A 108,958-nucleotide genomic window follows, 5' to 3' on the forward strand; every position below is an offset into this window, starting at 1 on the left:
GCTTGCGATCGCTGTATTGCTGCTCTGACGGCGTGCGTGGTCGTGTCGATTCCGTGACGAACTTGTCCCATAGGGCATCCTTCCATTCCAAAGAAAGGATCGCACCATCAAACCGTGGGATCAAACACTGCGTGCTTTCGCGCGTGGACAAGGGCGAGGAGCAGCTTGGCCGCTTCGTCCACTACGGCGCGGCGCAGATCTCCAACTACGCGCCGGTGGCGCGGCTTCATCTGGCCGATGGCGGCATGACGGTCGGGGCCATGTGCCAGGCGGCCATCGAGGTCAGCGACAACACCTGCGCGGATCTGCTCCTGATGAGCGTTGGCGGCCCGGCCGCGCTGACCCGCTTCTGGCGCGAGGAAGGGGACGAGGTGACCCGCCTCGACCACACCGAGCCGCGCCTGAATTTCTCGCCGCCGGGCGACCCGAGGGACACGACCACGCCCGCCGCCATGGCGGGCGACCTCCAGCGCTTCCTGCTGGGCGATGCGCTCTTCCCGGCCTCGCGCGCCCGGCTGACGGGCTGGATGCTGAACTGCCAGACCGGCGGGGCTCTGCTGCGCGCCGGGCTGCCCAAGGGCTGGAAGGTGGCGGACAAGACGGGCAACAACGGCAAGGACGCGCTGGGCGACATCGCGGTGGCGTGGCCAGCCCCGGACGGGCCGGTCGTCATCTGCGCCTACACCCAGGGCGGACAGCCGAAGCCGGAAATCCTGCCGCCCATCCTCGCCGGCGTGGGTCGGATGGTCGGTGCGGAATTGGCCTGACGCAAGATGTGAGAGGCCAAAGGGCTTCTCATCGGTGCGGGAAATGCTGGACAGTGACTATCCCGCTGGCCGCTTGCCGATATCCTCGGCCAGCCTGAGCAGGTATCCGTCGGGGTCCGTCACCAGGAACTGGTGCTGGCCGACCTCAACATCGCTTGCGCGGTACCATGCCTCCTCGGGCGCCATGAACAGCGGCCAATCGGCCCCGGCCAGGCGATCCAGGATCGGCTGGAGCGCCGGCACCTCGATCTGGAAATTGATGCTGCGGCCCAGCGGCGCCTCAAGCGGCCCGGTCACCCACTGGTCGTCCGCCGTGCTGCGCTGCTCAAGCATGACCTGGGCGCCGGCCAAGTCCAGGTAGGCGAAGCCGGCCTCAGGCCGGTCGTACGCCACGGAGAAGCCGATCAGGTCGCGCCAGAAGCGCAGGCTCGCCTCCAAGTCCGAGACCACAAGCTCCGGCACCAGCTTCGCCCAGCTTTCCATGCGCTCCTCCCACGTTCGACGGCACGGTCGCACGGCGGTCCGGTGGGGACAAGGCGGCGGGCTCAGCCCGGCGCCGCGCGCTTCCCACCGGGCGAACCGCGGCATTCCGGGCGCGCGTGCTTGAACTTCGTCGTGTTCTCTCCATGTGGGCCAGGGGCGGAAGCAGGCGTGCCGGGTGGGTGATTGGGCGCGTGAAGCCGAGAAATTGGCTGGCTTGATTGAAATCTCTCTCCGCCGTTAGGTGTTCCCATGCAATTGGCCCTCTACACATTCAGCCTCTTCGGTCGCCCGGCGGATGATCCATCAAACGATGGCTTCCACGAGCTGAATGACCTGATCTTCAAGGATGTGGACCGTGCGGAAGGGTTGCTCGCCCGCTCGGGCTATGCGTCCGACCCCGGGCCCGCGCCCTGGGGCGCGGAGGTATACCCCAAGTTCTACATCGACAGGGGAGACGGCTGGTCGCCGGCGACTTTGTCCCTCTGGAGGGATTTGGAGTCTGCTTTCGCCTTCACGTATTTTGGACTCCACGCGACGGCGTTGCGCCGTGGAAGGGAGTGGTTTGAAAAGCCCCACTGGCCCCCGTTGGCCCTGTGGTGGCATGATCGAAGCGGCCACCCGCAATGGAGCGATGGTGTTGCCCGGCTGGAAGCCCTGCATGCCCAGGGGGCAACCTCCAGCGCATTCAATTTCAAGCAGCCGTTCGATCAGTTAGGGCAGCCCACGAAGCTCGACATGTCGCGCGTCCAAGCCATTGAAGCGAGGCGTGGAAAATAGGGTTGAAGGCCTAGTGTCAGGCCGGGGCCACGATCGTCTTGTGGGTCGTCCAGCGGCAGAGTGGCCGCGTTCCGCGTACGCCGCAGCTTCCCACCGGGCGGCCGGCGGCGTTCCGCGACCAATGAGGGGATAGTGGTGGGCCGGGCCAAAACGCCAACGGGCCGGTCCTTAAGGACCGGCCCGTTTTCGCTTGTATTTCAATGAATTCCGTGGCGCGCCCGAAGAGATTCGAACTCCTGACCCTCAGATTCGTAGTTTGTGGAATTGCAGGATGAGATGTGGCGTTTTGAAGCCTTCGTTATGGTTCATCGGAATCGCTCAGTCACCACATACCATGCACAATGCTGGTGCACAGCGAGAGGATTGCCACAAGCCTTCTCTGGGGGAATGCGGTGGGAAGGGGGCAACGGACAGGGATTTGGGCTTGTGTGGCCTGTGCTGTAGTCTGAATCAGCTACGATTTCCGTCTGCCAATGCCCTTATCCGTGTTGGCATCGACGGTTATACCATAAAAAGAGACCATCGCACGCTAACCGCTGAAGATATCTCTTCAAAGAGGGTATAAATCAATTTCATTCTGCGGATGGCGAGGTTTGCTCGTTTCGTTCTTGCGTGCTTTTATCAAGCGCCTCACGCGCGAGGCCGATAATCCCCTCCCAGGTTGCAAAAATCCGTTCAAGGTCATTCTTTGCTGTCGGTTTGGAAACATCAAAAAAAAAGTCTTGTTCGAACGCTGCCGTGTTATCTGTCACGTAACATTTGGAGTAGCGATTAACTTTGTTGAATTCATTCGCTTGACTAAAATCGAAATTGTCCTCAGCACCTATCGTAAAACCCAAATACATTTGAATCGAGTCATCGTTATATGGGAAAACTCCGACATTCCAACCGGACATGGAAGTGCTAATCAAGTCATCTGTGACTAGCGCCTTATAACCTAGTTCTTGGATAAGTGTGGCAATCTCGTCGAGCTTTGTCATCGTTTTGCTCCTTTGTTTGCCCGTTTTTTGACGTCAAGCTGCAAGCGTTAGCTTACCATCCGTCTGATTAAGAAGGGCTGGCTTTTTGGGCATAGCCTCGATAGACGGCACTACGCTTTGCCTGAGTGAGTCGTGGGGGGCATACTTACGGGCTAGATTTGTTAGGTGCTGCCGATTCATCTGTTCTAGAGGTGGGGCGGGCTGGCCGGCAGGCAATGCGTTTAGTTGCTGCCCCTTCACTCCCCGCCAACGGCGTACTTTTTTCTCTTGTTCAAGCCGCTTCAGCACGCGGGAAATCACCGCTGGTTGCTTGCCAGAACGGTCTACGAGGGCAGTATTGCTCATCGGCGTGTTGGCTTGTCGTAACAGCTCCAGAAGGAGAGAAGGTACGTCTTTTGATGCATCCTCCTCTGTTCCCACACCAACGCGCACAGGTCGTACGCGGGCCGCCAGAGCGGCAGTGCTTACATCGGCGCGCAACTGCCAAGCAAGCGCCGCTTCATCATATGCCATTGGCAGATCGGCTAGTAGCTCTAGACGTTGTCCGGCTTGCAGCAACGCATTTGCGGCAAGCCGAATTGCCTTGGGGTCGTCCTGTAGGAGACTGTCCAACACGATGCCTTTCAGTCTATCGATATAACGACGTGCCTTTTGCCAGTCGCTGCGGGACACAGCTTCGGTGAGGCCAGCTCGCATTGCTTCGATTGATTGGATTTTGCCCATGGTAATCCCTATATCGCTCAACGCACAATTGACATCAATTGACACCACAAAAGTTAATTATTTATTAACGAGAAAATCGTGACTGGCGCAACCCCCCTAACGGATCCCTCGGATGCGCTTGCTGTACTGGCGAGTGCAATGTTCCACAGCCCGTCCTTCGCCCCCGAGACTCTCCTAAAGGAGCTTGATCGCCTTGATTTGGATATGGTTCCTCCAGATGAATGGCTTATTCCAAGCGCCGAACTCTGCGCCGAAGTAGCCGAATCGCTTGGCGATTGGCCGCCTGCAACGCCTACGACGGCTAAGGATTTCGCCCTCTGCGCCGCAGCGCTGCAACGGCTGGACCGCTGGCATCGTCCATTACTTCCTTCCGAGGTCACCCTGCACCGCCTACCTGACCACGAAGCCCATCTCGACCGGATGGCGATGGAGGATCGATTCAACACCAACCTCCAGCATGGGACGATCATCGCTCGCCAGGCTTTTGGTAGCCCTTTTTTGCGGCTTGACGACTCCGAACTTGACTGGGCCGCAGCCCCGAGCACCTACTCTATAATATGCTCGTTACTCGATATCTGCGTTTTTCTGCCGGCCGTAGTGATGGCTGGAGCCGCTGATGCTGCAAGCAGTACCGAGGGTAGCCGTCCCATAGCATTAGTTTTTCGCCGTTTCCCGCCCGAGGAGATTGGCATTCTATGGCCAACGGATGCGTTTAGGCTTGCCCTCGCACCCGTTGTTGAAACAGACGCGGATGCGCGACTTTGGGTGCAGGGGGATCGCTATGCGATCGAGCTTGCCGTCCCTCTAACGCGCCTTGAAGCGATCTTGCGTAAAACATTTGTAAATCGCGCGCATATGCTGCTGTTGCCGGAAATGACGGTCGATGCCGATCTCCTCCCTGATTTTATTAAAAAATTCAAAGCCCTTAGGCGCGAATTTGCCCTGGCCGACGATGGTGAGGTGCCTCGCCTTAGCCTAATGCTGATCGGTGTGATCGAGGCGCCCAAGGTGTCCGGCGGTATGCACCGCAACTACGTCGCAGCGATCAGCGCCAGTGGCAAAATTTTGTTCACCCAGGATAAGCTTTCTCACTGGAATCTGGATGCTGTTGCTCAATCTCGCTTTGGAATAGACGGCCAACATTACCCCATACCGCTATATGAAAATACCTCGCCGGGCATCAACGTGCAGATAACCGAATTCGATGGGTTCGGTCGCCTGATGGCCCTGATATGCGCGGATATGTCGCACAATATGCCAGGCGACTGGATTTCCGACAATATTGGGCTCGACTGGCTCTATGCCCCGGTTATGGATGGCTCTACCTGTGGTCGCCAGGGGTGCTTTCCCTGGATCGTACAGCGCGCGCTACGCGTCTGTGATCGTGCAGGGACCATTGTAATGGTGACAAACAGTATGGTCATGACCCATTGGAACAACCAAGTCATTGCACGCCACCGAGCAGACCCATCCTACCCCTACAAAACGTATGAGACCTGCGGTATTGGGCTTATCGCGCGGCGAGACGGCCGTGAAACTGTCATCCAACACACCGAGATCGACTTGCTTGCGCCGGAGTCACCCATTCTACGTATCATAGACTGGTCCATGGGCTGGACTCCCCCTCCGGCGGCTTAGACGGGGAAATACGTGAAATTGGCTGAGTGCTTCTCCAGCACCCGGGTTGCGTGGCTAAAAACGAGGCTGGTGGTCGCAGCACAAGTTACAGCCTACCTCGGCCAAGCTGGGCGTGGCACAGTGGTGACTATTAGTTTCCATAATGCCGGTTCTGCAGCGGGCGCAGCCGCCCGCCCGTTTTCGCCCAACGCTTGCACGCTCCCCGAAATCAGCGATCCTGGGCGCCATGCCAGACACGCAAAATGCTCACCAAGTCAGCCGCGGCATCGACTTCATACACGATGAGGTAGGGCCAAATGGCGACCAACTCGCGGGTGCCCGTTGCCAATCCCGGGCGCCCCCTGTGAGGAAACAGCGTGAGACTGTCACCCGCGAGGACAAGGGCTTGCAGCAGGTTCGCAGCTGCATGCGGATTCAATGGCTCAAGATATTCGATGATCGCATCCCGATCATCGAGCGCGCTGGGACGCCACTCGACCTTCACAGCTTAATGCTTGGCAGTCTTGAGTTTCAGGCGCTCGATTTCGCGCAACATATCAACCCGCACCTGATCGTGCGATACGCTAGGGCGGTGATCCGCACGCGCTTCCGCAACAGCAGCTTCAAGCAGCTGGCGTTCGGTTTCAAGATCGGGATCGGTAGGCTGGGTAGCTTGGCTCATGAGGGCTTTATAGCACATTGGGGGCCTAGGGGACCAAAAATCTGGCTCGCAAGACCGGGCCGCGCTCCCATGAATCAGGACAAGGTCACTAGGTCGAGGCTCGTGCGGAGATTAAGGGCCATATTCACCGCATTTTGTGCGGAGAATATAATTGCGTGATATGGTGGTTCTGGCCATAATCTCCGCAGAAAGTGCGGAAAATGACAGTCTATATCCATCAGCTGCCGGGTTGGCCAAAATTTCACTGGGACCAGGACGCCATCCTGGCCCCGCTGGCAGCGGTGCGCCACCACCAGGGACGGCTGATCGGCCGCATGGAGACGCTGGGATTCCCATTACGCGCTGAGGCGGTGCTGCAATCCCTGACCGAAGAGGTGATCAAATCCAGCGAAATCGAAGGTGAGACGCTGGACCGCGAACAGGTCCGCTCATCGGTCGCGCGCCGGTTGGGCATGGATATCGGCGCTCTCGCTCCGGTCGACCGGCATGTGGAGGGCGTGGTCGAGATGATGCTCGACGCCACCCAGAACTACGCGGCCTCGCTAACCGCTGAGCGGTTATGCTCGTGGCAGGCCGCTTTGTTTCCCACGGGGCGCAGCGGTATAAACCGTATTACGGTCGGTGCCTGGCGAACCGATGAAAGTGGTCCCATGCAGGTGGTCTCCGGTCCCCTCGGGCGCGAGCGTGTCCATTACCAAGCACCCGCCGCGGCCAAGCTGCCGGCCGAGATGGACGCCTTCCTCGCCTGGTTCAATGCGCCCGGCGAGATTGACCCGGTCCTCGGCGCCGCCCTGGCCCATCTGTGGTTCGTCACCATCCATCCGTTCGATGACGGCAATGGCCGCATCGCCCGCGCCATCGCCGACATGGCGCTGGCGCGCTCCGAGCGGACGGGCCAGCGATTCTACAGCATGTCGGCCCAGATTCGGGTCGAGCGCAACGCCTATTATCAGGTACTGGAGGCCACACAGAAAGGCGACCTCGACATCACGCCTTGGATCACGTGGTTCCTGGGCTGCCTCGATCGCGCTTTCACCGCGGCGGAGATCGTTTTGGAAGCCGTCCTGCGGAAGGCCAGATTTTGGGAGGCACAGGCTGGTACCTCGCTCAGCGACCGCCAACGCGGGATCGTCAACCGGCTGCTAGATGGGTTTGTGGGCAAGCTCACCTCGTCGAAATACGCCAAGCTCGCCAAATGCTCGCAGGACACGGCGGGCCGGGATATCCAAGACCTGATCGCGCGCGGTATCCTTATGAAAGACGAGGCCGGCGGGCGGAGCACCAGCTACAGCCTGCGTCTTCCACAGCCATAGGTGACGCAGCGACCCGAGCTGATGATGTGTAAGTTGCGTCAGATATTAGGCCGGCAGGAGGTGCATCCTGCCGGCCATTTCTTTGTACCCGGTTCCGCAAGAGAAAAGGCACGACGCCAACATTGTTGCCTCAGGCAACTTTTGGTGGAGACGAGTTGTCAGATGACTTGCGGACCGCTCAAATTCACTATGGTATCGTGTCCGGCTTGAAGCTGGCCGAAATGGGCCCGCGGCGCAACCGGGTACGAAGATAAGCTGCCGCTTCATCAGACACGCGTTCGGCAATCAGCTTTTCTCCCTCTTGTAATGATTTTTGGACATTTTCCGCGACGGTTTTATAGGCCGGTGTGGGGCTCACGCCGGTATGGGAGTTGGATTTCTCGTATCCTGGAGACCATGTTGCCCACGACCAAAGGTTATGACCCTCGTACTTCTCCTCTGAGAGAACGTCGTCCAACTGTTTATGGGCGTCAAATATCGATATCTGGCGCCCGTATAGGCTCTGCGAAATGGGTCTGATTCGTGCCGCTAGTTCTATTTTGAGCTTTCTAGCTTTCGGCGACTGCACTCCGGTATCTACATCACGGCCGGCAAGGAGATCGAGAAGCCAGTACGAGATATCTATTCCTGAATTCTGGATTAGAATCTCAAATGATCGCATCGCCCGTTCTTTTCTCTCAGCTCGATTGCCAAGATCGAAACTGTAGACGCGTCCTCGCCACCAGACCTCACATTTTTTCTGACCGTCCATGTCCGTCACATGGATATCCAACGGGCGCTCTGATCTGAACTCAGCGCAAAGAGCCCTGTATAGCTGATCTTGGTCGAGCTCGATTTCCTTATATACTGGCCTGCCAATGAGTAGCGCGTCGTCTGGCACTTCGTAATCATCGTCGATGCATTCTGCTTCTGCGTCGGCGTAGCTGATATTCATGCGCATCCAAGTCTGGGCTGCGATAGGAGTACGACCCCGCCGTACGGACCCAGCCCCGTTGCGCCGCTCGATCGATGTCTCGGCTGTCGTCGCTGTGCCTTCGGTCCAGATTATTCGCTGCAGCCAGTCATGAACGGCACAGACACGAAGCTCAGCCTGGGACGATGCACCATTGCCGTGCTCGCGGTCATGCAACAGCACCGTTAACTGCTCGAAGTCCGGCACGCGCGGTGTGCGTGCGATCGGCACGGGCGACTTGAAACTGCCATCCCGTCGGCTTGGCATTTGGGCTGGCTTGAAGCGGCGCGCATAGCCCGGACCGGTAGCAGCCGGAGCTGGAGGTAAATCCATTGCTTCGTCCTGGCCGGGCAACAGGCCGAGACACTGCTGTACTGGGACCTCATCCTTGTCCTCAAACCACGCAAGCACCCACCGAAAAGCTTGGTCAAGCCGTATCGGCCGAACGGGTTGAGGGTAAACAGGCTCTGATTTCGTTCTGGTCATGCTCAGGTATTCGTAGTCGGAAAATATAGTCGGCGCGGAGAGTAGCAGGTTATCCAAATCCTACAATGCGCCGCTCGATTGGGTGGCATATCTCCCCCCTTCCTGACGTGCGCATTCCCGCGTCTCAGTTGGAAGGAGAAAAATGTACGACCAAAATATCGAACCGATTTCATCGGTTGTCCCGCACATCATGTCCGCCGCGACAGCGGGCAACGAAAGGTTGCTCCAGAGCAACCTTTCCAATGCTCCATTGATACAGCCCCAAGTGGTTTCCGAAGACGGGAGCGCAGCCGTAGAGCAGGCAGCTGTGAAAGCTTATAATTGCGACGCCTATGCGTCCTGTGTCGCGAGCGCACAGCTTCCCTATGAATCGGAGAAGGAAGCAATGCGGCATCGGTATGCACACCTCCAGAAAGTGGCGCTCACGATTGGACATCCCCGCTTCGATCTCATCGAGTTCGTCAAAGCCGCGGGCAAAAAGCCGACGAAAGCGACACAGGCAAGCCCGTATCAAAAAGTGATCCAGCTAACGGATACGGGGATCAGCAAGGATGCAGCAAGCAAGCGAGGTGCGGCATTGGGTTGGGTGCTGACCCAGTGTGGGAGCGCGTCAGGCGTCGCCGAATACTTTGAGAAAAACGGCGGAATTTCGAAATGCTACGATGCCGCTTTGCAGGCGAGACGGGAGCAGGAAGCCAGCACGAGGTCTCAACCTCCGCGTGGGCGCGCTAGGTCGAACGACGTTGCTAGACCGCCAAGCATCCCTGTTACCGGATTACCCGTTGGCGTGAACGGTGAGTTCACCTTTTTGATTCGTCTAACTGATGGCTTCGGTGAGGTGATCGCTACTGTGTCCGCTGACACAGGCGATCAAGAAGCCGTTCGACCGACATCGCAGTCTGCGCCTAGTGAGGTTGCTAATCCGAGTGCCACGCCGTCATCCGATGAAAGCGACGATGGAGCGTCGACCGCTAACCTTACTGATTCTGTAGGCGAGCAGAAGACCACAACAGAAGCCATCCCCCAATCACCGGTGGAGCCTGAGCCAGAGCAAGCCTCTGGTGCCGGCGATGCGGCCGATAGTGCCGTGCAGGTTCAAATCGACGAAACTGAAGATGAGAAGGAGCAAGTTTGAGCACATTCATCAAGACGAGCAAGGGCGGCCGCATCCTGAAGGGGATGATCGGGGCTATGACCCGGAGCGGGAACACGATCTTCGTTAACGATCAAAAGAACGACCTGATCGTTGCGCTGAAGTTCGATGACGAAACGGAGGCGGAGGTAGAGCTCCTCAGCCTGAACGAGCAGCTCGATGCTGTCGACGATGCGGTCCTCAGGGGCAAGCGGCGCCCGTAATTGCGGCGCCTTGGCCGGCGGCAACCGCCGCCGGCCTTTATCATTTGAGGTCAAAATGAGCGATCAAATCACATCATTACCGAACAGCAGTGGCGACGCTGAAGAGAATCAACGAGCATATTTCGTAAAGATGAAAAAGAAACATGCGGTAAAAATCAAGAAAGATAGAAAGTGTCGGAAGTCGGATGGGGTAATAAGTAATCCGGACGACACCGGCATAATCATGGAATCCGCCCTGGTGTTTGTCGGGTTCGATACCGAGTGGTGTAAACATCCGCAGCGGAAGAAATCACAGAACATCGTCCTCGCCTACGGGCTGTCGGTTGTGTGCGGCGAGAAAACATGCTCGGTTGTCGTCACGCCGAGCGGCCCCGAGCGGAGGCACCGGCTGTCTCTTGGGCTGCTGCTCGGCCGCGCGCTGCAGGGGGCCATCGACAAGGGTGTGCTGCCGGCGATGCCGGAGCGCGTCGTCGTGGGCGTTCATTTTGGGCGTGGTGACTTCGCTGCGTGCCGGGATTTCGGGAGGCTCAAGCCTCAGTTGGCGGCGGTCAAGGGCACTCTTGCTTCCGGCGGGCGCGATGCGGTTCTGGCTTTGGAAACCGAGGCCCAGACGGGCGTGCCATTCGAGCAGCTTCCCCGGGTGCCGTATAGTGAGCGGGATGTTATAGCGCTGGATCGCAATCGGAACGCGACACAGTTGCGAGTTCAGTTTCTGGATACGCACAATCTAGCCCCGGAAGGGGCATCGCTGGAAGCCCTCGGCGCGCTCCTCGGTTACCCGAAAATCAGACTGCCCGACGGTTACCATGCCAGCGGGATGGACGTATTTCAGGCTGAGCAGCCTGCGTTGTTTGATGCTTACCTGCGCCGCGACGCCGAAATCACGGCGCGCTACGCTCAACGCTTCGCCATGTTCTGCACGGAGCGGCTAGGCCTACCCATGGTGCCGGGCACGCTGGGCGGGGCCGCGGTGATGCTTTTTAGGCGGATGCTGAAGCAGGGCGGCATCGACGAAAGCGTGCTGTTCGGCACGCGATTGGTGGAGCGAACGCGGTATTTGAAGGCCACCGGCAAGATGATCACGGTGCGGGAGAGGCTCCCGACCTTTGCCACCCGGCTCATCAACGAGGCAGCCGGCGACGCTTACCACGGCGGTCGCACGGAAACTTTCCTGACGGGGCCAGTGCACGCCGGCGACTTGCTGCGCGACATAGACCTGCGCTCGGCCTACCCGAGCGCCATGGCGGCCATCGGTGTGCCGAATTACAGCAGCGTGCGCATCGTCCGGGAGGGGGATGAGGGGGCGCTGGAGGCATTCCGGGTCGACGTCCTGGGCGTAGCCGAGGTGGAATTCGAGACGCCCCCGCATATCCGCTTCCCCGTGTTCGGCGTGCGCACCCGGCACGGGTTGATTTTTCCAAAGCGCGGTACGGCGGTCGCGACGGCGCCGGAGATCGCTTCGGCCATTTCGCTCGGCGTATCGGTCAAGATCACACTCGGCGTCGTCATCGAATGGGACCGCGCTACGCGGCCGTACGAGGATTTCGTCGTGCAGATGGCCAAGCTCCGCGAGAGCTTCAAGCAGGATGGCCGCGACACGCTGGAGAGCAAGACCGTCAAGGTCATCACAAACTCCCTCTACGGCAAAACCGCCCAGGCCGTGCACAAGAGCACGGCCTTCGATATGCTGACCGGCGGCAGCAAGCAGCTAAAACCCTCTGCGGTGACCTGCGCCCCCTTCGCGGCCTACACAACCGGTCTGGTGCGGGCCGCCATCGCCGAGATGCTGAATTCGATCCCGGCCCATCGTCAGGTGGTGAGCGTGAGCACCGATGGCTTCCTGACCGACGCCGCACTGGATGAGATTGCCGTCGACGGTCCTGCCGCCCTTGTGCTGGGCGAGGCGCGTGGGCGCCTCGCCCAGCTGACTGGCTCTGCTCGGCGCGAAGCGCGCGCCGAGCTGCTGGAGATCAAGAAGACGGCGGAGGAGGTCATCGCCTTCCGCAACAGGGGCATCGCGACGACGGGCCTCCCGGAGGGTGAGCAACCGATTCTGGCCAAGGCCTCGGTGAAAGTGCCCCGGGAAGAGAACGCCAATGAGTGGATGCTTGGGCTGTATCTCGGGCGCACACACGAAACGCGCGTTAAGCGCCACGATCTCATTTCGCTACGTGATCAGATGACGCGCGGCACTGATCTGGTGGGGTTTGACCACGACCTGCGCGTCAGCCTGGAACCCGACATGAAACGGCGCCTGAGTGATGGCCGCATGGCCGAAATCAAGTGCGGCACGCATGCCGGCCAACGCCACTTGGCGACAGAATCAGATGCCTTTGAAACGGTCGAGGAAGCCCTGATGGAGCGTCAGGTTTTCGAGGCCTGGCGCGACCAAAAACAAGGCGTACTGAAGACCACGGAAGACTGGGCGGCCTGGAAAGAATTTAGGGCGGCAATGCTGGCGCGCAAGAGGTCGGGGGCAAGCGTGAAGGTTACCAAGGGCGGCGGGACGGACGTTCTCAAGCGCCAGGTGCTGCGCGCGCTGGTGCGCGGGATGTGGGGGTTGGAGCTGGGCCCTATGAGCTACCAGGAGGTGGCTGCGTGGCTTTCCACGGCGGGTTTCGAGACCAGTATCAACGAGGTGAAGAACGGTGCGCGCAAAGGCAACGAGCCCGTTGCCGGCGTAGTGGGAGCATCAGCCGGCGTGGTGCCGTTGTTGCGTGCGATCATCGCGGGCTTCCCAAGCGTTGAGTGGGTGCGCTTCTTCGCGCCCGAAGACGCGGAGAGGATGGTCCAGCTCCTTGCCGAGGTCGGCAATCCGTGACCATCGCCACCCTGAACAAGGCGCTACTACGCAACCTGCCTGCTGTTCCTGCCGGCACGGCGAGGCTTCGCATCGTGGATGCTCAACTGTCGGGATTTCACATGGAGCTCTCCGCGACCGGCGGAATCACCTACCGGCTACGCTACCGCAACGCGCGCGGGCGGGTGCGCGACATCAAGCTGGGGAAGCACCCGGAGCTGACGCCGGAGGAGGCGCGGAAACTCGCGCTGAAGCATAAGGCGGATGTTTGGCGCGGGGGCGACCCCGCGGCGGAGCGCGATCGCCTCCGCGCCATTCCGACCTTCGAAGCTTTTGTCAGAGAGCACATCCTGCCGCACGCGAAAGAGACGCTGCTTTCCTATGTCGAGGTCGAAGGGCTGATGCGGCTGCGCGTGGTGCCGGCGCTGGGCAAGCTCCAACTGGACGAGATCACGCCTCTGCATGTCGCCAGGTTTCGCAAGGGGCTGATCGACGAGGGGCTGTCCGCGTCGCGCGTGAATGCGCACCTGGCCGCGCTGCGCCGCGCCTTCAACCTGGCCATCGAGTGGCAGTTCTTCGAGGGGCGGAATCCCGCGGCTTCGCCGGGGATGCTGCGCACGGAAGGGCGCGAGATGTTCCTGGACGCCGCGCAGGTGAAGGCGCTGCTCCTCGCCCTTGCGGCCGACCCCGACCAGGGTGCGGCCTCGGCCGTGGCGCTGCTCGCGCTGACCGGCGCGCGCAAATCCGAGATTCTTCTGGCACGCTGGTCCTGCGTGGATTTCGACCGCCGCATCCTCTGGGTGCCGCGCTCCAAGAGCGGGCGCCGTCGGCCGATTTTTCTATCCGACCAGGCCATCGCCGTCCTGAAGCTGCAGCCGCGCCAGCCGGGCGCGGAATTTGTCTTTCCGTCGCCCCGCCGTGAGGAGCAGGCGCTGTCCGAGCTGCGCGGGATTTGGGCGCGCGCGAAGCTCGCGGCGGGCCTGCCGGAGGATCTACGCCTGCACGACCTCCGCCACACCTTCGCCAGCCTGCTCGCCAACGACGGCGTGCCGCTCTACGATATTGGCAAGCTGCTCGGGCATACGCAGCTCTCGACAACGTCCCGCTACGCCCACCTCCAGGCCGACCGCCAGCTCGAGGCCGTCAATTCCGTCGGCCGGCTTGCCGCCGTTCACCCGGAAGAAGGCCCACCTGCGCGGTCCGCACACAACGATAATGACGAGCAGGATGCCGCGTAGAGTATCTAATTTCGAGACGGAGACGGAGAAGGGGGGCAGCATCATTCGACGCTGCCCCCTTCTCTGTACTTGTCCCTTTAGGATGATGTCCGTTGGGTTGCCAGAGTTCAGCCCCGCGTAAGCAGGGCCTCGATGGCGGCTACGATTGCTTCCTCGCCCGTAACTCCACGGCGCGCCACATATGCCTTGAATCGTACATACAGCTCGGTCGGCAGGGAGGCACCCACGCGCCGTCCAGAGGCGCGTTTCGGTACCCTGATTTTTGGCTCCGCGAGCGGTGTCGCTTCGCCCTTGGTGTGCAGGAGCGGCCGATCCGCGTGGTCGAACTGTTTCACGGCACCCTCCCCAACAGCGCGCTGACCTCGGCCCACAACGCCGCGAGTTCGCGCGCCGCGGCACCCGTCGGTTCGGCCTCAAGGGCCGTCGATCCCTTGCGCATCGCCTCGGCGATCGCCACGCGATGGTGGACGACCTGTCGCAGCAGGTGCCCGCGCTCCCTCAGTTCCTGCACGGCTCGCCCCGCCAGCCGGCTCTTGTGGATCGCCTGGTTGAGAACGAAGTGACGCGGGAGGTACAGCGTTTCCACGAATATCTCCGTCGTCTCGATGGCGTTCAAATCGAGCGTGCCCGGCCCGGTCGGGATCAGCACCAGGTCGGCGGTGGCGATGGCGTCGGCCAGAATGTCGGAGAACCCGGGCGGGCAGTCGATAATGATCAGGTCGAATCCCGCGGCCCTGGCGCCCGCCGTGTCGAACCTGAAATCGCCCTCCGGCTGGCGGAGCAGCTGGGGCTCCCTCTTATCGCGACAGTTCCACCAGGCGGTCAGCGAGCCCTGCGGGTCCAGGTCCACCAGCCCGACCCTGATACCGGGGCGGGCGGTGAGCGCTGCCGTGGCCAATGCCGCGGCGAGCGTCGTCTTGCCGACGCCACCCTTTGTGGCGGCGATCGTGATGATCTGCATGCTGTCAAGTCCTTCTGCTGTACGGTCGAGGGTCGCGCGTATGCGCGTTCGCCCAATCGCCTGTTAGGGCAGACGCATGTCCGCGCGGCACAACCGCAGTCGATCGGCAGGCGCGTTTACCCCGGCATGTGATTCTCCTTCGGGATGGAGCCTCCAAGGTCGCCCGGCCGGATGAGATGGATGTGTTGCCGGACGATCTGTCCCCTCGACGACGGCCCGTGCAGTTCGCCTCATACCCAGGGGAGAACGAAAACGACGTTGGCGCCTGCAACAGTAGTTTGGGCACGCCTGCCGATACACGCGCCCATCTGATCGATTTCATACATTCAGGAGATCCGCATGACGCAGACCACCACGCACGCCATTGCAAATAGGGCGCCGTTGGCCGCCCCGTTGCCCGCTCGTACCGCACGCGCCGCCGCAGAGGAAAGCGCGCCAGCCCCCGGCCGTCTGCTCACCGAGCGGGATGTCGCCAAGCACCTCGGTGTTACTCTCCCGACGTTGGCCAAGTGGCATCGGGCGGGCAAGGGCCCGACCCGCATCCAGCTGGCGCGTAACGTGACGCGCTACATCATGGAGGATGTGAAGGTCTACCTGGAGAAGTTGCGCACGGCACCGCCGGTGACCAGGTAGGCAAGAGGCGGGCTGCCTCACCGTTACAGCCCGGGTGCCAAACGGAATTTCATGAACAAGCCTGCCGTGACGCGGCGGCCTATCGCAACCAAGCCCCTGCCGCATCGGCGGCAGGGGCTTTCATATGGAGTTCAGCCATGACGGAATCAGGAGATGAGACACTGGCGGCGCTGGTGCACCGGCACGCCAAAGGCCACGATCTGCCCAGACACGTGCCGCATCTGCGCCTGGCCGACGCCCTGGCGCGCGGCGACGATCCTCTGCATCTGCTTCCATACTTCGCCGATCTGGGCACGAAGATCGAGAACCTGGAAGACCTGCTCGCCGCCTGCACCGATCCCGACGAGGAGGAAATCCAGGCCTACCGCGTCGAGGAGGGCATCGCCGTCTATCTCGTTCCGGATGGGCAATGGTCTGTCTTCACCAAATGAAGGAGGCGGCCATGGAATCCAGCGCCCAGACCGCATCCGCCAGGTCCCCATCCACCGCCGGAGACGGAAGCGGCCGCGACAATGTCGCGTGGCGCGCGACCAGCACCGGGCGGAACGTGGCGCTCATTTCCACCAGCCTGATCCCGGGTCGACCGCCGCGCCTTTGGGGCGCGGCGGTGGAGGTCGCGGATGGCGGCGCGTTCATTCGCCTCGCCGTTCTCAACGCTTTCGACGGCTGGACCGTGACCCAGCTTTTGGCCGTGGCGTTGGCCCGGTTCGAGGCGGAGCAGGCGCACGATCTCGGCGAATCTGTCCTGGCCGAGATCGTGCGCCACCTGGACCGCGCCGCCGCAATGCACCGCGAGCCGCAGGACGGCTGGGCGGTGCCGCCGGTCTCCTTCGAGCCGGCGCCGCCTGGCGGTCCGGCCTCGCCGTTCCCATGGAGCCTGGCCAGGGCTGGGCGGTTCGCCATCCAGATGTGCCCGGATGCCGAGGCGCGGCAGCGCGGCGTCACGCCAGAGCAGCTTCTGGTCCTGATCGAGATGACGCTGACCAACTGGCTGCCGGTCACGCCGTGGCGGCGGAGCTGCTGGGAAGCGCGGCGCGAGGTGCGCGCGGCGCTGGCGCTGGAGGCGGAACGGGTCAGGGCGCGCTGGGCGGCGCATGTGGCGGATTGCGACGCGGAGACGGACCCGGGCTGATCCGGCCCGCCCGGCTGGTTACTTCCTTCACTATTGATCAAGGAAGTTGCCCAGTACGGCGTGGCGCATCGGCGCCGACGCCCAACCGCTCAACCGCATGTGATGCCGTTGCCCAGGCCGTTGCCGGCCCGGGCGATCCATCCAACCCGAACCAGCAAGAAGCCCCGCCCGCAAAGGCGGGGCTTCCTGCGTCTGGAGCCCCATCATATGGACCGACACGAAACCGAAACGCTGGAGGCGCTGCTGCTGCGCTTCTCCAGCATCGAGAAGCTGCCCGATGTGCAGCGGATCAAATTCGACGAGGCCGTGCGCACCGGCGAGGACCCGCTCAAGATCATCGCGTATTTCGCCACGCTCGGCATCGCGGTGCGCGAGCCGGCCGACCTGTTCCGCCTCAACGACGATCCCAACGAGGAGGAGATCAACGCCTTCTGGATTCCCGAGGGCGTGGCTGTCTCCGTTGAAAGCGACGATCTGTGGCTGGTGTTCGAGGTGGACAGCGCCAGCGTGTCTGAGCTGTCGAACGGAACCAAAACGGTCCCGTCCGCCAGTACGGCGTCACATTCGCCGAGCCCGGCGGGAGGCGCATGCCGATGATCGATTTCTCCGACGACGAGATTCTCGCGGAGCGCCGCACCGCCGATGGCAAGCGCTTCCTGTACTTTCTCGGCACGGACGTGCTGCCCTACTGGGAGCAGCGCTTCTGGACGGTGGTTTTGGACACCGGCGCGGACGGGGAGGGCATTCCCGTCCGTTACGGCACCGTGGCCTCCGCCTCGGTGGGCTGGACGCTGCGCCAGTTGCTCTGCGTAACCAAGGCCCGCATGATCCTGGAGCAGGCAAGGGCGCCTGAAGGCGGCGCCCTGGAGGTGCTGGAGGCGCTGGGCAAGGCGATCCGGCTGCTGCCGCCGGGCGACACCCTGGGCGGCGGCGTCACCTTCGTGCCGGGCGTTCTGCCTTCGCCATATAGCTGGACGGAGGCGCGAAGCGGCGAGCTCGACCTCGTCCTCTGCCCCGACCCCGAGAGCCGTGACGAAGGCATCGTGCCTGAGCAGATCGTCATCCTTGTCGACGAGGCGCTACGGGAATGGGCGGAGCGGGCGCCGTATCTGCGCCGGCTTTGGACCTGCCGCAATGCTGTACGCGAAGCGTTGGCCGCCGAGATACGCCGCGTGCGGATCGCGCGCGGTGCGGCGGAAGATGCCGGCGGGGCAGGGTAGGGCGGAGAGACAGGCAGGAACTACCGACTGTTCGCCAACGCGCCCGATGCGTCCGTCGGGCGCAATTCTTCAAACCAAACCTCATCCCATGAAAGGAGACTCTTTGCCATGGGCACCGCCATCATCACGTCCGCCGCCTTGCGGAATTTGGCGCCCCTGCCTGCGGGGGTTGTCAAGTTCAGGCTGTTCGACAGCAAGCTGCACGGGTTCATCGCCGAGCAGCGCCGGACCACGATCACCCTGTATTTTCGTTTCAAAGACCAGCGCGGGCGCAGCCGCGAGATCAAGCTGGGGCGTCTGGGCGATGTTACGGCGGAGCAGGCGCGCAAGCGCGCCGAGCAACTGAAGGCCGAAGTAAGCCTCGGCGGCGATCCCGTCGCCGCCCGGGAAAAGCGGCGTGCCGTGCCGAGCGTGGCGGAGTTCACGACCGATCACTACTTGCCCCATGTGCGGGAAAGGTTGCGCTCGGCCCATAATATCGACGCCTATCTGCACCGGCGCATCCTGCCCGCCCTGGGCCGGAAGGCTTTGGACGAGGTGACGGTGACGGACGTGGCGGAACTGCGCCGCAAGCTGGTCGCGGAAGGCCTGGCGCCGGGTACGGTCAATCGTCATTTGGCGACGCTGCGGGCGATGTTCAATCTGGCATCGAAATGGGAGCTTTTCGAAGGGAGAAACCCCGCCGCTTCGCCCGGCATGCTGCGCGAGGAGCATCGCGACCGCTATCTCAGCCCGGCGGAAACGCAGGCGCTGGTGAAGGCGCTCGACGCGGACGAGGACCCCGTCGCGGCGGCGGCGCTGGCGCTGCTCATAGTCACCGGTGCCAGGCGCGGCGAGATCATCCTGGCCAAATGGGAGCAGGTCGATTTGGAGCGCGGCCTGCTTGTGGTGCCGCGTTCCAAGAGCGGCAAGCCGCGCTACATCCCGCTTTCGCCGGTGGCAAGCGGGATTCTCCGCCGCCAGGATTCCCTGCGCCGGCTGCTGGAGGCGGACCGGCTTGCCGCTCTGGCCGAGGCGCGGGCGGCGGGCACGGTGGTGGAGGAGCCAGTGCCCAATCCGCATGTCTTTCCGAGCCATCGCCGGCCGGGCAAGTCCATCGAGGGGCTGCGCGGCGTCTGGGCGCGGGCCAAGAAGGCGGCGGGTTTGCCCGCCGATCTGCGCATTCACGACCTGCGGCATTCCTTCGCGTCCGCGCTGGCCAATGCCGGCACGCCGTTGAACGAAATTGGCACGGTGCTGGGCCACACCCAGCTCAGCACGACGCAGCGTTACGCCCATCACAGTCCACAACGGCTGATCGCCACCGCCACCACGGCTTCCCGGGCCTGGAACCTGCTGCCGGAGGCCAAACAGGCCGAGGGTGCCACGGCGGAGGCGCAGGACGCGGCATAGCCCGAACGGAAGGGCCGGCCCCTTGCCACCACGGCCAGCCTCTAGAAGGAGAAGGCGCCGAAGCGCCTTCTCCAATCCAGAAATGAATCAAAACTCGAAAGGAACCACCATGCGGAACGAGAAGAACCAGATCGCGATCGGCGAGATTGAGCCACCAGACCAAGGGCGAGGGCCAGCTCCGTGGGGCAGAAGGCGCGGCCTGTGGAACCGCCTGCCGGCGGCGATGAAGATCATCCTCACCCTGCCGGTGGTGATGGCGCTGCTGGGCACTGAGGTCGAGCTGCGCTTGGCACCCCAGCTCGACCTCGTCCTCACCGCCGCCGGCGTTTGTGCCATGTGGGCATGGTTGTCCGGCGGGCCTTCGTCGAAGGTGTGAGTGCTGGAAATTTCAACGGTGCGCTGGGTGGTGACGCCCAGCGTACCTTCGGTACGCCTTTCTTTTTTCCTGCCAAGCAGAGAGGAGTGATCTTCTGCCAATCCTGACCAGCAGGTATCTTCATCTGGTTTGAGTATACAATATTTTAGTAATCGCTCCACACCTGCGGACCGACACCTCTTCGATGTGATCGATAATATTCGGTACCCCTCCTATCACGGTTAATTCTACGACTGTCTCGCGAGCTGGCCGCTTCGCTCTCCACTGAGCGTAGGGGTATTTATCGATTGGCAGAAACGTGTCGGCGCCGCGTGGGTGCGGGAAGGGCATTGTGCAGCCGCTGTTTAATGGACAAAGTTCGATTCGGTTGCGTCGCTCGGCTATGAGGGAGGCGGTACTAACTTTCAGGACGATGTGCTCGTCCTTTTTGTAGGCGTTCGCACAAAGTAATCTTTCTAATCTCTCCTCGGTCAGCCAGAAAAAAACACGCTCATTGAGTCGGTCGTGCCAATCACGCGGCGTTAGGCCGTCACGCAGACATTTCGCGAGGTGATGGTCGTGCATCGGAATCTGGTCTCGAATGACAACTTCGCCGTGCTCGGGATGCGAGACCGTGACGGAGGCTGGACGCCTGCGGGAAGTGAGGGTTTGGCGCTCGTTTTCCTCGACCTCCCAAAGGTCAAGTAGTGCGTTAGTCGGGAGTAATCCATGCCGTTGGATTGAAGGCCAACTTTGGCGCATGGCCATGTGGAAGAGATGCGGACAATCGTTGATGAGGAGGTTCAGTTCTTCATCGGTCACCAGGATCTCCTGTCGATCACGTTTCGCCAATCAAACTTGGTTGATATTAGTGTCACTGGTTGACCTGACACCCGTTCAACCTCTTCGATAAAGCGCAGCGTGTCCTCCGTTAGTTGCTCGAAGCGATAAGCCTGCCGGTTGCGGACAGACAGGTAGTCGACGAACGTTAACGCTATATCGGTGGGCCCGTTTAAGACACATGACCTGTGAAGCTGAACCCAGTCGAATTCGCCAAAGCGTCTTGGGCGACCGGTTGTTGTTGTTATCTCACGTGTTTTGAGCTCCTCAACCCGTATGCCAGAGCGACTTGCTATTTCTTCGTGGGTAATCTCGGCTCCACCGAATCCCCCGGACGGACCTCCGACGCGAATTGGGTAGGTGCGGAAGACGGCTACGATCCGACGCACTCGCCCAGGAGCGATGCCGGCATCGGCAAGACAACCGGCTACTGTCGTATCGCGTGAGGTTACATGTGGGTAGGGCCCGTGGTGCAGGCTCAGGCTCGTTCCTTGCGTACCTTCGAGTAGAACGCGCTGACCGCGACAATAAGCCAGGTCGAGAATGCGCTGAGCTTCGCCGATATAGGGTTTCAGATCAGGGACGTCCTTGGCGAGTCTAACAGGAGGCACTTCGCTCCCGCCGCGGCCCATGATCTTCCTCGCTGACGCCGCTCCAACGCCCTGAGCGGTAGAGCTTATGCTTGCGAGTTTGGTCAATTCCACTTCCCTGTCTGCGTCTTCTATGATCATAGCCCGCTCATCGATCACAAGACGATCGACTGAGACCTTGTGGGCACTGATCTCGGCGAGCAACTTAGGAGGGTAAATCACCGCGCCCGGCCCTAGAAGAAGCCGCGCGTTCGGTGCTCGCTCTACACCGGATGGAAGGTGAAAATATTTCTCTGGGTGGGGTTCCGCGTACACTTGGTGCCCGGCATTAGGCCCGCCTACGCGAACAAAGAGGTCATATTCAGGTGCGATGTGCCCGACTATGTTTCCCTTGCCCTCGCTGCCGTATTGGCCGCCGACGAGCACGTCGACTAGACGGTCGACGGATCGCGGTATCAACCCGAGCAGGGCTGTCGCGCGCACCAATACGTCTTCCGGCGTGCAGTGGTCGGTGTCCACTACGGTGTCCGCGAGCGCTTTCAGACCCTCGACCTGCTTCTCCGTGGCGTTTGCGCTCGCCTGATGCCAGGTTATACCATCGTCTGATTGGGCATTGCGTTCGCCGAATCTCTGCTCAAGCGTCGTCGGTGAAGCAGTGAGATGCACATGATGCACTACTAAATCGCCGAAAGCACGTCGCACTGCTTCGATTTGTCCAGCGATGCGGACAGAGTCCAAGACAAAAAGTCCAAACAGCAGCTCATCGCGTGACCGGCGCTCCTCGATTAGGCTCACGAGTGCTTCTGCGATCCAGCCGCCTCCGGTTTGTCGGTCCAGGCGCTCCCCCGCGTGTTGCAAATCCTGGCGCTGGGCGCGGGTGCGGGGCAGTGTCCTGACGATCAATTCGCGAGTCTTTACCAGCGTGGCACCGTGCCGCTCGACCAGTCCGTCGGCGAGGCGTGTCTTGCCTGACCCGATGCGACCAGAAAGCAATACTATCTGTAGCCGCTGGCGGACGTTCACGCTCAGAGCCCCAAATCGTGCTGCGTCTGGCGCGGCGGGAGATCATAGATCCACACGCCTTTTGCAAGACCTGCGAAGTGTTGCCGTATCAGCGCCTCAACGATCTCCCATTCGCCACCTGCTCCTCCTGTTCCCAATCGTGGCATGTGCACTGAAGCATCGCGTGCAAAGGCGAATGTTGCGACGTTGGCGAGGCATCGTGCCAGCGCATGATAACGGATGCGGGTTCCGCCGGGTCCGTAACCTTCCTGGGCGACGAGGCTTGCAAGTGTTAATCCTTCGGCCGTGGTGGCGTAGTGGACTTCACCAAGGCGCGCGGATCGAGAAACAGACTTGATCCACTCGCTGAATTGCGCTTCGGCGTTAGGGTAGCGCCTCGCCATTTGTTTGGCGACACCGCCGCCCCAGCGGATCGCGCGATCATTGACAAGTTGGCAGACAACGATTGGTGGCAGCGGCCGAGGGGCGAGGATGTCGCCGTAGATGAAGTGTAAAAAGTCACCATGCTCCCGCGCGTCGTGCCGGACAATACCGGCCACGCGTGGTAGAAGACTGCCGGGGTAGCCGGGAATGCCGACACATTCCACCAATGCCGGTTTGTTGTCAGCCCAGTTCTCGATGTCGTGCGCCGTTGATCCGATCGCGGTGCATTGGCGAACGACGCTTTTATCCGGTATACGCTGCTCACCGAGCGGCAAGCCTGGCGCAGAGGATGATGCGATCGCGTAATCGACCCGATATTCAAAGCTTTGGCCAGCCGGGTGCGGTGAGGCGATAAACATGGTGACGGGTAAGTCAGTAACACTGACAACGCGGATCAGGTAAGCCTCGATCGAGACGTCGAATCGTAGCCGGTCCTCGATCAGGCGCTCAAGCGGTGGTACGTTGTCGAGCTTCGGCAGGCTACCCACGGGCATTACGATCTCGGAAGCACCGATATTGCAGAGCAGCTCAAGCTGCCAATCATCACGTACACTTGCATCGCCGCCACGGTTTCGGACAGCGTCGCCTACGTCTGGAAAAAATGTGTGCACGATTTCGTGAGCGATGGAGAAGCGGGCTCTGGCGCGCCGCTGCTGAGGGTTATATTCAATACGTAGGCCACGTTCATCGACAACGGTGCGGGCGTCTGGAACTGCGGCGCTTGCCTCTACGCGTATACCGATTTGACGCGCTAGCGCGACGGGATTAAACGGCGGACCGCCCCAGCCAGCGTCTCGCGCCTCCAAGACCATGGTCCGTACCTTCTTGACTATGGCCTCGATCGGATCGCCCTCGGGCGCAAAGAGACGCACAGAAGCGTTGGTCCAGTGCCTCACCCCGAGCTGCCTCATGTGCTTTTGCTCTCCCCCGAGTTGGCTGCTTAGGTGTAGGACGACGGTCTAGGCCGAATCTATGCTGGAGTGGTAGAAAAACATATTCATTTCGTTCTACGAATTCAAGCGTAAGTCGTGTTGGCCAGAGGGTGCGAGCCGATCATGGGAAAAAGCAGAAAATAGCTATTCGATACCTTAGAAACATGACATGCCGAATTCCACCAATGATTGAGGAGCGCTGGGCGCAGTCGTCCAGCGCTCCCTTTCTTTTGTACCCTCAGCCCGGTTCCCGCCGCGCGGCTTCCGCAGGCGCACCTGCCGCCCCGCCGGGGAACGCCACCAGCCACATGAACACGAACGGCCCGACCAGCGGGATGAACAGCGCGGCCAGCCGCCAGCGCCGCAGGCCCAGCAGGGTGAGCAGCCTGTTGGCGGGCATCAGGGCCATCATCACCCCGAGGCAGGTGATCCCGACGAGCAGCGCCCCCGGCGGGATCACGCCGGCCCGCAGCACCGGCGCCCCCACCCCGAACCTGTCCCGATCTTCACAATCATGGGTCCATTATGCGTGGAATAATAGGCCTTCGCAATATGTGGTCGCCCGACCATGGACGCGCGGGAGAGAGTGGCGGTGAACATCAGGCGGCTTCGCGTCGAGCGCGGGGTTTCGCAGGAGGCGTTCGCGGTCGACGCCGGTGTGGACCGGACCTACATGAGCCGGATCGAGCGGCGCCTGGAGAACCCGACGGTGACGGTGCTGGAGAAGATCGCGGCGGCGCTGGGGGTGGAGATCGCGGCGCTGTTCGCCGACCCCGGGCCTGACGCCGGGGTGCCGCCCTCGCTGCCCGCGGGACGAAAGAGGCGGAACGCCAAGTAGGAAGGGCGCGTCCTCAATCTTTCCGCGCTGGTCCCAGCGCCTCGATGATGCGGCAGCTCTCAACGGTGCCGCCGTGGCATGAATCGATCATCGCGGCCAGTTCCTTCTGCAGGGCCGCCAAATCGGCGATCTTCCGCTCCACCTCGGCCAAGTGGCCGCGGGCGAAGGCGTCGACCGTGGCGCAATCGCGTCCGCGATCATCGGAAAGCTCCAGCAGGGCGCGAACCTGATCCAGGGAGAAGCCCAATTGCCGGGCGCGGCGGATGAACGACAGCCGCCCCAGTTCCGCCTCGCCGTAGCTGCGGTAGTTGCCGCCGGATCGCCCCGGGGGCGGCAGCAGCCCGATCTTCTCGTAGTATCGGATCGTCTCGACCTTGGTGCCCGTCGCCCTGCCGAGCATGCCGATCGTCATCGCCATCTGCTTGACCCTGTAGTTGCTACAGGGGGCATGTAGGCGTCCGTCGACCGAATCTGAAGGGATCAAGAGATGGCTGGTGGGTGCTGCGGCGGATGTGAAACGGCACCGCCGCCGAAGGACACGGCGTGGCGGCGGGTGCTGTGGATCGCGCTCGCGGTGAACCTGGGCATGTTCGCGGTGGAGGTGATCGCCGGCGTCTCCGCCCGCTCCGCCGCGCTGCGGGCGGATGCGCTGGACTTCCTGGGCGACGCTGCCAACTACGCCATCAGCCTCGGCGTGGCCGGCCTGGCCCTGCGCTGGCGGGCCCGGGCGGCGCTGCTGAAGGGCGCCTCGCTGCTGGCGCTGGGCCTGTGGGTACTCGGCAGCACCGCCTGGATGGCCGTCTCCGGTACGCTGCCCGCCCCGGAGACCATGGGGGCAGTCGGCGTGCTGGCCCTGGCCGCGAACCTGTCCTGCGCGCTGCTGCTCTGGAGCCACCGGGGCGGGGACGCGAACCGCAGCTCGGTCTGGATTTGCTCGCGGAACGACGCCATCGGCAACATCGCGGTGGTCGCGGCGGCGCTCGGCGTGTTCGGCACCGGCACCGCCTGGCCGGACCTTCTGGTCGCGGTGGTGCTGGCCGGGCTGGGCGTCAGCGGCGGATGGCAGATCGTCGCCAAGGCCCGGCGGGAGCTGCGGATCGAGCCGGCGCACCAAGCGGCCGCGGTGGTGCATGAGGGCAGGGCCGCCGGTTCGGGCCGGGGCATCTGACGGAGAACTGGCGCCCGGAAGCGCCGCCGCGCGCGCTTCCCACCGGGCGAACCGCGGCGTTCCGCGGCCAACGAGGGGATAGTGGTGGGAAGCCCCCAAACGCCAACGGGCCGGTGGTCACCCACCGGCCCGCTTTCGCTTGAATTTCAAGGAACTCCGTGGCGCGCCCGAAGAGATTCGAACTCCTGACCCTCAGATTCGTAGTAGGTTCGAAACGAAGTTCCGGGGCCCCTTGCTCGCCTCTGCGGGCCGCGCATGACCCCGCTTGGCCATGCCGGCGGTCATGTTGGATGCGGGCCGCACCCCCTTGTTGGCCTTGATCCGCCGCTCTTCGCCGCCGCCCGCCCGAGGGGATTGTGAGGGGAAGTTGGTGGGAAGAATTACGGCGCCGGTTCACCGTCCAGATGACGTTCCGCCAACCGCAGGAGAAGCACAGCCAGCCCAGGTTCCTGAACGCGCCGTGCGGCTTCCTCCGGTGCCATCCATTCCCATTGCCTCTGCGCCTTCTCCGGCCACGTCTTGGCCTTCTTCCGTACCTGCATGGCGAAGACCTCGACCATCGTCGGACGGGGTGTCCCGTCCATCAGGATTTTTTGATAGGTGTAGAAGCCAAGAGGAATCTTCTCGACCGCGCCACTGACGCCGGCCTCTTCATAGGCCTCGTGCTTGGCCGCCTGGCGAGCATCGTGGCGCTTCCCGATGTTCCCCTTGGGGATCACCCAGCGGCCGGTCTCCCGCGAGGTGATGAGCAGCACCCGCAGGCCATCCGGCTCCAACTGATAGGGAATGATCCCCGATTGTCTGGCCACTTGCTCCATCCCGGTGGTCTACAGGTGCCGCGGTGGTCTATACAAGTTGTCATTTGGCTTGCGCGGCGTCGCGCTTGATACCCACCGGCTTATTAGGGAGGATGGCGGATGGTTGGACAATTCCTGGGCTTCCCCGGGCAGGGCCTGCTGCAGGTCACCGAGCTGGCTCTGGCCCTTGTGCTTTCCGCGCTGATCGGGGTGGAGCGGGAAATCCGCCAGAAGAGCGCCGGGCTGAGAACGCACACGCTCGTTGGCGTGTCCGCGGCGCTCTTCATGCTGGTCTCGAAATACGGGTTCGACAACATCCTCGCCTATGGGCGGATCGTGCTGGACCCGTCGCGCATCGCCGCCCAGGTGGTGTCCGGCATCGGCTTCATTGGCGGCGGTGTGATCTTCATGCGCCGCGACGTGGTGCGCGGGCTGACCACGGCGGCGTCCGTCTGGTTCACGGCCGCATTGGGCATGGCGTGCGGTGCGGGCTTGGTCGTGCTGGCGCTGGCCACCATTGTTGGCTACTTCATCATCATGCTGGCCTTCCCGATGCTGGCGCGGCGCCTGCCCAGGTCCAAGAAGCTGCCGACGGAAATCCAGATTTCCTACCAGGATGGGCGCGGGCTTTTGCGGACAATCCTGCTCAGGTGCACTGATCTGCGCTTCTCCATCGACCGCGTCGGGTTGGAGGACGGCCGCAGGCTTGAGACGATCGGCTTCGGCGCTGACAACCACCGCGAGGCCGTGCCGCCGCCGAAGGGCAATGTCACCGTGACCATGCTGGTGCGCGGCAAGCGGCCGATCTCGCATCTCGTCGCCGCGCTCAGCGACATTGACGGTGTGCGTGAGGTTGCCTGCGTCGATCATGGAGCCGAATTTGAGTAGATAGCGGGGTAAGCCACCGATCTTCGCCCGCGTAGGCGTGGAATGTCTGCGTCACGATCCCCGCAGCCAGTTCTCGCACGCGAGCCTGTCGATCCGCGCGAATTCGCGTTCGTTGTCCGTCACCACGATGCAGTCCAACGCCTTGGCCTGGGCCGCGATCAGCAGGTCGTTTCCGCCGATGGGCGTGCCGGCCAGCTCCAGCTGCGCCCGGATGGCGCCGTAGGCCTCGTCTGCCGGTTGCTCGAATGGCACCACGTCCAGCACGGACAGCACCGTTTCGAGCTGCTGCGCCAGCCGTGCGGAGCCGCGCTTGGCGGCGCCGAAGCGCAGCTCGGCCGCGACGATGATGCTGGTGCAGACTTCAGTTTCCCCAACGCGCCTGATCTGCTCGGCCACGCGCCCCTGCGGGTGCCGGATGAGATCGGAGAGGATGTTGGTGTCCAGCAGGTAGCGCATCAGAGCGCCACGTCGTCCGGCGGTAGATCCTCGATCGGCGCGAAATCCTCATCCAAGGCGGGCAGGGTGGCCAGCAGCGCCAGCAGCGACCGGGGTGCCGCAGGCTCAATGATCAGCCGGTTGCCCTCCTTGTGCATGACGGCGTCCTCGCCCGGCAGTTCGAACTCCCGGGGGATACGCACGGCCTGGTTCCGGCCGTTCTTGAAGAGCTTGACGTGGCGGGTGGGTTCCATGGCACATAGTTAGCATATGTCGTGGCATATGTCAAGGTGCGGCAACCTGCATTATCGCTTGCGCCAGCGTTCCTGTTGGACATCCCGAGAGGGTTGCGGTGGCGTGCCGATGAGCGAATGGTTGCAAGGGTGATATGGTACGGATATCGTTTCTGATCTACATTGCCAGGCACTGCGGTGAGGCTTGGGCTGGAGCTTTATGTAGCTCCCCCCTTAGTGTCGCGCTTAGTTCATCCTAGAGGAATCTTTAACTGCGATGCCAGAAAATATCGTCAAACTTCGAGAAGCTTTTGGAGTAGGTCGGGATATACCTCTAAACTACGTTGCTCGGCCAGACGTCGATGGGAAGTTTCTTAGCAGCCTCACGAGGGACAAGCACGTCGTCGTCTATGGCTCGTCCAAGCAAGGCAAGACTACTCTCCGACGCCATTGCCTACAGGACGATGACTACATTGTCGTAAGCTGCCTCAACACAATGTCACTTGTTGACCTAAATGGTGCCATTCTCAAAGCTGCGGGGTACCGCATCGAACAGACGCTAACCAAGACCGTCGGCGGTGCGTGGAAGTACGGCGCTGAATTTGCCGGCGAGGGGGGCGTGCCATTCATTGCCAAGGCTTCTGGTTCAGGTTCTGTCGCTCGTGAGACGAACACAGGAACTGCCGTCGCTACTCGCCGACTGGAGATTGATCTAAATGATGTCAACGACATCATCGCGGCCTTGAATGAGGTCGACTTCAAGAAGTTCATTATTCTCGAAGACTTTCACTACCTAGGAGTGGACACGCAGCGAAGTTTTTCTTTTTCACTTAAAGCTTATCACGAAAACTCACAGTTCTGCTTCATCGTGGTAGGAGTGTGGCGAGAGCAGAACCGCTTGATCTACTATAATGGTGATCTTACAAATCGTGTCGCCAGCATCGATGCCGACGTCTGGTCACAAGAACAACTGCGAGAAGTCGTTGCTGCAGGAGAGCAGTTGCTAAACATCAATTTCGACCTCGGGCTAATTGACGAGCTCATCAAGTACAGCGCTGACGCCGTTGCCCTCGTCCAAGAGAGCTGCTTCAAAATTTGCGAACGAGCAGGCATCCACGAGACCCAGAAAACAAACATAACTGTCGGTGCCGGTTTTGACGCTGAGGCTATAATTCGTGAGATAGTGAATGATCAGGCAGGTCGCTACATGGCTTTCATCACGAATTTCTCTGAAGGCTTTCAGCAAACAGACCTCGAAATGTACAAATGGCTTACCTATGCTGTACTTGCCAGTACAGACAGTGACTTGGAACGAGGCCTTCGTCGCAACCAGATATCTGCAATCATTAAAGCTAAGCACCCAGAGGGGACACGGCTTAATGAAGGCAATATCACCCAGGCCCTCCAGAGTACCGCCACCTTGCAAGTCCAAAAAAGCATCAGACCGATCATCTTTGACTATGATCAAACGACCCGCGTGCTGACTGTCGTGGACCGTAGCTTCCTCATTTGGCTCGCGCACCAAAACCGCGAGGAACTGATGGGCGAGATCGGAGTGCTTAGCTGACGCAGTTGTCGCTGCTGATGTTTGCTCAAGGCAGGCGGCCGACGATTGTCATAATCCCTCTGGTGGGGGGCTGTGCCGGGGCAGTGAACGGGCTGCAGCCAATCGAATCCACCTTTTGGAGGCATGGCCGAGACTCATGTCTCCAACTTCCCGTTACCCGGGCACTTCCAGTTGACTGTCGCGCCAAAAGTATGAAAATATCATACCGAACCTCAGGAGACCCCGACCATGGTCAGCCGAACGGCGTCATCTATCGAGAAGCGCACCATCAGCCTGCCGGCGGAGCAGGCAAGCTACATCGATGCCCTGGTCGCCTCCGGCGGCTACGCGTCGGCGAGCGAGGTTGTCCGGGCCGGGTTACGCGCGCTGCAGGAGCGCGACGCGGCGGTGGAGCGCTGGCTGCGCGACGCGGTGGTCCCCGTCTATGACGCCATGCAGGCCGATCCCGGCCGGGGGCGGTCAGCTGCACAGGTGGCGGATCGCCTGCGCGCCCATCATGAACAGCGCCTGAAAAAAGACCGCGCGTGACGCGGGCCGTCATTTTCGCGCCGGAAGCCGAGGACGACCTTCTCCAACTCTACGACTTCATCGCCGATCGGTCCGGCCCGGACCGCGCCTATGGCTACGCCGAGCGCATCCGGACCTATTGCCTTGCCTTCGAGACCTTCCCGGAGCGTGGCATCCGCCGGGACGATCTGCGGCCCGGGCTGCGGCTTGTGGGATTTGAGCGGCGCGTCACCATCGCCTTCCACCTCACCCAGGCTGCCGTCGTCATCGACCGAATCCTGTATGGCGGGCGCGATGCGGAAGGGCTGCTGGCGGATGAGTAGCATCTACCCGCAACGTGATCAGGCGTTGCGGAGATTAACCGGGCTATTCTCCGCAAAATCTGCGGCGAATAGCCCGTGCGAACCAGGGAGCCGGCGATCCTGAGGCGCCGAGCCGGTGGCGAAGGCGCCTGTTGCGCCTCCGCCATCCGGTTGCCATCCCCCACCCGATCGGCCAAAAATCGGGCCATAGACCAAGTGACGAAGAAGAGAGACGAATGCTGACAGGTGAGATCCGTAACCAGGTCGACCAGATTTGGAATAATTTCTGGACCGGCGGCATCTCCAACCCGCTCGAGGTGATCGAGCAATTCACTTACCTGCTCTTCATCCGCCGGCTGGACGAGGAGCACACCCGCGAAGAGGCCATGGCCAACCGGCTGAAGAAGCCCATGGCGCGGCGCATCTTCCCCGAGGGCGAGGATGACAAGGGCTGCCCCTATGAGAGCATGCGCTGGTCGAAATTTCGCAACCTCGGCTCGCCCCAGGAGATGTACGAAGTGGTGGCGGAGCACGTCTTCCCCTTCCTGCGCACCCTCGGCGGCGATGGCTCCACCTACGCCCACCACATGCGCGATGCCCGCTTCACCATCCCCACCCCGGCGCTGCTGGTCAAAGTGGTGGAAGGCATCGACAAGGTGCCGATGGAGGACCGCGACACCAAGGGCGACCTCTACGAATACATGCTCGGCAAGATCGCCACCGCCGGGCAGAACGGGCAATTCCGCACCCCGCGCCACATCATCCAGCTGATGGTGGAGCTCACCGCTCCCACGCCGAAGGACATCATCGTCGACCCAGCCTGCGGCACCGCCGGCTTCCTGGTGGCGGCGGGCGAGTATCTGCGCCACCATCACCCGGAGGTGCTGCGGGACGACAAGCTGCGCGCCCATTTCCACCGGGGCATGTTCCATGGCTTCGATTTCGACGGCACCATGCTGCGCATCGGCAGCATGAACATGATGCTCCACGGCGTCGACAACCCGGACATTCGCTACCGCGACAGCCTGGCCCAGGAGCATACGGAGGACGCGGAGCGCTACTCCCTGGTGCTGGCCAACCCGCCTTTCGCCGGCGCGCTGGATGCCGAGGCGGTGGCGAAGGACCTCACCGCCATCGTCAAAACCCGCAAGACCGAGCTGCTCTTCCTCGCCCTCTTCCTGCGCCTGCTCAAGCCCGGCGGCCGGGCGGCGGTGATTGTGCCCGATGGCGTGCTATTCGGCTCCTCCAAGGCGCATAAGGAGCTGCGGCGCATGCTGGTGGAGGACCACAAGCTGGACGGGGTGGTCTCGCTCCCCTCCGGCACCTTCCGCCCCTATGCCGGCGTCTCAACCGCCATCCTGCTTTTCACCCGCACGGATTCCGGCGGCACAGACGGGGTGTGGTTCTACGACATGCAGGCGGACGGTTTCAGTCTGGACGACAAGCGCCAGCCGCTGCTGCCGGAGCAGAAACTGGGCGTGGCGCCGGCGCAGAAATTGGACGAGGCCGACCACGCGAAGAATAACCTGCCCGACGTACTGGCGCGCTGGCGCGCGCGTGACGGGGCAGAGCAAAAACGCCCGCGTACGGCGCAGAGCTTTGTCGTGCCCAGGGCCGACATCGCGGCGGCAGGCTGGGATTTGTCCCTGAACCGCTACAAGGAGATCGTGCGCAAGGAAGTGCGACACGACAAGCCGAAGGAGATTCTGGCCGAGCTGATGAAGCTTGAGGATGATATCCGCGCGGGGATGAAGAAGCTTGAGGAGATGCTGGGGTGAACGCTTGGCCTTCAATCCAGTTAGGAGAGATTTGCTCTCCCAAGCAACACAGGACGATTTCGGGCTCAGATTTGACTGATGCCGGTTATCCCGCATTTGGCGCGAACGGCCAGATTGGCTTTTATAAGACTTATACCCACGATCAAGAGACCGTTGCCATTACTTGCCGCGGTGCAACTTGCGGCACAGTTAATATCGTTCCTGCATATAGCTACATTTCTGGTAATGCTATGGCGTTGGATAATCTCGATCACACGAGGGCCGATATCAATTTTCTTGCATATTCGTTACGATTTCGTGGGCTGAATGACGTAATCAGCGGCTCTGCACAACCTCAAATCACCCGCGCCCCGCTTCTTGGTGTCCGGATACTACTTCCCCCACTCCCCGAACAGCGCCGGATTGCGGCCATTCTCGACCAGGCTGATGCGCTGCGGGCGAAGCGGCGCGAGGCGTTGGCCAAGCTTGACGAAATGGCCCAGGCCATTTTCGTGGAGATGTTTGGTGCGCTGCCTGCTGAGGATAGACTCTCATTTGCTGATGGTGTGGAAGAGTTCCGCTACGGGACATCAAACAAGTCCGGTGACGGTGGACTTCCAACCCTAAGAATTCCCAACGTAGTTGGCGGTGCCATCGATTTAAATGACATGAAGCGAGTGAGCGTTACGCAGGCTGAGTTGAATAGACTGCGGCTCAAAACAGGAGATGTCTTATTTGTGCGAACAAATGGCAATCCAAATTATGTGGGACGCTGTGCTGTCTTCACAGATGACATTGCCAATTCGACCGAATACTCTGAAGAGCCGTTCATTTTTGCTTCCTATCTGATAAGAGCACGGCTGAAGACGAAAGTTTTTGACCCTGTTTTCGTCCAATCATACCTTTCTTCACCTGATGGACGCAGGCAATTACGTGATGTGGCAAAAACGTCTGCCGGGCAGTTTAATGTCAACACAGATGGGTTGGCATCTCTCAGACTACCGAATGCACCGCTTGGGCAGCAGAAGCTATTTGCTGATCAAATCAAAAAAATCAAATCCTCGAAGGTCAAACATTTCTCGCAGTTGAGCACTTTGGACGCCCTCTTCACCTCCCTCCAACACCGCGCCTTCTCAGGAACCCTGTAGCCATGTCGCAGTTCGGCTTTCTCCAACCAGAATGGCCGGACATTTTTGGCGCGGCCGCGCGCGCCGAAGCGCAGGCCCTCTCAGACCCGCGCGCCGCCGCCTTCTACGCCCGCCGCACGCTGGAACTGGTGATGGCCTGGCTCTACAAGGCCGATGCGCGGCTGAACCTGCCCTACCAGGATAATCTCAACGCCCTCATCCACGAACCCAGCTTCCGCACCGTGGCGGGTCAGGCAATCTTCGCCAAGGCCCGTTACCTCAAGGAGGTCGGCAACAAGGCCGTGCACAGCGAGAAGCCCTTCTCCGACACGGAAGCGCGCACAGCCCTGGCGGAATTGTTCCATCTCTGCTTCTGGCTCGCCCGCCATTACGCGCGCGGCCCCAAGCCGGCGGACAGCCTGGCCTTCGACGCTTCAAAACTTCCGCGCCCGATGGCGCAGGTGGCCAAAATCACGCTGGACCAGCTGCGCCGCCGTGAGGCCGAACTGCAGGAGCGCGACGAAAAGCTCGCCACCCTGCTGGCGGACAAGGCGCATCTGGACGAGGAGCTGGCCCGCCTGCGCGCCGAAGTCGCCGCCGCCCGCACCGCCAACGCGGCCGTGCCCGATCATCACGATTACGGCGAGGCCGCCACCCGCGACAATTTCATCGACCTGCTGCTCCGCGAAGCTGGATGGGACCCCAACGCGCCGAACGTGGCGGAGCACGAGGTCACGGGCATGCCCTCCGCCAGCGGCCAGGGTTTTGTCGATTACGTGCTCTGGGGCAATGACGGCAAGCCGCTGGCCCTGGTGGAAGCCAAGGCCACCCGCCATTCCGCCCTGAAAGGCCAGCAGCAGGCCAAGCTCTATGCCGATTGCCTGGAGCAGATGACCGGCCAGCGCCCCATCATCTTCTGCTCCAACGGCTACGAGCATTGGATTTGGGACGACATTGCCTACCCGCCCCGCGAGGTGCAGGGTTTTTACAAGAAGGACGAGCTGGACCTGCTGATCCAGCGCCGCACCACCCGCCGCCCCCTGGCCGAGGCGCAGCCGGACGAAGAGATCGCCGGCCGCTACTACCAGCAACGCGCCATCCGCCGCATCGCCGAAACTTTCGAGGATCACCACCAGCGCAAGGCCCTGGTGGTGATGGCCACAGGTGCTGGCAAGACCCGCACCGTCATTGCGCTCGCAGACCTGCTGATGCGCGCCAACTGGGCCAAGCGCGTGCTGTTCCTGGCGGACCGTGTCTCGCTGGTGAACCAGGCCGTGCGCGCCTTCTCCAAAAACCTGCCTTCCTCCTCGCCGGTGAATCTGGTGACGGACAAGCACACGGAGGGCCGTGTCTTCGTCTCCACCTACCCCACGATGATGAAGCTGATCGACGAGCAGGATGGTGCTGCCCGGCGCTTCGGTGTCGGGCATTTCGACCTCGTGATCGTGGACGAAGCGCATCGCTCCATCTACCGCAAATACAGCGCCATCTTCGACTGGTTTGACAGCCTGCTGGTCGGTCTCACCGCCACGCCGAAGGATGAGATCGACCGCAACACCTACCGGCTCTTCGAGCTGGAAAACGGTGTGCCGACCGACGCCTACCCGCTGGAGCAGGCGGTGGCGGACAAGGTGCTGGTACCCATGCAGGCCATCTCCGTGCCGCTGAAATATCCCCGCCAGGGCATACGCTACGCCGACCTCTCCGAGGAGGAGAAGGAAGATTGGGACGCGCTGGAATGGGACGAGGAAGACGGCCCGCCCGAGAGCGTGGACCCGCAGGCGGTGAATAAATGGCTTTTTAACGCCGACACGGTGGACAAGGTGCTGATGCACCTGATGACCCACGGCCAGCGCGTGGAAGGCGGCGACAGGCTCGGCAAGACCATCATCTTCGCCAAGAACCACAAGCATGCGGAATTCATCCAGGAACGGTTCGACGCCAACTATCCGCATCTGAAGGGCAGCTTCGCCCGGGTGATCGACTTCCAGATCGATTACGCCCAGAGCCTGATCGACAGTTTTTCCACAGCATCCAAGGCACCGCACATCGCCATCAGCGTGGACATGCTGGATACCGGCATCGACGTGCCGGAGGTGGTCAACCTCGTCTTCTTCAAGCTGGTGCGCTCAAAAACCAAATTCTGGCAGATGATCGGGCGCGGCACGAGGCTGTGCCCGGACCTGTTTGGCCCGGGGCATGACAAGAAATTCTTCTACGTCTTCGATTTCTGCCAGAATTTGGAATTCTTCAGCCAGCCGGAAGCGCAGGCGGAAGGCAACGTGGCGGACAGTCTCTCGGCCCGGCTGTTCAAGACACGCCTGAAGCTGGTCGGCGCGCTGGATGAGACCAAGGGCGAGGATAGCACGCATGCGGGCCTACGCGGCGATGTCGCCACCCAGCTGCAGCGCGCAGTGGCGGCGATGAATCTCGATAATTTCATCGTAAGGCCCAAACGCCGGCTGGTGGAGACCTACACGAAGCCGGAAGCCTGGGCGCAGCTGGACGATGATGCCCGTCACGTGCTGGCCGAGGAAGTCGCCAATCTGCCCGCCGAGCTGGACCCGGAACGGCTGGAAGCCAAGCAGTTCGACATGCTGGCGCTGAACCTGCAGCTCTGCGTGCTCAAGCGCCAGCCCGGCTTCGTGAAGCTGCGCAAGCAGGCGGAGGAGATCGCCGCAGCACTGGAGGCGCAGGCCAGCATCCCCATCATCCAGGCCGAGCTGGCGCTGATCCACGACATCCAGACCGATGCCTGGTGGCAGGATGTGACGGTGGAGATGCTGGAGCATGTGCGCCGGCACCTGCGCGACCTCGTTCACCTGATCGAGAAGCGCAAGCGCGCGGTGATCTACACGGATTTCGAGGACGAACTCGGCGAGGGCGAGCTTGTGCCGTTCGAGCAATTCGGCCCGCCGGATTCCTTCGAGAAGTTCAAGGCGAAGGCGCGCTTCTTTCTGCGCCAGCACGAGGACCACATCGCCGTGCACAAGCTGCGCACCAACAACCAGCTCACCCAGACCGATCTGGACGAGCTGGAGCGCATGCTGCGCGACAGCGGCACCGGCACTGCGGACGACATCGAGCAAGCGAAAGCCTCAGCCGCCGGGCTGGGGCTTTTCGTGCGCTCCCTGGTAGGGCTGGACCGCGCCGCGGCCAAAGAGGCGTTCTCCGCCTTCATGGCCGGGCGCGCGCTGACCGCCAACCAGATCGAGTTCGTCGACATGATCGTGGAGCAGCTGACCGAGAGCGGCGTGATGGACCCGGCGCGGCTGTATGAGTCGCCCTACACCGACCTCAACGACCAGGGGCTGGACGGGCTGTTCGGCGGCGAGGCCGCGGACGCGCTGCTGGCCGTGCTGGACGAGATCAAGCGCCGCGCGGCGGCGTAGGCCCGGCGCGGGAAGGGCACCTGGACCGTTTCTGTCCAGGTGCCCGGTTACTTCATCTCTAGAAATGGATGATGCTGCTGCAACTTACTCGGATCCGCCAGTCGCCGGGTCCTTTTGCCGAGGCAAACATTACGGCTCGCTAGCGTCAGGCCACCTCCAATAGTCCCCATCCTTCACGAGCCAGCCCCCCCGGCGCAGCGTCGAGAGGGCAGCGCAAATGCTGCCATAGGGAACGGCGGTAACGTCATCAGGCGCGAGCGCGGCGACGATCTCCGCCATGGTCAGCTGGACCCCTTCCCCGAATAGGTCGAACGCGCGACCATAGACCGTTCCCGGTTTCGGCGACCACTCGGGCCGCCGCTGGTTGCTCGATTTCAGGGGCACCTTAACAAGCGCCCCCAGCGCCTTTTCCAGCCTGCGCAACTCGGCCTTGCGTACCCGAATCTGCGCCTCGATCTGCGCCGCTAGCACGGCGGCGTCCGCGTACTGCGCCATGTCCAAGGTGGAGTCCGCAGCGCTCACAGGGTCGGGGCTGTCGGCTTTTCCCGCGGGCGCGGCGATCTTGTTCTCCGGTATCATCAAACGTCCTTTCCTAAAAAGTCGTCTCGCCGGCCGCGAGTCCGATGGATGCCGCCGGGTCGTCCGGATTTCGCGTGCTGGCTATCCGGCCCGCGAAATCCCGCCACCACAAGGCCTATCCCTTGGGCCTGGGTGTTTCTCCCGCACCGGCCGGGATGTCCGGTCGAAGGATGGTGATGATCGGGCGGGCTCCCCGGCGCCGTTGCACGCCGACCAAACCGGCCTGTTCCAGTGCGGCAAGGGCGCGGTAAAGCGGCTTCCGGCTGCACCCCGCCAGATCGACCGCCTCTGCGGTCAGCCTGAACGTGGAGGATTTCTTCACGCCCGACAGAAACCAGAGCGCGGTTGCCACGGCGGATGCACTTCCTGGCAGCCTGTTTGCTCGCTTTAGCCATTCAAACGGGATGGTGCGCACGTAGCGCGCTACCCGCGTGTACGGCCGGAATTCTCCGCTTGCCGCGTCGAACCTCAGTCTCTGTTCGCCGGTTGGTGCAGTGGATGAAGCACCAAGCGGGTGCGGCATGATGTTGGTGACCAGCATCAACCCAGCCCTCCTTCGACCACGGCATTATCGTGGCCAAGCAGCCCCATCACCTGGTTCCACATGGCGACGTTCTTCGTCTCCAGGAAGCGTCCGGGCGGGCGGATGATTTTCGCTTCGCTGCCCACCTGGAACCCGCCCAGCACGATCGTGCTGGCCTCACGCATGATGGCCTGGGTGCGTGCAACCGCGCCGTCGATCTCGGCCAGCGGCGCCTCGATCAGCACCGCGTCGTGCACCGGGGCGCAAACGCGGATGCCGGCCTCTTCAAGCATGATGCAGGCAATGCGCAGCATCTCCGCACCATCGGCCTGCATCGGGAAATTGCGCAGTGTGCGGGGTTTCGTCTTCGCCTGCACATGCAGGGTCCAGCCGAACGTGGCGCGGAGCCGCCCCGTCAGCATGGCGCTGTCCACCATGCCGTCCGACCATCGCCAGAACGCCGAATAGGCCCTACGGTGCGCCAGCAACAGCTGCCTTGCCTCACCCAGGCTGATACCGAGCTTGCGGGCCAAGCCGTGCTCGGTCATGCCGAATAGGACGCCGAGCGCGCAGACCTTGAACCGTTCCCGTTCCACCGGGTGGGTTGTCTTGGTGGCGCCGGCCGGCACCGCGCCGGCCTGGGCCGCGAAATGCAGGTAGAAATCCCCCGACCGGTAACCGGCTTGCATGGCCTCGTCACCGGACCGCGCGGCGGCAATGGCCAACTCCTGCTGGCTGAAATCGATGTACGCGAGTGCCATGCCCGGCTCCGGCCGGATCAGGCCGCGCAGCCAGGACGGCAACCCGAAAATCCAGGCCGTGGTCGAAGGCTGATTACGGCCCGTGAGCGAGGAGAACGGGAACAGCGGGGAGCGGTTGCGGCTGTCATCGCCCACCGCCAGCTTCAACTCGCGGAAGCTCACCAACGTTTCGCGCAGCTGGTGCAATGGGCGCAGTTGGGGATGGACGCGCGCCATTTCCCGGAAGGTGCCTTTGTCCAGGGCGATGCCGCCGGACTGCAGCATCGGCCAGGAGATGCCCTGGTCGGCTAGGTAGGCGCCGAATTTAGTCGCGCGGAAATGCCCATCCTCGAACACGCCGTAATTGGCATCGACGGCCTCGATCAGAGCGGCGCGCAGTTCGGGTCCGCTCGCGCGCAGCGCCGCCAGCGTGTCCGTATCGATGGGCACGCCGCGGTGTTCCGCAGCTGCGGCCGCCACCGTGTAGCCCCCGCGCAGCAGCGCGCGGGGCTGATCGATGAGACCACCTTCCATGCGGAGGAAAAGGCGCTGCAGGGCCATGACGTCGGCCTCGCAATACGCGATGATCTGGCCGCGCTCATCATCAGACCAGGGGCCACCGCGTAAGACCAGATCGCGCATCGCGTCCTTCTGCGCTGCGTCCATGCAGGGCTCGCCGAAATAGGCCAGCGCGCCGACCAAGCCGTTGCCCGCCGGCAGGGGCAGGCCGTTGGTCAGGTTGCGGAATTCCGCGTATAGATCGAGCACGTTGGCCGGCACCCGCCAGCCCAACGCTTTGAAGCAGGCCATCTCTGCCGCAGCGTTGTAGGCGACAAAGAGCGCATCCTCACCCACGGGGAACGGGGCTTGCGTCATCGCGCGAAGATCGTCTTGCCAGACCTTCAGCACCTTGCCGGAAATCAGCTCGCGGGCCACCAAGCAAACCGGGTGGAGAGCGTTGCCCTCCACCAAGCCCGCGCGGCGATACTCAAAGTCGACGGCCCAGACGCCGTCTTTGAAATCACCACCCATCTTAGATTTCGCCTAGCAGTTGGCGGATGAGCGGGTGCTCCTTGCTGTCGATGACGCTGCCGCGGAAGGCAACGGTGAGCAGCTCATCGAACGTTTCAGACGGCCACCGGGGATCGCCGAGGTTGCCGCCGGCTTTGATCACCGTATAGGCACCGGCGCGCAGGTCCGCCGCGATCCTGATCCAGTTTTCCTCCGCCAGCGTGGCGCCAGCGGCCAGCGACATATGCCATCGATTGCTGCGGCCTTCGGGGCTTGGCAACGGCACGGGCAAGAAGAACGGCGTGCCGAACTGCGTCGCGCCCAGGCGCAGTTCATAAGCCCGGACCTGGTCGGGCACGAGCGCGGCGATTTGCGGGGTGATGAGGTGCATGCCCTCCCCGCCAATTTTGCCAGCATCAAGGAGGTTGTATGAGGCGCGGAAATCATCGCCAACGCGGAGGCGCCAGTATTGGCCCCTCGGCGGCTTTCCTACCTGCACATCGACGAGAACGGGCATGCCCTGGGTGAGTGCCAGCTGGCTCGGATCCAGGCGTAAGTCCAGGATCGAGGCCGCCGTTAGGGAGGTCGTGTTCAGCAGATCGCTGGTTTGCCCATTGCTGGGCGGGGTCTTCGGCTGCGTGGTAGTCAAAGTAGTTGCTCCTCTTGTGAAAGTTTCGAGGAGCGCAGAATTATTCATACGGCACGTCGTTGTGGAATTTTAAGAGGCACGATTTCCGTTCTTATTTTTTGACATGAGTTTTGCGCGATACCTTAGGCCTGCAACCACGAAGCTTCGAGCACATATCCCGGCATCCAATTGTCCGGGTGCGGTGGTAATCTGCGCCAACCCTCGCGTATGTCGGCGGCGAGCAAATCCTCCTCCGGTATGGGTAGCCGACCATCGGCGCGGATGGTGGTCGCGCGCATCTTTCGCTCCAGGGACCTCTCAACGTCTTTTGCGATCACCTCGTGGCCAATGCCCTGCCCAAGCCAGGAGCAGGAAAGCAGGCGGTTTATAACCTTGAAATCACAGTACGCGTATAGCCGCTGGCATGAATCCACCAAGCGATCGACTAGCTGGCGTATCTCCGTCACCCATTCCTCGTTGGTGCGCCTGGTCATGGCGTATTCAGGGTTCGCCGTGTTGAGATGCTCGATCGCTTTTGGCAATTGGTCGGTGGTGAACCTGGCAATGTCTGCGGCGCCGTCATTTCTGATGTAAGCGTCTTGAAGATATGGATCTGGGGCCAGACGCTCAAGTTCCTTCATTGCATTTTGCAGAGACCTAATAGCGCGCTTCCGGCTCTTTGTCTGGGGAGCCGAAAAAAATACGTACTCGTCATCGAGGACACGCCTTGATAGTGCAGCGCAACGATGGATGAAACGGACCTCGCGTTCGAGCTTTCTGGCCCGCTTCAACTCGTCGCTTGGACGGTCAACAAGGTCTTCTCGCAGGATCACGGCTTTGGCCAGCCCCTGCTGGAACCGCCTCTCTAGAATCCCTATCGCGACTTGGAAGTCGCCGGTGTGGACCATGGCGGCCACATAGGGGGTTTGCCGCAGCAGATGATCGAAATCGGCCAATTCATCTGGCTCCGGCGATTTCCAGTACTCGAATATGTGACGGTGCTGGATGCAGAGCTCGTTCAGTTCCTCGAATTCTGCATTCCCCATCCTGGGTATCCGGCTGTGTCTGATTTCCATTTGGTTCCCCCTGTGCGCGGCGTATTCCCCCGTTGCCGCGTCCGTCAACACCCGGTTTGGCCGAGGCAGTCGTCAAGGTGGACCAGTTTGACCCGGGTGCCATGTTACTTACCCATAATCATTGGAATGGGACGCGCGGTAGCACCGGTACCCAACGGCATGTCATGGTCCCGCCCGCGCTGTGCGGGCCAAGCAACCCCGCACCTTGGAGACCACCGACATGGTTCAAAACCCAACCCAGCTCCGCACCCTGGAAGAGCTGATTCACCAGCACGCGGAGAGCAACGATCTACCCCGCCACGTGCCGCATTTGCGCCTGGCCGATGCCCTGGCGCGCGGTACCGATCCGCTGCGCCTGATTGAATACTTCCAAGACCTGGGAAAGAAGATCGACAACTTGGAAGACCTGTTCGCCGCCTGCACAGACCCCGGCGAGGAAGAGATCGACGCCTACCGCGTCGAGGAAGGCATCGCCGTCTTTCTCGTTCCGGATGGCCAATGGTCGGTCTTCACCAAATGACCGAGGCGGCGATGGAATCCAGCACCCAGACCGCATCCGCCAGGTCCGCGTTCGGCGCCGGAGGCGGAAGCGGCCGCGACATTGTCTCCTGGTGCGCGACCAGCGCCGGGCGCCATGTCGCCTTTGTCAGCATCGACCTGATCCCGGGTCGACCGCTTCGCCTTTGGGGCGCGGCGGTGGAGGTCGCGGATGGCGGCGCATTCATCCGCCTCGCCATTCTCGGCCCCTTCGACGGTTGGAGCATCAGCCAGCTTCTGGCCGTGGCGCTGGCCCGGTTCGAGGCGGAGCAGGCGCACGATCTCGGCGAATCTGCCCTGGCCGAGATCGTCCGCCACCTGGACCGTGCCGCCGCCATGCACCGCGAGCCGCAGGACGGCTGGGCGGTGCCGCCGGTCTCCTTTGAACCGGCACCGCCGGGCAGCCCGGCCTCGCCGTTCCCATGGAGCCTGGCCAGGGCTGGGCGGTTCGCCATCCAGATGTGCCCGGATGTCGAGGCGCGGCAGCGCGGCGTCACGCCCGAGCAACTTCTGACCGTGATCGAACTGGCGCTGACCAGCTGGCTGCCGGTCACGCCGTGGCGGCGGAGCTGCTGGGAGGCGCGGCGCGAGGTGCGCGCGGCGCTGGCGCTGGAGGCGCAGCGCGCCAGGGCGCGCTGGGCGGCGCGTGTGGCAGATTGCGACGCGGAGCCGGACCCGGGCTGAACCGGCCCACCCGCCTGGTTACTTCTTCCAATATAGATGGAGGAAGATGCCCAGCACGGCGTGGCGCATCGGCGCTGAGGCCCAACCGCTCAACCGCATGTGATGCTCTCGCCCAGGCCGCTGCCGGCCCGGGCGATCCATCCACCCCGAACCAGCAGGAAGCCCCGCCCGCAAAGGCGGGGCTTCCTGCGTCTGGAGCCCATCACATGGACCAAGACGAGACCCACACGCTGGAGGAATTGCTCACGCGCTACTCCAGCATCGAGAAGCTGCCAGAGGTGCAGCGGATCAAATTCGAAGACGCCGTCCGCACTGGCGAGGACCCGCTCAGGATCATCGCGTACTTCAAGACGCTCGGCATCGCGGTGCGCGAGCCGGCCGACCTGTTCCTGCGCAATGACGCGCTCGACGAAGAGGAGATCAACGCCTTCAAAATTCCCGAGGGTGTGGCTGTCTCCGTCGAAAGCGACGATCTGTGGCTGGTGTTCGAGGTGGACAGCGCCAGCGTGTCTGAGCTGTCAGGTGGAACCGAAACGATCATGTCCGGCAGTACGGCGTTGCCTTCCTCCAATGCCGCAGGAGAGCCACGCCGATGATCGACTTCGACGAGACATCCATCGTCGCCGTGCGCCGCACCTGGGATGGAGAGCGGTTCGCGCTGTTCACGAACGCCGATATGCAGGCCTTTTGGGAGCAGAAATTCTGGACGGTGGTGCTGGACACGGGCGGCGACGGCTTCGGCCTGCCGGTGCGGTACGGCACGGTCAGTTCCGCGCCGTCTGGCTGGAGCCTGAGGGAGCTGCTCTGCATCGCGCAGGCGCGCGCCGCGCTGGAATACGCGCGGGTGCCGGAGGGCGGCGCCCTGGAGGTGCTGGAGGCGCTGGGCAAGGCGATCCGGCTGCTGCCGCCGGGCGATGCCATGGGCGGCGACGGGGTCGGCTTCGCGCCCGGCGGCCAAGCTTCGCCCTACCGCTGGACGGTGGCGCGGTGCGGCGATCTGTCGATCGAGCTCTGCCCCGATCCCGAAAGCCGCGACGAAGGCATCACCCCTGAGCAATTCCTGATCATTGCCGACGAGGCGCTGCGGGACTGGGCGGAGCGGGCGCCGTACATCTCCCGGCTGTGGACCTGCCGCAACGCCGTGCGCGAGGCCCTGGCGGCGGAGATCAGGCGGGTGCGGACCGCGCGCATCGCGGCGGATGAAGCCGGCGCGACGGGTGAAGTAGGCGAAGGCGGATAGGGCAGGGGACAGACCGGCGCGGTATGCGGATTGATCGCCAACGCGCCTCGCGGGTTTTGAACCTTCAAGCGTGGCCCTGCCATCTTCCCCGTCGGCCAATGCGGGCCGGCGGCGGCCTTTGGCGGCAAAGTTGGGTCTCCGAACACCTCCATGGACGAGCCGAGGCACGCCCGCCCTGGCATCCGAAGATGGAGACAATCCCGACATGGCCAAGCACATGACCGCCGTCGCCGAGACCAGCGACAGCGCGACAAGCACGATCATCGGCACGGACACCGCCGAACCAGCCGCGCCGATGAAGCTGCTCACCGCCCGCCAGGCGGGTGAGCAGCTCGGCGTCTCACCGGAGACGCTGGAGCGCTGGCGCGGGGCCGGCACCGGCCCGGCGTTCATCCGGCTCTCGGGCCGGTACATCCGCTACCGGCCGGACGATCTGGAGGCGTTCATCGAGGCCCGCCGCCGCCAGAACACGGCGCGGGCATAGCCGTGCGTGCCCCAACCAAGAAGCCCGTGGCTGGGGGCGTGAAGCCCCAGCGCGCGGGCGTCCCCCATGACCCCCACGCCCAGAAATGGAAGGACCACCATGCCCGCCGTCACCATCACGCGCAGCTCCGTGCAAAAGCTGCCGCCGCTGCCCAAGGGCACGGCCAAGCACCGCGTCTTCGACAATAAGCTGGTCGGCTTCATCGCCGAGCAGCGCCGTAGCACCGTCACGTTCTACTTCAGGTACAAGGACGCGCGCGGGCGCCAGCACGAGGTCAGGCTGGGCCGCCTCGGTGACGTCACCGTCGACCAAGCGCGCAAGCGCGCCGAGCAGCTCAAGGCCGAGGTCAGTCTGGGCGGCGACCCCGTGGCGGAGAAGGCGAAGCTCAAGGCCGTGCCCACGGTGGAGGAGTTCGCCCGGGAGCGTTATCTGCCGCATGTGCATGAGCGCCAGCGCTCCGCTCAAAATGTCGATGGGTATCTGCGCCTGCGCATCCTGCCCGCTATCGGCAAGAAGGCGCTGGACGAGGTGACGCAGGCAGATGTCGCCGAGATGCGCAGGAAGTTTCAAGCAGAGGGCCTTGCCAACGGCACCGTCAACCGACACCTCGCCACGTTGCGGGCCATGTTCAACCAGGCACTCAAATGGGGCCTGTACGAGGGCAAAAACCCAGGCAGTTCGCCCGGAATGCTTCGCGAGACGCACAGGGACCGGTACTTGTCCCCGGCCGAAACGCAAGGGCTCTTCCGTGCGCTGGCCGCCGATCCTGACGAGACTGCCGCCAGCGTATTGATGCTGCTCGTCGTCACCGGCGCTCGCCGGGGCGAGGCGCTGAAGGCGAAATGGGAGAACGTGGATTTCGACCGCTGCATCCTCACCGTGCCCCGGTCCAAGTCCGGCCGCACGCGGCACGTGCCGTTGTCACCCATGGCCATGGCGATCCTCCAGCGCCAGTTCGCCAAGCGCGCCATCCATCAGGATAACCAGTATGTGTTTCCGAGTGCTCGCCGGTCGGGCAAGCCGGTGGAGGGCGTGCGCGGCGCCTGGATACGGGCCAAGAAGGCAGCTGGTCTGCCGGAAGATCTGCGCGTCCATGATCTGCGGCACAGTTTTGCCAGCGCGCTGGCCAATGTCGGCACACCGCTGAACGAGATCGGCACGGTGCTCGGACACACGCAACTTTCGACGACGCAGCGTTATGCCCATCACAGCCCGCAACGGTTGATCGACACCGCAACGACAGCACTGCGGGCGTGGAACCTGCTGCCCGAGGCAAAGAATGCCGAGGCGGTGGAGGTGGACGCGGTGCAGGAAGACGCGCGGGACGCGGCCTGACCCAAGCAGGCGAGCCAGAACCTCCACAACCACCACGCCGGAACGAAGCAGCAGAACGAGAGGCAGGGGAAGGCGCCGAAGCGCCTTCCCCGATCCATCACCGAATCAGAAACTCGAAAGGAACCACCATGCAGAACGAGACGAGCCGGCTTGCCGCCGCCGAGATCGCGCCGCCGCGTCGCGGGCAGACGCCAGCCCCTGGGGGCAGGAAGCGCGGCCTCTGGAGTCGCTTGCCGGCGGCCGTGAAGATCATCCTCACCCTGCCGGTGGTGATGGCGCTGCTGGGCGCCGAAATTGAACTGAGCCTGGCACCCCAGCTCGATCTCGTCCTCACCGCCGCCGGCGTTTGTGCCATGTGGGTGTGGTTGTCTGGCGGGCCATCGGGCTTGGTGTGAGCGGCGCAGACTTCGATGGTGCGCTGGGCGGAGATGCCCGGCGCACCTTCGGCATACCATCTTTTCTGCTCAGGCTGAGATAGGCTAGAGACCGCAGTAACGGAAGACCATATATATTTGGCTAATCTCTATGCGAGGCCGTTTATTGCCACATGGTATTGACCGATCTGTCCAATTTCGGTGTCCAAGTCCAACCCATTGAATATCCGACGTGCTGCGGGTTGGCCTCGTATAATAGGCTCGGCGGTGAAGTATAGGTCGAAGCCATTTTGATGCGCCATACCGATTGATGTTGCACCTCCCACTGTCCGATCTGATTCCTCGTACACCATCTTGTCGATTACTCGGCGAGGCACCCTCTTTGTAATGTGCTCTTCGGTATTTCGGTATTGTACAAGTGTTGATTGGAACGTCCTGTTGCCGCTGCCCAGTACAAGCCAGGGATCACCATCCAACTGAGGGGGAGTTGGATAAGTGAGTTCCACCCGAAATCCGCCTGAGTCGTCACGCCCATCTATGTGAGCAAGCTTATATTTCTGCTGGTGCGGGCACCATCCGAAGAACGCAGCCGAGAACATCCCGTCACTCCTGAACTGACGTCTTTCTGCCATGAAGCGTTGGGAAAGCCTGCGTATAAACTCGGCGATCTCCTCAAATACAGGTGGATTGGTTTGATCGCCAGGGCGCGTTAGCTTCTGGAGAAGCGTGGAGGCCGTTATAGCAGTCATGGCGGCTGGCAATGCAGCTCCAGCAAATACGAATCCGTATTGTGTCCAGTAGTGTGGCCGCCTGGGGAAGCCGGTACCCATCGCGCTCACTGCAACGGGAATCGAATAAATTTTGGCTGCAATCTCAGTCGCTGGCCGATCGGCATTGCCAGCAACTAGACGAGTATCTGCAGCGCACCATTGATATCCATCTTCTTGCCACACGACTGCTATCGTCACAGACATTCTCCACCGAGGTACGTGGGAGCGAGGCGATCTCCCAAAGAGTTGTGATGCTGTACTTATTGCGTATTCAACGAGCACTATCTGACGCGTTCTCGCCACTAATATCAAGCACGCGAGAGTGTTTGGTTTGGACCTCGTGAGCTGCTGGGCGCTGAAATCGAACTGCGCCTTGCGCCTCAATCATCCTCACCACCGCCGGCATCTGTGTCATGTGGGTATGGCTCTCCGGCGGGCATTAGGGCATGACCTAAGCCTCCATCTTGGTGGCATTACTCCAACCGCCGGTGGGCGGTTGGAGTAATTCGTTTTTTGTCACCGCCCGGTGATAGAAAGGCTTGGGCCCATTCAGGCAACGATCTCCCGCTTCAAATTGGAGAGTCTGGCTTGGAGCGCGCGGTTCTACGCCAGAACCACCAGACGCCGCCGGCCAGGAGCAGCAAGTCGATCATCGGGGGGAAGTGAAGGCGAATTTCCGCGCTGCCCATCAAGAGGATCAACAGTGCCGCCCCAAGGATGCGCAGCATTGGCGTCAAGAAAGTGGAACTGGCCGGAGCCGGAGCCGGAGCTGGAACGGGAGCGCCTTCTTCATCCAAATGAAGCCACACGGTGGTATCGTCCAGCTCCGTCTCCACCAACGCCCGACGGGTCAGGACGCCACCCACCTTCACCGTGGCGCCGGCGGCCCGCAGGGCGTCGGCAACGAGGTGCGCCGCGTAGTGCCGCCGGGGGCTGACAGACCCCTTCAGGCTTATGGTGATGGCATCGGCCATGGCGAAATCCTCCTGTGCGGTCATTCGAAATTGTCCAGCGCCGCCGTGAGGCGCGCCCGGTATGCCTGGGCGAGCGTCTCCGGCCCCAGGATGGTGAGCGGCACGCCGCAGCCGAAGATGGCGTTGCAGATTTCCGCCATCCCGGCCGCGCGGAAGCGGATGAGCAGCCCGCCGTCGGGCGTCGCCTCCTGCGTCTGCGTGGAATGGAAGCTGAAATCCCGCAGCAGGGCGGCGCGGTTGGGGGCGGCCCGCAGCACCACATCCAGGGCGGCCTCGCTCATCACGCCGAGGCTGCGCGCGGCGAAGTCCTCCATGGAGAAGTCGTCCGCCAGATCGAAGTGCCTGCCCGTGGGCGCCGCCGCCTCGATGTGGCCGAGGGTGAATTTCCGGTAGGCGCCGTCCTCCCCGCGCCAGACCAGGTAGTTGCGCCCGCCGAACAGCAGGCCGCAGGGCCGCGCGATGTAGTCGCGGGCATCGGCGCCGCCGCCCTTGCGGTACGTGATGCGCAGCTCGGCGCAGGCCAGGATCGCCTCCTGCAATGTCGTCAGCAGGCCGGCGTCGGCGGCGGGGCGGGGAGCGGCCCTGGTCACCAGGGCCTGGGCCGCGTCCAGAGCGGCCGCGTCCACCCGCACGGCCGCGGGTTGGCCCTGCTCCAACTTGTCGAGCAGGATTCCGAAGGACGCGGCGACGGGGCCGGCGGCGACATCCGCCAAGGCCCGCGCCGCCGCGCGCGCAGCCGCCAATTCCGATGGGCTCAAGATGGCGCTCGCCAGTCCCTGCGCTCCGGCCAGGCGCTTCCGCAATCTCGGCGACGCATCGTCCGGGACGGTCTCGATTTCGAAGCCGAGGGCTTCCAGCGCGGCCAGATCCCGCTCCACCGTGCGCCGGGTCACGCTGTGGCGGCGGGCCAGTTCGCTGGGCAGCAGGCCCTGCGGCGCGGCAGCCAGGTCCCGCGTGATCGAGAGCAGCCTTGCCGCCTGACGATTTCGTTGCATGGTCATCCTTTCAGCGTCCGGCACGTTACGGGGCCGGATGAAGGATGACCAGAACCCGCGCGGATGGGTGCGACCTCAGATGTCGCACCTCAACAGAACCCATTTGAGTTCTTCCTTAATAACACAACAGTGGGGCGCCTTTTTAATCAACGAATCTCGGCCTCAATCCGAGATTCAAATGTGAATTTTTGATTTCCCATTGCGAAGTCATAAGGACACCGATACTGTGGCGTAACGCAACGCAGGTATCTATATGGTAGACAAGGATAATGACGGCTCCCGCCTGATGAAGGCAGTTGAGGCCGTTGCAATCACTCCAGCAGCAGCGCGGGCCATCACTGAGCGATATGAGGGGCAGATTCGCGCCGGCGCTGGGAAGTTGACAGACCGGGAAGTTACTGACCTAGTCATCAAAAAGATCATCAGTCGTTACAGCAAAATGGCGAGTATGGTCGGCGGAACCTCCGCACTGGCAGGGGTGATCCCGGGAGTTGGGACCGCAGCTGCAGTCGTTGGTGGTGGAGCAGTTGATGTTGCGGCATGCACAAAGCTGCAAATTGATATGACTATGTGCCTCTGCGTTGCGATCAACAGAGAGATGACGGACGAAGACGCAAAGCATATGTCTTACGTTATTGCTTTGTCGGGTAGCATCGAGGGACTTGCCAAATCTTCAGGCGCCCCTGCTGCATCAAAGGCAGCCGTTAAGGTCGTGGAAAATACCCTTAAAGGTCCGGCGCTCGAAACCGTTAAGGCTTTGTTCAAGACCATCGGAATCACGTTTACCCGCAAGGCGTTCGTTAAAGCACTCCCCTTTGGAATTGGCGTTGTCGTTGGTTCAAGTGTGAACTACGGCCTCACGCTGTTTGTTGGTCGAGTTGCCCGTGACGTCCTATGGGCAGATTATACAAAAAGAAGCGAGGCTTCCTTGACGCCGACCTCCACTGAGATAGCTGAACCAGAAGAAAGACTTGCAGCAGCAGACTAACGTTAGGGTTAGATGACAGGGCCGCCGCGAGCACTCAATGCCCCTAAGTACATGTGTGTCGAATTTCATCTAAATGATTGAGGAGCGCTGGGCGCATGTGCCCAGCGCTCCTTTCCTTTTGATCCTCAGCCCGGTTCCCGCCGCCCGGCCTCCGCAGGCGCGGCCGCCGTCCTGCCCGGGAACGCCACCAGCCACATGAAGACGAACGGCCCGACCAGGGGGATGAACAGCACGGCCAGCCGCCAGCGCCGCAGCCCCAGCAGGGTGAGCAGCCTGTTGGCGGGCATGAGGGCCATCATCACCCCGAGGGAGGTGATCCCGACCAGCAGCGCGGCCGGCGGGATCAGGCCGGCCCGCGGCATCCGCGCCCCCACCCCGAACCTGTCCCGATCTTCACAATCATGGGTCCATTATGCGTGGAATAATAGGCCTTCGCAATATGTGGTCGCCCGACCATGGACGCGCGGGAGAGAGTGGCGGTGAACATCAGGCGGCTTCGCGTCGAGCGCGGGGTTTCGCAGGAGGCGTTCGCGGTCGACGCCGGGGTTGACCGGACGTACATGAGCCGGATCGAGCGGCGCCTTGAGAACCCGACGGTGACGGTGCTGGAGAAGATCGCGGCGGCGCTGGGGGTGGAGATCGCGGCGCTGTTCGCCGAGCCCGGGCCGGACGGCGGGGCGCCGCCCTCGCTGCCGGCGGGAAGGAAGAGGAAGGCAAGCTGAACTGCACCTCCGGCGCTGCATTGCGCCGCCTGAGCGCGCGTCAGTTCGTTCTGACAACCAAGCACGGCGCCGAAAGGACGGCGACGTCAGTTGTCCACCGGGCCTTCAGCAGAGCCGCACCAAGAAGACTTAGGCAATCAGGTTCTTCGACGGAGGATCGAAACGTTTGAGGGTTCTCCATGCCCAAGAGAAACGCAGTGAGGGCAAGTTTAGCGTCTTCGACGTGGCGAGCATCGTGGGTCTTCTTCTGGTTCGTGACGAAGGCCTCCCACACCAGCAACTGTCCTGGTTCGGCTGAAAAGTTCTGCCAATCGAGGTGGGCGATTGCAGCAGGCGCCAACTCGCGCAGGCGCCGCATCACGTAGGTGACGACGACCATTCCCGTCACGAGCGCCGTTGCTCCGGCCGAGGCCGAGAATGGCCGCGAAGCCAACCCTGGTCCTGCTTCGCCGCGCCGCGCCGATGTCAGGCGCGCCGGTTCCAAGCGCGTAGGAATCCACATCGGAGCCTCGAACCCCAACGCGACTGGGCCAACCCGTAAGGCCTCTGACAGCATGCCGATGCAGGTGTCCACATCGGTGCCGTCGACAGAGTGTCCGGTGGGACCTACTGCTGCCCAGCCGAGCGTTTTTCCTGGAGTCCCGATATCGATCACGGCACAGAATATGGCGGCCTCCTCCCGGGCAGGTCGTGTTCCGTAAGTGTAGAGGCAGGTGAACATGGGCGGAAGAGAGGTTCGCAGCCGCGCGCGCTTCCCACCGGGCGACCGGCGGCGAAGCGAGGCCAATGAGGGGATAGTGGTGGGAAGCTCCCAAACGCCAACGGGCCGGTGGGTGACCACCGGCCCGCTTTCGCTTGTATTTCAAGGAATTCCGTGGCGCGCCCGAAGAGATTCGAACTCCTGACCCTCAGATTCGTAGTCTGATGCTCTATCCAGCTGAGCTACGGGCGCGTCGTGGGCGGGGGTGTAACCGAACCGTCGCGGGCAGGCAACCCCCTGGCCACCAACTAAATGGCGTTAAGCTCTGCGAGTAGCGCATCCCCCATTTCCGTGGTGGAAATAGTGGGGCGGCCCTCGGCCTTGATGTCCGGCGTGCGCCCGGCCTTGGCCAGAACGCGCTCCACGGCGGCCTCGATCACATCCGCATCCTCATTCATGTCGAAGGAGTAGCGCAGCATCATGGCAAGGCTCAGAACCTGCGCCAGCGGGTTGGCCTTGCCCGTTCCGGCAATATCCGGAGCGGAGCCGTGAATCGGCTCGTAGAAGCCAGGAATCCGCCCCGAGGCATCCTTTGCACCCAGCGTCGCGGAGGGCAGCAGCCCGAGCGAGCCGGTGAGCATGGCGGCGAGGTCGGAGAGAATATCCCCGAACAGATTGCCGGTCACGATCACGTCGAACTGCTTGGGGTTCTTGGCAAGCTGCATGGCGCAGTTATCGGCATACATATGGGAGAGCGCCACATCCGGGAACTCTTCCGCCTGTAGCTTGGTCATCACCTGGCGCCAGAGCAGCCCGGCCTCCATCACATTTGCCTTTTCCACGCTGCACACGCGGCCCTGGCGCTTGCGCGCCAGCTCAAACGCCACCCGGCCCACGCGCTGGATCTCATGGGTGGTGTAAACCTCGGTGTTCACGCCTTTCTGCTCGCCATTGGGCAGTGTCTCGATCCCGCGCGGCTCGCCGAAATAAATGCCGCCGATGCATTCGCGCACGATCATGATATCCAGCCCGCGCACCAGCTCCGGCTTCAGGGAGGATGCATCCGCCAGCGCGTCGAACACCTTGGCGGGGCGCAGATTGGCGAACACCTGCAACGCGGAGCGTAGTTTCAGCAACCCCGCTTCCGGGCGGATTTCAAACGGTACCTTGTCCCATTGCGGCCCGCCGACGGAGCCGAACAGCACCGCGTCCACGCTTTTGGCCTTGGCCAGGGCCGTATCGGTCAGCGGCACGCCATGCGCGTCGATGGAGGCGCCGCCCACCAGCTCTTCCTCGATCTTGAAACTGGCGCGTTTGCTGTCTTGCAGCCAGCCCAGCACGCGTTTGGCCTGGACCATCACTTCGGGGCCGATCCCGTCACCCGGCATCAGCAGCAGATTTTTATTGGCGATCATCTATTAAGCTCCCTGAATTTTGGGCTGCCAGGAGGGGAGGCCCGCCTCATAGGCATCGATGGCGGCGGCATGTTCCAGCGTCAGGCCAATATCGTCCAGCCCGTTCAGCAGGCAGTGCTTGCGGAATGCTTCCACCTGAAAGGGGATCTCCTCGCCAGTCGGGCGGATCACCACCTGGCGGGCAAGGTCCACCGTCAGCTTGGCATTGCCACCCATCGCCGCGTCCGCGCGCAGCTTGGCGCAGATTTCCTCGGGCAGGGCGATCGGCAGCAGCCCGTTCTTGAAACTGTTATTGAAGAAAATATCCGCGAAGCTGGGAGCGATAATGCAGCGGATCCCGAAATCCTTCAGCGCCCAGGGGGCGTGCTCGCGTGAGGAGCCGCAGCCGAAATTATCGCCCGCCACCAGAATTTCCGCCTCGCGGTAAGGTTCTTGGTTCAGCACGAAATCCGGTTTCTCCGAACCATCGGCGTTGTAGCGCATGTCGGCGAAGGCGTTTTTGCCCAGCCCGGTGCGTTTGATGGTCTTCAGGAACCGCGCCGGAATGATCTTGTCGGTATCGATATTGTCGATGTTCAACGGCGCGGCGATCGCGGTGAGGGTGGTGAATTTATCCATCAGATCAACTCCCGGACATCGGTGATTTTGCCGGTCACGGCGGCGGCGGCGGCCATGGCGGGGGAGAGCAAATGGGTTCGCCCGCCCGGTCCCTGGCGGCCCTCGAAATTGCGGTTGGAGGTGGAAGCGCAGCGCTGGCCGGGCGTCAGCTTGTCCGGGTTCATGCCCAGGCACATCGAGCACCCCGCCTCGCGCCACTCAAACCCCGCATCGATGAAAATCTTGGCCAGACCTTCCGCCTCCGCCTGCTGCTTCACCAGTCCGGAGCCCGGCACCACCAGCACGCGCACGCCCTCGGCCACATGGCGGCCCTTGGCCACGGCGGCGGCGGCGCGCAGATCCTCGATGCGCGAATTGGTGCAGGAGCCGATGAACACCACGTCCACCTTGGTGCCTTCGATCTTCTGCCCGGCTTCCAGCCCCATATAGCTCAGCATGCGTTCCATCTGGGCGCGCTTGGCGTTGTCCGCCTCGTCCGCCGGGTTGGGCACGGCGCCCGTCACGGGGATCACGGTCTCCGGGCTGGTGCCCCATGTCACCTGCGGGATGATATCCTCCGCTTGCAGCTCGACAACGGTGTCGTACCGCGCGCCCTCATCGCTGGGCAGGGTCTTCCAATAGGCCACGGCGGCATCGAAATCCGCGCCCCGCGGCGCGAAGGGGCGGCCCTTGATATAATCGAAGGTTGTCTGATCCGGCGCCACCAGCCCGGCGCGTGCCCCCGCCTCGATGGACATGTTGCACATGGTCAGGCGTCCGGCCATGTCCAGCGCGCGGATGGCGGAACCGGCGAACTCCATCACATGCCCGGTGCCGCCGGCGGTGCCGATCTTGCCGATGATCGCCAGCATGATGTCCTTGCCCGTGCAGCCTTTGGGCAGCTTGCCCTCGACACGGATGAGCATGTTCTTCGCCGGTTTCTGCAGCAGCGTCTGGGTGGCCAGCACATGCTCCACCTCGGAGGTGCCGATGCCGAAGGCCAGCGCGCCCATGGCGCCATGGGTGGAGGTATGGCTGTCGCCGCACACAATGGTCATGCCCGGCAGGGAAACACCCTGTTCCGGCCCCACCACATGCACGATCCCCTGGCGCGCGTCGGACATCGGGAAGTACGTCACCCCGAACTCCTTCACGTTCTGCTCCAGCGTGGCGATCTGCAGCGCGCTCTCCGGTTCGTTCACCTCGGTCAGGCGGCCGGGGCTGGTGGGCACATTATGGTCCACCACGGCGATGGTGTTCTCCACCCGGCGCACTTTGCGCCCAGCCATGCGAAGCCCCTCGAATGCCTGCGGGCTGGTCACCTCATGCACAAGATGGCGGTCGATATAGAGAACGCAGGTGCCGTCCTCCAGCCTGTCCACCACATGGGCATCCCAAATCTTGTCGAATAAGGTCCGCGGCATTGATCGTTGGTCTCCACAGTTGCAAAAGGCCAGAAGGACGACGCCTTCTGGCCCCAGGCGGCGCCTGCACGGCTCCGCGCTCAGAAAATCAGGTCGCAAGGGCGCAGCGCCCTTGGCCGGGGCCTTACTCGGCGGCTTGCGGCGCCTCGGTGACCTCGCGGGCCTTCTCCGCGATACGGGCGGACTTGCCGCGGCGGCCGCGCAGATAATACAGCTTGGCGCGGCGCACATCGCCGCGGCGCATCACCTTGATGTCGGCAATGATCGGCGCATAAAGCGGGAATACGCGCTCCACGCCCTCGCCATAGGAGATCTTGCGCACGGTGAAGGAGGAGTTCAGGCCACGGTTGGAGCGCGCGATGCACAGGCCCTCGAAGGCCTGGATACGGGAGCGCTCGCCTTCCTTCACGGTCACGTTCACGCGCAGCGTGTCGCCCGGCGCGAAATCCGGGATGGTCTTGGTCTCGGTCAGCTTCGCGATCTGCTCGGCTTCGAGCGTCTGGATGATGTTCATGGGTTGGGTCCTTCTCGAAACGGGTGTTTAGGGCGCTGCGGCGCCGGTTGCAATGTATTGGGCGTAAAGGTCGGGTCTGCGCTGGCGGGTGACGGCGATGGCCTGGCTCCGCCGCCAATCGGCGATGGCGGCATGGTTGCCTTGCGTGAGCACCTCCGGCACGGGGCGGTCCCCCCACAAGGCGGGACGGGTATAATGCGGATATTCCAGCAGTCTTTCGGAAAAGCTTTCCTCGGTACCGCTATCCGCGTGGCCCATCACGCCGGGCAGCAGGCGGATCACCGCATCCAGCAGCACCAAGGCCGGCAGTTCCCCGCCGGATAGCACATAATCCCCGATGCTGATCTCCTCGCCCCGCCGCGCCTCGATCACACGCTGGTCGATCCCCTCGAACCGGCCGCAAACCAGGATCGCGCCCGGTCCCTCGGCCAGTTCCCGTACCCTTGCCTGGGTCAGGGGCGTGCCGCGCGGGGTCAGGAAGATCAGCGGCCTGGACTCGCCGGTTTTGCCGCCCGCTTCGGCGGGGGCCACGGCGCCGATGGCGTCATCCACCACATCCGGGCGCAGCACCATGCCGGCTCCGCCGCCAAAGGGCGTGTCGTCCACCGCGCGGTGACGGCCCAGCCCAAAATCACGTATATCCGTGACGTTCAGGCTCCATAGGCCGTTTTCCCGCGCCCGTCCGGCCAAGCTTTCGCCGAGCGGTCCGGGGAACATGGCGGGGAAGAGGGTCAGGATGTCGGCGCGCCAGCTCATTCGCCCGCCTCCTTCGCGTCCACTTCCAGTGGCGGGGTGACCACCACATATCCGTCCGCGACCCGCACCTGCGGCACGCTGGCCTTGGTGAACGGAATCAGCCTTCCCCCCGGAGACAGTTCCAGGCTGGCACCCGCGCCGTAATCCAGTACATTCCCAACCTTGCCGATCACCTTGCCGCTCTCGTCATGGGCATCGAGCCCGATCAGATCGGCTAGGTAGAACTCTTCCTCCTCGGCTTCTGGCAGGGCGGAGCGGGGGAGGAATAATTCGACATTGGTCAGGCGCGCGGCATCGTCGCGGTCGGCAATCCGCCGTTGTGCGCCGTTGGAGAGCTCGTCGATCCAGGCGACATTGTCATGCGCCCATTCGAGCGTGAAACGCCGCCCCTTGGCGTCGGCAAGCACATGCTCGGCCAGAACCTCGGGGTCCTCTCCGTAGCAATGCACGCGCAGTTGCCCGCGCACGCCGTGTGGCTTGCCAATCACGCCCATCAGGATCAGCCGGTCTTCCATGACGCCTTATGAATTAAGCGGCGGCTTCGGCTTTGGCCTTGGCGGCGGCGCGCTCCTGGGCCTTCTTCTTCGGCAGGGACTGCTTGGGCTGCTCGGCATGGACCGGCGCCTTCATCAGTTCGGCCTTGGCCAGGAAGCGGGCCACGCGGTCGGTCGCCTGCGCGCCGGTGGAGAGCCAATATTGCAGGCGCTCGGTCTTCAGCGTCACGCGCTCGGCATGCTCGGCCGGCAGCATCGGGTTGTAGGTGCCAACGCGCTCGATGAACTTGCCATCGCGCGGCGCATTCGCATCGGCGATCACGATATGGTAGAAGGGGCGTTTCTTGGCGCCGGCGCGGGAAAGGCGAATCTTAACAGACATGGGAACTCCTTGGTTTAATCGTAAATCTTAAAAAGGTTTGCGGCCGCCCTTGGCCGCGCCCAGGCCGGCCTGCATCTGGCGCATCATCGCCTCGGGCCCGCCCATTTTGTTCATCCGCTTCATCATGGTCGACATGTCGTCGAACTGTTTCAGCAGCTTGTTGACCTCCTGCACCGAGGTGCCGGAGCCCGCCGCCACACGTTTCTTGCGGCTGGCCTTCATGATGTCCGGCGCCCGCCGTTCCGCCGCCGTCATCGAATTGATGATGGCGATATGACGCTTGAACACGGTCTGGTCGAGATTGGCGTTCTCGATCTGCTGCTTCATCTTGCCGATGCCCGGCAGCAGCCCCAGAATGCCGGAGAGCGAGCCCATCTTGGAAATCTGCTTGAGCTGGGCGGCATAGTCGTCCAGGTCGAACTTGCCCTTCGCCATCTTCTTGGCGAGCTTTTCGGCCTCGACCTTGTCGATCGTCTCGGCGGCCTTTTCCACCAGCCCGACGATATCGCCCATGCCCAGAATGCGCCCGGCGATACGCTCCGGGTTGAATTCATCCAGCGCATCCAGCTTCTCGCCCTGGCCGATCAGCTTGATCGGCGCGCCAGTGACCGACCGCATGGACAGCGCGGCACCGCCCCGCGCATCGCCATCCAGCCGCGTCAGCACGATGCCGGTAATCTGCACGGCATCGTTGAAGGCGGTGGCGGTGGTCACCGCGTCCTGGCCGGTCATGGCATCCACAACCAGCAGCGTCTCCACCGGGTTCACCGCGGCGCGGATCGCCTTCACCTCCTCCATCAACGCGAGGTCGATGGAAAGCCGCCCGGCCGTGTCCAAAATCACCACATCGTAGGATTCGCGCCGCGCCGTATCCATCGCCCGGTTGGCGATCTGCAAAGGCGTCTGCCCCGCGATAATCGGCAGGCTGCTCACCTCCGCCCGCTGGGCCAGCTGCTCAAGCTGCAACTGCGCGGCCGGGCGCTGCGTATCCAGGCTGGCCAGCAGCACCTTCTTGCGTTCGCGGTTCTTCAGCCGCAGCGCGATCTTGCCCGACGTGGTGGTCTTGCCCGAGCCCTGCAAACCCACCATCAAAATCGGCAGCGGGGCGGGGGCCATCAAATTCAGCGGCACCGGCAGGCCGCCCAGCGCCTCGATCAGCGCGTCATTGACGATCTTCACCACCATCTGGCCCGGAGTGACGGAGCGCAGCACTTCCGCGCCCACCGCCTGCTCGCGCACCTTGGCGACGAAATCCTTCACAACGGGCAGGGCGACATCCGCATCCAGCAACGCCAGGCGGATTTCCCGCAGCGCGTCGTTGACATCAGCCTCCGACAGCGCCCCGCGGCGGCGGAGCCTGTCGAAAATATCCCCGAATTTGCCCGACAAATTGTCGAACATGCAGCCTGATCTCCACAACACGGTTTTGTGCCTGCGCACAACGCAAAACGCGCCGTGGTGCGAACCCTCGCAGCACGGCGGTTTTATCCAGGGGCAGCCAATGCCCTCCTTGCTCCTTCAAGTCAAGAGGGGAGCGAAAATCCAGCCCTGATCTGCTCCGGCGGCGCGCCAAACCAGCGCCGGCAGGCGCGGGAGAATGGGCTCAGCTCCGCATAGCCCAGAAGCTGCGCGATGCCGGAGATGGAAAGATGCGGCTGGCGCAAATAACTCGCCGCCAGGGCCTTGCGCACATCCTGCACCGCCTCGGCATAGGTCAGCCCCATCTCGTTCAGGCGCCGTTGCAGGGTCCAGCGCGCCACGCCCAGCGCATCCGCCACCTCTAATATAGGCGGCGAGCCATCCGGCAGGCGGGAGCGTATTTCCGCCCGCACCCGCGCTTCCAGCGGCACCCGGCCCTTGGGCAGGCGGCGCCGGTAGGCTTCCGCCGCCAGCCTTGCGAAGCGCGCCGCATCCGCCCCCGGCATCCGGCGGGAGAGCTCGCCCGGCCGGAACACGATGGCATTGGTCCGTTGCCCAAAGAACACCGGCGCGGCGAACACCTCCTCATGCCTAGCCCGCCCCTCGGGCTCGGGATGCTCAAAATGCACCTCAACCGGGCGGAACCCCGGCCCATAGGCCTCGCGCAGCAAATTCTGGAACATGGCGATGGTCAGTTCCGCATCCTGCCGGCGCTCGAATATCCGCCAGTCCAGAATCCGGTATTCCAGCCGCAGCAGCCCGGCCTCCTCCACCAGCCGCGCCTCGCTGGCCTCCTGATGCAGCGGAAACAGATCCGTGAATTGCCGCAGCGCGGTGCCGATGCTGGGGGCCGCCAACGCCAAATCCCCCACCAGCCCATGGCAGGAGGCCGGGAAGGAGCGCCCATAAAGCAGCCCGAAATCCCCCCGGCCCGAATGCTGGGCCGCGCGCTCCATCACCTCCACATAGGAAGACAGCGCCAGCCCGCCCTCGCTGGCCTCGTTCAGGCAGCCGGCATCAACCCCGGCGGGACCGAAAATCCGGTCCGCATCCGTGCCCAGCGCCCTCAATAAAGGCAGCAACCCCGCCGTGGCACATAACGCCACCTGAGGCTGCCGACCCACCATAAACCCCATTATTCTGGTCCCCCCGCCCGGTTTCCCCGTGGCCGGCGTCTTTCCTCTGACGAGGGGAGATTAGGCTGGGATGGGGGAAGGGGCAAGGCTGAGAGTACCCAGCGTATTCAGGGTAGTGTGCGGTCTGGATGTTGATGAATCGAGATAGAAATGTTCAACTCCAGAGGCATGTTTGTTTCGCCTGGTGGACTGGTCCAGGTAAAGCGGGGGTTTGCGGAGTTAAGATGCCAAAAATAATGTCTCATAAGCCCGTTTCTTTTTCGGGGGTTATGGAGGTCGTTGAAGCTTTTCAAGGTGACCATGACGTATCTTGGTTTAGGGGGGTAGAAAAATCTAACCATCATCTATCCCCCTCGATCTTTCGCCACCCCGCGAAGCAAACCATTGAAGAAATTCATGAGATTGAGAAACAAATGTCTTCAGTATTCGAGCAGCGCTCCCCACCCTTTGTCAGTCAAGCGTTCAAAAGTGAGTGGGAGCAAATGTTCTACATGCAGCACTATGGAATTCCCACTAGGCTACTTGATTGGACTGAAAGTCCATACATTGCTCTTTATTTTGCTCTGTCATCTTGTGAAAGAAACGCTAGTGGGGAGCCAAAAAATGACGCTGCATTATGGATGCTCGATCCGGCGGCTTGGAATAAGGGGGCTCTTGCGGATATCTCTTACGGAGGTGGAGTTCTTGATGCTGGCAAGGAGCAGGTGAAAGCGTATAGCCCAAAAACTGAACTTGATGAACGTAAAAACTCTCCAATTATGATATATGGAACTCACAACAGCCCTCGTATCGTTGCTCAACGAGGGATGTTTGCCCTTTTCGGAAAGAAAACGGAATCAATGGAGAGGTGTTTTTCTGCGGGGGGATTTGAGCAAGGGACGCTGCAGAAAGTTTTGATCAAAAAAGAGTTTCGCGATGATGTGGCTAAATCATTGTTTCGAAAAGGTATATCAGACTCACCGATATATCCTGACATATTTGGTCTTTCCCTTGAACACAAACGGTCTTTCGGGTTATCGCAATGAAAAATCTAAAAATTACTCCTCATAGCCCAAAAACTATAATTTGGTGGTATAAGCATAAAGATGAAATAGATTTTTCTCCTCCCTACCAAAGACGTGGGAGGCTGTGGTCTGATAATGATAAGGCATATTTGATCGACTCTATCATTAATGGATTCGATATACCTAAGTTATATCTTGCAGATTTCCAAATTGGGCAGTCTCCTTTAAATGTTTCTAAGCTCCCGTACGCAATTATTGACGGAAAACAGAGGTTAGAAGCGGTTTTTGATTTCTTTGAAGATCGTTTTGTCTTGAGGGACGATTTTAAATTCAGAAAAGATCCAAATTTAAAATTGGGAGGGTTAAGCTTAAAAGACTTGCGGCGTAACTACCCAAGAGTTGCAGATGAATTTGAGAATGCCTCATTGGATATTATGAGTGTGTTTGCTGAAGATGAATCCGATATTAATGAGATTTTTGTTAGACTGAATAAGTCTAAGCCTTTGACAGGTGCAGAGGTTCGGAATGCTGTTGTTGGAGCAGTTCCTGCGTTGATTAGAGCGCTCGCTTCGCATGAATTCTTTATAGATAGAATTCGTTTTGGTGTTGTCAGAGCGGCAGATTTGAATGCCGCGGCAAAGATTTTGCTATTTGAGTTTATGGGCAAGCCGGTCGCCACAAAAAAGCAGAATCTGGACGAATTTGCTGCTGCGCCTGTGAGCCAAGAGCAATTGGAATTAGCCGGAAGAAGAGTCTTAGATACTATGGCAAATATGTCGGAAATTTTTATTCCTCGTGATTCCCTTTTGTCGTCAGCAGGGATTGTTCCGGTGTATTACTGGTTTGTTAGAAATCAATCGTCGGAAAGGCACCCGTTAATAAGAGAGTTTCTATTTGCCTTTGAGGATGTTCGCAAAAGAGGTAGAGAGGGTAAAACAATAAAATCGGATACCGCATTGGGAGCTGAATTAGCGAGATATGATGCTCTTAATCGGAGCACCAACGACCAACAAAGTCATGTTGGTCGAATTGAAATTTTAGAAAAATTTTTTGTGGCTTGGCTTGAGAGAAAGACACGCAGAGAACGAATTCAAAATGAGGAGTTGCCTTTAGAGCAATAACACTCTGCTTGGCCCGATTGGAGAATCGGGCCAAGTGTTAAACTAACTCCCGTACCCCACGACGCTTTTAATCTCCAAGAAATCGTGCAGCGCCCAATCCGCGTACTCACGTCCGTTGCCGGACTGCTTGTATCCGCCGAAGGACGAGAAGAAATCCATATCCGGATAGTTCAGATACACAGACCCGGCCCGCATCTGCGCGGCCACGTCACGCACCTTCTCAACATCCTTGCCCTGCACATAAGCCGCCAGGCCATACACCGTGTCGTTGGCAATCTCCACGGCCTCTTCCAACGTCTCATACGGCAGAATGGAAAGCACGGGCCCGAAAATCTCTTCCTTCTCGATGGTCATGCCCGGCTTCACATTGGCAAACACAGTGGGTTTGGCGAAGTAGCCGCGGTTCAGCCCGTCCGGCCGCCCCAGCCCGCCAGTGGCCAGCGTCGCGCCGTCGTCGATCCCGGCCTGGATTAGCCTCTGCACCTTGTCCCATTGCATCTGGCTCACCAGCGGCCCCAGCACCGTGCCCTCGGCAAAAGCCGGGCCGGGTGTCTGCTTGCCCGCCTCGTCCACCGCGATCTCCACCGCCTTGTCATGCAGCTTGGCTGGAACCAGCATGCGCGTCGCCGCGTCGCAGGATTGTCCGGTATTGATGAAGCACGCGCCAATCCCCTGGCGCACCGCATCCTCCAAATCCACATCCTCCAGCAGAATGTTCGCGGATTTGCCGCCCAGCTCCTGGCAGACGCGCTTGACCGTCGCCGCCGCCTCGCGCGCCACGATGGTGCCCGCCCGGGTGGAGCCGGTGAAGCTCATCATGTCCACATCCTTATGCCCGGCCAGCACCTGGCCCACCTCCGGCCCGGTGCCGTTCACGAGGTTGAACACCCCCTTCGGCACGCCCGCCGCATGCATCGCCTCGGCGAAGATCAGCGCGTTGACCGGCGCGATCTCGGAGGGTTTCAGCACCATCGTACAGCCAGCCGCCAGGGCGGGAGCCACCTTGCACACAATCTGGTTCAGCGGCCAGTTCCAGGGCGTGATCAACCCGCAAACCCCAATCGGCTCCTTCACCACCATGGTGGTGCCGCGCTGCTCGGTGAATTTGAAGCTTTTCAGCTTCTCGATCGTCGCCTCGAAATGCTTCTGGCCCACCCAGGCCTGCGCCTCCTTGGCGAAAGCGATCGGCGCGCCCATCTCCTTGGCGCAGGCTTCGGCGATATCGTCGTAGCGCTTGTTATATTCAGCCAGGCAGGCTTCCAGCAGCTCCACCCGCTCCTTGTGGGAGAAGCGGGAATAGCTCTTGAACGCCGCCTTGGCGGCGGCCACCGCCTTGTCCACGTCGGCGGCGGACCCGCCGGAAATTTCGGTGAACATTTCCTCGGTCGAAGGGTCGATCACGGCGATGCGGTTGGGCGTCACCGGGTCCACCCAGGCGCCGTCGATGTAGAATTTCAGATGATCGGGCATATGATTCCTCTCTGATCAGGCTGGTGGAACTATGCCCGCTCCCCGGAAAAACCTGTTGACCGGAGAATACAGCCCCAGCCGGGCTGGTTGTGTTCGCCGGTCAACAGGGCGGAGGGCGGGGTGTCGTTATCCTGCCTGAATGCAAGATCCAAGACAAAACCACCCCATCGTGCAGCTTGAAGGGGTGGCCAAGAGCTATGGCGGGGCGGTGGCGCTTTCGCGGCTGGATCTGACGGTGCATGCCGGGGAGTTCTTTACCCTGCTCGGCCCGTCCGGTTCCGGCAAAACCACCAGCCTGCGCCTCATCGCCGGGTTTGAACGGCCGGATTCCGGGCGGATCTTGCTGGATGGCCAGGATGTCGCCACCCTGCCGCCCTTTGCGCGCGCGGTGAACACCGTCTTTCAGGACTACGCGCTGTTTCCGCATCTCACCCTGGTGGAAAATGTCGCCTATGGCCTGCGCGCCAGAAAAATGCCGAAAGCCCAGGCTCATGCCGAGGCTGAAAAAGCCCTGGATGCCGTCAAGCTCGTGGATTTCGCCGCCCGCAAGCCCGCCCAGCTTTCCGGCGGCCAGCGCCAGCGCGTCGCCCTGGCCCGCGCCATGGTCAACCGGCCCCGCGTGTTGCTGCTGGATGAGCCCTTGGGCGCGTTGGATCTCAAGCTGCGCCACCAGATGCAGCAGGAACTCAAGCGCCTGCAATTCGAGACCGGCATCACCTTCATCTATGTCACGCACGACCAGGACGAAGCGCTCTCCATGTCGGACCGTATCGCCGTGTTTTCCCATGGCAGGATCGAGCAGATCGGCACGGCGTTCGATCTGTACGAGCGCCCGGCAAGCGCGTTCGTGGCGGATTTCGTCGGCTCCTCGAACATTCTGGGCAACACGCTGCTGCGTCCGGAAAAGCTGCATCTGCTGGCGCCCGGCAACGCGGTGCCGGCGGGGTATGAGGCCCGGCCCGGCACCGTGCGCGAGGCCATCTATCTCGGGGCGGTCACGCGCTACAGCCTGGCGCTGGAGGATGGCGCGGCCCTGCAGGTGATGGAGGCGAATATCGTGCCCGTGCAGGGGGCGCTGCGCTTCGCCCCGGGGGATGCGGCGCTTGCTGTGTGGCCCAGGTCGGCCTGCGTTGAAATAGGCGGTTCAAGTCAACAAGGAGAGCGGAAATGAGCGACGGTCTGAGACGCAAACTAGCCCGGCTGGCGGCGGCGCTGTCGGTAACCTTGCCCATCGCCCAGGGGGCGCTGGCGATGGAGCCTCTGCAATCCATCGGCAAGGGCGAGGGCGTGCTGAACGTGGTGGCCTGGGAAGGCTATGCCCAGGACGATTGGGTGAAACCCTTCGAGGCCGCCACCGGCTGCATGGTCCATGCCAAATATGCCGGCTCGTCGGATGAGATGGTGGCGCTGATGCGTTCGGGCGGGGGTGATCAATACGATGTCGTGTCCGCCTCGGGAGATGCCACGTTGCGGCTGATCTATGGTCACGACGTGCAGCCCATCAACATGAAGCTCATCCCGGCCTGGAAACATTTTATTCCCCAGCTTCAGAACCCGCCCTTCAATACCGTGAAGGGGGTGCATTACGGCGTCTCCTACGAATGGGGGCCGAACACGCTGCTTTACAATACCAAGGTGTTTCCCACGGCGCCCACCTCCTGGTCCGTGATCTACGACCCGCGATATAAGGGAAAGATCACCGTGCCGGACAACCCGATCCAGATCGCCGACGCGGCCTTGTACCTGTCCAAGAAGGACCCCTCGCTCGGCATTACCGACCCGTATGAGCTGAACCAGACGCAGATGAACGCGGTGGTGACGCTGCTCAAGGCGCAGTCCAGGCTCGTCAAGAAATATTGGGCCCTGGCGTCGGACGAGATCCAGCTCTTCACCTCGGGCGATGCCGTGGTGGGGGCCGCCTGGCCTTACCAGACCAACACGCTCCAGGCCGCCAAGGTGCCGGTGGCCGACACCATCCCCCAGGAAGGCGCCACCGGCTGGGCCGATAGCTGGATGATCTCCGCGAAAGCCCCGCACCCCAATTGCGCCTATGAGTGGATCAACTGGGTCACCACCCCGAAAGTCCAGGCCGAGCAGGCGATCTATTTCGGCGAAACCCCGGCCAACACCCTCGCCTGCAAGGAGATGGACGCCCAGCAACCCGGCGCTTGCGCGCAGTACCACGCCAACGCCCCGGCCTCTTATTTCGACCAGATCAAATTCTGGAAAACCCCGCGTACCGATTGCGGCAACGGCAAGCATGACTGCCTGAATTACGCCGCCTGGCAACGCGAATGGCAGGCCATCAAGGGATGATGTCCCAGGTGTTCGCGGGGGGGCGCTGGTCCCCCCGCTTGGTCCCGCCTGGCCAGGGGGGCGCATGAAGGCGCTGTCCGCTCTGGGTTGGCGCCGGCCCGCCCTGGCCAGCGTCAGCCTGCTAGGGCTGCCGGCCTTGTGGTTCGCCGCCTTGTATCTGGCGGCCATCGGCGCGCTGCTGGTCACCTCCTTCTGGACGGTGGACGACCTCAGCGGCGATCTCATTCCAGGTTTTTCCTTCACCAATTTCCAGCAGCTTCTCTCCGCTCCGGTCTATACCCATATCGCCCTGCGCACGATCGGCATCGCCGCCGCCGTCACGGTCACGGACATCGTCCTTGCCTGGCCGGTGGCCTATGCGATGATTCGTCTGGCCGGCCCGCGCTTGCGCGCGGTGATGATGGCGGCGGTGATGGTGCCGCTCTGGTCGAGCTATCTGGCGCGCGTCTATGCCTGGCGGCTGATCCTGGCGCATGACGGGCTTTTGAACTGGGCCCTGGGTTGCCTTGGATTGCCGGATGTGCAGATCGGCTACAGCAACTGGGCCATGTGGATCGTGTTCTCCTATCTCTGGCTGCCCTTCATGATCCTGCCGGTGGCCGCCAGCGTGGAGCGGATTCCCCCCAGCCTGCTGGAAGCCTCGGCGGATCTGGGCGCGCGCGGCTTCGCCACCTTCCGCCGCGTGATGCTGCCCATGGCGCTGCCTGGCATGGTGGCCGGCGCCATCTTCACCTTCTCCCTCACGCTGGGTGATTACGTGACCCCCATGCTGGTGGGGGGACGCGGTTCGGATTTCATCGGCAACGTGGTTTACGCGAATGTGGGGGTTACCAATAATATTCCCTTTGCCTCGGCCTATGCGGTGTTGCCGCTGGGGGTGATGGCGGTGTTCCTGCTCATCGCCCGGAAATTGGGAGCCTTCGATGCGCTCTGAACATCTCATCTGGGTGGCGGTGGCGGCCATCTTCGCCTTTTTGTTCATCCCCATCGCCGTGATCCTGCTCTACGCCTTTTCCGCGGCGCCGATTCCGGCCTGGCCCATCGCGGGCTTCACGTTACACTGGTTCGCCGATACCTGGCGCAATGGCGCGGTCAGGCAGGCCCTGGCCCTGTCGCTGGAGGTCGCGTTCCTGGCCACGTTGCTGGCGATGCTCCTGGGCACGCTGGCGGCCATGGCGGTGGCGCGCATGCGCAATGCCGCGAAGGAGGTGGTAAGCTTCATCGCCGTGCTGCCCATCGCCCTGCCGGGCATTCTCACTGGCATGGCGCTGGCGGCTTATTTCAGTTTCTGGGGGATCAATCTGTCCTACTGGACCATCGTCGCCGGGCACGCCACCTTCTGTGTGGTGATCGTCTATAACAACGTGGTGGCCCGGCTGCGGCGCCTGCCGCGCTCGCTCGCCGAGGCCTCGGCGGATCTGGGGGCGGATGCGTTCCGGACCTTCCGGCTGGTGCAGTTGCCGATGATGGCCAGCGCCATCGGGGCGGGGGCGCTGCTGGCTTTCGCGCTGTCCTTCGACGAGGTGATCGTTACAACCTTCACCGCCGGCGCGCAAAACACCTTGCCGCTGTGGATTTTCGGCGCCATCCGCCTTGGCCAGCATTTGCCGGAGGTGAATGTGGTGGTGTTCGCCATCATCCTGTTCACGGTGGCGCCGGTGCTGCTGGCGCAGAGGCTGATCGGCGATTCGGGAAAGGCGGCCCGGTAAACCGGCGCGGGGGGAGGGGTCAATCCTCCCGTTTTTCCTTGCGCAGCACATCCAGCGGCACGAGTTGCCCGTCACGTTCGAAATGCCAGAAGGTCCAGCCATTGCAGCTTGGCGCGTTCTGCACGGCGGCTCCCACCTGATGGATGGAGCCGCGATGGCCCCCGCTCACCAGCCCGCCCTCGGCCGTGACTTCAGCGGCGAAGCGGCGCTGCTTGTCCATCACCTGGGTGCCGGGGCGGATGACACCGCGCTCCACGAAGCTGCCAAAGGCGATGCGCGGCGCCTCGCGCCCCGAGGGGGGGGCGGTCACGGCGCTGCGCGGCACGCGCTCCTCGCTCTGCAAGCGGCCCCAGGCGGCTTCCACATAGGCCGGGTGGCGTTCAATGCCGATGAAATGCCGGTGCAGCCGCTTGGCCACCGCCGCCGTGGTGCCCGTGCCCAGGAACGGGTCCACGATGATGTCGCCCGGCCCGGTCGAGGCCATGATCACCCGGTGCAGCAAGGCTTCCGGCTTTTGGGTGGGGTGAAGCTTCAGCCCATGCGTGTTCTTCAGCCGCTCATTGCCGGTGCAGAGCGGCAGCGTCCAGTCGGAGCGCATCTGTAGGTCGTCGTTCAGCGCCTTCATGGACTGATAATTAAATTTATAACGGCTTTGCTGGCTTCTGGCCGCCCAGATCATCGTCTCATGGGCGTTGGTGAAACGCCGCCCCCGGAAATTCGGCATGGGGTTGGTCTTGCGCCAGATCACGTCGTTGAGGATCCAGAAGCCCAGATCCTGCATCATCGCCCCGATACGGAAAATGTTATGATAGGAGCCGATGACCCAGATCGTGCCGTCCTTGTTCAGCACCCGGCGGCATTCGGAAAGCCAGTCCCTCGTGAAATTGTCATAGGCGGCGAAATCGTCGAATTTATCCCAATCGTCGTCGACTCCGTCCACCAGGCTGTCGTCCGGACGGCGCAGTTCGCCACGCAGTTGCAGGTTATAGGGCGGGTCGGCGAAGACGCAATTGACCGAGGCGTCGGGCAGCATGCGCAACATCGTCCCGGCATCGCCGAGCAGAATCTGGTCCAGCGGCAATTCGCGCAGCATTTCCACGGGCAAGGCGGATCCTCGAAATTTGCAATGACTCGCGGAATAACTGACGGTCCGTCCGTAACCGCGTCAACAGCACATCTTGTGCGATTTTGGCACAAAAGACGCACATGCACTATAACGCTTATTCATTCTTGACAGTCAGGGGGGGTAAGGATAGCAACCGCCGCAGCCTCCCGGTGATGTTTCGCAGGAGAGAGGCGCATGAGCGACGGCCCGGAGAAAGAGGCGTTTGAGGCTAGGTTGCGGGCGGCTGAGGAAGCGGCCCGCGGTCCCAAGCGCAAGGAACCCGGCCAGAGCGATGCTGGTTCGGCGCAACGCGCCATAGAGCTGGCGATGCGCCTTGGGGTTGAAATGGTGGCCGCGATGGTCATCGCCGTGGTGATCGGGTGGGGGCTGGACAGGCTTTTCCATACCAAGCCCTGGCTGATGATCCTCATGGTCCCAGTGGGTTTGGCGGCCGGTCTGCGCAATCTCTTGCGGGCCGAACGCAAGGGCTAACGAGGCGCCGCGCGAGCGGCGGAACAAGACGGCTTCAGGCAGGGTAGTTACACATGGCGGGACCATCGATCGACGCGCTGGGACAATTCACCCTGACCACCGGGCTGGGGCCCCTTGGCCGCGCGGTGAATTTCACCAACTCGAACGAGGCGATGCTGGCGGCGGCCGTCATCATCGTCATCATGTTCGCCATCGGGCTGAAGGCCAAGGCGCTCGTGCCGGGGCGCGTCCAGGCGCTGGTCGAGGTGCTGTACGAATTCGTCCATCATATGTGCATCGACACGATCGGCGAGGAAGGGCGGCGCTTCTTCCCGCTGGTCTTCACCATTTTCAGTTTCATCCTGCTGGGCAATCTGATCGGGCTGTTCCCCTATTTCTTCGCCTTCACCTCGCATATCGCGGTGACCCTGGCGCTGGCCCTGTTCGTGTTCATCTTCTCGACCGCCGTGGGCTTTTATATCCACGGTTTCGGCTTCCTGAAATTCTTTGTTCCCGCCGGGGTGCCGGGCTGGCTGCTGCCGCTGCTCGTCCCCATCGAGATCATTTCCTATTTGTCCCGCCCCGTGTCCCTCTCCGTTCGTCTTTTCGCGAACATGACCGCCGGGCATGTGATGTGGGAGGTGTTCGCGGGCTTCATGCTGCTGCTGACCGCCGGCTTCGGTGTGTTCGGCGCCATCGCCTCCATCGTGCCGCTGGGCCTGAACGTGGCGCTGGCGGCGCTGGAGCTGCTGGTGGCCGGGTTGCAGGCCTATGTTTTCGCCATTCTCACCTGTCTGTATCTGCATGACGCAGTGCATATGCACTAGGCCCATTGCCCGCATATGTCCTGACCAGACCCTATAAAAGCCTCTTTCGGAAAGGAAAGTTACATGGATCCTCAGTCTGCCGCTCTGCTCGCCAAGGATGTCGGTGCCGGCCTCGCCACCATCGGTGTCGCCGGTGCCGGTGTGGGTATCGGTAACCTGTTCGGTTCTTTCGTGTCCTCCGTCGGCCGCAACCCGGCCGCCCGTGATGCCATGTTCCGCGACGTTCTGCTCGGCTTCGCGCTGACAGAAGCCGTGGCGCTGTACGCGCTGGTCATCGCGCTGGTTATTCTGTTCACCTAAGATGCGCCGGTTCAGCACCGCTCTGCTGCTGGCTCTGGCCCCCACCGCCGCATTGGCGGAGGGCACGATGCCGCAGATGAATTTCTCCAACCCGCTCACCTTCGACCAGGTGGGCTGGATGGCGGTCATCCTGGTGGTGCTTTACCTCCTGCTCTCGCGCTGGGGCTTGCCCCAGATGGGTAAGGTTCTGGAGAATCGCGCCGCCGTCATCGCGCGTGACCTGGCCGCGGCCCGCGCCGCCAAACAGGAAGCCGACCGCGCGGTGGCATTGCTGACGGCCACGCTCTCCACCGCCCGCAGCAATGCCCAGGCCGAGGTGGCGAAGGCGGTTGCCAACGCTAAGGCCGAGGCCGCCGACAAGGCCGCCGAGCTGAACGCGAAGCTGGAGGCCAAGCTCGCCGAGTCCGAGGTGCGCATCGATGCCGCCCGGGCCGCCGCCATGGCGGCGATCAGGCCGGTGGCCGCCGAGGCCGCCAGCGACATCCTGCTCAAACTGACCGGCTCCGTGCCCGGGCAAGGCGAGCTGGCACAGCGTGTCGATGACGCGCTGGCCGCGCGAAAGGCGGCTTGACCGATGGAATATAACGCTCTCCACGCGAATTTCTGGGCGCATGGCACCTTCTGGGTGTTTGTCGCCGTCTTCATCTTCGCGCTGATCGCGGGGCGCCGGGTGCTGGCGGCGATCGGGCATCTGCTGGACGCCCGGACCAAGGCCGTGCAAGCGGCCCTGGACGAGGCCGCGCAGCTGAAGGCCGAAGCCGAGGCGATGCTGGCCGATGCCAAGCGCAAGCAGGCTCAGGCGGCGGAGGATGCCAAGCAGATCCTGGCGACCGCCAAGATCGAAGCCGACCGCCTCAGGGCCGATCTGGCCGCCGAGGCCCAAGCGACCGCCCTCCGCCGGGAGCAGATGGCGATGGAACGCATCGCCGCAGCCGAGGCCGCCGCCGTGAAGGAAGTCCGCGCCGCTGCCATCGACATCGCCACGGCGGCCTCCGCCGCTATCCTGCGCGATACCGTGAGCAACGACACCGACACCTCCCTGATCGATCACGCCATTGCCGCCATGCCCAAGGCGTTGCGCGGCTGATCGCGCTTTCGAAAGGGTAGAGTTCAGAGTTCATGGCCGGCCCGGTGTTTCCGGGCCGGCCATTTTATTGGGGGCTATGCGTCGAGCGGCAGGGACGGCAGTGCCATCCGCACCAGCTCGGACAGGCTATGCGCGCCCATTTTCGACATCAGATTGGCGCGGTGCACCTCGACCGTGCGGGCGCTGATCTTCAGCTCGTGGGCGATGCTCTTGTTTGGCAGGCCATCGACCAGCCTTTCCAGAACTTCCCGTTCGCGCGGCGTCAGGCTCGCCAGCTTCGTTCGTGCCTCGTCGCGCAGGCATTGCCGCGCGGTGTCTTGCTCCCAGCGCGCCATGGCTTCCTGGACGGCGGCCAGAAGCGTTTTGTCGGAAAAAGGTTTTTCGATGAAATCGACAGCGCCGGCCTTCATCGCCTGCACGGCCAGGGGCACGTCGCCATGCCCGGTCATCACGATCACGGGCAGAAAGATCCGCCGGGCGGTCAGTTCGCGTTGCAATTCCAGACCGGACATGCCGGGCATTCTGATGTCGGTGATGATGCAGCCCGGTTGGATGGATGACAGCGCCTCCAGGAAGGCCGGGGCCGATTCATGGGCTCTCACGGCGATGCCGGAACTGGCCAGCAAAAACGCCACGGCATGGCGCACCGCCGCGTCGTCGTCGATCAGATGCACGATCTGGCTGGTCATGGGTCTGCCTCGTCCCTCTCGATGCTCCGCAAGGTGAACGCGAAAACGGCCCCGCCACCCGCGCGCGACTCCGCCCACAGCTTGCCGCCATGGGCCTCGATGATGGTCCGGGAGACGGACAGCCCAACCCCCATGCCATAGGCCTTGGTCGTGATGAAAGGCTGGAATAGCCGCGCCGCGACATCGGGGGCAATGCCGGGGCCGCTATCGGCCACCTCGATTCGCGTCATGCCGCCCGGCAGCGGAATGGTCGAGAGGGTAATCGCGCGGGGTTCGAGGTCTTGCATGGCCTCCATCGCGTTGCGAATCAGATTGACGAGAACCTGCTGTACCTGGACCTTGTCGGCAACCACGCAGGGGCAATCCGGATGGAAGGCGAAGCTCACCCGCACGCCATTTTCCCGCGCGCCGATCAAGGCCAGGGCGCTGGCTTCCTCGATCAGTTTTGGCAGGCTTTCGGCGCGCCGGTCCGTCTCGCCACGGGAGACGAATTCACGCAGGCGCCGGATAATCTGCCCGGCGCGCAGGGCCTGCTCCGCGGCGCGTTCAATGCCGTCGCGCAGCATGGCCGGCTCGTTGCCCGCATGGCGGTCCAGCAATCGGCGGCAGCCATTCAGATAGGTGGCGATGGCGGTGAGCGGCTGGTTCAGCTCATGCGCCAAGGTGGAGGCCATTTCCCCCATGGCGGTAAAGCGGGACATATGCGCCAGCTCCGCCTGCAACTCATGCAGGCGGGCCTGGGTTTCCTGGCGTTCGGTGAGGTCGCGCACGAAGCCCGTATAGGCCCGCCGGTTCCGCATCGTGGTCTCGCCGATATAAAGCTCCATCGGAAAGGTGGAGCCGTTCTTGCGCAGACCCATCACCACCCGCGAAGCGCCGATGATCCGTTTTTCCCCATGGGTGAGATAGCGCGCGAGATACTGGCCATGCTCCTCACGGTAGGGAGAGGGCATGAGAAGGCTGATATTCTGCCCCTGGACCTCCCCGGCGCTGTAGCCAAACAGCCGTTCCGCCGCCAGGGAGAAAGATTGAATGATGCCGGTTTCGTCGATGACGACCATGGCGTCGGGCACGGTGTCCAGGATGGAGCGCAGATGCGCCTCCCGGTCCAGCCAGGATGCTTCCATGCCATCGGTCTCATCCGACGAGGGCCGCATGGTGGCGGTTTTTTCGGAGCGGCTCTTCTGCATGGCCCCACATGGTAAGATTGTGGCAGCTATCCTAACCGGTTGGCCTGAAAACACAACTGACGCAGATCAGCCCCGCGTGGGGTGTTTGCTTGGGCAGATGGTTGCCTGGGCGGATAAGTTATCTGGGCAGATAGGCGAGAAAATGCCGTTCGGCCCGGCGGAACAAAAAGATCAGCGTGAAGGAGATGCAAAGATAGATCAACGCCGCCAGGCCGAAAGCGTCGAACGGCGCATAGGTGGCGACATAGGCATCGTTGGTGACCTTCAGAATATCGGGCACGGTGGCGGTAAAGGCCAGCGTGGTGGCATGCAGCATCAGGATCACCTCGTTGCTGTACATGGGCAGGGCCCGGCGCAGCGCGGAGGGAATGATGATGCGCCGGTAAAGCGTGAAACGGGACATGCCATAAGCCCGCCCGGCCTCGACCTCGCCATGCGAGGTGTCCCGAATCGCGCCGTAGAAAATTTCCGTGGTGTAGGCGCCAGTGTTCAGCGCGAAGGAGAGCAGGGTGCAATTGATCGCCGAACGGAAAAAATCCGCCAGGAACGGTGTTTCACGCACGAAATGCAGCCCGTAAACGCCGGTATAGATCAGCAGGAGCTGCACATAGAGCGGCGTGCCCCGAAAGATGAAGCCATAGAGCCAGACAGGCCCCCAGATGAACGGATTCTTGGAATTGCGGGCGATGGCCAGCGGAAGCGCCAGGCAGAATCCGACGGCGCAGGAAATAATGAGCAGCCAGAGTGTCATCGCCAGGCCGGTCATGTGGTAGCCGTCGGAATAGAGCAGCTGGCGCCAGTAATGATCGAGGATATAGATCATAGAACCGCCTTTCTGACGCCGATCATATATTTGCGTTCCAGATAGAGCAGCACGCCATTGGAGATGATGGTGAGGACCAGATACACGGCCCCCGCGACACAGATGAAGAAGAAGGTGCGGAATGTCGCCTGCCCCGCGTTCTGCGCGGCCTTCACCACGTCCGACAGGCCGATGATCGAGACCAGCGCCGTGGCTTTCAGGATCACCTGCCAGTTATTGCCAAGGCCGGGCAGCGCATAGCGCATCATTTGCGGAAACAGCACGCGGCGGAAGACGTGAAATGGTTTCATGCCGAAGGCACGCGCGGCTTCAAGCTGGCCTTTCGGCACGGCCAGAAAGGCGCCGCGGAAGGTTTCCGTGAAATAGGCGCCATAGATGAAGCCCAGCGTGATGACGCCGCTGGTGAAGGGGTCGAGGTCGAAGCCGAAATCGAAGCTGTTCTGGAGGCTGTTGAGCCAGTCCGTGATGTCGTTGATCCAGATTTGCAGCGAGTAGAAAATCAGCAGCATCAGCACCAAGTCCGGCACGCCCCGGATGATGGTGGTATAGACCGTGGCGGCGACGCGCGCCGCGCGCGCTTTGGAAAGTTTCGCGGAAGCGCCGATGAGTCCGATGACAAAGGAGAGAAGAAGGGAGAGGACCGACAGCTCCACCGTGGTGATCGTCCCGGCGAAGATCTGCGGCCCGTAGCCGGCGAGATTGAACATGCTGTATCCCTGGCAGGGGTGCCGGCCCTGGCGCGTTGCGCCAGGACCGGCCGGTCAGGTGATCAAGGCGCCTGCTTGGCGGCTTCGGCGTTATAGATGTTGAAGTTGAAATACTTCGCCTGGATCTTGTCATACTCGCCGGTCTTGTGCAGTTCGGCGATGGCCCAGTCGATCTTCTTCAGCAATTCCGGCTCGTCCTTGCGCACGCCGATGGCGACGTAGGAACCCAGCACATCCTTCGGATCGTCGGTGACATTGCCGGCAAAGGCGAAGCCCGCACCCTTGGGGGTTTTCAGGAACCCATAATCGGCCTCGACGGAATCTTGCAGGGAGGCATCCAGGCGGCCGGAGAGCAGATCGGCATAAACCTGATCCTGGCCCTGATAGGAAACCACGTTGACGCCCTTCGGCTGCCAATAGGTCTTGGCATAGGCTTCCTGAATGGTGCCGGCTTCCACGCCCACGGTCTTGCCCTTCAGGCTGGCGACGGTGGGGGTCAGGCCCGAGCCTTTCTTGGCGACCATGCTGGTCGGCTCGTCATACATTTCGGAGGAGAAATCGATCTGCTTGGCGCGTTCCGGTGTCACGGTCATGGAGGACAGAATGGCATCGAACTTGCGCGCCTTCAGGGCCGGAATGATGCCGTCGAAGGACTGGCTGACGAACACGCACTTCACTTTCAGCTCGGCGCAGATGGCCTTGCCCAGATCAATGTCGAAGCCTTCCATCTTGCCGGACGGGGACATGCTCTCGAATGGCGGATAAGTGGCGTCCACCCCGAATTTGATCTGCGTGAAATCCTTGGCGAAGGCGGCTGTCGGCAATGCCATGCCGAGCATGCAGGCCGCGGCAAGGGCCGGTGCGAATAATTTTTTCATGTAGTCTCCCATGCTGAAAATGCCCGGCCCAGCCCGCCTGCCGGGGTCCGGATTGAAAGACATTACCCGATTAAAATCGTAGCGCAACGCCAGAAATGCCCGTTCAAAAGGCCGTGAAGTTGCGCTGTATCAAGGCAGCTTGAGCCTGTTCGGCTAAAGTCATGGGAGGCTTTGCCCGTTATAACGGCATGGGTTGAGAATGCGAGAGGTTTCCAAGATGGCCGAGGCCGGGCCTGTTGTTCTGATCTATTCCGATGACGAGCCCGTCGGTCAGGCGCTGCGCTTCGTGCTCGGCATGGATGGGGTGGATGTCCGCCTCTGCCCGGATGCGGCGTCCCTGCTGGCGTCCCCGGTGCTGCGCGAGGCGCATTGCCTGGTTCTGAAAGACGGCCCCGCCGGTGTCGATGGGTGCGCCCTGCTGCGTGCCGCGCGGGCGCGCGGGGCGCGGGCTCCCGCCATTCTGCTGGTCAGCCTGTTCACGGCCAGCCTGGGCGCGCGCGCGGCCGAGGCCGGGGTTTGGCTCGTGCTGGAACGGCCGATCATGGATAACCGGCTGATCGATGCAATCATGGATTGCGTGACCAGCCACAGGCGGCAACTTTTAAGTACAAATACCTAAGGGGGAAACCGGATACCGCCCTGACCCGCTCCGGCGCTAGCTGTCGCCATCGTCATGAATGATGGGAGATGAAGGATGTCGGCAACGGTTATGCTTCATACTGGCGAACATGGCGCGGGCCCGGCGGTGGTACGGCCGGGCCATGCCTCGCGGGAATCGCAGCCGGTTCTGCGGTTTGCGCCCGATGAGAGCATCTATGCGCAGGGGGATACGGCGGGCAGCATGTACCGCCTGGTGAGCGGAGTGGTGCGCTGCTGCAAGTTCCAGCCCGATGGCCGGCGTCACATCAACGCGTTCTGCAAACCGGGCGATGTGTTCGGTTTCGAGCTTGCGGGCGAGCATTTGCTCTCGGCGGAGGCGGTCACCGCCTGCGCCGTGGTGCGGATGCGCTGCCAGGGGATGGAAAAAGACCCCGCCGCGGCCATTCAGCTTTATGGCCACGCCATGCGCTCCTTGGCGCGCGCGCAGGCGCATTCCCAGCTTCTGGGCCGGTCCAGCGCCGGGCAGAGGCTGGCGGCTTTTCTGCTGGAAATGCTGCCCGGCACGTCGGAGGATGTGGAAACCCTGCCGATGGCGCGCCATGACATCGCCGATTATCTCGGGCTGACAATCGAAACCATCTCGCGCACCATGGGGCAGCTTGAGAAAGAAGGCCTGCTGGAGCTGGTCACCGCCCGCCGGATCAGAATACGCGACCGGCAGGGGCTGGCGGCTCTGTGTGGATGCGAGGAGCCTCTGGACGTCTAAAATGATATAATATATCATTCTATCCGTAACGCAGGGAGTAGGATAGAATGATGATTCGCCGTTTGGGATTGGGCGCCGCCTTCGCGCTGGCCGGGCATCTGGCCATGGCGCAGCCGCTGCTGCATGCGGTGGGGCTGGAAAACCAGTACGCCAATGTTCTGGAACAGATCGGTGGCCCCTATGTGAAGGTGACGGCCATCCAGTCGAACCCAAATACCGATCCGCATGAGTTCGAGGTGACGCCGAGCGTGGCGGCGGCCTTTCATGGCGCCGACCTCGTGGTCGAGAATGGGTTGGGGTATGATTCCTGGGCCGATAAAATGGTGGCGGGCACCAACGCAAAGGTGCTGAGCGCGCAAAAGCTGCTGGGCCTGCCCGACAGCACGCCCAATCCGCATCTCTGGTACCGCACGGATACCATGCCCGCCGTGGCGGCGGCGGCGGCGGCGTTCTTCGAGGCGAAGGACCCCGCCCACAAGGCCGCCTACGAGGCCAATCTTCAGGCTTTCGACGCCTCGCTCACGCCCTGGAAGCAGGAAATCGCGAAGGTCAAGGCATCTTTCGCCGGGGCCCCGGTTGCGGTGACGGAGCCGGTGGCGGATTATCTGCTGCACGAAGCCGGGTTGAAGATCATGACGCCGTTCTCTTTTGAACTCTCGGTGATGAACGACACCGACCCGTCTCCCCAGGATGTGGCGAAGGAGGAGGCATTGCTGAAGGACCGGAAGGTCAAGCTCTTCGCTTATAACGTGCAGGTGACGGACCCGCAGACGCAAGCCCTGCTGGCCCTGGCCAAGAAGCATGACGTGCGGGTCGTGCCCGTTTACGAGCTGATGCCCGCCAGCGCGAAAAACTACCAGGACTGGATGCTCCAGGCGACGGTCGCGCTCGACCAGGCCCTGACGGCGGCTGGCGCCAAATGATCTCTTCCGCCCTCACTGTCGCGGACCTTTCCGTCGCGCGGGGCGGGCGGGAGATTCTCCGGGAGATCGGCTTCACATTGCCGCGCGGCGCGTTTTGCGGGCTGATCGGCGCCAATGGCGCGGGCAAGACCAGTCTGCTGCGCGCCATTCTGGGGTTGTTGCCCTCGCGTGGCACCATCGAGACACATGGGCCGCTGGGATACGTGCCGCAAAAGATTTTCATGGAACCGGATCTGCCCGTCAGGGCACGGGATTTCGTGGCGCTGGGGCTGGGGGGGCACAGATTCGGTCTGGCCCTGCCATCCCGCGCGCGGAGCGCGCAAATCGAGGCGGCGTTGCGGGCGGTGGAGGCGCAGGACTTCGCCGATCAGCGCATCGGCCGTCTGTCCGGCGGTCAGCAGCAGCGTGTGATGATCGCGCACGCGCTGGTGCGTGAGCCGGATCTGATCCTGCTCGACGAGCCTCTGGCCAATCTGGACATCAAGGCGGCGGCGGAAATCGTCGCCCTGCTCAACCGCCTGTGTCATGAGCGGGGCGTGACGGTGCTGCTTTCGGCCCATGACATGAACCCGCTTTTGCCGGTGATGGACCAGATCGTTTACGTGGCGGGCGGCAAGGCGCTCAGCGGCCCGGTGCATGAGGTGGTGCGCACGGAGGTGCTGTCCGCCCTCTATGGTTATCATATCGATGTCATCCGCGTGCATGGGCGGATTCTCGTCGTCGCGGGCGGCACGCACGATCATACCCACGATCTCGAACATGTGACGGCCATTCCCTGATGCTGGCCTTTTTTCAGAGTGGCCCGGTGCAGATGGCGTTGGCGTTGAGCGGTGCCGCCGCATTCGTTTGCGGCGCGCTGGGGCTGTTCACGGTGCTGCGCGGCCAGGCCTTCGCGGGCCATGCGCTGGCGGATGTCAGCAGCGCCGGCGGCGCTGCGGGGCTGCTGTTTGGCATCTCACCGCTGCTGGGGTTTTTGCTGCTCGGCATCGCCGGTGTGGGGGCGCTGGAAATCCTGCAACCGCGCCGCGCCGCCGCGCGGGACGAGGCGGCGGGAATATTGCTGGGTGCTGGGCTGGGCGTGACGGCGCTGTTCCTGCATTTCTGCATCACCGGGCATGGCGCTTCCGGTGCCGCGCAAACGGTGATGTTCGGGGCGATGTTCTCCGCGCCGCCGGGCACGGCGGGCTGGGCCTGCGCCTTGGCGGCGCTGTGCGCGGCGGTCATGGCCGTCATCGCCCGGCCCTTGTTGCTGGCCTCGCTGAATCAGGATCTGGCGCTGATCGCCGGCGCACCCGTGCGCGCCTTGGGGGTGGGGTTTCTGCTGCTGCTGGCGCTTGGGGTCACGCTGGCGGCCATGACGGTCGGCGCCATTCTGGCCACGGCCTTGCTCATCGGCCCGGCGGCGGTGGCGCTGCGCTTGGCGCGGGGGCCGGGCATGGCGGTGCTGCTGTCGATCCTACTGGGGCTGGCGGCCTGCTGGGGGGGAATCGTCCTGGCCTATCTGTCTTATGGCTGGATTCCCGGGCGGACCTGGCCGGTGAGCTTTTTCATCGTGGGGCTGCTGTTGTTGTTTTACGCGGCCTCCGGGCTGAGGCGGCGGGCATGAGCTATTTCGCCGATATCTGGCTGGCCGCCAGCCTGGTGGCCTTGGCGGCGGGGGCGGCGGGCTTCTTCGTGGTGATGCGCCGTGCCGGGTTCGCGGCCCATGCCTTGCCGATGGCGGCGTTTCCGGGGGCCGCGGCCAGTTCCTTGTTCGGGTTTCCGCTCTGGGCCGGGTTGGCCGGCTTTACGCTGGGCGGGGCGGGCATGCTGGTGCTGGCGCAGCTTCATGTCCGGCGCGATGCCGCCACCGCCTTGCTCCTGGCGGCACTCCTGGCGTTGGGGGCTTTGTTTCTGTCGCTGTCCGGGCATTATGCGGGGTCGGTTTATGGCCTGCTGTTCGGGCAGGTCTTCGCGATTGGCCGGTCGGACCTGCCGATGCTGGGATTGATCGGGATTTGCGTGCCGCTGGCCTTGTGGCTGGGGCTGCGGCCCTTGTGCCTTTCGGCCCTGTCGCCGGAATTGATGGAAGTGCAGGGCGGCAGGCCCTGGCTGGCGGATCTGTCCTTTCTGGGGCTGCTGGCGCTGGCGGCGGGGTTCGCCGTGCCGGTCACGGGGGCTCTGCTGGTTTTCAGCTTAATGCTGGGGCCCGGCGCGGCGGCGGCGCGGCTCTGCGCGCGGCCGGGGGCGGGGCTGGTTCTGGCCATGGGGCTGGCGTTGGCGCTGGTCTGGGCGGCGCTGGGGCTGGCTTATGTGAGCAATTGGCCGGTGGGGTTTTTCACCGGTACCGGCGCCGCCGTGATCTATCTGCTGGCGCGTCTTAAACCGGGCTAGCGGGCTCCCGCGCCTTGGCGGCGCAGGCGGCGCAGAACCCGTCCACCTCCACCACGGCCCGGCAGGTTGTAAAGCCATGCCGCGCGGCGGCCTTGGCCAGCGCCTCGGAGACAGCGTGATCCTCGATTTCGGTGACGCCGCCGCAGCTCTTGCAAATCAGAAATTGCGCGTCGGCATGGTCGTGATCCGCCTCCGCGCAGGGCACGAAGGCATTCAGCCGCTCGATTTTATGGATCAGCTTGTTTTCGAGCAGAAATTCCAGCGTGCGGTAGATGGTCGGCGGCACGGCGGATTTGCGTAACGGCTTCAGCCGGTCGAGAAGCTGGTAGGCCGTGACCGGCATGCCCGCCTGCAAAATCAGATCCAGCACATCCCGCCGCAGCGCGGTCAGTTGCGTGCCGTTCTGGGCGCAGGACATCTCCGCCGCTTTCAGCATGGCGGGAACATCGCGTGTCTGCGGGGGCGCGTCGTGCGGCATGAATCCTATTTAGGCGATCCATGCCGTCTCGGCGAGGGGTTACTGCGGCATGCCTTCGGGCACGATCGTTTTCACGATCGTCGCGTCCAGCGCCTCGAACCCGGCATAATCGATGGTGGCGTAAAGATCCTTGCGGGTGAGCATGTCGTCCACGCAGTTCTGGGCGCCGCCATCCTTGGCGATGGCCTTGTAGAGCTTCTCCTGCGCCAGGGCCGCCACGCGCAGGGAGGTCACCGGCCAGATCATCATCTTATAGCCGAAATCCTGGAACTGTTCCTTGGTGTAGAATGGGGTGCGGCCGAACTCGGTCATGTTGGCCAGCAGCGGCACGCCTGGCATGCGCTGGGCGAAGGCCCGGAACATCTCCTCGGTGTTCAGCGCCTCGGGAAAGATCGCATCCGCGCCCGCGTCCATATAGAGCTTGGCGCGCGCGACGGCACCATCCAGCCCTTCCGAGGCGGCGGCATCGGTGCGGGCGATGATGTAGAGATGGCGGCGCGCGGCGCGCGCGGCGGCGATCTTGGCGGCCATCTCCTGTGCCGGGGCAATCTTCTTGTCGTTCAGATGGCCGCATTTCTTTGGCAGGATCTGGTCTTCCAGATGCACCGCCGCCGCGCCGGCATCCTCGAAGCTGCGGACCATGTGCATCACATTCAGCGCTTCGCCATAGCCGGTATCGCCATCCACCAGCACCGGCAGGCCGGAGGCGCGCACCACCTGGCGGATGAAGAAGGTGACTTCATCCACCGTGATGATGCCGAGATCCGGCAGCCCCATGGAGGCGGTCATCGCCGCGCCGGACAGATAGCAGGCCGGAAACCCGGCATTGCGCGCCTGTTGCGCGGCCAGCCCGTTATGGGTGCCGGGAATGGCGAGAATGCCCGGCTGCTCCAGCAATTTGCGGAAACGCTCGCCGGCGGGAAGGTTGGGATAAAAATCTGCGCTCAAATACGTCATGGATGGTCTCCATAAATAAAATCCCCGCCGGATCGTCCCGGCGGGGAGGGAATTCAGCGGTCCGCCAGGGGCACGAAGGTCAGATTTTCCGGTCCGTTATAATTGGCCGAGGGGCGGATGATCTTGCCGTCCACGCGCTGCTCGATCACATGCGCGCTCCAGCCGGAGGTGCGGGCAATGACGAAGAGCGGCGTGAACATGGCGGTTGGCACGCCCATCATATGGTAGGAGACGGCCGAGAACCAATCCAGGTTCGGGAACATCTTCTTCGTCTCCATCATCACCGTCTCGATCCGTGCCGCGATGTCGTACATCTTGGGCGATTGCGCCTCGTCGGAGAGATGCTTGGCGACGCGCTTGATCACCACATTGCGCGGATCGGAGATCGTATAGACCGGATGGCCAAAGCCGATAATGACCTCCTTGGCCTCCATGCGCCTGCGAATATCGGCCTCGGCCTCGTCCGCGCTGTCATAGCGTTTCTGGATCTCGAAGGCGACTTCATTGGCGCCGCCATGCTTGGGGCCCCGCAGCGCGCCAATGGCGCCGGCGATGCTGGAATAGAAATCCGATCCCGTGCCCGCCACGACGCGCGCGGTGAAGGTGGAGGCGTTGAACTCATGCTCGGCATAGAGAATCAACGAGGTATGCATGGCCCGGACCCAGCTCTCGCTGGGCGCCTTGCCGTGCAGCAGATGCAGGAAATGCCCGCCGATGGAATCATCCGGCGTTTCCACCTCGATCCGCTTGCCGTTGGTGGCGTAATGATACCAGTAGAGCAGGGCGGAGCCGAGCGAGGCCATCAGCTTGTCGGCGATGTCCTTGGCGCCGGGCTGGTTGTGGTCGTGCGCCTCGGGCAGGACCGTGCCGAGCACGGAAACATAAGAGCGCATCACATCCATGGGGTGCGCGGCGGCGGGGATCTGCTCCAGCACCGCCTTGGCGGCGGCGGGCAGGCCGCGCAGCGCCTTCAGCTTGGCCTTGTAGGCGCTCAACGCCGCCTTGTTGGGCAGCGTGCCATGCACCAGCAGATGCGCGATTTCCTCGAACTCGCAGGCTTCCGCGAAATCCAGGATGTCATAGCCGCGATAATGCAGATCGTTGCCGCTGCGGCCCACCGTGCACAGGGCGGTGTTGCCCGCGGCGACTCCCGAAAGGGCAACGGATTTCTTGGGTTTCGGCAAGGTGGATGTTTCACTCATGAAAGGCTTCTCCTGCGTTTTGGTTGGCGCTGTTTTGGGATGAATCCCCCCTCCTCGGAAAGGGGCGCGGATGGTGTCGTGTGTCCATGAGCCGGACCCGGTTCAGAAAATGCCCGGGCGGGACTGGTCGAGCGTGCCGCGCGGCGCCGCCACGTTCAGCGCGCCCAGCTCCCCTTCCTTCAGCCGGGGCAGATTCTGCGCCGCCTCCAGAAACCGCGCGCTCTCGCGCGTGGTGATGAGGCCATCCGTCAGGGTTTTGAATTTGCGGATATAATCTGCCCGCGCGAAAGGCCGCGCCCCCAGCGGGTGCGCGTTGGCCACGGCCATTTCATCCACGAGCCGGGAGCCGTCCTTGAAAAAAATCTCGACGCGCCCGCCAAACGCTTTTTCGGCGATGTCCAGCGTGTGATAGCGCCGGGTCCATTCCGGATCCTCGACCGTTTCGATCTTGTGCCAGAGCCGTACCGTGTCCGGCCGGGCGGCGCGCCGGGGGGCGTAGGAGCTTTCATGGTTCCAGAACCCGTCCTGCAACGCCACGGCGAAGATATACATGATCGAATGATCCAGCGTCTCGCGGCTGGCCTTCGGGTCCAGCTTTTGCGGGTCGTTGGCGCCGGAGCCGATCACCGTATGGGTGTGGTGCGAGGTATGGATGACAATCCGCTCGATCGCCTCGGCATCCGCGATCTCCTCGCGCATCCTGAAGGCGAGGTCGATCAGCGCCTGGGACTGATATTCGCCGGAATGCTCCTTGGTGTAGCTGTCCAGAATGGCGCGCTTGGCCTCGCCGGGTTCGGGCAGCGGCACATGATAGAGCGCTTCCGGCCCGTCCAGCAGCCAGGCGATCACGCTGTCCTCGCCTTCATAGATCGGGCTGGGCGCGCCCTCGCCACGCATCGCGCGGTCCACGGCCTCTACGGCCAGCTTGCCCGCATGGGCGGGGGCAAAGGCTTTCCAGGAGGAAATCTCCCCCTTGCGCGATTGCCGGGTGGTGAAGGAGACATGCACGGCCTGCTGCACGGCTTGGTAGATGACCTCCTGCTTCAACCGGAGCAGCGTGCCGATTCCCGCCGCCTGGGCGGGGCATAGATGCGCGATATGGTCGATCTTGTGCGCATGCAGGCAGATCGCCTTCACGAGGTCGATATGAATCTCATAGCCGGTGGCGATGCCGCGGATCAGGTCCCGGCCGGATCTTCCCATGGCCTGGGCGGTGGCCAGGATGGGCGGAATATTGTCGCCCGGATGGGAATAATCCGCCGCCAGGAAGGTGTCGTGAAAATCCAGCTCGCGCACGGCGGTGCCGTTGGCCCAGGCGGCCCATTCCGGGCTGACGCGGGTGGTGGCGTGCATGCCAAACAGCGCCGCGCCGTTTTTGCGCGGATGGCCCAGCGCCGCGCCGCGCGCGGAGACGGGCGCATGGCGATTGACGGACGCAATGGCCACGGCGGCGTTGTCGATGATGCGGTTGATGACCATTTCGCGGACATCCGGCGTCACCTTCACCTTGTCGGCCGCCACGCCGGCGATTTTCCATGCCAGCTGGTCCTCGCGTGGCAAGGGGGTCTTCGAGGGATAGACCTTGACATCATGCAGTTTCATTTGACTGGCACCGTGTTCGCGGCCTGTCTTCGCGCCGGAAGCAGGCGTGCGTCCAGCCTGTTCGGTGCGGATTCGGGCGAAGGCGCTGGACAGGTTTTGCAAAATTTGCAAAATTCAGGCCGTGTCGGAAAAGAAAATTTTTGCGGGACAGAGATTGCGCCGGGCCCGGGAACGTGCGGGCTTCAAGCAGACTGATTTTGCAAAAAATCTAGGTATTTCACCGAGCTACTTGAATCAGATCGAGGCCGACCAGCGGCCATTGACCTTGCGCTTGATGGATCGTGCCGCCACGGTGCTGAGTTTGCGAAAAACCTACTTTGCGGATGGCGAGGAAGCGAAGCGGGAATTGCAACTGCGTGAGGATCTTGCGGACCCGCTATTCAGGAGCCTGCGCGGCGCTCAGTCGGAAGTCTCCGCCCTGGTGCGCGGCGCGCCGCATCTGGCGGAGGCGTTCATGACGCTCTACCGGGCCTATGCGGCGCAGCGCGAGACGGTGCTGCAAACCTTTCCGGCCTTGCCGCGTTTTCCTTATGACGAGGTGCGCGACTGGGTGCAGTCCCGGCGCAATCATTTTGAACCGCTCGACCGCGCGGCGGAGGAGCTGTTCGAAACGCGGGGCTTCCAGCCGCTCACGCTGCGGGAGGATCTGCGGCGTCATTTGCGCGACATGCACGGAATTTCCATCGTCGCGATGCCCGGCTTGCTGGAGGCGGGGCTGTTCTGGCGCCTCAACCGCAAGGCGGGTGAGCTTTACGTGACCGGCGATGCCGCTCCCGAGAGCGAGGTGTTCTGGCTGGCGCATGTAACGGGCCAGCTTGAGCATCAAGGAACGATCGAGGCGGAGCTGAAGCGGCGGAATTTCTCATCGGAGGAAACCAGGGGGCTGGCGCGCATGGCCCTGGCCAATTATTTCGCCGGCGCCTTGATGCTGCCTTACCGGCGCTTTCATGCGGCGGCGCTGGCGGCGCGGTATGACATCCAGCGCCTGCAACGCCAGTTCGGCGCCAGTTTCGAGCAAATCTGCCATCGGCTTTCCACCATGCAGCGTCCCGAGCTGCCGGGGATTCCATTTTATTTCGTCAAGACCGACATTGCCGGCAACGTGCTCAAGCGCTCTTCGGCCACGCGGTTTCAATTCGCGCAGTTCGGCGGGCCCTGTCCGCTCTGGAATGTGTATCGCGCCTTCGCGCATCCGGGGGAGGTGCTGGTTCAACTCGCCCGCACGCCCGATGACGCGACCTATCTGAACATTGCCCGCACGGTGGGGCGTGGCGGCGGGTCTTATCTCGCCCGGCCGCGTGCCGTGGCGGTGGTGCTGGGGTGTGAGATCGGCCATGCGGCGCAGACGGTCTATGCCTCCGGGCTGGATTTGAACAATCCCGATTTGCCGGACCCGATCGGCCCGGGCTGCCGGGCTTGCGAGCGGACAAGTTGCCGCCATCGTTCCGTGCCGCCCATGGGCACGGCGCTGGATACGGGCACGGCCGAACGCGGCGTGGTGCCCTACCGGCTCAAGGGGTAAGGGGCCGGCCCCAGGAGGCCCCAGGAGACCCCAGGACGATGGCCTTAACTGACCTGCGCCGCGCCGGTTGCGCGCAATGAATAAGGGCTGGTCAGTTTGACCGGCAGCGGAAAAGGCAGGTTCACCTTGGCGCTGACGGTGAATTGCACATAGGTCTGGACCGTCTGTCCGCTGGAGCAGGATGAGGATGAGCTGTAAGGCCCGGAAATCGAGACTGGCGAGGCCGTGCTGTTGACGCAGGCATAAACCAGGGTCGAGTAGCTGCCCGATGTGCTGCCCGCGTTCAGTGTGATCTGGAACGTATCATGTGTGCTGTCGATCGCGCTGATCAGCGCGGTCTCCTGGGTGGTCGTGGTGCTGCTGGTGATGTTCGAGGCCTGGGACTGGTTGGCCCAGGCGTAATATTGCAGGGCCTGCAAAGCGGTGTTGAGCTGCGCGCGCGCGGTGATGATGGCGATGAAATCGGCCGAGCCCGCGATCAGCGGCAGCAGAAAGAGCACCGCGACCAGTGAGAATTCGACCGAGGCGGCGCCCCGGCGGCCATTTCCGCGCCTTGGCGTGCGTCTCAATAGGTATTGGCGCATGAACTGCTCACTGAAGCATCGGAACTGGTGCTGCCCACAACGGTCGCGGCGCTGGAAATCCGCATGGGAATGGAAATGGCGCCGAACGCGCTAAAGCCCAGAGGCTGCCATTTATATGTGCCGGTCAGCAGGAGATAGAGGCCCGGGGCACTGCCGGCGGTGCCGGACCAGCTTGCCGTCAAGGTCATGTTGCCCGTGGTTTGGGTGCCGCTGGCGGTCGTGAGGCTGGAGCTGGAAAGACCCGGCAGCGCGGGTTTGGCCAAGCCGTTGAATGTGGCGATGTCGCCATTCAGGCAAGGTGTCGTGATCGCGCCGCCGCTGGCGGCATAGCTGGCGGCGGCTTCCGTGGCGGCCCATCGGCCGGTCTGCTGCACGGCACGGGCCAGGCTGCTGACATCGTAGCCGAACAGGCCGAGATTGATCAGCGCCATGAGAAAGGCGATGCAGGCCAGCCCCACCAGGGCGAATTCCACGGCCGCCGCGGCGCGCTTGGCGGAGAGCAGACCCGTCCAGAACGAAGGGAGGAGACGATGGGGCATGAATTATTGCACGAGCAGCACGGTGGCGGAGGTCAGCCCGCTGCCGCTGGAACTGCCTGAGCTGCTGGAGCCGGAGCTGGTGTTTTCCGTCAGCGTGATGGTGCCGCTGCTATTATCCACCAGGCCATAGGCGGTCAGGGCCGGCAGGTCGGTCGAGGTGATGCTGAGGGCCGCGCCGCCGCTGATGGTCAAGGTCGCCGAGGGAATATAGATGGCGCCGTTGAAGGAGGTGCTGGCGCCCTCGGCGATGGTGTCGGCGGTTGAGTCGTCGCGCGCCTGATAGATCGAGATGCCGCAAATGCCTTCCCCATTGGTGCCGTCATAGGGAAATACGGAAAGATAAGCGGATTCGGGGTAATCGTCCGGCTCCACGCAATTGCTGGTCGGCGCGGTGAGGTTGAGGCCGACATACCCGCCCAGAAACTGGAAGCCCGCTCCGTTTTCCAGCACGAAGGTGGCGCCGTTGGCGGTCACGTGAGATCCTGACTCGAAGACCAGATTGCCGTTCTCGATATAATAGATGCCCGGCCCGAAATTCATCGTGCCATTGCCCGCGACATCCAGCCCGCCATTGAAGAAATAGGTGCCGCCCGAAAACGTGACGGTGGCGTTCTTGTTATAGAGGGCGGGTTTTGAGCTGCTATAGCTGTTGAAGAAATAGGTGCCGGTGCCGAAGGTGACATTGGCGTTGCTGCCGGTGAACTCGATGCCGCCATTCACATACATGGTGCTGGCGCCGATGCTCAGGCTCTGTGTATTGACGTTGACCGCGTAATCGCTGCCCGGGCCGGTGAAAAAATAGACCCCCGCCGGAAAGCTGTAGCCCGTATTCTGAAATTTGGTCTGGCCATTGACCACGAAACAGAAATAGGTGCCGCGCGTGCCGCAGGTCAGATAGGTGGTCCCGGCGCTCGCCGTCATGCCCGATTGCGCATAGGCGGTCATCCCGCCATCGATATAGTAATAATCGCCATTGAGCGTGGTCGTCGTGTTGGAATTCACCCCCCAGCCGCCGGTGATGCGCATGGTGCCGTTGCTGGCGCCGCTGTTCATGATCAGCGAGTTGATATTGCTGCTGCTGCCAATGCCTTGATAATAGCCGGGAGGCAGGGCGCAATTGCCTTTATAGTCCGTGCCGCAATAGCCGGCTTTGTTATAGCCGAGGTTGGGTGTGACGGGCCCGGTCATGCTCGGGGCTGAGGGAACGCTCCAAGACGATGCCCAGATAAAGGTGTCGAGCGCGTTCATGCCCGCCAGCTCATCGGTGGGTGTCGATGCGTTGAGCGTGACGGTGGAGGTGTCGCCGTTATTCGGCGGGCTGGTGGAGGTGCCGATATAACCGGAATAGCTGGGCGCGCTGACGGAGGAAGCGGCCGTGGCGACCGTGGTGCCGCTGACCTTCGCGGAGCCGTTGACAGTGATGCCCGCCCCGCTCGACTTACCGCTATACCAACCGCAATCGTCGGCTTGCAGCCAGCCGCTGCCGCCGGACATGGTGATGCCGCCGCCGCCGATGACGCCGCAATAGCTGCTCGCATTGGCGACCAGCTGCACCTGGGCCGAGGTGCCCTGTGTGCCGCTCGGCATGCCGGGCAGGCCAGGCCCGGCGACGCGGGAGAAGAAGCTGCCGCGCGGTGCGACGACGGAGGCTTTCATGGTGGCGGAGGTGTCGCCATGGGTGGTGCCGTAACTGCCGACGGACAGGCTGACCCGCGCGCTGCCGGAGGTTGCGAAATTATATTTGAAATTGGTGGCGAAATTGGCGCCGGCCGCCGCATAGATGGGGCCACTGCCAGAGACGAAGCTGTTGAGCGTGCTGGAGGAGGTTACCTCGCTTCTCGCCGCCATGCCGGCGGAGATGGCGGCGCCATCCGCCGCGGACTGCATGGCTTCCTGCTGCTGCATCCAATAGCCTATATCCACGGCGAGCCCGGTGGAGGCCAGCAGCAAGGGCGCGGCGAGGGCGGTGATCAGCGCCACGCTCCCCTTGCCCCCGCGCCCGATCAGGCTGGGGAGCGACAGGAAAGGCCGGCCGGGAAATCTCATGAAAGGGCTGTTGTCATGATGTTTAAGTCCTGACATTACGGTCAAAACACGACCGATCAACCACGATTGCGAAATGACGGGCCGGTTTGTCGCCGCGCCCGGTCCATTTTCGGGTTTTATCGTCCGGCGTGACTAAAAGGCCGCACCGATTCTCAGCTCGATCGTCCGGTAAAGCGGGCCGCCATGCGCCATCACGTCATATTCGCCATTCAGGGCCACCTGCCAGTGCCGCGACAGATAGGTCGACAGGATCAGCCGGAGCTGGGTTTCGTTCGTGCGCATGCCGGAATCCACCTTCGTGCCATCCGCCAGCGTATAGATGCCCTTGCCGCCGAAAGATTGATAAAAACCAGGCGCGATGGTCGCGCGCGTTTTGGGGAAGAACTCGTAAGGCAGATAGACGCGCAACTCCTCGGTCGGCTGCATCGAGAAACGCGCCGGCGTGACCGTTTGCGGCGAGAGCGGGTTGCTGGCCGGCACCGCTGGGTCGATCTGGTGATAGAGCTGATAGATCGGCGGAATCGCATTCGCGTAAATGGCGGGGGTGACCATGCCGGCGCCGCCATTGCTGCCGTAAAAATACGCCTCGCCCCAGAGTGAGAGCGCCAGGTTGCGCCCGCCCGGTTGCCCCGCCAGCGTCGTGTGGAAGCCGGCCTCCAGCTCGCCGGTCCAGAGATTATGCGTGTAGTTCAGGGAGGCATTGGAATTATAGCTGCCGATGGGCGGGGAGATCCAGGCGCCGAGCACGAGATTGGTGCTGTTGTTCGCCGTGCTGTAGGGAAAGAAGAAAGCGCCAAAGCTGGGTTGGCCGAATCCCCCTTCATGGCTGAGCGTGGCATGGCCGGCGCCGTAGGCGGGGGTACCCGCCGGCAGCCCGGCCGGGGCGGGGATATATTGCCCGACCTGCTGGTTCCCGATGAAGCTGACATAAGGCACATAGACCTGCACCCCCGCCAGGACATTGGCGACATTGAAGGTATGGATATATCTCAGAACCTGTAAATCGACATTGATCCGGGTATGCTGGCCATCCACCGTGCCGTCTGACTCGCCATAGGCGCCCGTCGAGGTGAAGGCATTGTAATACAAGACGATATTCAAGTCCGGCGGCGGTTGAACAGCTTCCCCCGGCCACGGATCCGGGGCCAGGGCGCGCACTGGCGCAAAGCTGCAGGCCAGCGCGAAACAGGCGGAGGCGATGAGCCTGACCCGTGCCATCGATGCGGTCACTCCTTATGCGGGCGTTTGTTAGAAAACCTACATACAGGTGATATAACATTAACGTCGTCGAAATATAAAGGTTAGTTTTGGTGGTTTGGTCGCCTGCCCGATGATTGCACCACTTGCTTAAGCTCTGGTAGCTAAGGGTGTGAATTCCGTCTTTAAAATCGCGGCGGCCAGCATCGGCATCGGCTGCCTTGTCCTGTTGTGCAAGCTGTTCGCGGCCGAGGTCAGCGGCAGTACCGCTTTGTTTTCAGATGCGCTGGAAAGTGTGGTGAATGTCGTCTCCTCCGCCATCGCGCTCTATGCGCTTTATCTCGGCGCCAAGCCGGCCGATGCCACGCATCAATATGGCCACGCCAAGGCGGAGCTGATCAGCGCCGTTGCCACCGGGGCGATGATCCTGGTCGCGGCGGTGGTGATTTTTCAGCGCGCCGTGGGCGAGTTGTGGCATCTCAAGCCGCTGGTGCCGCTCACGGGCGGGCTGGGGCTGGGGCTGTTTTTCAACGGCCTGGCCGGCGTGGTGAATTTGGTCTGGGCGCTTTGTCTCAAGCGGGTCGCGCGGCGGGAGCGTTCCCCCGCCCTGGCCGCCGATGCCCAGCATCTGATCAGCGATGTGCTGACCACGCTCGGCGTGCTGGCGGCGTTGCTGGGGGCGGGGCTGTTCAACTGGCCGGTGCTCGACCCTCTGGTGGCCCTCGCCATCGCCGCGCAGATCGCGCTGATGGGCGGCAAGACGGTCATGAGTTCGCTCAGCGGTCTGCTGGATGAAGCGCCGCCGCCATCCGTGAAGACGCGGGTGGAGGAACTGGTGCGCCAGCATGCCGAAGGCGCGATCGAAGCGCATGATTTCCGGATGCGCCAGGCCGGGGCGTCCAGCTTTCTGGAATTCCACCTCGTGGTGCCTGGCACCATGACGGTCAATGCCGCGCATGAGATCTGCGACCGGATCGAGAAGGCCCTGCGGCAGGAAATGCATGGCGTTGTCATCACCATCCATGTCGAGCCCGACGTGAAGGCCAAGAATGAGGGCGTTCTGGTCGCATGAGGCGGGGATGAAACCTCCACCGCCGCGTCTGTCCTTGGTCGGTTTGGCGCAAGGCGGGCGGGCGGTCGGCGGTTCGGTGCTGCGGGCCCGGCTTGCCGACAGGCTGGAGCCGGGGCTGGCACCCGCGCGCGAATGGCCTTGGCCGGTGATGTTGATCGTTCTGGGCATCCATCTCGGGCTGGCGGCGTTGCTCCTGCTGGCGGGGCGGGCGCATATACCGGCCCCGCCGGAGCAAATAGCGATCAATATCGTCTCGGAAACGGCGCCGCATGGGGCGGAAACGCCGCAACCCGTCTCAAACCCCGCTTCGCCCGCCGCCGCTAGGCCGGTTTCCGCTCAACCCGAGGCCTTGCCCCTGCCGCCCCCCGCGTTTCCTTCCGTTCCGTTGGCGGCCGCATCGTCCAGCCCCGTCGCGGATCTGCCGGCCCCACCGCCCACGCCGCCGCCGCCACCAAGGCCAGCGCCTCCCAAGCCCGTGGCGCCGGAAGCTGGCGCAACCAAGATCGCGGCCCGGAAAACGGCCGCCACCACGGTCGCGGTGCTGCATCCGGCGGTGCCGTTCGCGGATAATCAGGCGCCTGATTATCCAGCCGCGGCGCTGGCCGCCGGGGAGAGGGGGGTGGTGCGCTTCAAGCTGTATCTGGGGCCGGATGGCCGGGTGCGGCGCTTCGTGTTGACCCAGAGCAGCGGCTATGCGGACCTGGATGAGAGCGCGCGCGTGGCGGCCATGGGCTGGCGTTACCGCCCGGCCATGCGGGGCGGCGTGGCGGTGGCGGCGGTGGTGCCGTTCTTCGTGAATTTCGAGCCGCGATAATGCGGACGATATGCAGCCGCCGGCCTGGCCTACAGCGCCAGCCAGATGGTTCCGATCACCAGCGTGATCGCCGTCAGGGGCGCGCCGGCCCGGAAATAATCCCAGAAGCCGATCGTGACCCCTCGCGCCGCCGCCGTCTGCGCCACGATCAGATTGGCGACCGAACCAAGGATCGTGAAATTGCCCGCCAGCGTGGAGGCCATCGCGACGGTCAGCCAGGCGGTGGCATGATCGGGCAAGGGCTGGACGAATGGCTTCAACATCAGCACGGCCGGCACGTTGCTGACCATATTGGACAGCACCGCCGTCACCAGGCTCAGAACGGGTATCCGCTCCAGGTGCAGCTGCGCCACGCGCGCGATCGTCTCCGGTGTCAGCAAGGCATGCTGGGCCCCGGCCACGATGATGAACAAGCCGGCGAACATCAGCAGCAGGGACCAGTCGATCTCGGCATAGATACGTTTGCTCTTCACCCGCCCCGTCAGCAGCAATAGGCCGCCGATGACGATCACCGCCTTGGCCGGCGGCTGGCCGGCGAAGAACAGCACGACCAGCGCGGCGGTCGCCACCAGGGCGCGGGCGATCAGCGCGCGATTGACCTGGATTTTCAGGCGTGGGGCCGCCACCATCTGGCCGGTGCCCGTGAATTCACCGCGATGCAGGAGGGCGATCAGCCCCGCCGTGACGGCCAGCCCGGCCAGCGCCACCGGCCCGAGCGCCTCGGCAAAGGCGGCATAGGAAAGATGCGAGACGCCGCCGATCATGATGTTCTGAGGATTGCCGGTGATTGTGGCGGTCGAGCCGACATTGGAGGCCATGGCGAGCGCCAGCAGATAAGGGGTTGGCTTCCGGCCCATGCGCGAGGTCATTTCCAGCACTAACGGTGCCAGCATCAGGCAGATCGCGTCATTGACCAGGAACGCGGAAAAAATGCCCGAGATGGCGGTAACCGCGCAAAGCAGGATGAGCGGTGTCCGCGCATGCCTGGCGGCCCAGGCCGTCATGACCGCGAAGAATCCAGACAAGCGCAGATTGGCCACAATGATCATCATGCCGAGCAGCAATGTGATCGTATCGAGATCGATGGCCTTGTAGGCCGCCGCGAGCGGCAACACGCCCGAGGCAACCATGAGCCCCGCGCCGGCCAGGGCCACCCCGGCGCGGTCGATCCGCAGGCCCGGAATTTTGCCTGCCGCCAGGGCGAGGTAGCTGGCCACGAAGATCGTCAGCGCCGCGCTTTCGCGGATGTCCTCGTCGAGCTTGGGCTTGTCCGGCAGCAGGGCTGGCGCCACGGCGGCGGCAAGGCTGATGGCCATGACCAGCAGGACCAGCACGATCCCGGCGATGCCAGGCCAGCGTCCGCGTTCCCTGGCCGCATCCGTCATGCGCGTCACCGGCCGGGTGTCGTGTCAGGCCACCAAAGTGGCCTGGCGGCTGGCGAAGCGCGACCAGGCGGCCGCGTCGTCCTCGTCGAACAATTCGGTCAGCTTGCGCATCATCGTGCCGCCCAGCTCCTCGGCATCCACGATGGTCACGGCGCGGCGATAATAGCGCGTCACGTCGTGGCCGATGCCGATGGCGGTCAGTTCCACCGCGTTGCGCGCCTCGATCTCGCGGATCACATCGCGCAGATGCCGTTCCAGATAATTGCCGGAATTCACCGACAAGGTTGAATCATCCACCGGCGCGCCGTCGGAGATCACCATCAGGATCCGCCGGTGCTCCGGCCGGTTCAGCAGCCGGCGGTAGGCCCAGAGCAGCGCCTCGCCGTCGATATTCTCCTTCAGCAGCCCCTCGCGCAGCATCAGCCCGAGATTCTTGCGCGCGCGCCGCCAGGGCTGGTCGGCGGCCTTGTAAATGATATGGCGCAGATCGTTCAGCCGACCAGGATGGGCCGGCTTGCCCGCCTGCACCCAGGCCTCGCGGCTTTGCCCGCCTTTCCAGGCGCGGGTGGTGAAGCCCAGAATCTCCACCTTCACCGCGCAGCGTTCCAGCGTGCGCGCCAGAATATCCCCGCACATGGCCGCCACGGTGATGGGGCGCCCGCGCATGGAGCCTGAATTGTCGATCAGCAGCGTCACCACCGTATCGCGGAAATCCGTGTCCCGTTCGCGCTTATAGGTCAGCGCCAGCAGCGGGTCGGCGATCACGCGTGAAAGCCGGGCGGGGTCCAGCATGCCTTCTTCCAGGTCGAATTCCCAGGCGCGGGTCTGCTGGGCGAGCAGCCGGCGTTGCAGCCGGTTGGCCAGCTTGGAGACCAGGGCCTGCAAGTGCTGTAATTGCTGGTCGAGCTGCATGCGCAGCCTGGTCAGCTCCTCCGGGTCGCATAACGCTTCCGCCTCCACCTCTTCGTCGAAGGCGCGGGTGAAGGGGCGGTAGGTGGTAACGTCATTGTCCGGCACCGGGTTGCGCCGCTGCTGCGGTCCGGCCGGGGCCTCGCCATCCTCGGCGGACATATCCTCGGCATTGTCGTCGTCCTCGCCGGGGTCGTCCGCGCCCTCGGCCTCGGCCATCTCGGGCGCGGCGGCGAGCATGGGGGCTTCCTGCTGCTGGGAATCGCCCTGCGATTCCTGGGAATTATCCTGCTGCGGGGTTTCCTCGCCGCCTTCGGATTCCTGCTCGGATTCGTCGTCGTCGCCCGGTTCGGCCTCGCCCTCCGCCAGTTCCACGGCGGCCAGCAGCTTGCGCGCGGCGGTGATGAAATCGGTCTGGCTGTTCCGCGCGGCGGCGAGATCGTTCAGCGCCGTCTCCGCCTCCTGGCCCAGCGTGCCGCGCCAGAGATCGAGCGCGGGCTTCGCGGCGTCCGGCACGGCGGCCGGGTCCATCTTCTCGCGCGCCAGCAGTGAAAGGGCGGTGCCCAGCGGCATCTGCTCGCGGGAGGTCACATGCTCCAGCCCCGCCTGGCTGCATTCCTCGTTGAGCCGGTTGCGCAGATTGGCGGCGACACCGGCCATATATTCGGAGCCGACGATCTCCACCCGCGCCTGTTCCAGCGCGTCGAAGGCCTCCTTCGCCTCGCGCGATTGCGGGGCGCGGGCATTATGCAGGCCATCGTCGTGGTGGCGCAGCCGCAGCGCGATGGAATCCGCCGCCCCGCGCAGCTTGGCCATCTCCGCCCCCGCCAGCGCGCGGGACGGGCTGGGCAGGCGCGCCCGCTTGCCTGCCAGGCCGGAAGGGCCGGGTTGATACGCCACCTGCACATCGGCGGCATGGGACATGGCGCGCAGCGTGCTCGCCGTCGCGCGCTTGAAATCCTCGGCCTTGCCTTGGTCCTGCTTGCCGCTCATGGCGCGTCAGGCGCTCTGGCGCAGGCCGGTCGGGATCTCTTCATTGAAGCAGCGCTGGTAATATTCAGCCACTGTCTGGCGCTCCGCCTCGTCGCATTTATTGAGGAAGGTCAGGCGGAAGGCAAAGCCCAGATCGCCGAAGATGCGGGCATTCTCCGCCCAGGTGATCACCGTGCGCGGCGACATGACGGTGGAGAGATCCCCCGCGATGAAACCGGCACGGGTGAGGTCGGCCAGCGCCACCATGGCGCCGACGCGCTTTTTGGCCGCCTCGTCCTTGGGGTCGTCGCCCATCTTCGCCATCACGATGGCGGTTTCCTGCGCATGCGGCAGATAATTCAGCGTGGCGACGATGTTCCAGCGGTCCATCTGGCCCTGATTGATCTGCTGGGTGCCATGGTAAAGGCCGGTGGTGTCGCCCAGCCCCACCGTGTTGGCGGTGGCGAAGAGCCGGAAGGCCGGGTGCGGGCGGATGACGCGGTTCTGGTCCAGCAGGGTGAGCTTGCCTTCCACCTCCAGCACGCGCTGAATCACGAACATCACGTCCGGACGGCCGGCGTCGTATTCGTCGAACACCAGGGCGCAGGCATGCTGCAAGGCCCAGGGCAGAATGCCCTCGCGGAATTCCGTCACCTGCTTGCCGTCCTTCAGCACGATCGCATCCTTGCCGACGAGGTCGATGCGGCTGATATGGCTGTCCAGATTGACGCGGATGCACGGCCAGTTGAGGCGCGCGGCCACCTGCTCGATATGGGTGGATTTGCCGGTGCCATGATAGCCCTGCACCATCACGCGGCGGTTGTAGGCGAACCCCGCGAGAATGGCGAGCGTGGTCTCGCGGTCGAATTTATAGGTGGGGTCGGCTTCGGGCACATGCTCGGTGCGCACCGAGAAAGCCGGCACCTCAAGGTCCGAATCGATGCCAAACACGTCGCGCACCTTGACCGTGCTGTCCGGCAGATCGATGGCCGAGGTCGGCAGGGGGCGGGTTTCGGTGGTCATGGCGTCGTTCATGCAGTCAATTCCTATGGCTTCGCGCGGTGGCGCTACAGGGTCTCATCCGGGAGAGCGGCGTCAACTGGCCGCGGCTTGCGCTTGCGGGGAAGCGGACGGGTTTAGTTTGCCACGTAGCGCCGCATAGGCAAGGTTGATTGTCTTTAAAGTCTCCTCCGCCTGGCGGTCGCCCTGGTTGGCGTCCGGATGATGGCGCTTGGCCAGCTCCTTGTAGCGGATCTTCACCGTCTCCAGCGTCACCGGCCAGGAGAGGCCGAACACCTGCAAGGGTTCGCGCAATTCCGCCGGCGCGCCGGCGTCGCGCGCCGGTTGCGGGCGCGGCCCGAAGGCGAAGGCATGCAGCTCGGCCTCGATCGCCTCTTCCAGCCGCGCGGCGCGGCTGTTCTGCCCCAGCGGCCAGGTGGGGCGCTGCCAGGAGGAATCGGCGCGGGCCTGCGCCTCGATCTCGTCGGCGGACATGCCCTTGTAATAATCCCAGGAGGCATTGTAGGCGCGCACATGCTCCAGGCAGAACCAATGGAAATCGCGTAAGGCGCTGCGGGATTTGGGGGCGCGGTACTCACCCGCGCGCGGGCAGCCGGGGCTGTCGCAGGGCTGGCCGGTGGCCGCGGGGTCCGGCATATAAGCGCGCCGCCGACCATGCGGCTTGTCGTCTGAGGAAAACATGCGTCTAATGTGTACGCGGATACGCCGCGCGGCAACAAGACTTTCAGCCGCCATGCGCGTGGCGCGGGACAGATGAAGGAGCCGAGGATGACGAACAGGGTCGAGCGGATCAAAACCGCGTTGGAGACGGCGTTTCAGCCTTCGCTGCTGGAAGTCGACGATGAAAGCCGCCGCCATGCCCGCCATGCCGAGCGTAACGATGTGCCGGTGGGTGAGACGCATTACCGGGTGAGGATGGTCGCCAAGGCTTTCGCCGGGCAGAACCGCCTGGCCCGGCAGCGCGCGGTGAACGAGGCGCTGGCCGGAGAGTTCTCCACGGGCCTGCACGCGCTCTCGCTCACCTTGAGCGCGCCGGAGGAAACGGCCTAGTCGCGGCCGTAATTATCCTCGATCCGCACGATGTCGTCCTCGCCGAGATAAGCGCCGGACTGGACCTCGATCAGGGTCAGGGGAATCTTGCCGGGATTGTCGAGCCGGTGGACGCAGCCGAGCGGCAGGTAGATGCTCTCATTCTCCCGCACGAGGATTTTTTCCTCGTCGCGGGTGACGAGGGCGCAGCCCGCCACCACCACCCAATGCTCGGCGCGGTGAAAATGCTTCTGCAATGAAAGCTGGCGGCCGGGCCATACGGCGATGCGCTTCACCTGGAAACGGTCGCCTTGGATCAGGCTTTCGTAAAAGCCCCAGGGACGATAGGTGCGGTTATGGTTTTCGGCCTCGGGGCGCTTGGCCGCCTTCAGCCGGTCGACGATTTTCTTGACGTTCTGCGCCTCGCTCTTATGTGCCACCAGCACCGCGTCCTGGGTGGTGACGACCACGAGATCCTTCACCCCCAAAAGGGCGGTCAGCATGCCGTCCGAGCGCGCGTAACAATTTTCCGCTTTTTCCAGCACCACATCGCCCTGGATAAAATTTCCGGCCTCGTCGCGTGGCGCGATCTCCGCCAGGGCGGACCAGGAGCCGACATCCGACCAGCCGATGGCGGCGGGCACCACGGCGGCGCGGGAGGTTTTTTCCGCGACGGCGTAATCGATGGAAATATCCGGCGCGGCGGCGAAGGCGGCTTCGTCCAGCCGGATGAAATCGAGATCGCTCTTGCGCGCCACGACCGCCTGGCGCGCCGCTTCCAGCACTTCTGGCGCCAGGGTCTGCATCTCCTCGATCAGCACGTCCGCCTTGCAGACGAACATGCCGGAATTCCACAAATACCCGCCTTCCTTCAGCATGGCGGCGGCGCTGGCGGCGTCGGGCTTTTCGATGAAGCGTTCCAGTTTGCGCGCCCCGGGCAGGCCCTCCAGCGGGGCGCCTTCGGCGATATAGCCATAGCCGGTTTCCGGCGCGGTGGGGTGCATGCCGAACGTGACGATGTAACCCGCCCGCGCGGCGGCGGCGGCGATGTTCAGCGCCTCGCGCAAGGCGGGTAGATCCTGGATGGCGGCATCCGCGGCCATGATCCAGAGAACCGCGCCGGGGTCGGTTTCCGCCGCCAGCAAGGCGGCCGCGGCGATGGCCGGGGCGGAGTTGCGCCCCACCGGCTCCAGCAGGATTTTCGGCGCCTTGATGCCGGCATCGCGCAATTGCTCCGCCACGACGAAGCGGTGCTCCTGGTTGGCGACCACGAGCGGGGCGGTGAAGCCGGGGCCGGTGGCGCGCAGGGCGGTTTCGGCCAGCATCGGCGTTTCGGAGATCAACGGCCAGAATTGCTTGGGGAAGCTCTTGCGCGAGACGGGCCAGAGCCTGGTGCCCGATCCGCCGCAGAGAATTACCGGAACAATCATTTCGCCCGCAGCCTGATACGGCATCGTACCCCCTTGTTCAGCCAGGCCAGTTAACCCTCGCGCCTGGAAACTGTCCAGCGAGACTGGCAGAGTGCGCGCCATGACACACGATGTTTTTCCCGTCCGGCTGCGGGATATGACGGCGCCGGCCCTGGCGGCCTTGCGGGCGGATGCACCGGTGATTCTGCTGCCGCTGGGCAGCCAGGAGGATCATGGGCCGCATCAGCCGATGGGGGATTTTCTCTTGGCGGAGATGCTGGCCGAACGGATCGCCAGGCGGGCCGCCGGGGCGGGTGTGCCCTGCCTGGTCGCGCCCGCTCTGCCTTTCGGCGTGGCGGATTATTTCGGTTCGAGTCCTGGCGGGATGGCCTTGGCGCCGGAGAGCTTCCGCCGCGTGCTGGGGGACCTTCTGGATAGTCTCCTGCGCCAGGGGTTGCGGCGCCTCGTGATTCTCAACGCCCATGGCGGCAATGTGCCGGTGGTGCATGAGGTGACGCTGGCGCTGCGCCGGCGGGATGGGGTGGTGGTGCCCTCCTTCTATCTCTGGAAGGTGGCGCGGCAATTGATGGAAAAAAGGCTGGAGGGGGGTGCCGCGCGTTTTGGCCACGCGGCGGAGCCGTTGCTCTCCCTCAACATGGCGTTGCGGCCGGATGATGTGCGCCCCGATGACATGCCCGCCGGGGGCGGTGAGCTGCTGGGGTTGGCGGTGAAGGATTTCGGCACGCTGGATTTCGAGGGGCTGAGCGTGGAGGCGCCGGTGGAATTCGCCGATGTGCCCAAGCCCGCCATCGAGGCGGCCTGGGCGGAGGGCAGCGCGGCGCTGGGTGAGGCCGTGGCGGAAGATCTGGTCGCCGCGGGGGCGCGGTTCGTGGCGCATGTCGCGGCGCGGGGCCGCTAAAATTCCTTGAACCCCGCGCGTGAAAAACCCCGCGCGTGAAAAAGGCGCCCTTTGACGACAAAGGGCGCCCCGCCAGTCGTTGCCTTGTCTCCGATGCCGTTTCTTACACGGCGGCGAGCGAGGCCTCCAGAATATCCAGCCCCTCATCCAGCAGCGCGTCGGAGATGGTGAGCGGCATCAGCAGGCGGACGGCATTGCCGAACACGCCGCAGGAGAGCAGGATCAGCCCCTTCTCCTTGGCCGTGGCCAGGATCTTCTTGGTGGCCTCGGGGTCGGGCTCGTTGGTGCCGCGATCCTTCACCACGTCGAAGGCGATCATGGCGCCCGGGCCGCGTATGCCCGAGATCGGGTGGACGTCGTTGCGCTTGGCCATGGCGGCCAGCCGTTCCTTCATCCGCGCGCCGATCACATTGGCGCGTTCCACCAGCTTCTCTTCCTCGATCACCTCCAGCACGGCCAGCGCCGCCGCGCAGCCCAGCGGCGAGCCGGCATAGGTGCCGCCCAGCCCGCCCGGTTCGGCGGCGTCCATGATCTCGGCCTTGCCGATCACGCCCGAGAGCGGAAACCCGCCCGCCAGGGATTTGGCGATGGTCATGATGTCCGGCTTGACCGTGCTATGCTCGATGGCGAACATCTTGCCGGTGCGGGCGAAGCCGGTCTGCACCTCGTCGATCACCAGCAGGATGCCGTGCTGATCGCAGATCTTGCGCAGCCCCACCAGCAGCTCTTCCGGCGCGGGCAGGAAGCCGCCCTCGCCCTGCACGGGCTCCAGCGTGATGGCGGCGACGCGCGAGGGCTCGATGTCCGCGCGGAACAGCATCCCGATATATTTCAGCGTATCCTCGACACTGACGCCGAACTGCTCGTGAGGGAAGGGCACATGATAGACCTCGCCCGGCATTGGCGCGAATTTCTTCTTGTAGGGCAGCACCTTGCCGGTCATCGCCATGGTGAGCATGGTGCGGCCGTGATAGCCGCCGGCGAAGGTGATCACGCCGGGGCGGCCCGTGGCGGCGCGGGCCGTCTTGATGGCGTTTTCCAGCGCTTCGGCGCCGGTGGTGAAGAAGATGGTCTTGGCCGGGCCCTCGATGGGGGCGATGGCGTTCAGCTTCTCGGCCAGCTCGATATAGCTGGCATAGGGAGCGACCTGAAAGCAGGTATGGGTGAAGGAGTCGAGCTGCTTCTGCACCGCCGCCATCACTTTCGGGTGGCGGTGGCCGGTGTTCAGCACCGCGATGCCGCCCGCGAAATCGATATAGCGCTTGCCTTCGATATCCCACAGCTCGGCATTCTCCGCCTTGGCGGCGAACACCGCATGGGCGTTGCCCACGCCGCGCGGCACGGCCGCCACGCGCCGGGCCATCATTTCGCTGTTCGTGCTCATCCTGGTCGCATCTCCATCGGGTGAAAACATCGCCGTCCTCGCGGCGCGTTTAAGATTATAGACACCTGGGAGAATGGTGGCGAGTCGATTCGAACGGCTTTATCGTTCGGCGGTGGTCTTTTTTTCAAAGATGGCCCGGTCCGGCGGATCGCAAGCGGTGCTTTCGATTCTAATCACTTCCGCCAAGGGGGGGCCGTCATGGCAGGCGGCGAAGCAGGCCTGCACCGCGCCGGCCCGTCCGGAGATCACGGCTTCCACCGTGCCATCCGTCAGGTTGCGCACCCAGCCATGCACGCCAAGGGCGCGCGCGGTCTGCGCCAGCCAGTCCCGGTAGCCGACCCCTTGCACGCGGCCATGGACAATGAGGCGCAGGCTGTTCATGCGCCGGCGAGCCGGATGAAGCGGGCGGCATCCTCGATATCGGCCAGGATTTTCGCCCGTTTGGCCAGCTCCTCGGGATCCTCGCCCCATTGCTCGGCCTGCCATAATTCGTCCAGCGCGGCGGCGGCGCAGGCGGCTTGCGGGGCCAGGGCGCCCTCCGCCACGGCCAGACCGAGCACGAAGCTGCCGAGCCCGGGGATCAGCACGCCGAGCCCGGCCAGCTCGTCCTGCGTGCGCGCGGCCAGCAAGGCCATTAGCTTGTCCTCCGTCCAGGGCAGTTGGTTCACCGGCATCAGCCCCTCGGTCGTGATCAGGCCGATGCCGTGGGTGGTGTCCATCCAGCGCAGCCATGGGTCCCATTGCGCATGCTGGCGGGCGGCCAGGGCGGGGGGCGTATCCGCCCGGTAACAGAGCAGGTCGTTCAGCCCATAGGCGGCGAGCTGGCGGACGATGTCGGCGCGGTGCGGCGCGATGCGCTCACGCGCCGTGCAGGCCAATTGGGTCAAGGGCAGGTCGGCGGGGGAGAATTCGGCCTGGGCCTCGTTCCATTCCTGGGCGATGGCCTCGGCCAGGGCCCGGCCCGGCACGGCCAGGGCGGTCCCGCCGGGCGTTTTCACCGTCCGGTTGTCCAGGCTGACGGTATAAAGCCCGGCTTCGCGGCGCGGCGCGGCGTGCTTCCAGAAGCGTTTCATTGGCCGAGCAGGGAGTTGAGCAGGCTGCGGGGCCCGGTTTGCGGCTGGCTGCCCGTGCCGGACCCGCCAGACCCGCTGGTGCTGCTGGCGGCGGGAGCGGGGCCGGGCTGACCCATGCGGGCGAGCTTGAGCGCCGCCGGGCAGGCATCGCCGCTTTGGCCGCCGGTGATCGCGCCCACGGCCTGGCCGAGCAGGGAATTGCCGCCGAGGGCTTGCTGCAGCGGGTCGCCGGCGAGGCCGGCGGCGGCCTGGGCGGCGGCGGTGACGGCGGCCTGCGGTGCCACGCCATAGGTGGGCGCCAGGAATGTGCCGCCGACGCGCACCGGCACGGCCATATTCGTGTCGCCGATCTTCATGCGGGGTTTCAGCACCAGCCCCAGGGTTTCGTTGCCGAAATTCAGGGTGCCGCCGCCTTGCAGGAACAGCCGGCTGGAATCGACGGTCAGCGCCTTCACGGTGCCGATGCCGTTCAGCGCATCCAGCCGCAGCGCGGCGCAGCGGACGGCAACCGGTCCGGAAGCCCCCGCCAGATTGGCGGGCAGGCCGACCGTTTGCAGGACATTGCCGAAAAGCTGGCGGATGACCGCGCCATCCACCACGCCATTGACGCTGGCGATGCCGAGCTGGCCGGAGACCGAGGCGGCCATGGCGGGCAGGTTGTCCCCGCTGGCGGTGGCGTTCAGCCGGGCCTGCACCGTGCCTTGCGCCATGTCCGGCAGGTTGAGGGCATGCAGGAACGGGGCGAGCGCCAGGGCCGGCGCGTCGAGCTTGAGGGTCTCCTGGGCGGGGTCGGTGGTGGCGTCGATGCTGCCCGAGGCGGAAACCGCCCCGCCGGGAAGCTGCCCGGTGAACGGGTTAAGCGTCAGTACGCCTTGGTTCAGCACGGCATGGCCGCGCACCGCCGTGTAGGTGGCCTTGTTGTAGGTGAGCGTGTCGGCGCTCAGCACGATGTCGGCGCTGGCATGACGCAGCAAAGCCAGGGGCAGGGTGAGATCCGGGATCGCCCCGGCCGTGGCGGTTGTTGGCGCGGCGGGCGCGCCGGCCGGTTGGGCCGCGGGCTGCGTGGCGGCGGGGGCGGGCAGGGCGGCCAGCAGCTTGTCCAGATTGGCCTGGGCGATATTGAGATCCAGCTCCAGCCGCGGGGTGGGGCCAAAATTCAGGCTGGCATCGCCGCCGAAGCGCGCATCGTCCAGCGTGGCGCTCAAGCTGTCGAGCCCGATGGCGTGGCGCAGCCCCTGTCCGCCGGGGTCGATCAGCGTGGTTTTCACGGCGATGTTCTTCCAGGCGGGCAGCGCTTGGCCGGCGGGGGCGGAGAGGGCGGCCAGGTCCGGTATGTTCAGCGTCAGCGCCATGGCCGCGCCGCTCAGCTTGCGCGGTGTGGCGATGCCACCGGTCAGGCTGAGGCTGGCATCGCCGAGGCTGGCATTCACGCTCTCGCTGAAATTGCCGGCGGGCGGGGTGGTCGCGGGCAGCAGCGCGGCTGGAATGAAGGCGCTGGGGGCGGTGAAATTGGCCTGAACGACAAAGGGAAGCTGGTCCAGCGTGCCATTGGCGCTCAGCGTGCCGGATTTGGACAGGGCGGGCAGCTTCAGCGAGAGTCCGGCCAGGCTGAGGCCCGGATGCAGGCTGGAGAGATCGGATGCCCCCGCCGTGACCGCGATATTGGTGAGCGCGGGCAGGGGGGTGTTCTGGTCGGTGATCCGCGCCGTGGCGGTGAGGCCGCGTAGCGGCGGCAGCTTATGGCCGCTCAGCCAGCTCGGCGGCAGGGCGGCGCCGACGGTCTCCAGGGCTGGAATGGCGGCGCTCAGGGTCAGGTCGTAGCCGCGCGCGTTCTGCGGCCGGGCGATGCTGCCTTGCAGCTTGGCGGTGGCGCCCGCGAAGCCAAAAGACAGGTCCACCGGCCAGGGGGTGGCGCCGGTGCCGGTCAGCCGCTCCACGGGCCCGACCTCGCCGTTCAGCGTCAATGCGGCGCTGCCGATGGCCGCCTCGCCGGAAAGATGCAGCGGTGCCGTGAGCGATTCCGCCTTGCCGGTGAGGCGGGTGAGCTGAATGATGCTGGACGCGCCGCCCCCTTGCGGGCGGATGATGGCCTGGCCGTTGGTCAGCTCCACTGATTCCAGCGCGATCTTGTAGCCAGGAGCGCTTTTGGCGGCGCTTGGCTGGGGGGCTTGTGCTCCCGTGGCGGGTGGCGCGCCCGCCTTGAAATTCCAGTCCGCCTGGCCGGATTTGTCGCGTTCCAGATAGAGCTTGGGCCCGTCCAGCCGCAGGCTCAGAATGTCCAGCTTATGGCGCAGCAGCGGCAGCAGCGCGATCCGCGCCTCGACCTTGTCCAGGGTCAGCAGGGACGGGTCGGTGAACCCGGCCGGGTTGGCGAGGCTGAGATTGCTGGCCGCCAGGGTGGGGGTCAGGGAGAATTGCAGCCGCAACGGCCCGCCGATGGTCAAGGTGCGCCCGGTGGCCTGGCGCACGGCGGCGATGATCTGCGGCGCATAGGCGTTGGGGTTGAACCGGGCGATGAATAAGCCGGCCGCCCCCAGGGGAAGGAGGATGACGACAAGCAAGGCGCCGACGGCGACGTGGCGGCGCCAGCGTCCGCGCCGGGGAGGCGTGGGGTGGCGATGGGAAACGGGTGCTCTTTGCCTGTCCATGTGCGGGAATTAGTCGCTTTTGTGCCAATAGACGAGAGGTAAGCTTGTGAAAGACCGCAACACGCGCTATGCGGCGCGGCTTAAGTTGTGGCGCCGGAAGCGGGCGTGGTGAAACTGGTAGACACGCCAGATTTAGGTTCTGGTGGCGAAAGCCATGGGGGTTCAAGTCCCTCCGCCCGCACCAAGCCGGCTTAGATTTTTGATTTGTTGAGGTTTGTTCGTCCATGCAGGTTACTGAAACGCTCTCCGACGGCTTGAAGCGCGGCTTTATGGTCGTGGTTCCCGAACCCGAGCTGGCCGCCAAGCGTGAGCAGCGTTTGGCTGAGCTGAGCAAGACCATCCAGATGCCGGGGTTCCGCCCGGGCAAGGTGCCCATGAACATCGTGCGCAAGCGCTATGGCGATGCCGTGGCCGCCGAGATCGTGGAAGGTGCTGTGAACGAGGCGCACAGCCAGCTTCTCAATGAGCGCAATCTGCGCCCGGCGATGCAGCCGAAGCTGGAAATCACCAAGCCCGGCACCGAATCCGACCTGGAATTCACCGTCGAGATGGAAATTCTCCCCGAGGTCGCCATTCCGGACCTGTCGGACGTGACGCTCTCCAAGCCCGTGGCCGCCGTGAGCGAGGAGAAGATCGACGAGGCGCTGAAAAACATCGCCGAGCAGCGCAAGAGCTTCACCAAGGTCGAGGAAGAGCGCCCGGCCGCCGCCGGTGAGCAATTGAAGGTGGATTTCGTCGGCAAGATCGACGGCGTGGCCTTCGAGGGCGGCACCGCCCAGGACGTGGCGCTGACCGTGGCCGGCCCTGGCTTCATTCCCGGTTTCACCGAGCAGGTGGAGGGCATGAAGGCTGGCGAGAGCAAGACCATCACCGTGACCTTCCCCGAGGATTACGGCGCCAAGGAACTGGCCGGCAAGACCGCCGAGTTCGAGATCACCGCCAAGGAGCTGGCCGTGGCCGAGATTCCGGCGATCGACGACGAGCTGGGCAAGGCGGTCGGGCTGGAAGGTCTGGAGCAGCTCAAGGAGCGCGTGAAGGAGCAGATCGGCCGCGAATATGAGGGCATGACCCGCGCCAAGCTGAAGCGCGCGCTGCTGGATGCGTTGGCCGAGAAAGCGCTCTTCGATGCGCCGGTGTCCCTGGTGGATGCCGAGTTCGACGCGATCTGGCGTCAGGTCGAGGCCGAGAAGGAAGCCGGCGAGCAGGATCCGGACGATGCCGGCAAGGATGAAGAGACCCTGAAGGCCGAGTACAAGGCCATTGCCGATCGCCGCGTGCGGCTGGGGCTGCTGGTCGCCGAGATCGGCCGCGCCAACGACGTGCAGGTGACCGACCAGGAATTGCAGCGCGCCATGTTCAACGAGGCGATGCGTTATGGCGCCCAGGCCATGCAGGTCGTGGAGTTCTTCCGCAAGAACCCGCAGCAGATGGAGCGTTTCCGTGGGCCGATCTTCGAGGATAAGGTGATTGATTTCCTGCTTGGCACGGTCAAGCAGGATGAGGTCAGCGTCTCCGCCGAGGAGCTGGCCAAGGACCCGGAAGAGTAAGACGGGGCGGCGCGGTTTTTTAAAAGCGGCGCCGGGACGTTTGGAGTTGGGATGGAAGCCGTTTCTCCGCCGGAGAAACGGCTTCTGCTTTCCCGGGGCGGTTTTCCCGGGCGCATGGCCGATGGCCGCCACCGCGAATCTTTGCAATGAACCGCCCCTAGACGAACCGGAAAGATGCTCTAACCTAGAAACCATGACGCCGGGTTTCGCCCGCGCCGTGGCCGCTGATGGCGCGCCGCGGGGCCGTATCCGGCGGTTATGTGACGTAAAGGATTGAAAACATATGTGGGATCGGGATCCTGTCGAGGTCTATAATAACAACCTCGTGCCCATGGTCGTGGAGCAGACGGCGCGCGGCGAGCGCTCTTACGACATCTATTCCAGGCTTTTGAAGGAACGCATCATCTTCCTCACCGGGCAGGTGAACGATGTCGTGTCGTCCTTGCTGTGCGCTCAGCTCCTGTTTCTGGAGAGCGAGAACCCGAACAAGGAAATTTCCTTCTATATCAACAGCCCGGGCGGTGTGGTTTCGTCGGGTCTCGCCATCTACGACACGATGCAATATATCCGCTCGCCGGTTTCCACGCTGTGCCTTGGCCAGGCGGCCTCCATGGGCTCGCTGCTGCTGTGCGCCGGCGCCAAGGGCAAGCGCTTCGCCCTGCCGAATGCCCGGGTGATGGTGCATCAGCCTTCCGGCGGCGCCCAGGGGCAGGCCACGGATATCGAGATCCAGGCCCGCGAGATCCTGAAGCTGCGCAGCAAGCTGAACCAGATCTATGTGGAGCATACGGGCCAGCCGCTTGAGGCGATCGAGGCGAAGCTGGAGCGCGACACTTATATGTCCGCCGGGGAAGCCAAGGATTTCGGCATTGTGGACGAGGTGGTGAAATCCCAGCTGGAGACCGGCACGCTCAAGGATGAGGCGCCGAAGCCCGAAACCAGCGGCGATTGAGGCTGGGCTTCGTTTTTTGGCGGTTTCGGACAATCCGGCCTCCTTGCGACGGGAAGGCCGGATTTTTCACTTTTTTGACGTTCCTTGACATGAAAAAAGCCCGTTTGACCCTTGTTTCCCGTTTATGGGCCTGAAATGGCTGAATTATTCAGGAAAAAACCCAGTGCTTGTGCCGTCTGGCGTGGGGGACTAGTCTTTTTTTCAGGACGCGGGTTGTGGAGTGACTATGACCAGTAAATCGGGCGACACAAAAAACACGCTTTACTGCTCCTTCTGCGGCAAATCGCAGCACGAGGTGCGGAAGCTCATTGCCGGCCCGACCGTGTTCATCTGCGATGAATGCGTCGAGCTATGCATGGATATCATTCGCGAGGAGCATAAGACGCACCTCGTGAAAACGCGGGACGGCGTGCCGACTCCGCGTGAGATCTGCAAGGTTCTGGATGATTACGTCATCGGCCAGGGCCACGCCAAGCGCGTGCTCTCCGTGGCGGTGCATAATCATTACAAGCGGCTGGCGCACGCGACCAAGAATAACGACATCGAGATCGCGAAATCCAACATCATGCTGATCGGGCCCACCGGCTCCGGCAAGACGCTGCTGGCGCAGACGCTGGCGCGGATTCTGGACGTGCCCTTCACCATGGCGGACGCGACCACCCTGACCGAGGCCGGCTATGTGGGCGAGGATGTGGAGAACATCATCCTCAAGCTGCTCCAGGCCGCCGATTACAATGTCGAGCGCGCCCAGCGCGGCATCGTCTATATCGACGAGGTGGATAAGATTTCCCGCAAGTCGGACAATCCCTCCATCACGCGGGATGTCTCGGGCGAGGGCGTGCAGCAGGCGCTGTTGAAGATCATGGAAGGCACCGTGGCCAGCGTGCCCCCGCAGGGCGGGCGCAAGCATCCGCAGCAGGAATTCCTGCAGGTGGACACCACGAATATCCTGTTCATCTGCGGCGGCGCCTTCGCCGGGCTGGAAAAGATCATTTCCGGGCGCGGCAAGGGCTCCGGCATTGGCTTTGGCGCGGATGTCCGGTCTCCGGACGAGCGGCGCACCGGCGCCATCCTGCGCGGGGTGGAACCGGAGGATCTGCTGAAATTCGGGTTGATCCCGGAATTTATCGGTCGTCTGCCGGTCGTTGCCACGCTGGAGGATCTGGACGAGGCGGCGCTGATCGAGATTCTCACCAAGCCCAAGAACGCGCTGGTCAAGCAATATGGTCGGCTGTTCGAGATGGAGGGGGTGAAGCTCACCTTCACCGAGGACGCGCTGAAGGTCGTGGCCAACCGCGCCATCAAGCGCCGGACCGGCGCGCGCGGCCTGCGCTCGATCATGGAAGGGATTTTGCTCACCACCATGTACGAGCTGCCGGGGCTGGAAGGCGTCTCCGAGGTGGTGATCAGCGGGGAGGTGGCCGAGGGCCGGGCCGAACCGCTTTATCTCTATTCCGAAAAGCGGACGGAGAACGCCTCCTGACGCCGGTGCCGCCCGCGGGCCCTTGTCTTCGGCCAGGGGCTTGCAGGGGGGTGTCCGCCTGCCGATATGTCGTTTGTGGCCGTATGAACGGCACCCCGTCCTGCGCCTTTTGAGGGCAGGCGGGAGAGCGAAGGAACCTATTCATGTCAGACGTAACGAAACCAGGATCGCCCATAGAGACCCTCGCGGTGCTGCCGCTGCGCGATATCGTGGTGTTCCCGCATATGATCGTGCCGCTTTTCGTGGGGCGCGAAAAATCCGTCCGCGCGCTGGAAAGCGTGATGAAGGAAGATAAGCAGATTTTGCTGGTGGCGCAAAAGAACGCCGCGCAGGACGACCCCGCCGCCGACGATATTTACCGGGTCGGCACTGTTTCCACCATTTTGCAGTTGCTGAAGCTGCCGGATGGCACCGTGAAGGTGCTGGTGGAAGGGCAGCGGCGCGCCAGGATCAGCGCGTTCAAATCCACCGAGGATTTCTTCGAGGTCGAGGCCGAGGCCATCGAGGACCAGGGCGAGGAGACCAAGGAGGTGGAGGCGCTGGGCCGCACCGTGGTCGCGCAGTTCGAGCAATATATCAAGCTCAACAAGAAAATCGCGCCGGAGGTGCTGGTTTCGGTCAACCAGATCGAGAGCCCCTCCAAGCTGGCCGATACCGTGGCGAGCCATCTGGG

120 protein-coding genes and 2 tRNA genes (1 of these 122 cut by a window edge) are annotated in these 108,958 nt (G+C 63.1%); 61 read left to right on the forward strand and 61 right to left on the reverse strand.

Annotated features, from left to right (window positions below):
* The first annotated feature begins 62 nt into the window (after positions 1-62).
* Positions 63-767, forward strand: coding sequence for a class A beta-lactamase (bla, locus tag AB7D48_RS03355; RefSeq protein ID WP_427975907.1), 705 nt, complete (start codon positions 63-65; stop codon positions 765-767).
* Between the two features lie 57 nt (positions 768-824).
* Here bla and AB7D48_RS03360 read toward each other — a convergent pair whose 3' ends face one another.
* Positions 825-1,250 (reverse strand): bleomycin resistance protein, encoded by a 426-nt coding sequence (locus AB7D48_RS03360; RefSeq protein WP_427975908.1) that lies wholly within the window; start codon positions 1,248-1,250, stop codon positions 825-827.
* Positions 1,251-1,499: 249 nt separating this feature from the next.
* Here AB7D48_RS03360 and AB7D48_RS03365 point away from each other — a divergent pair, with 249 nt between their 5' ends.
* Complete coding sequence (locus tag AB7D48_RS03365; protein ID WP_427975909.1) at positions 1,500-2,027, forward strand: DUF3291 domain-containing protein; 528 nt, start codon at positions 1,500-1,502, stop codon at positions 2,025-2,027.
* 572 nt (positions 2,028-2,599) lie between these two features.
* Here the strand turns inward: AB7D48_RS03365 and AB7D48_RS03370 are convergent.
* Positions 2,600-3,007 (reverse strand): hypothetical protein, encoded by a 408-nt coding sequence (locus AB7D48_RS03370; protein ID WP_427975910.1) that lies wholly within the window; start codon positions 3,005-3,007, stop codon positions 2,600-2,602.
* Positions 3,008-3,040: 33 nt separating this feature from the next.
* Positions 3,041-3,751, reverse strand: a complete 711-nt coding sequence (locus AB7D48_RS03375) for a hypothetical protein (protein ID WP_427975911.1) — start codon at positions 3,749-3,751, stop codon at positions 3,041-3,043.
* A gap of 117 nt (positions 3,752-3,868) precedes the next feature.
* Here AB7D48_RS03375 and AB7D48_RS03380 point away from each other — a divergent pair, with 117 nt between their 5' ends.
* Complete coding sequence (locus AB7D48_RS03380) at positions 3,869-5,368, forward strand: hypothetical protein (protein ID WP_427975912.1); 1,500 nt, start codon at positions 3,869-3,871, stop codon at positions 5,366-5,368.
* A 208-nt stretch (positions 5,369-5,576) separates the two neighbouring features.
* Here AB7D48_RS03380 and AB7D48_RS03385 read toward each other — a convergent pair whose 3' ends face one another.
* Together AB7D48_RS03385 and AB7D48_RS03390 are read right to left on the reverse strand one after the other, a co-directional pair.
* Positions 5,577-5,852: a type II toxin-antitoxin system RelE/ParE family toxin gene (locus AB7D48_RS03385; protein WP_427975913.1), complete on the reverse strand. Its 276-nt coding sequence runs from the start codon at positions 5,850-5,852 to the stop codon at positions 5,577-5,579.
* A gap of 3 nt (positions 5,853-5,855) precedes the next feature.
* Entirely contained in the window at positions 5,856-6,029 is a 174-nt protein-coding gene (locus AB7D48_RS03390) for a hypothetical protein (protein ID WP_427975914.1), read from the reverse strand.
* A gap of 200 nt (positions 6,030-6,229) precedes the next feature.
* Between AB7D48_RS03390 and AB7D48_RS03395 the strand changes: the two genes are divergently transcribed.
* A complete protein-coding gene (locus AB7D48_RS03395; protein ID WP_427975915.1) occupies positions 6,230-7,342 on the forward strand; it encodes a Fic family protein in 1,113 nt (370 codons plus the stop codon).
* A 187-nt stretch (positions 7,343-7,529) separates the two neighbouring features.
* Here AB7D48_RS03395 and AB7D48_RS03400 read toward each other — a convergent pair whose 3' ends face one another.
* A complete protein-coding gene (locus AB7D48_RS03400; RefSeq protein WP_427975916.1) occupies positions 7,530-8,837 on the reverse strand; it encodes a hypothetical protein in 1,308 nt (435 codons plus the stop codon).
* An 85-nt stretch (positions 8,838-8,922) separates the two neighbouring features.
* On the opposite strand from AB7D48_RS03400, the gene AB7D48_RS03405 reads away from it, so the two are divergent.
* Genes AB7D48_RS03405 through AB7D48_RS03420 form a run of 4 tightly spaced genes read left to right on the forward strand, consistent with a single transcriptional unit; the run spans position 8,923 to position 14,174 of the window.
* Positions 8,923-9,915 carry a hypothetical protein gene (locus AB7D48_RS03405; RefSeq protein ID WP_427975917.1) on the forward strand — a complete coding sequence of 331 codons (993 nt, stop codon included), beginning with the start codon at positions 8,923-8,925 and terminating at the stop codon, positions 9,913-9,915.
* Positions 9,912-10,136, forward strand: coding sequence for a hypothetical protein (locus AB7D48_RS03410; RefSeq protein ID WP_427975918.1), 225 nt, complete (start codon positions 9,912-9,914; stop codon positions 10,134-10,136). Before AB7D48_RS03405 ends, AB7D48_RS03410 begins: the two co-directional genes overlap by 4 nt.
* Positions 10,137-10,191: 55 nt before the next feature.
* Positions 10,192-12,957, forward strand: a complete 2,766-nt coding sequence (locus tag AB7D48_RS03415) for a DNA polymerase (protein ID WP_427975919.1) — start codon at positions 10,192-10,194, stop codon at positions 12,955-12,957.
* Entirely contained in the window at positions 12,954-14,174 is a 1,221-nt protein-coding gene (locus tag AB7D48_RS03420) for a tyrosine-type recombinase/integrase (protein WP_427975920.1), read from the forward strand. The genes AB7D48_RS03415 and AB7D48_RS03420 overlap by 4 nt, the downstream gene beginning before the upstream one ends.
* 107 nt (positions 14,175-14,281) lie before the next feature.
* Here AB7D48_RS03420 and AB7D48_RS03425 read toward each other — a convergent pair whose 3' ends face one another.
* Together AB7D48_RS03425 and AB7D48_RS03430 are read right to left on the reverse strand one after the other, a co-directional pair.
* Positions 14,282-14,509 carry a hypothetical protein gene (locus AB7D48_RS03425; protein ID WP_427975921.1) on the reverse strand — a complete coding sequence of 76 codons (228 nt, stop codon included), beginning with the start codon at positions 14,507-14,509 and terminating at the stop codon, positions 14,282-14,284.
* Positions 14,506-15,135, reverse strand: a complete 630-nt coding sequence (locus tag AB7D48_RS03430; RefSeq protein ID WP_427975922.1) for an AAA family ATPase — start codon at positions 15,133-15,135, stop codon at positions 14,506-14,508. Before AB7D48_RS03430 ends, AB7D48_RS03425 begins: the two co-directional genes overlap by 4 nt.
* Before the next feature lie 339 nt (positions 15,136-15,474).
* On the opposite strand from AB7D48_RS03430, the gene AB7D48_RS03435 reads away from it, so the two are divergent.
* Positions 15,475-15,768: a helix-turn-helix transcriptional regulator gene (locus AB7D48_RS03435; RefSeq protein ID WP_427975923.1), complete on the forward strand. Its 294-nt coding sequence runs from the start codon at positions 15,475-15,477 to the stop codon at positions 15,766-15,768.
* Between the two features lie 137 nt (positions 15,769-15,905).
* Entirely contained in the window at positions 15,906-16,199 is a 294-nt protein-coding gene (locus AB7D48_RS03440; RefSeq protein ID WP_427975924.1) for a hypothetical protein, read from the forward strand.
* Here AB7D48_RS03440 and AB7D48_RS03445 read toward each other — a convergent pair.
* Positions 16,189-16,326: a hypothetical protein gene (locus AB7D48_RS03445; protein ID WP_427975925.1), complete on the reverse strand. Its 138-nt coding sequence runs from the start codon at positions 16,324-16,326 to the stop codon at positions 16,189-16,191. The two genes, AB7D48_RS03440 and AB7D48_RS03445, sit on opposite strands and share 11 nt — an antisense overlap.
* Between AB7D48_RS03445 and AB7D48_RS03450 the strand changes: the two genes are divergently transcribed.
* The 5 genes from AB7D48_RS03450 to AB7D48_RS03470 all read left to right on the forward strand — a co-directional run bounded on the left by AB7D48_RS03450 (position 16,316) and on the right by AB7D48_RS03470 (position 19,888).
* A complete protein-coding gene (locus AB7D48_RS03450) occupies positions 16,316-16,900 on the forward strand; it encodes a hypothetical protein (RefSeq protein WP_427975926.1) in 585 nt (194 codons plus the stop codon). The two genes, AB7D48_RS03445 and AB7D48_RS03450, sit on opposite strands and share 11 nt — an antisense overlap.
* A 207-nt stretch (positions 16,901-17,107) precedes the next feature.
* The gene (locus AB7D48_RS03455) at positions 17,108-17,497 is read left to right on the forward strand and encodes a hypothetical protein (protein WP_427975927.1); all 390 of its coding nucleotides are present in this window, start codon (positions 17,108-17,110) and stop codon (positions 17,495-17,497) included.
* The gene (locus AB7D48_RS03460) at positions 17,488-18,120 is read left to right on the forward strand and encodes a hypothetical protein (protein ID WP_427975928.1); all 633 of its coding nucleotides are present in this window, start codon (positions 17,488-17,490) and stop codon (positions 18,118-18,120) included. Before AB7D48_RS03455 ends, AB7D48_RS03460 begins: the two co-directional genes overlap by 10 nt.
* A gap of 108 nt (positions 18,121-18,228) precedes the next feature.
* Positions 18,229-19,512, forward strand: a complete 1,284-nt coding sequence (locus AB7D48_RS03465) for a phage integrase (RefSeq protein ID WP_427975929.1) — start codon at positions 18,229-18,231, stop codon at positions 19,510-19,512.
* A 109-nt stretch (positions 19,513-19,621) separates the two neighbouring features.
* The gene (locus tag AB7D48_RS03470; protein ID WP_427975930.1) at positions 19,622-19,888 is read left to right on the forward strand and encodes a hypothetical protein; all 267 of its coding nucleotides are present in this window, start codon (positions 19,622-19,624) and stop codon (positions 19,886-19,888) included.
* Between the two features lie 120 nt (positions 19,889-20,008).
* On the opposite strand, the gene AB7D48_RS03475 is transcribed toward AB7D48_RS03470, so the two are convergent.
* Entirely contained in the window at positions 20,009-20,689 is a 681-nt protein-coding gene (locus tag AB7D48_RS03475; protein WP_427975931.1) for a DUF7002 family protein, read from the reverse strand.
* Positions 20,686-22,092, reverse strand: coding sequence for an adenylosuccinate synthetase (locus tag AB7D48_RS03480; protein WP_427975932.1), 1,407 nt, complete (start codon positions 22,090-22,092; stop codon positions 20,686-20,688). The genes AB7D48_RS03475 and AB7D48_RS03480 overlap by 4 nt, the downstream gene beginning before the upstream one ends.
* Positions 22,093-22,146: 54 nt before the next feature.
* On the opposite strand from AB7D48_RS03480, the gene AB7D48_RS03485 reads away from it, so the two are divergent.
* Entirely contained in the window at positions 22,147-22,269 is a 123-nt protein-coding gene (locus AB7D48_RS03485) for a hypothetical protein (RefSeq protein WP_427975933.1), read from the forward strand.
* Between the two features lie 53 nt (positions 22,270-22,322).
* Here the strand turns inward: AB7D48_RS03485 and AB7D48_RS03490 are convergent, their stop codons facing one another.
* Positions 22,323-23,654 carry an ImmA/IrrE family metallo-endopeptidase gene (locus tag AB7D48_RS03490; RefSeq protein WP_427975934.1) on the reverse strand — a complete coding sequence of 444 codons (1,332 nt, stop codon included), beginning with the start codon at positions 23,652-23,654 and terminating at the stop codon, positions 22,323-22,325.
* A 259-nt stretch (positions 23,655-23,913) separates the two neighbouring features.
* The gene (locus AB7D48_RS03495; protein ID WP_427975935.1) at positions 23,914-24,150 is read right to left on the reverse strand and encodes a hypothetical protein; all 237 of its coding nucleotides are present in this window, start codon (positions 24,148-24,150) and stop codon (positions 23,914-23,916) included.
* A gap of 111 nt (positions 24,151-24,261) precedes the next feature.
* Between AB7D48_RS03495 and AB7D48_RS03500 the strand changes: the two genes are divergently transcribed.
* Entirely contained in the window at positions 24,262-24,513 is a 252-nt protein-coding gene (locus tag AB7D48_RS03500; protein ID WP_427975936.1) for a helix-turn-helix domain-containing protein, read from the forward strand.
* A gap of 13 nt (positions 24,514-24,526) precedes the next feature.
* On the opposite strand, the gene AB7D48_RS03505 is transcribed toward AB7D48_RS03500, so the two are convergent.
* Positions 24,527-24,925, reverse strand: coding sequence for a MerR family transcriptional regulator (locus AB7D48_RS03505; RefSeq protein ID WP_427976128.1), 399 nt, complete (start codon positions 24,923-24,925; stop codon positions 24,527-24,529).
* Positions 24,926-25,066: 141 nt separating this feature from the next.
* Between AB7D48_RS03505 and AB7D48_RS03510 the strand changes: the two genes are divergently transcribed.
* Positions 25,067-25,681 (forward strand): cation transporter, encoded by a 615-nt coding sequence (locus AB7D48_RS03510; protein ID WP_427975937.1) that lies wholly within the window; start codon positions 25,067-25,069, stop codon positions 25,679-25,681.
* 380 nt (positions 25,682-26,061) lie between these two features.
* Here the strand turns inward: AB7D48_RS03510 and AB7D48_RS03515 are convergent, their stop codons facing one another.
* Positions 26,062-26,499, reverse strand: a complete 438-nt coding sequence (locus tag AB7D48_RS03515; protein ID WP_427975938.1) for an NUDIX hydrolase — start codon at positions 26,497-26,499, stop codon at positions 26,062-26,064.
* Between the two features lie 99 nt (positions 26,500-26,598).
* On the opposite strand from AB7D48_RS03515, the gene AB7D48_RS03520 reads away from it, so the two are divergent.
* The gene (locus AB7D48_RS03520; RefSeq protein WP_427975939.1) at positions 26,599-27,366 is read left to right on the forward strand and encodes an MgtC/SapB family protein; all 768 of its coding nucleotides are present in this window, start codon (positions 26,599-26,601) and stop codon (positions 27,364-27,366) included.
* Between the two features lie 51 nt (positions 27,367-27,417).
* On the opposite strand, the gene AB7D48_RS03525 is transcribed toward AB7D48_RS03520, so the two are convergent.
* Together AB7D48_RS03525 and AB7D48_RS03530 are read right to left on the reverse strand one after the other, a co-directional pair.
* Positions 27,418-27,822 (reverse strand): type II toxin-antitoxin system VapC family toxin, encoded by a 405-nt coding sequence (locus AB7D48_RS03525; protein ID WP_427975940.1) that lies wholly within the window; start codon positions 27,820-27,822, stop codon positions 27,418-27,420.
* Positions 27,822-28,055 (reverse strand): antitoxin, encoded by a 234-nt coding sequence (locus AB7D48_RS03530; protein WP_427975941.1) that lies wholly within the window; start codon positions 28,053-28,055, stop codon positions 27,822-27,824. Before AB7D48_RS03530 ends, AB7D48_RS03525 begins: the two co-directional genes overlap by 1 nt.
* A 475-nt stretch (positions 28,056-28,530) precedes the next feature.
* Between AB7D48_RS03530 and AB7D48_RS03535 the strand changes: the two genes are divergently transcribed.
* The 6 genes from AB7D48_RS03535 (at position 28,531) to AB7D48_RS03560 (ending at position 36,686) form a co-directional block, all read left to right on the forward strand.
* On the forward strand, positions 28,531-29,601 hold the full coding sequence (locus AB7D48_RS03535; RefSeq protein ID WP_427975942.1) for a hypothetical protein: 1,071 nt from the start codon (positions 28,531-28,533) through the stop codon (positions 29,599-29,601).
* Positions 29,602-29,829: 228 nt separating this feature from the next.
* Positions 29,830-30,129 (forward strand): type II toxin-antitoxin system ParD family antitoxin, encoded by a 300-nt coding sequence (locus tag AB7D48_RS03540; RefSeq protein WP_427975943.1) that lies wholly within the window; start codon positions 29,830-29,832, stop codon positions 30,127-30,129.
* Entirely contained in the window at positions 30,126-30,431 is a 306-nt protein-coding gene (locus AB7D48_RS03545; protein WP_427975944.1) for a type II toxin-antitoxin system RelE/ParE family toxin, read from the forward strand. The genes AB7D48_RS03540 and AB7D48_RS03545 overlap by 4 nt, the downstream gene beginning before the upstream one ends.
* Before the next feature lie 215 nt (positions 30,432-30,646).
* The gene (locus AB7D48_RS03550) at positions 30,647-32,188 is read left to right on the forward strand and encodes a type I restriction-modification system subunit M (protein WP_427975945.1); all 1,542 of its coding nucleotides are present in this window, start codon (positions 30,647-30,649) and stop codon (positions 32,186-32,188) included.
* Positions 32,185-33,315, forward strand: a complete 1,131-nt coding sequence (locus AB7D48_RS03555) for a restriction endonuclease subunit S (protein WP_427975946.1) — start codon at positions 32,185-32,187, stop codon at positions 33,313-33,315. Before AB7D48_RS03550 ends, AB7D48_RS03555 begins: the two co-directional genes overlap by 4 nt.
* A gap of 2 nt (positions 33,316-33,317) precedes the next feature.
* The gene (locus AB7D48_RS03560) at positions 33,318-36,686 is read left to right on the forward strand and encodes a DEAD/DEAH box helicase family protein (protein ID WP_427975947.1); all 3,369 of its coding nucleotides are present in this window, start codon (positions 33,318-33,320) and stop codon (positions 36,684-36,686) included.
* Between the two features lie 129 nt (positions 36,687-36,815).
* Here AB7D48_RS03560 and AB7D48_RS03565 read toward each other — a convergent pair whose 3' ends face one another.
* The 5 genes from AB7D48_RS03565 to AB7D48_RS03585 all read right to left on the reverse strand — a co-directional run bounded on the left by AB7D48_RS03565 (position 36,816) and on the right by AB7D48_RS03585 (position 41,243).
* Positions 36,816-37,265, reverse strand: coding sequence for a hypothetical protein (locus tag AB7D48_RS03565; RefSeq protein WP_427975948.1), 450 nt, complete (start codon positions 37,263-37,265; stop codon positions 36,816-36,818).
* A gap of 115 nt (positions 37,266-37,380) precedes the next feature.
* Positions 37,381-37,806 carry a hypothetical protein gene (locus AB7D48_RS03570; protein WP_427975949.1) on the reverse strand — a complete coding sequence of 142 codons (426 nt, stop codon included), beginning with the start codon at positions 37,804-37,806 and terminating at the stop codon, positions 37,381-37,383.
* Complete coding sequence (locus AB7D48_RS03575) at positions 37,806-39,560, reverse strand: DNA polymerase (protein WP_427975950.1); 1,755 nt, start codon at positions 39,558-39,560, stop codon at positions 37,806-37,808. Before AB7D48_RS03575 ends, AB7D48_RS03570 begins: the two co-directional genes overlap by 1 nt.
* Position 39,561: 1 nt before the next feature.
* Positions 39,562-40,188 carry a hypothetical protein gene (locus AB7D48_RS03580; protein WP_427975951.1) on the reverse strand — a complete coding sequence of 209 codons (627 nt, stop codon included), beginning with the start codon at positions 40,186-40,188 and terminating at the stop codon, positions 39,562-39,564.
* A gap of 122 nt (positions 40,189-40,310) precedes the next feature.
* Positions 40,311-41,243, reverse strand: coding sequence for a hypothetical protein (locus tag AB7D48_RS03585; protein WP_427975952.1), 933 nt, complete (start codon positions 41,241-41,243; stop codon positions 40,311-40,313).
* A 205-nt stretch (positions 41,244-41,448) separates the two neighbouring features.
* Between AB7D48_RS03585 and AB7D48_RS03590 the strand changes: the two genes are divergently transcribed.
* The 7 genes from AB7D48_RS03590 to AB7D48_RS03620 all read left to right on the forward strand — a co-directional run bounded on the left by AB7D48_RS03590 (position 41,449) and on the right by AB7D48_RS03620 (position 45,918).
* On the forward strand, positions 41,449-41,763 hold the full coding sequence (locus AB7D48_RS03590) for a hypothetical protein (RefSeq protein ID WP_427975953.1): 315 nt from the start codon (positions 41,449-41,451) through the stop codon (positions 41,761-41,763).
* Positions 41,742-42,464, forward strand: coding sequence for a hypothetical protein (locus tag AB7D48_RS03595; RefSeq protein ID WP_427975954.1), 723 nt, complete (start codon positions 41,742-41,744; stop codon positions 42,462-42,464). The genes AB7D48_RS03590 and AB7D48_RS03595 overlap by 22 nt, the downstream gene beginning before the upstream one ends.
* Before the next feature lie 206 nt (positions 42,465-42,670).
* Positions 42,671-43,060, forward strand: a complete 390-nt coding sequence (locus AB7D48_RS03600; protein ID WP_427975955.1) for a hypothetical protein — start codon at positions 42,671-42,673, stop codon at positions 43,058-43,060.
* Entirely contained in the window at positions 43,057-43,704 is a 648-nt protein-coding gene (locus AB7D48_RS03605) for a hypothetical protein (RefSeq protein ID WP_427975956.1), read from the forward strand. Before AB7D48_RS03600 ends, AB7D48_RS03605 begins: the two co-directional genes overlap by 4 nt.
* 130 nt (positions 43,705-43,834) lie before the next feature.
* Positions 43,835-44,188: a helix-turn-helix transcriptional regulator gene (locus tag AB7D48_RS03610; protein ID WP_427975957.1), complete on the forward strand. Its 354-nt coding sequence runs from the start codon at positions 43,835-43,837 to the stop codon at positions 44,186-44,188.
* Positions 44,189-44,287: 99 nt separating this feature from the next.
* The gene (locus tag AB7D48_RS03615; protein WP_427975958.1) at positions 44,288-45,523 is read left to right on the forward strand and encodes a phage integrase; all 1,236 of its coding nucleotides are present in this window, start codon (positions 44,288-44,290) and stop codon (positions 45,521-45,523) included.
* A gap of 128 nt (positions 45,524-45,651) precedes the next feature.
* Positions 45,652-45,918: a hypothetical protein gene (locus tag AB7D48_RS03620; RefSeq protein ID WP_427975959.1), complete on the forward strand. Its 267-nt coding sequence runs from the start codon at positions 45,652-45,654 to the stop codon at positions 45,916-45,918.
* Between the two features lie 128 nt (positions 45,919-46,046).
* On the opposite strand, the gene AB7D48_RS03625 is transcribed toward AB7D48_RS03620, so the two are convergent.
* The 3 genes from AB7D48_RS03625 to AB7D48_RS03635 form a co-directional block, all read right to left on the reverse strand.
* Positions 46,047-46,865, reverse strand: a complete 819-nt coding sequence (locus AB7D48_RS03625; protein ID WP_427975960.1) for a hypothetical protein — start codon at positions 46,863-46,865, stop codon at positions 46,047-46,049.
* Between the two features lie 371 nt (positions 46,866-47,236).
* Entirely contained in the window at positions 47,237-47,665 is a 429-nt protein-coding gene (locus AB7D48_RS03630) for a hypothetical protein (protein ID WP_427975961.1), read from the reverse strand.
* Positions 47,662-48,636, reverse strand: a complete 975-nt coding sequence (locus AB7D48_RS03635) for a helix-turn-helix transcriptional regulator (protein ID WP_427975962.1) — start codon at positions 48,634-48,636, stop codon at positions 47,662-47,664. The genes AB7D48_RS03630 and AB7D48_RS03635 overlap by 4 nt, the downstream gene beginning before the upstream one ends.
* A 253-nt stretch (positions 48,637-48,889) precedes the next feature.
* Here AB7D48_RS03635 and AB7D48_RS03640 point away from each other — a divergent pair, with 253 nt between their 5' ends.
* A complete protein-coding gene (locus tag AB7D48_RS03640; protein WP_427975963.1) occupies positions 48,890-49,624 on the forward strand; it encodes a hypothetical protein in 735 nt (244 codons plus the stop codon).
* Positions 49,625-49,749: 125 nt separating this feature from the next.
* Here AB7D48_RS03640 and AB7D48_RS03645 read toward each other — a convergent pair whose 3' ends face one another.
* On the reverse strand, positions 49,750-49,986 hold the full coding sequence (locus AB7D48_RS03645; protein ID WP_427975964.1) for a hypothetical protein: 237 nt from the start codon (positions 49,984-49,986) through the stop codon (positions 49,750-49,752).
* A gap of 93 nt (positions 49,987-50,079) precedes the next feature.
* Between AB7D48_RS03645 and AB7D48_RS03650 the strand changes: the two genes are divergently transcribed.
* Positions 50,080-50,346 carry a helix-turn-helix domain-containing protein gene (locus AB7D48_RS03650; protein WP_427975965.1) on the forward strand — a complete coding sequence of 89 codons (267 nt, stop codon included), beginning with the start codon at positions 50,080-50,082 and terminating at the stop codon, positions 50,344-50,346.
* A gap of 40 nt (positions 50,347-50,386) precedes the next feature.
* Here the strand turns inward: AB7D48_RS03650 and AB7D48_RS03655 are convergent, their stop codons facing one another.
* The 11 genes from AB7D48_RS03655 to qhpR all read right to left on the reverse strand — a co-directional run bounded on the left by AB7D48_RS03655 (position 50,387) and on the right by qhpR (position 59,183).
* A complete protein-coding gene (locus AB7D48_RS03655) occupies positions 50,387-51,001 on the reverse strand; it encodes a hypothetical protein (RefSeq protein WP_427975966.1) in 615 nt (204 codons plus the stop codon).
* A gap of 220 nt (positions 51,002-51,221) precedes the next feature.
* Positions 51,222-51,298: transfer RNA gene (locus AB7D48_RS03660), tRNA-Arg, on the reverse strand.
* Between the two features lie 56 nt (positions 51,299-51,354).
* Positions 51,355-52,461: a 3-isopropylmalate dehydrogenase gene (gene leuB / locus AB7D48_RS03665; protein WP_427975967.1), complete on the reverse strand. Its 1,107-nt coding sequence runs from the start codon at positions 52,459-52,461 to the stop codon at positions 51,355-51,357.
* Positions 52,462-52,464: 3 nt separating this feature from the next.
* On the reverse strand, positions 52,465-53,079 hold the full coding sequence (gene leuD, locus AB7D48_RS03670) for a 3-isopropylmalate dehydratase small subunit (protein ID WP_427975968.1): 615 nt from the start codon (positions 53,077-53,079) through the stop codon (positions 52,465-52,467).
* Positions 53,079-54,482, reverse strand: coding sequence for a 3-isopropylmalate dehydratase large subunit (leuC, locus tag AB7D48_RS03675; RefSeq protein ID WP_427975969.1), 1,404 nt, complete (start codon positions 54,480-54,482; stop codon positions 53,079-53,081). The genes leuD and leuC overlap by 1 nt, the downstream gene beginning before the upstream one ends.
* A 124-nt stretch (positions 54,483-54,606) precedes the next feature.
* Complete coding sequence (gene rplS, locus AB7D48_RS03680) at positions 54,607-54,996, reverse strand: 50S ribosomal protein L19 (protein ID WP_427975970.1); 390 nt, start codon at positions 54,994-54,996, stop codon at positions 54,607-54,609.
* Between the two features lie 27 nt (positions 54,997-55,023).
* Positions 55,024-55,752 (reverse strand): tRNA (guanosine(37)-N1)-methyltransferase TrmD, encoded by a 729-nt coding sequence (gene trmD, locus AB7D48_RS03685; protein WP_427975971.1) that lies wholly within the window; start codon positions 55,750-55,752, stop codon positions 55,024-55,026.
* A complete protein-coding gene (gene rimM / locus AB7D48_RS03690) occupies positions 55,749-56,267 on the reverse strand; it encodes a ribosome maturation factor RimM (RefSeq protein ID WP_427975972.1) in 519 nt (172 codons plus the stop codon). Before rimM ends, trmD begins: the two co-directional genes overlap by 4 nt.
* 13 nt (positions 56,268-56,280) lie before the next feature.
* Entirely contained in the window at positions 56,281-56,628 is a 348-nt protein-coding gene (gene rpsP / locus AB7D48_RS03695) for a 30S ribosomal protein S16 (protein ID WP_427975973.1), read from the reverse strand.
* 27 nt (positions 56,629-56,655) lie between these two features.
* A complete protein-coding gene (ffh, locus tag AB7D48_RS03700) occupies positions 56,656-58,029 on the reverse strand; it encodes a signal recognition particle protein (RefSeq protein WP_427975974.1) in 1,374 nt (457 codons plus the stop codon).
* 122 nt (positions 58,030-58,151) lie between these two features.
* Positions 58,152-59,183, reverse strand: a complete 1,032-nt coding sequence (gene qhpR, locus AB7D48_RS03705; RefSeq protein WP_427975975.1) for an AraC-like transcriptional regulator QhpR — start codon at positions 59,181-59,183, stop codon at positions 58,152-58,154.
* A 236-nt stretch (positions 59,184-59,419) separates the two neighbouring features.
* Here qhpR and AB7D48_RS03710 point away from each other — a divergent pair, with 236 nt between their 5' ends.
* A complete protein-coding gene (locus AB7D48_RS03710; protein ID WP_427975976.1) occupies positions 59,420-60,208 on the forward strand; it encodes an FRG domain-containing protein in 789 nt (262 codons plus the stop codon).
* A complete protein-coding gene (locus AB7D48_RS03715; RefSeq protein ID WP_427975977.1) occupies positions 60,205-61,308 on the forward strand; it encodes a DUF262 domain-containing protein in 1,104 nt (367 codons plus the stop codon). The genes AB7D48_RS03710 and AB7D48_RS03715 overlap by 4 nt, the downstream gene beginning before the upstream one ends.
* Before the next feature lie 42 nt (positions 61,309-61,350).
* Here the strand turns inward: AB7D48_RS03715 and AB7D48_RS03720 are convergent, their stop codons facing one another.
* Positions 61,351-62,778 (reverse strand): aldehyde dehydrogenase family protein, encoded by a 1,428-nt coding sequence (locus AB7D48_RS03720; RefSeq protein WP_427975978.1) that lies wholly within the window; start codon positions 62,776-62,778, stop codon positions 61,351-61,353.
* Between the two features lie 139 nt (positions 62,779-62,917).
* Between AB7D48_RS03720 and AB7D48_RS03725 the strand changes: the two genes are divergently transcribed.
* The 4 genes from AB7D48_RS03725 to AB7D48_RS03740 all read left to right on the forward strand — a co-directional run bounded on the left by AB7D48_RS03725 (position 62,918) and on the right by AB7D48_RS03740 (position 66,803).
* Complete coding sequence (locus AB7D48_RS03725; RefSeq protein ID WP_427975979.1) at positions 62,918-63,949, forward strand: ABC transporter ATP-binding protein; 1,032 nt, start codon at positions 62,918-62,920, stop codon at positions 63,947-63,949.
* A complete protein-coding gene (locus tag AB7D48_RS03730; protein ID WP_427975980.1) occupies positions 63,946-65,094 on the forward strand; it encodes an ABC transporter substrate-binding protein in 1,149 nt (382 codons plus the stop codon). Before AB7D48_RS03725 ends, AB7D48_RS03730 begins: the two co-directional genes overlap by 4 nt.
* Positions 65,095-65,158: 64 nt before the next feature.
* Complete coding sequence (locus AB7D48_RS03735; RefSeq protein WP_427975981.1) at positions 65,159-66,028, forward strand: ABC transporter permease; 870 nt, start codon at positions 65,159-65,161, stop codon at positions 66,026-66,028.
* Positions 66,018-66,803: an ABC transporter permease gene (locus AB7D48_RS03740; protein ID WP_427975982.1), complete on the forward strand. Its 786-nt coding sequence runs from the start codon at positions 66,018-66,020 to the stop codon at positions 66,801-66,803. Before AB7D48_RS03735 ends, AB7D48_RS03740 begins: the two co-directional genes overlap by 11 nt.
* A 19-nt stretch (positions 66,804-66,822) precedes the next feature.
* Here AB7D48_RS03740 and AB7D48_RS03745 read toward each other — a convergent pair whose 3' ends face one another.
* A complete protein-coding gene (locus AB7D48_RS03745) occupies positions 66,823-67,896 on the reverse strand; it encodes a site-specific DNA-methyltransferase (protein WP_427976129.1) in 1,074 nt (357 codons plus the stop codon).
* Between the two features lie 207 nt (positions 67,897-68,103).
* Between AB7D48_RS03745 and AB7D48_RS03750 the strand changes: the two genes are divergently transcribed.
* From AB7D48_RS03750 to AB7D48_RS03770, 5 genes are all read left to right on the forward strand, one after another.
* Positions 68,104-68,400, forward strand: coding sequence for an AtpZ/AtpI family protein (locus tag AB7D48_RS03750; RefSeq protein WP_427975983.1), 297 nt, complete (start codon positions 68,104-68,106; stop codon positions 68,398-68,400).
* 53 nt (positions 68,401-68,453) lie between these two features.
* Positions 68,454-69,206 (forward strand): F0F1 ATP synthase subunit A, encoded by a 753-nt coding sequence (locus AB7D48_RS03755; RefSeq protein WP_427975984.1) that lies wholly within the window; start codon positions 68,454-68,456, stop codon positions 69,204-69,206.
* 63 nt (positions 69,207-69,269) lie between these two features.
* Positions 69,270-69,506, forward strand: coding sequence for an ATP synthase subunit C family protein (locus AB7D48_RS03760; RefSeq protein WP_008495604.1), 237 nt, complete (start codon positions 69,270-69,272; stop codon positions 69,504-69,506).
* A 1-nt stretch (position 69,507) separates the two neighbouring features.
* Entirely contained in the window at positions 69,508-70,077 is a 570-nt protein-coding gene (locus tag AB7D48_RS03765) for a F0F1 ATP synthase subunit B (RefSeq protein ID WP_427975985.1), read from the forward strand.
* Between the two features lie 3 nt (positions 70,078-70,080).
* Positions 70,081-70,593 (forward strand): F0F1 ATP synthase subunit B, encoded by a 513-nt coding sequence (locus AB7D48_RS03770; RefSeq protein WP_427975986.1) that lies wholly within the window; start codon positions 70,081-70,083, stop codon positions 70,591-70,593.
* Positions 70,594-70,667: 74 nt separating this feature from the next.
* On the opposite strand, the gene fixJ is transcribed toward AB7D48_RS03770, so the two are convergent.
* From fixJ to AB7D48_RS03795, 5 genes are all read right to left on the reverse strand, one after another.
* Complete coding sequence (gene fixJ, locus AB7D48_RS03775) at positions 70,668-71,282, reverse strand: response regulator FixJ (RefSeq protein ID WP_427975987.1); 615 nt, start codon at positions 71,280-71,282, stop codon at positions 70,668-70,670.
* Positions 71,279-72,472, reverse strand: a complete 1,194-nt coding sequence (locus AB7D48_RS03780; RefSeq protein WP_427975988.1) for a PAS domain-containing sensor histidine kinase — start codon at positions 72,470-72,472, stop codon at positions 71,279-71,281. Before AB7D48_RS03780 ends, fixJ begins: the two co-directional genes overlap by 4 nt.
* A gap of 118 nt (positions 72,473-72,590) precedes the next feature.
* Complete coding sequence (locus AB7D48_RS03785; protein WP_427975989.1) at positions 72,591-73,295, reverse strand: ABC transporter permease; 705 nt, start codon at positions 73,293-73,295, stop codon at positions 72,591-72,593.
* Positions 73,292-74,002 carry an ABC transporter permease gene (locus tag AB7D48_RS03790; RefSeq protein WP_427975990.1) on the reverse strand — a complete coding sequence of 237 codons (711 nt, stop codon included), beginning with the start codon at positions 74,000-74,002 and terminating at the stop codon, positions 73,292-73,294. Before AB7D48_RS03790 ends, AB7D48_RS03785 begins: the two co-directional genes overlap by 4 nt.
* A gap of 62 nt (positions 74,003-74,064) precedes the next feature.
* Positions 74,065-74,880, reverse strand: a complete 816-nt coding sequence (locus AB7D48_RS03795) for an ABC transporter substrate-binding protein (RefSeq protein WP_427975991.1) — start codon at positions 74,878-74,880, stop codon at positions 74,065-74,067.
* Positions 74,881-75,079: 199 nt separating this feature from the next.
* Between AB7D48_RS03795 and AB7D48_RS03800 the strand changes: the two genes are divergently transcribed.
* The 6 genes from AB7D48_RS03800 to AB7D48_RS03825 all read left to right on the forward strand — a co-directional run bounded on the left by AB7D48_RS03800 (position 75,080) and on the right by AB7D48_RS03825 (position 79,542).
* Complete coding sequence (locus AB7D48_RS03800) at positions 75,080-75,499, forward strand: hypothetical protein (RefSeq protein WP_427975992.1); 420 nt, start codon at positions 75,080-75,082, stop codon at positions 75,497-75,499.
* Positions 75,500-75,574: 75 nt separating this feature from the next.
* The gene (locus AB7D48_RS03805) at positions 75,575-76,246 is read left to right on the forward strand and encodes a helix-turn-helix domain-containing protein (RefSeq protein ID WP_427975993.1); all 672 of its coding nucleotides are present in this window, start codon (positions 75,575-75,577) and stop codon (positions 76,244-76,246) included.
* Between the two features lie 47 nt (positions 76,247-76,293).
* Complete coding sequence (locus AB7D48_RS03810; protein ID WP_427975994.1) at positions 76,294-77,169, forward strand: metal ABC transporter solute-binding protein, Zn/Mn family; 876 nt, start codon at positions 76,294-76,296, stop codon at positions 77,167-77,169.
* Positions 77,166-77,948 (forward strand): metal ABC transporter ATP-binding protein, encoded by a 783-nt coding sequence (locus AB7D48_RS03815; RefSeq protein ID WP_427975995.1) that lies wholly within the window; start codon positions 77,166-77,168, stop codon positions 77,946-77,948. Before AB7D48_RS03810 ends, AB7D48_RS03815 begins: the two co-directional genes overlap by 4 nt.
* Positions 77,948-78,775 carry a metal ABC transporter permease gene (locus tag AB7D48_RS03820; RefSeq protein ID WP_427975996.1) on the forward strand — a complete coding sequence of 276 codons (828 nt, stop codon included), beginning with the start codon at positions 77,948-77,950 and terminating at the stop codon, positions 78,773-78,775. The genes AB7D48_RS03815 and AB7D48_RS03820 overlap by 1 nt, the downstream gene beginning before the upstream one ends.
* Positions 78,772-79,542, forward strand: coding sequence for a metal ABC transporter permease (locus tag AB7D48_RS03825; protein ID WP_427975997.1), 771 nt, complete (start codon positions 78,772-78,774; stop codon positions 79,540-79,542). The genes AB7D48_RS03820 and AB7D48_RS03825 overlap by 4 nt, the downstream gene beginning before the upstream one ends.
* Here the strand turns inward: AB7D48_RS03825 and AB7D48_RS03830 are convergent.
* From AB7D48_RS03830 to AB7D48_RS03845, 4 genes are all read right to left on the reverse strand, one after another.
* Positions 79,529-80,020 carry a Fur family transcriptional regulator gene (locus AB7D48_RS03830; RefSeq protein ID WP_427975998.1) on the reverse strand — a complete coding sequence of 164 codons (492 nt, stop codon included), beginning with the start codon at positions 80,018-80,020 and terminating at the stop codon, positions 79,529-79,531. The genes AB7D48_RS03825 and AB7D48_RS03830 overlap by 14 nt on opposite strands.
* 39 nt (positions 80,021-80,059) lie before the next feature.
* Entirely contained in the window at positions 80,060-80,977 is a 918-nt protein-coding gene (gene prpB / locus AB7D48_RS03835) for a methylisocitrate lyase (RefSeq protein ID WP_427975999.1), read from the reverse strand.
* A 53-nt stretch (positions 80,978-81,030) separates the two neighbouring features.
* Positions 81,031-82,179, reverse strand: a complete 1,149-nt coding sequence (gene prpC / locus AB7D48_RS03840) for a bifunctional 2-methylcitrate synthase/citrate synthase (RefSeq protein WP_427976000.1) — start codon at positions 82,177-82,179, stop codon at positions 81,031-81,033.
* A 102-nt stretch (positions 82,180-82,281) separates the two neighbouring features.
* Positions 82,282-83,781, reverse strand: coding sequence for an MmgE/PrpD family protein (locus tag AB7D48_RS03845; RefSeq protein WP_427976001.1), 1,500 nt, complete (start codon positions 83,779-83,781; stop codon positions 82,282-82,284).
* A 121-nt stretch (positions 83,782-83,902) separates the two neighbouring features.
* Here AB7D48_RS03845 and AB7D48_RS03850 point away from each other — a divergent pair, with 121 nt between their 5' ends.
* Positions 83,903-85,303, forward strand: coding sequence for a helix-turn-helix domain-containing protein (locus tag AB7D48_RS03850; RefSeq protein WP_427976002.1), 1,401 nt, complete (start codon positions 83,903-83,905; stop codon positions 85,301-85,303).
* Positions 85,304-85,347: 44 nt separating this feature from the next.
* Here the strand turns inward: AB7D48_RS03850 and AB7D48_RS03855 are convergent, their stop codons facing one another.
* From AB7D48_RS03855 to AB7D48_RS03870, 4 genes are all read right to left on the reverse strand, one after another.
* The gene (locus AB7D48_RS03855; protein WP_427976003.1) at positions 85,348-85,887 is read right to left on the reverse strand and encodes a TadE/TadG family type IV pilus assembly protein; all 540 of its coding nucleotides are present in this window, start codon (positions 85,885-85,887) and stop codon (positions 85,348-85,350) included.
* Complete coding sequence (locus AB7D48_RS03860) at positions 85,869-86,426, reverse strand: TadE/TadG family type IV pilus assembly protein (RefSeq protein ID WP_427976004.1); 558 nt, start codon at positions 86,424-86,426, stop codon at positions 85,869-85,871. Before AB7D48_RS03860 ends, AB7D48_RS03855 begins: the two co-directional genes overlap by 19 nt.
* A gap of 3 nt (positions 86,427-86,429) precedes the next feature.
* Entirely contained in the window at positions 86,430-88,472 is a 2,043-nt protein-coding gene (locus AB7D48_RS03865; protein WP_427976005.1) for a pilus assembly protein TadG-related protein, read from the reverse strand.
* A 132-nt stretch (positions 88,473-88,604) separates the two neighbouring features.
* Positions 88,605-89,690, reverse strand: coding sequence for a transporter (locus AB7D48_RS03870; RefSeq protein WP_427976006.1), 1,086 nt, complete (start codon positions 89,688-89,690; stop codon positions 88,605-88,607).
* 151 nt (positions 89,691-89,841) lie between these two features.
* On the opposite strand from AB7D48_RS03870, the gene AB7D48_RS03875 reads away from it, so the two are divergent.
* Both AB7D48_RS03875 and AB7D48_RS03880 read left to right on the forward strand, forming a co-directional pair.
* Positions 89,842-90,741: a cation diffusion facilitator family transporter gene (locus tag AB7D48_RS03875; RefSeq protein WP_427976007.1), complete on the forward strand. Its 900-nt coding sequence runs from the start codon at positions 89,842-89,844 to the stop codon at positions 90,739-90,741.
* A 7-nt stretch (positions 90,742-90,748) separates the two neighbouring features.
* On the forward strand, positions 90,749-91,555 hold the full coding sequence (locus tag AB7D48_RS03880; RefSeq protein WP_427976008.1) for an energy transducer TonB: 807 nt from the start codon (positions 90,749-90,751) through the stop codon (positions 91,553-91,555).
* A 29-nt stretch (positions 91,556-91,584) separates the two neighbouring features.
* Here AB7D48_RS03880 and AB7D48_RS03885 read toward each other — a convergent pair whose 3' ends face one another.
* The 4 genes from AB7D48_RS03885 to AB7D48_RS03900 are packed head-to-tail and all read right to left on the reverse strand — an operon-like array spanning position 91,585 to position 96,522.
* On the reverse strand, positions 91,585-92,940 hold the full coding sequence (locus AB7D48_RS03885; protein WP_427976009.1) for an anion transporter: 1,356 nt from the start codon (positions 92,938-92,940) through the stop codon (positions 91,585-91,587).
* A 24-nt stretch (positions 92,941-92,964) separates the two neighbouring features.
* Entirely contained in the window at positions 92,965-94,842 is a 1,878-nt protein-coding gene (gene cobT / locus AB7D48_RS03890) for a cobaltochelatase subunit CobT (RefSeq protein ID WP_427976010.1), read from the reverse strand.
* Positions 94,843-94,848: 6 nt separating this feature from the next.
* Positions 94,849-95,856, reverse strand: a complete 1,008-nt coding sequence (gene cobS, locus AB7D48_RS03895; protein WP_427976011.1) for a cobaltochelatase subunit CobS — start codon at positions 95,854-95,856, stop codon at positions 94,849-94,851.
* 60 nt (positions 95,857-95,916) lie between these two features.
* Positions 95,917-96,522 (reverse strand): J domain-containing protein, encoded by a 606-nt coding sequence (locus AB7D48_RS03900; protein ID WP_427976012.1) that lies wholly within the window; start codon positions 96,520-96,522, stop codon positions 95,917-95,919.
* A gap of 87 nt (positions 96,523-96,609) precedes the next feature.
* On the opposite strand from AB7D48_RS03900, the gene AB7D48_RS03905 reads away from it, so the two are divergent.
* Positions 96,610-96,891: a BolA family protein gene (locus tag AB7D48_RS03905; RefSeq protein ID WP_427976013.1), complete on the forward strand. Its 282-nt coding sequence runs from the start codon at positions 96,610-96,612 to the stop codon at positions 96,889-96,891.
* Here AB7D48_RS03905 and AB7D48_RS03910 read toward each other — a convergent pair.
* Positions 96,888-98,324 carry a mannose-1-phosphate guanylyltransferase/mannose-6-phosphate isomerase gene (locus AB7D48_RS03910; RefSeq protein WP_427976130.1) on the reverse strand — a complete coding sequence of 479 codons (1,437 nt, stop codon included), beginning with the start codon at positions 98,322-98,324 and terminating at the stop codon, positions 96,888-96,890. The genes AB7D48_RS03905 and AB7D48_RS03910 overlap by 4 nt on opposite strands.
* A 76-nt stretch (positions 98,325-98,400) precedes the next feature.
* On the opposite strand from AB7D48_RS03910, the gene AB7D48_RS03915 reads away from it, so the two are divergent.
* Positions 98,401-99,198, forward strand: coding sequence for a creatininase family protein (locus AB7D48_RS03915; RefSeq protein ID WP_427976014.1), 798 nt, complete (start codon positions 98,401-98,403; stop codon positions 99,196-99,198).
* 103 nt (positions 99,199-99,301) lie between these two features.
* Here AB7D48_RS03915 and gabT read toward each other — a convergent pair whose 3' ends face one another.
* The 4 genes from gabT to AB7D48_RS03935 form a co-directional block, all read right to left on the reverse strand.
* Entirely contained in the window at positions 99,302-100,582 is a 1,281-nt protein-coding gene (gabT, locus tag AB7D48_RS03920; RefSeq protein WP_427976015.1) for a 4-aminobutyrate--2-oxoglutarate transaminase, read from the reverse strand.
* Positions 100,583-100,681: 99 nt separating this feature from the next.
* Positions 100,682-100,963: an acylphosphatase gene (locus AB7D48_RS03925; protein ID WP_427976016.1), complete on the reverse strand. Its 282-nt coding sequence runs from the start codon at positions 100,961-100,963 to the stop codon at positions 100,682-100,684.
* Complete coding sequence (locus AB7D48_RS03930; RefSeq protein WP_427976017.1) at positions 100,960-101,655, reverse strand: ATP12 family chaperone protein; 696 nt, start codon at positions 101,653-101,655, stop codon at positions 100,960-100,962. The genes AB7D48_RS03925 and AB7D48_RS03930 overlap by 4 nt, the downstream gene beginning before the upstream one ends.
* Positions 101,652-104,303, reverse strand: coding sequence for an AsmA family protein (locus AB7D48_RS03935; protein WP_427976018.1), 2,652 nt, complete (start codon positions 104,301-104,303; stop codon positions 101,652-101,654). The genes AB7D48_RS03930 and AB7D48_RS03935 overlap by 4 nt, the downstream gene beginning before the upstream one ends.
* Before the next feature lie 99 nt (positions 104,304-104,402).
* Between AB7D48_RS03935 and AB7D48_RS03940 the strand changes: the two genes are divergently transcribed.
* From AB7D48_RS03940 to lon, 5 genes are all read left to right on the forward strand, one after another.
* Positions 104,403-104,487 (forward strand) — tRNA-Leu (locus AB7D48_RS03940).
* 40 nt (positions 104,488-104,527) lie between these two features.
* Positions 104,528-105,850, forward strand: coding sequence for a trigger factor (gene tig, locus AB7D48_RS03945; protein WP_427976019.1), 1,323 nt, complete (start codon positions 104,528-104,530; stop codon positions 105,848-105,850).
* A 283-nt stretch (positions 105,851-106,133) separates the two neighbouring features.
* Entirely contained in the window at positions 106,134-106,802 is a 669-nt protein-coding gene (gene clpP / locus AB7D48_RS03950; RefSeq protein WP_427976020.1) for an ATP-dependent Clp endopeptidase proteolytic subunit ClpP, read from the forward strand.
* A 226-nt stretch (positions 106,803-107,028) separates the two neighbouring features.
* Positions 107,029-108,285, forward strand: a complete 1,257-nt coding sequence (gene clpX, locus AB7D48_RS03955; RefSeq protein ID WP_427976021.1) for an ATP-dependent Clp protease ATP-binding subunit ClpX — start codon at positions 107,029-107,031, stop codon at positions 108,283-108,285.
* Between the two features lie 143 nt (positions 108,286-108,428).
* A protein-coding gene (lon, locus tag AB7D48_RS03960; RefSeq protein ID WP_427976022.1) for an endopeptidase La crosses the window boundary here: on the forward strand, positions 108,429-108,958 show its 5' end (the start). 1,882 nt of this gene lie beyond the right edge of the window; 530 of the gene's 2,412 nt are visible here — the first part of the coding sequence; its start codon is at positions 108,429-108,431; the stop codon falls past the right edge of the window.

The organism is Acidocella sp. (assembly GCF_050253495.1).
In the GTDB taxonomy this organism is placed as follows: Bacteria; Pseudomonadota; Alphaproteobacteria; order Acetobacterales; family Acetobacteraceae; genus Acidocella.

Coding starts and splice junctions, on each gene's coding strand:
- AB7D48_RS03360 (WP_427975908.1), bottom strand. CDS start 1,250: ATGGAAAGCTGGGCGAAGCTGGTGCCGGAGCTTGTGGTCTCGGACTTG.
- AB7D48_RS03365 (WP_427975909.1), top strand. CDS start 1,500: ATGCAATTGGCCCTCTACACATTCAGCCTCTTCGGTCGCCCGGCGGAT.
- AB7D48_RS03370 (WP_427975910.1), bottom strand. CDS start 3,007: ATGACAAAGCTCGACGAGATTGCCACACTTATCCAAGAACTAGGTTAT.
- AB7D48_RS03380 (WP_427975912.1), top strand. CDS start 3,869: ATGTTCCACAGCCCGTCCTTCGCCCCCGAGACTCTCCTAAAGGAGCTT.
- AB7D48_RS03390 (WP_427975914.1), bottom strand. CDS start 6,029: ATGAGCCAAGCTACCCAGCCTACCGATCCCGATCTTGAAACCGAACGC.
- AB7D48_RS03395 (WP_427975915.1), top strand. CDS start 6,230: ATGACAGTCTATATCCATCAGCTGCCGGGTTGGCCAAAATTTCACTGG.
- AB7D48_RS03405 (WP_427975917.1), top strand. CDS start 8,923: ATGTACGACCAAAATATCGAACCGATTTCATCGGTTGTCCCGCACATC.
- AB7D48_RS03415 (WP_427975919.1), top strand. CDS start 10,192: ATGAGCGATCAAATCACATCATTACCGAACAGCAGTGGCGACGCTGAA.
- AB7D48_RS03430 (WP_427975922.1), bottom strand. CDS start 15,135: ATGCAGATCATCACGATCGCCGCCACAAAGGGTGGCGTCGGCAAGACG.
- AB7D48_RS03435 (WP_427975923.1), top strand. CDS start 15,475: ATGACGCAGACCACCACGCACGCCATTGCAAATAGGGCGCCGTTGGCC.
- AB7D48_RS03440 (WP_427975924.1), top strand. CDS start 15,906: ATGACGGAATCAGGAGATGAGACACTGGCGGCGCTGGTGCACCGGCAC.
- AB7D48_RS03445 (WP_427975925.1), bottom strand. CDS start 16,326: ATGAGCGCCACGTTCCGCCCGGTGCTGGTCGCGCGCCACGCGACATTG.
- AB7D48_RS03455 (WP_427975927.1), top strand. CDS start 17,108: ATGGACCGACACGAAACCGAAACGCTGGAGGCGCTGCTGCTGCGCTTC.
- AB7D48_RS03460 (WP_427975928.1), top strand. CDS start 17,488: ATGCCGATGATCGATTTCTCCGACGACGAGATTCTCGCGGAGCGCCGC.
- AB7D48_RS03465 (WP_427975929.1), top strand. CDS start 18,229: ATGGGCACCGCCATCATCACGTCCGCCGCCTTGCGGAATTTGGCGCCC.
- AB7D48_RS03470 (WP_427975930.1), top strand. CDS start 19,622: ATGCGGAACGAGAAGAACCAGATCGCGATCGGCGAGATTGAGCCACCA.
- AB7D48_RS03490 (WP_427975934.1), bottom strand. CDS start 23,654: ATGAGGCAGCTCGGGGTGAGGCACTGGACCAACGCTTCTGTGCGTCTC.
- AB7D48_RS03505 (WP_427976128.1), bottom strand. CDS start 24,925: ATGACGATCGGCATGCTCGGCAGGGCGACGGGCACCAAGGTCGAGACG.
- AB7D48_RS03515 (WP_427975938.1), bottom strand. CDS start 26,499: ATGGAGCAAGTGGCCAGACAATCGGGGATCATTCCCTATCAGTTGGAG.
- AB7D48_RS03520 (WP_427975939.1), top strand. CDS start 26,599: ATGGTTGGACAATTCCTGGGCTTCCCCGGGCAGGGCCTGCTGCAGGTC.
- AB7D48_RS03525 (WP_427975940.1), bottom strand. CDS start 27,822: ATGCGCTACCTGCTGGACACCAACATCCTCTCCGATCTCATCCGGCAC.
- AB7D48_RS03530 (WP_427975941.1), bottom strand. CDS start 28,055: ATGGAACCCACCCGCCACGTCAAGCTCTTCAAGAACGGCCGGAACCAG.
- AB7D48_RS03535 (WP_427975942.1), top strand. CDS start 28,531: ATGTCACTTGTTGACCTAAATGGTGCCATTCTCAAAGCTGCGGGGTAC.
- AB7D48_RS03540 (WP_427975943.1), top strand. CDS start 29,830: ATGGTCAGCCGAACGGCGTCATCTATCGAGAAGCGCACCATCAGCCTG.
- AB7D48_RS03550 (WP_427975945.1), top strand. CDS start 30,647: ATGCTGACAGGTGAGATCCGTAACCAGGTCGACCAGATTTGGAATAAT.
- AB7D48_RS03560 (WP_427975947.1), top strand. CDS start 33,318: ATGTCGCAGTTCGGCTTTCTCCAACCAGAATGGCCGGACATTTTTGGC.
- AB7D48_RS03565 (WP_427975948.1), bottom strand. CDS start 37,265: ATGATACCGGAGAACAAGATCGCCGCGCCCGCGGGAAAAGCCGACAGC.
- AB7D48_RS03570 (WP_427975949.1), bottom strand. CDS start 37,806: ATGCTGGTCACCAACATCATGCCGCACCCGCTTGGTGCTTCATCCACT.
- AB7D48_RS03575 (WP_427975950.1), bottom strand. CDS start 39,560: ATGGGTGGTGATTTCAAAGACGGCGTCTGGGCCGTCGACTTTGAGTAT.
- AB7D48_RS03585 (WP_427975952.1), bottom strand. CDS start 41,243: ATGGAAATCAGACACAGCCGGATACCCAGGATGGGGAATGCAGAATTC.
- AB7D48_RS03595 (WP_427975954.1), top strand. CDS start 41,742: ATGGTCGGTCTTCACCAAATGACCGAGGCGGCGATGGAATCCAGCACC.
- AB7D48_RS03600 (WP_427975955.1), top strand. CDS start 42,671: ATGGACCAAGACGAGACCCACACGCTGGAGGAATTGCTCACGCGCTAC.
- AB7D48_RS03605 (WP_427975956.1), top strand. CDS start 43,057: ATGATCGACTTCGACGAGACATCCATCGTCGCCGTGCGCCGCACCTGG.
- AB7D48_RS03615 (WP_427975958.1), top strand. CDS start 44,288: ATGCCCGCCGTCACCATCACGCGCAGCTCCGTGCAAAAGCTGCCGCCG.
- AB7D48_RS03620 (WP_427975959.1), top strand. CDS start 45,652: ATGCAGAACGAGACGAGCCGGCTTGCCGCCGCCGAGATCGCGCCGCCG.
- AB7D48_RS03630 (WP_427975961.1), bottom strand. CDS start 47,665: ATGACCGCACAGGAGGATTTCGCCATGGCCGATGCCATCACCATAAGC.
- AB7D48_RS03635 (WP_427975962.1), bottom strand. CDS start 48,636: ATGCAACGAAATCGTCAGGCGGCAAGGCTGCTCTCGATCACGCGGGAC.
- AB7D48_RS03640 (WP_427975963.1), top strand. CDS start 48,890: ATGGTAGACAAGGATAATGACGGCTCCCGCCTGATGAAGGCAGTTGAG.
- AB7D48_RS03645 (WP_427975964.1), bottom strand. CDS start 49,986: ATGCCGCGGGCCGGCCTGATCCCGCCGGCCGCGCTGCTGGTCGGGATC.
- AB7D48_RS03650 (WP_427975965.1), top strand. CDS start 50,080: ATGGACGCGCGGGAGAGAGTGGCGGTGAACATCAGGCGGCTTCGCGTC.
- leuB (WP_427975967.1), bottom strand. CDS start 52,461: ATGATCGCCAATAAAAATCTGCTGCTGATGCCGGGTGACGGGATCGGC.
- leuD (WP_427975968.1), bottom strand. CDS start 53,079: ATGGATAAATTCACCACCCTCACCGCGATCGCCGCGCCGTTGAACATC.
- leuC (WP_427975969.1), bottom strand. CDS start 54,482: ATGCCGCGGACCTTATTCGACAAGATTTGGGATGCCCATGTGGTGGAC.
- rplS (WP_427975970.1), bottom strand. CDS start 54,996: ATGAACATCATCCAGACGCTCGAAGCCGAGCAGATCGCGAAGCTGACC.
- trmD (WP_427975971.1), bottom strand. CDS start 55,752: ATGAGCTGGCGCGCCGACATCCTGACCCTCTTCCCCGCCATGTTCCCC.
- rimM (WP_427975972.1), bottom strand. CDS start 56,267: ATGGAAGACCGGCTGATCCTGATGGGCGTGATTGGCAAGCCACACGGC.
- rpsP (WP_427975973.1), bottom strand. CDS start 56,628: ATGTCTGTTAAGATTCGCCTTTCCCGCGCCGGCGCCAAGAAACGCCCC.
- ffh (WP_427975974.1), bottom strand. CDS start 58,029: ATGTTCGACAATTTGTCGGGCAAATTCGGGGATATTTTCGACAGGCTC.
- qhpR (WP_427975975.1), bottom strand. CDS start 59,183: ATGGGGTTTATGGTGGGTCGGCAGCCTCAGGTGGCGTTATGTGCCACG.
- AB7D48_RS03710 (WP_427975976.1), top strand. CDS start 59,420: ATGTCTCATAAGCCCGTTTCTTTTTCGGGGGTTATGGAGGTCGTTGAA.
- AB7D48_RS03715 (WP_427975977.1), top strand. CDS start 60,205: ATGAAAAATCTAAAAATTACTCCTCATAGCCCAAAAACTATAATTTGG.
- AB7D48_RS03720 (WP_427975978.1), bottom strand. CDS start 62,778: ATGCCCGATCATCTGAAATTCTACATCGACGGCGCCTGGGTGGACCCG.
- AB7D48_RS03725 (WP_427975979.1), top strand. CDS start 62,918: ATGCAAGATCCAAGACAAAACCACCCCATCGTGCAGCTTGAAGGGGTG.
- AB7D48_RS03730 (WP_427975980.1), top strand. CDS start 63,946: ATGAGCGACGGTCTGAGACGCAAACTAGCCCGGCTGGCGGCGGCGCTG.
- AB7D48_RS03735 (WP_427975981.1), top strand. CDS start 65,159: ATGAAGGCGCTGTCCGCTCTGGGTTGGCGCCGGCCCGCCCTGGCCAGC.
- AB7D48_RS03740 (WP_427975982.1), top strand. CDS start 66,018: ATGCGCTCTGAACATCTCATCTGGGTGGCGGTGGCGGCCATCTTCGCC.
- AB7D48_RS03745 (WP_427976129.1), bottom strand. CDS start 67,896: ATGCTGCGCGAATTGCCGCTGGACCAGATTCTGCTCGGCGATGCCGGG.
- AB7D48_RS03750 (WP_427975983.1), top strand. CDS start 68,104: ATGAGCGACGGCCCGGAGAAAGAGGCGTTTGAGGCTAGGTTGCGGGCG.
- AB7D48_RS03755 (WP_427975984.1), top strand. CDS start 68,454: ATGGCGGGACCATCGATCGACGCGCTGGGACAATTCACCCTGACCACC.
- AB7D48_RS03760 (WP_008495604.1), top strand. CDS start 69,270: ATGGATCCTCAGTCTGCCGCTCTGCTCGCCAAGGATGTCGGTGCCGGC.
- AB7D48_RS03765 (WP_427975985.1), top strand. CDS start 69,508: ATGCGCCGGTTCAGCACCGCTCTGCTGCTGGCTCTGGCCCCCACCGCC.
- AB7D48_RS03770 (WP_427975986.1), top strand. CDS start 70,081: ATGGAATATAACGCTCTCCACGCGAATTTCTGGGCGCATGGCACCTTC.
- fixJ (WP_427975987.1), bottom strand. CDS start 71,282: ATGACCAGCCAGATCGTGCATCTGATCGACGACGACGCGGCGGTGCGC.
- AB7D48_RS03780 (WP_427975988.1), bottom strand. CDS start 72,472: ATGCAGAAGAGCCGCTCCGAAAAAACCGCCACCATGCGGCCCTCGTCG.
- AB7D48_RS03785 (WP_427975989.1), bottom strand. CDS start 73,295: ATGATCTATATCCTCGATCATTACTGGCGCCAGCTGCTCTATTCCGAC.
- AB7D48_RS03790 (WP_427975990.1), bottom strand. CDS start 74,002: ATGTTCAATCTCGCCGGCTACGGGCCGCAGATCTTCGCCGGGACGATC.
- AB7D48_RS03795 (WP_427975991.1), bottom strand. CDS start 74,880: ATGAAAAAATTATTCGCACCGGCCCTTGCCGCGGCCTGCATGCTCGGC.
- AB7D48_RS03800 (WP_427975992.1), top strand. CDS start 75,080: ATGCGAGAGGTTTCCAAGATGGCCGAGGCCGGGCCTGTTGTTCTGATC.
- AB7D48_RS03805 (WP_427975993.1), top strand. CDS start 75,575: ATGTCGGCAACGGTTATGCTTCATACTGGCGAACATGGCGCGGGCCCG.
- AB7D48_RS03810 (WP_427975994.1), top strand. CDS start 76,294: ATGATGATTCGCCGTTTGGGATTGGGCGCCGCCTTCGCGCTGGCCGGG.
- AB7D48_RS03815 (WP_427975995.1), top strand. CDS start 77,166: ATGATCTCTTCCGCCCTCACTGTCGCGGACCTTTCCGTCGCGCGGGGC.
- AB7D48_RS03820 (WP_427975996.1), top strand. CDS start 77,948: ATGCTGGCCTTTTTTCAGAGTGGCCCGGTGCAGATGGCGTTGGCGTTG.
- AB7D48_RS03825 (WP_427975997.1), top strand. CDS start 78,772: ATGAGCTATTTCGCCGATATCTGGCTGGCCGCCAGCCTGGTGGCCTTG.
- AB7D48_RS03830 (WP_427975998.1), bottom strand. CDS start 80,020: ATGCCGCACGACGCGCCCCCGCAGACACGCGATGTTCCCGCCATGCTG.
- prpB (WP_427975999.1), bottom strand. CDS start 80,977: ATGACGTATTTGAGCGCAGATTTTTATCCCAACCTTCCCGCCGGCGAG.
- prpC (WP_427976000.1), bottom strand. CDS start 82,179: ATGAGTGAAACATCCACCTTGCCGAAACCCAAGAAATCCGTTGCCCTT.
- AB7D48_RS03845 (WP_427976001.1), bottom strand. CDS start 83,781: ATGAAACTGCATGATGTCAAGGTCTATCCCTCGAAGACCCCCTTGCCA.
- AB7D48_RS03855 (WP_427976003.1), bottom strand. CDS start 85,887: ATGCGCCAATACCTATTGAGACGCACGCCAAGGCGCGGAAATGGCCGC.
- AB7D48_RS03860 (WP_427976004.1), bottom strand. CDS start 86,426: ATGCCCCATCGTCTCCTCCCTTCGTTCTGGACGGGTCTGCTCTCCGCC.
- AB7D48_RS03865 (WP_427976005.1), bottom strand. CDS start 88,472: ATGAGATTTCCCGGCCGGCCTTTCCTGTCGCTCCCCAGCCTGATCGGG.
- AB7D48_RS03870 (WP_427976006.1), bottom strand. CDS start 89,690: ATGGCACGGGTCAGGCTCATCGCCTCCGCCTGTTTCGCGCTGGCCTGC.
- AB7D48_RS03880 (WP_427976008.1), top strand. CDS start 90,749: ATGAAACCTCCACCGCCGCGTCTGTCCTTGGTCGGTTTGGCGCAAGGC.
- AB7D48_RS03885 (WP_427976009.1), bottom strand. CDS start 92,940: ATGACGGATGCGGCCAGGGAACGCGGACGCTGGCCTGGCATCGCCGGG.
- cobT (WP_427976010.1), bottom strand. CDS start 94,842: ATGAGCGGCAAGCAGGACCAAGGCAAGGCCGAGGATTTCAAGCGCGCG.
- cobS (WP_427976011.1), bottom strand. CDS start 95,856: ATGAACGACGCCATGACCACCGAAACCCGCCCCCTGCCGACCTCGGCC.
- AB7D48_RS03900 (WP_427976012.1), bottom strand. CDS start 96,522: ATGTTTTCCTCAGACGACAAGCCGCATGGTCGGCGGCGCGCTTATATG.
- AB7D48_RS03905 (WP_427976013.1), top strand. CDS start 96,610: ATGACGAACAGGGTCGAGCGGATCAAAACCGCGTTGGAGACGGCGTTT.
- AB7D48_RS03910 (WP_427976130.1), bottom strand. CDS start 98,324: ATGCCGTATCAGGCTGCGGGCGAAATGATTGTTCCGGTAATTCTCTGC.
- AB7D48_RS03915 (WP_427976014.1), top strand. CDS start 98,401: ATGACACACGATGTTTTTCCCGTCCGGCTGCGGGATATGACGGCGCCG.
- gabT (WP_427976015.1), bottom strand. CDS start 100,582: ATGAGCACGAACAGCGAAATGATGGCCCGGCGCGTGGCGGCCGTGCCG.
- AB7D48_RS03925 (WP_427976016.1), bottom strand. CDS start 100,963: ATGAACAGCCTGCGCCTCATTGTCCATGGCCGCGTGCAAGGGGTCGGC.
- AB7D48_RS03930 (WP_427976017.1), bottom strand. CDS start 101,655: ATGAAACGCTTCTGGAAGCACGCCGCGCCGCGCCGCGAAGCCGGGCTT.
- AB7D48_RS03935 (WP_427976018.1), bottom strand. CDS start 104,303: ATGGACAGGCAAAGAGCACCCGTTTCCCATCGCCACCCCACGCCTCCC.
- tig (WP_427976019.1), top strand. CDS start 104,528: ATGCAGGTTACTGAAACGCTCTCCGACGGCTTGAAGCGCGGCTTTATG.
- clpP (WP_427976020.1), top strand. CDS start 106,134: ATGTGGGATCGGGATCCTGTCGAGGTCTATAATAACAACCTCGTGCCC.
- clpX (WP_427976021.1), top strand. CDS start 107,029: ATGACCAGTAAATCGGGCGACACAAAAAACACGCTTTACTGCTCCTTC.